Source organism: Streptomyces sp. A5-4, from assembly GCF_051131715.1.
Classification (GTDB): Bacteria; Actinomycetota; Actinomycetes; order Streptomycetales; family Streptomycetaceae; genus Streptomyces.
In genome coordinates this window covers 1944737-2056616 of record NZ_CP178591.1, presented here as the reverse complement: position 1 = coordinate 2056616, position 111880 = coordinate 1944737, and the positions used below count along the sequence as shown (strand labels likewise).

General features: G+C 71.1%; 100 protein-coding genes, 1 other RNA gene and 8 pseudogenes (1 of these 109 only partly in view). 53 read left to right on the top strand and 56 right to left on the bottom strand.

Going from position 1 to position 111880, the window contains the following annotated elements:
- The first annotated feature begins 409 nt into the window (after positions 1-409).
- The 3 genes from ACLLJJ_RS09460 (at position 410) to ACLLJJ_RS09450 (ending at position 2707) form a co-directional block, all read left to right on the top strand.
- Positions 410-907 (top strand): hypothetical protein, encoded by a 498-nt coding sequence (locus tag ACLLJJ_RS09460; RefSeq protein WP_434588907.1) that lies wholly within the window; start codon positions 410-412, stop codon positions 905-907.
- Positions 908-1013: 106 nt separating this feature from the next.
- Positions 1014-2474 carry an aldehyde dehydrogenase gene (locus tag ACLLJJ_RS09455; protein WP_434588905.1) on the top strand — a complete coding sequence of 487 codons (1461 nt, stop codon included), beginning with the start codon at positions 1014-1016 and terminating at the stop codon, positions 2472-2474.
- Positions 2474-2707 (top strand): ferredoxin, encoded by a 234-nt coding sequence (locus tag ACLLJJ_RS09450; RefSeq protein ID WP_434588903.1) that lies wholly within the window; start codon positions 2474-2476, stop codon positions 2705-2707. The genes ACLLJJ_RS09455 and ACLLJJ_RS09450 overlap by 1 nt, the downstream gene beginning before the upstream one ends.
- Before the next feature lie 366 nt (positions 2708-3073).
- On the opposite strand, the gene ACLLJJ_RS09445 is transcribed toward ACLLJJ_RS09450, so the two are convergent.
- Together ACLLJJ_RS09445 and ACLLJJ_RS09440 are read right to left on the bottom strand one after the other, a co-directional pair.
- On the bottom strand, positions 3074-3646 hold the full coding sequence (locus ACLLJJ_RS09445; RefSeq protein WP_434600357.1) for a response regulator transcription factor: 573 nt from the start codon (positions 3644-3646) through the stop codon (positions 3074-3076).
- Positions 3647-3857: 211 nt separating this feature from the next.
- Complete coding sequence (locus tag ACLLJJ_RS09440) at positions 3858-4481, bottom strand: TetR family transcriptional regulator (RefSeq protein WP_434588901.1); 624 nt, start codon at positions 4479-4481, stop codon at positions 3858-3860.
- Positions 4482-4756: 275 nt separating this feature from the next.
- Between ACLLJJ_RS09440 and ACLLJJ_RS09435 the strand changes: the two genes are divergently transcribed.
- The 3 genes from ACLLJJ_RS09435 (at position 4757) to ACLLJJ_RS09425 (ending at position 8035) form a co-directional block, all read left to right on the top strand.
- Positions 4757-6106, top strand: coding sequence for a glycosyltransferase family 4 protein (locus ACLLJJ_RS09435; RefSeq protein WP_434588899.1), 1350 nt, complete (start codon positions 4757-4759; stop codon positions 6104-6106).
- A 115-nt stretch (positions 6107-6221) separates the two neighbouring features.
- Positions 6222-6959 carry a methyltransferase domain-containing protein gene (locus ACLLJJ_RS09430; RefSeq protein WP_434588897.1) on the top strand — a complete coding sequence of 246 codons (738 nt, stop codon included), beginning with the start codon at positions 6222-6224 and terminating at the stop codon, positions 6957-6959.
- Positions 6956-8035, top strand: coding sequence for a prenyltransferase/squalene oxidase repeat-containing protein (locus ACLLJJ_RS09425; RefSeq protein ID WP_434588895.1), 1080 nt, complete (start codon positions 6956-6958; stop codon positions 8033-8035). Before ACLLJJ_RS09430 ends, ACLLJJ_RS09425 begins: the two co-directional genes overlap by 4 nt.
- Positions 8036-8070: 35 nt before the next feature.
- Here the strand turns inward: ACLLJJ_RS09425 and ACLLJJ_RS09420 are convergent, their stop codons facing one another.
- Positions 8071-8367 (bottom strand): hypothetical protein, encoded by a 297-nt coding sequence (locus ACLLJJ_RS09420; protein ID WP_434588893.1) that lies wholly within the window; start codon positions 8365-8367, stop codon positions 8071-8073.
- A 133-nt stretch (positions 8368-8500) separates the two neighbouring features.
- Here ACLLJJ_RS09420 and ACLLJJ_RS09415 point away from each other — a divergent pair, with 133 nt between their 5' ends.
- Both ACLLJJ_RS09415 and ACLLJJ_RS09410 read left to right on the top strand, forming a co-directional pair.
- Positions 8501-9100 carry a hypothetical protein gene (locus ACLLJJ_RS09415; protein WP_434588891.1) on the top strand — a complete coding sequence of 200 codons (600 nt, stop codon included), beginning with the start codon at positions 8501-8503 and terminating at the stop codon, positions 9098-9100.
- Positions 9101-9118: 18 nt separating this feature from the next.
- On the top strand, positions 9119-9901 hold the full coding sequence (locus ACLLJJ_RS09410) for a maleylpyruvate isomerase family mycothiol-dependent enzyme (RefSeq protein ID WP_434588889.1): 783 nt from the start codon (positions 9119-9121) through the stop codon (positions 9899-9901).
- Positions 9902-9929: 28 nt separating this feature from the next.
- Here ACLLJJ_RS09410 and ACLLJJ_RS09405 read toward each other — a convergent pair whose 3' ends face one another.
- From ACLLJJ_RS09405 to ACLLJJ_RS09390, 4 genes are all read right to left on the bottom strand, one after another.
- Positions 9930-10940 carry an LLM class F420-dependent oxidoreductase gene (locus ACLLJJ_RS09405; protein WP_434588887.1) on the bottom strand — a complete coding sequence of 337 codons (1011 nt, stop codon included), beginning with the start codon at positions 10938-10940 and terminating at the stop codon, positions 9930-9932.
- Positions 10941-11052: 112 nt separating this feature from the next.
- The gene (locus ACLLJJ_RS09400) at positions 11053-11925 is read right to left on the bottom strand and encodes a DUF5336 domain-containing protein (RefSeq protein WP_434588885.1); all 873 of its coding nucleotides are present in this window, start codon (positions 11923-11925) and stop codon (positions 11053-11055) included.
- A gap of 154 nt (positions 11926-12079) precedes the next feature.
- Positions 12080-13054, bottom strand: a complete 975-nt coding sequence (locus ACLLJJ_RS09395; protein ID WP_434588883.1) for an N-acetylmuramoyl-L-alanine amidase — start codon at positions 13052-13054, stop codon at positions 12080-12082.
- 22 nt (positions 13055-13076) lie between these two features.
- Complete coding sequence (locus tag ACLLJJ_RS09390; RefSeq protein ID WP_434588881.1) at positions 13077-13724, bottom strand: class I SAM-dependent methyltransferase; 648 nt, start codon at positions 13722-13724, stop codon at positions 13077-13079.
- Positions 13725-13878: 154 nt separating this feature from the next.
- Here ACLLJJ_RS09390 and ACLLJJ_RS09385 point away from each other — a divergent pair, with 154 nt between their 5' ends.
- Both ACLLJJ_RS09385 and ACLLJJ_RS09380 read left to right on the top strand, forming a co-directional pair.
- Positions 13879-16074, top strand: coding sequence for an acyl-CoA dehydrogenase (locus ACLLJJ_RS09385; RefSeq protein WP_434588879.1), 2196 nt, complete (start codon positions 13879-13881; stop codon positions 16072-16074).
- A 43-nt stretch (positions 16075-16117) separates the two neighbouring features.
- A pseudogene (locus ACLLJJ_RS09380) lies at positions 16118-16768 on the top strand (beta-ketoacyl synthase N-terminal-like domain-containing protein); the annotation flags it as partial.
- A gap of 65 nt (positions 16769-16833) precedes the next feature.
- Here the strand turns inward: ACLLJJ_RS09380 and ACLLJJ_RS09375 are convergent.
- Positions 16834-18102, bottom strand: a complete 1269-nt coding sequence (locus ACLLJJ_RS09375; protein ID WP_434600248.1) for an IS256 family transposase — start codon at positions 18100-18102, stop codon at positions 16834-16836.
- A gap of 140 nt (positions 18103-18242) precedes the next feature.
- Here ACLLJJ_RS09375 and ACLLJJ_RS09370 point away from each other — a divergent pair.
- Both ACLLJJ_RS09370 and ACLLJJ_RS09365 read left to right on the top strand, forming a co-directional pair.
- Positions 18243-18791, top strand: a pseudogene (locus ACLLJJ_RS09370) (thiolase C-terminal domain-containing protein); the annotation flags it as partial.
- Between the two features lie 332 nt (positions 18792-19123).
- Complete coding sequence (locus ACLLJJ_RS09365; protein ID WP_434588877.1) at positions 19124-20554, top strand: MFS transporter; 1431 nt, start codon at positions 19124-19126, stop codon at positions 20552-20554.
- A 151-nt stretch (positions 20555-20705) separates the two neighbouring features.
- Here ACLLJJ_RS09365 and ACLLJJ_RS09360 read toward each other — a convergent pair whose 3' ends face one another.
- Positions 20706-21311: a response regulator gene (locus ACLLJJ_RS09360; protein WP_434588875.1), complete on the bottom strand. Its 606-nt coding sequence runs from the start codon at positions 21309-21311 to the stop codon at positions 20706-20708.
- Positions 21308-22465, bottom strand: a complete 1158-nt coding sequence (locus ACLLJJ_RS09355) for a sensor histidine kinase (RefSeq protein ID WP_434600356.1) — start codon at positions 22463-22465, stop codon at positions 21308-21310. Before ACLLJJ_RS09355 ends, ACLLJJ_RS09360 begins: the two co-directional genes overlap by 4 nt.
- Positions 22466-22871: 406 nt before the next feature.
- Between ACLLJJ_RS09355 and ACLLJJ_RS09350 the strand changes: the two genes are divergently transcribed.
- From ACLLJJ_RS09350 to ACLLJJ_RS09335, 4 genes are all read left to right on the top strand, one after another.
- Complete coding sequence (locus ACLLJJ_RS09350) at positions 22872-23726, top strand: MaoC/PaaZ C-terminal domain-containing protein (RefSeq protein ID WP_434588873.1); 855 nt, start codon at positions 22872-22874, stop codon at positions 23724-23726.
- Between the two features lie 110 nt (positions 23727-23836).
- A complete protein-coding gene (locus tag ACLLJJ_RS09345) occupies positions 23837-24913 on the top strand; it encodes a Zn-dependent alcohol dehydrogenase (protein ID WP_434588872.1) in 1077 nt (358 codons plus the stop codon).
- Between the two features lie 18 nt (positions 24914-24931).
- Entirely contained in the window at positions 24932-25873 is a 942-nt protein-coding gene (locus tag ACLLJJ_RS09340) for a 3-oxoacyl-ACP reductase (protein ID WP_434588870.1), read from the top strand.
- Between the two features lie 130 nt (positions 25874-26003).
- Entirely contained in the window at positions 26004-26576 is a 573-nt protein-coding gene (locus ACLLJJ_RS09335) for a hypothetical protein (protein ID WP_434588868.1), read from the top strand.
- Positions 26577-27001: 425 nt separating this feature from the next.
- Here ACLLJJ_RS09335 and ACLLJJ_RS09330 read toward each other — a convergent pair whose 3' ends face one another.
- Complete coding sequence (locus ACLLJJ_RS09330) at positions 27002-28144, bottom strand: hypothetical protein (RefSeq protein WP_434588866.1); 1143 nt, start codon at positions 28142-28144, stop codon at positions 27002-27004.
- A gap of 341 nt (positions 28145-28485) precedes the next feature.
- Here ACLLJJ_RS09330 and ACLLJJ_RS09325 point away from each other — a divergent pair, with 341 nt between their 5' ends.
- The 3 genes from ACLLJJ_RS09325 to ACLLJJ_RS09315 are packed head-to-tail and all read left to right on the top strand — an operon-like array spanning position 28486 to position 31380.
- On the top strand, positions 28486-29370 hold the full coding sequence (locus tag ACLLJJ_RS09325) for a Nif3-like dinuclear metal center hexameric protein (protein WP_434588864.1): 885 nt from the start codon (positions 28486-28488) through the stop codon (positions 29368-29370).
- The gene (locus ACLLJJ_RS09320; RefSeq protein WP_434600355.1) at positions 29367-30110 is read left to right on the top strand and encodes a zinc ribbon domain-containing protein; all 744 of its coding nucleotides are present in this window, start codon (positions 29367-29369) and stop codon (positions 30108-30110) included. The genes ACLLJJ_RS09325 and ACLLJJ_RS09320 overlap by 4 nt, the downstream gene beginning before the upstream one ends.
- A gap of 4 nt (positions 30111-30114) precedes the next feature.
- Positions 30115-31380 carry a bifunctional RNase H/acid phosphatase gene (locus ACLLJJ_RS09315; RefSeq protein WP_434588862.1) on the top strand — a complete coding sequence of 422 codons (1266 nt, stop codon included), beginning with the start codon at positions 30115-30117 and terminating at the stop codon, positions 31378-31380.
- A 13-nt stretch (positions 31381-31393) separates the two neighbouring features.
- On the opposite strand, the gene ACLLJJ_RS09310 is transcribed toward ACLLJJ_RS09315, so the two are convergent.
- The 3 genes from ACLLJJ_RS09310 to yaaA form a co-directional block, all read right to left on the bottom strand.
- Positions 31394-31648 (bottom strand): hypothetical protein, encoded by a 255-nt coding sequence (locus ACLLJJ_RS09310; protein ID WP_434588860.1) that lies wholly within the window; start codon positions 31646-31648, stop codon positions 31394-31396.
- 205 nt (positions 31649-31853) lie between these two features.
- Positions 31854-32471 (bottom strand): bifunctional 4-hydroxy-2-oxoglutarate aldolase/2-dehydro-3-deoxy-phosphogluconate aldolase, encoded by a 618-nt coding sequence (gene eda / locus ACLLJJ_RS09305; protein ID WP_434588858.1) that lies wholly within the window; start codon positions 32469-32471, stop codon positions 31854-31856.
- 60 nt (positions 32472-32531) lie between these two features.
- Positions 32532-33335 carry a peroxide stress protein YaaA gene (gene yaaA / locus ACLLJJ_RS09300; protein ID WP_434588856.1) on the bottom strand — a complete coding sequence of 268 codons (804 nt, stop codon included), beginning with the start codon at positions 33333-33335 and terminating at the stop codon, positions 32532-32534.
- A 296-nt stretch (positions 33336-33631) separates the two neighbouring features.
- Here yaaA and ACLLJJ_RS09295 point away from each other — a divergent pair, with 296 nt between their 5' ends.
- Complete coding sequence (locus ACLLJJ_RS09295) at positions 33632-35071, top strand: RNB domain-containing ribonuclease (RefSeq protein ID WP_434588854.1); 1440 nt, start codon at positions 33632-33634, stop codon at positions 35069-35071.
- Here the strand turns inward: ACLLJJ_RS09295 and ACLLJJ_RS09290 are convergent.
- Both ACLLJJ_RS09290 and ACLLJJ_RS09285 read right to left on the bottom strand, forming a co-directional pair.
- The gene (locus ACLLJJ_RS09290; RefSeq protein WP_434588852.1) at positions 35022-35690 is read right to left on the bottom strand and encodes a hypothetical protein; all 669 of its coding nucleotides are present in this window, start codon (positions 35688-35690) and stop codon (positions 35022-35024) included. The two genes, ACLLJJ_RS09295 and ACLLJJ_RS09290, sit on opposite strands and share 50 nt — an antisense overlap.
- On the bottom strand, positions 35687-36436 hold the full coding sequence (locus ACLLJJ_RS09285) for a MerR family transcriptional regulator (RefSeq protein WP_434588850.1): 750 nt from the start codon (positions 36434-36436) through the stop codon (positions 35687-35689). The genes ACLLJJ_RS09290 and ACLLJJ_RS09285 overlap by 4 nt, the downstream gene beginning before the upstream one ends.
- A 120-nt stretch (positions 36437-36556) precedes the next feature.
- On the opposite strand from ACLLJJ_RS09285, the gene rnpB reads away from it, so the two are divergent.
- Positions 36557-36960: RNase P RNA component class A (gene rnpB / locus ACLLJJ_RS09280), an RNA gene on the top strand.
- Between the two features lie 152 nt (positions 36961-37112).
- Here the strand turns inward: rnpB and ACLLJJ_RS09275 are convergent.
- Both ACLLJJ_RS09275 and ACLLJJ_RS09270 read right to left on the bottom strand, forming a co-directional pair.
- Entirely contained in the window at positions 37113-38231 is a 1119-nt protein-coding gene (locus ACLLJJ_RS09275) for a methyltransferase domain-containing protein (RefSeq protein WP_434600354.1), read from the bottom strand.
- Between the two features lie 619 nt (positions 38232-38850).
- A complete protein-coding gene (locus tag ACLLJJ_RS09270) occupies positions 38851-39024 on the bottom strand; it encodes a hypothetical protein (RefSeq protein WP_434588848.1) in 174 nt (57 codons plus the stop codon).
- 399 nt (positions 39025-39423) lie between these two features.
- Here ACLLJJ_RS09270 and ACLLJJ_RS09265 point away from each other — a divergent pair, with 399 nt between their 5' ends.
- Both ACLLJJ_RS09265 and ACLLJJ_RS09260 read left to right on the top strand, forming a co-directional pair.
- Entirely contained in the window at positions 39424-40254 is an 831-nt protein-coding gene (locus ACLLJJ_RS09265; RefSeq protein WP_434600353.1) for a helix-turn-helix domain-containing protein, read from the top strand.
- Positions 40251-40460 (top strand): DUF397 domain-containing protein, encoded by a 210-nt coding sequence (locus tag ACLLJJ_RS09260; RefSeq protein ID WP_434588846.1) that lies wholly within the window; start codon positions 40251-40253, stop codon positions 40458-40460. Before ACLLJJ_RS09265 ends, ACLLJJ_RS09260 begins: the two co-directional genes overlap by 4 nt.
- 67 nt (positions 40461-40527) lie before the next feature.
- On the opposite strand, the gene ACLLJJ_RS09255 is transcribed toward ACLLJJ_RS09260, so the two are convergent.
- Positions 40528-41184, bottom strand: coding sequence for a hypothetical protein (locus ACLLJJ_RS09255; RefSeq protein ID WP_434588844.1), 657 nt, complete (start codon positions 41182-41184; stop codon positions 40528-40530).
- 98 nt (positions 41185-41282) lie between these two features.
- Between ACLLJJ_RS09255 and ACLLJJ_RS09250 the strand changes: the two are divergent.
- From ACLLJJ_RS09250 to ACLLJJ_RS09235, 4 genes and pseudogenes are all read left to right on the top strand, one after another.
- Positions 41283-45707 (top strand): annotated as a pseudogene (locus ACLLJJ_RS09250) (putative T7SS-secreted protein); the annotation flags it as partial.
- Positions 45708-45797: 90 nt separating this feature from the next.
- The gene (locus tag ACLLJJ_RS09245) at positions 45798-46331 is read left to right on the top strand and encodes an SMI1/KNR4 family protein (protein WP_434588842.1); all 534 of its coding nucleotides are present in this window, start codon (positions 45798-45800) and stop codon (positions 46329-46331) included.
- A gap of 481 nt (positions 46332-46812) precedes the next feature.
- Complete coding sequence (locus ACLLJJ_RS09240; protein WP_434588840.1) at positions 46813-47586, top strand: DUF5753 domain-containing protein; 774 nt, start codon at positions 46813-46815, stop codon at positions 47584-47586.
- 89 nt (positions 47587-47675) lie between these two features.
- A complete protein-coding gene (locus ACLLJJ_RS09235; RefSeq protein WP_434588838.1) occupies positions 47676-47999 on the top strand; it encodes a nuclear transport factor 2 family protein in 324 nt (107 codons plus the stop codon).
- 122 nt (positions 48000-48121) lie between these two features.
- On the opposite strand, the gene ACLLJJ_RS09230 is transcribed toward ACLLJJ_RS09235, so the two are convergent.
- On the bottom strand, positions 48122-48997 hold the full coding sequence (locus ACLLJJ_RS09230; RefSeq protein WP_434588836.1) for a PhzF family phenazine biosynthesis protein: 876 nt from the start codon (positions 48995-48997) through the stop codon (positions 48122-48124).
- A gap of 43 nt (positions 48998-49040) precedes the next feature.
- The gene (locus ACLLJJ_RS09225) at positions 49041-49820 is read right to left on the bottom strand and encodes an SDR family oxidoreductase (protein WP_434588834.1); all 780 of its coding nucleotides are present in this window, start codon (positions 49818-49820) and stop codon (positions 49041-49043) included.
- Between the two features lie 98 nt (positions 49821-49918).
- On the opposite strand from ACLLJJ_RS09225, the gene ACLLJJ_RS09220 reads away from it, so the two are divergent.
- Positions 49919-51538 (top strand): alkaline phosphatase D family protein, encoded by a 1620-nt coding sequence (locus ACLLJJ_RS09220; protein WP_434588832.1) that lies wholly within the window; start codon positions 49919-49921, stop codon positions 51536-51538.
- Here ACLLJJ_RS09220 and ACLLJJ_RS09215 read toward each other — a convergent pair.
- Complete coding sequence (locus ACLLJJ_RS09215; protein ID WP_434588830.1) at positions 51535-52530, bottom strand: Gfo/Idh/MocA family protein; 996 nt, start codon at positions 52528-52530, stop codon at positions 51535-51537. The genes ACLLJJ_RS09220 and ACLLJJ_RS09215 overlap by 4 nt on opposite strands.
- Before the next feature lie 78 nt (positions 52531-52608).
- On the opposite strand from ACLLJJ_RS09215, the gene ACLLJJ_RS09210 reads away from it, so the two are divergent.
- Positions 52609-53895, top strand: a complete 1287-nt coding sequence (locus ACLLJJ_RS09210) for a Bcr/CflA family multidrug efflux MFS transporter (RefSeq protein ID WP_434588828.1) — start codon at positions 52609-52611, stop codon at positions 53893-53895.
- Between the two features lie 73 nt (positions 53896-53968).
- Here ACLLJJ_RS09210 and ACLLJJ_RS09205 read toward each other — a convergent pair whose 3' ends face one another.
- Positions 53969-55258 (bottom strand): hypothetical protein, encoded by a 1290-nt coding sequence (locus tag ACLLJJ_RS09205; RefSeq protein ID WP_434588826.1) that lies wholly within the window; start codon positions 55256-55258, stop codon positions 53969-53971.
- 206 nt (positions 55259-55464) lie between these two features.
- Between ACLLJJ_RS09205 and ACLLJJ_RS09200 the strand changes: the two genes are divergently transcribed.
- Positions 55465-56481: a small ribosomal subunit Rsm22 family protein gene (locus ACLLJJ_RS09200; RefSeq protein ID WP_434588824.1), complete on the top strand. Its 1017-nt coding sequence runs from the start codon at positions 55465-55467 to the stop codon at positions 56479-56481.
- A gap of 68 nt (positions 56482-56549) precedes the next feature.
- On the opposite strand, the pseudogene ddaH reads toward ACLLJJ_RS09200, so the two are convergent.
- Positions 56550-57392: pseudogene (ddaH, locus tag ACLLJJ_RS09195) on the bottom strand (dimethylargininase); the annotation flags it as partial.
- Between the two features lie 184 nt (positions 57393-57576).
- On the opposite strand from ddaH, the gene ACLLJJ_RS09190 reads away from it, so the two are divergent.
- Positions 57577-58191 (top strand): TetR/AcrR family transcriptional regulator, encoded by a 615-nt coding sequence (locus ACLLJJ_RS09190; protein WP_434600352.1) that lies wholly within the window; start codon positions 57577-57579, stop codon positions 58189-58191.
- Positions 58192-58302: 111 nt separating this feature from the next.
- Here ACLLJJ_RS09190 and ACLLJJ_RS09185 read toward each other — a convergent pair.
- Positions 58303-59079: pseudogene (locus ACLLJJ_RS09185) on the bottom strand (glycerophosphodiester phosphodiesterase); the annotation flags it as partial.
- A gap of 150 nt (positions 59080-59229) precedes the next feature.
- Between ACLLJJ_RS09185 and ACLLJJ_RS09180 the strand changes: the two are divergent.
- Entirely contained in the window at positions 59230-59994 is a 765-nt protein-coding gene (locus tag ACLLJJ_RS09180; RefSeq protein WP_434588822.1) for a bifunctional DNA primase/polymerase, read from the top strand.
- A 162-nt stretch (positions 59995-60156) separates the two neighbouring features.
- On the opposite strand, the gene ACLLJJ_RS09175 is transcribed toward ACLLJJ_RS09180, so the two are convergent.
- The 5 genes and pseudogenes from ACLLJJ_RS09175 to ACLLJJ_RS09155 all read right to left on the bottom strand — a co-directional run.
- The gene (locus ACLLJJ_RS09175; protein WP_434588820.1) at positions 60157-61092 is read right to left on the bottom strand and encodes a hypothetical protein; all 936 of its coding nucleotides are present in this window, start codon (positions 61090-61092) and stop codon (positions 60157-60159) included.
- Complete coding sequence (gene efeU / locus ACLLJJ_RS09170) at positions 61025-62020, bottom strand: iron uptake transporter permease EfeU (RefSeq protein ID WP_434588818.1); 996 nt, start codon at positions 62018-62020, stop codon at positions 61025-61027. Before efeU ends, ACLLJJ_RS09175 begins: the two co-directional genes overlap by 68 nt.
- 16 nt (positions 62021-62036) lie before the next feature.
- Positions 62037-63284, bottom strand: a complete 1248-nt coding sequence (gene efeB, locus ACLLJJ_RS09165) for an iron uptake transporter deferrochelatase/peroxidase subunit (protein ID WP_434588816.1) — start codon at positions 63282-63284, stop codon at positions 62037-62039.
- Between the two features lie 10 nt (positions 63285-63294).
- The gene (gene efeO, locus ACLLJJ_RS09160) at positions 63295-64437 is read right to left on the bottom strand and encodes an iron uptake system protein EfeO (RefSeq protein ID WP_434588814.1); all 1143 of its coding nucleotides are present in this window, start codon (positions 64435-64437) and stop codon (positions 63295-63297) included.
- A 188-nt stretch (positions 64438-64625) separates the two neighbouring features.
- Positions 64626-64824: pseudogene (locus ACLLJJ_RS09155) on the bottom strand (hemin ABC transporter ATP-binding protein); the annotation flags it as partial.
- A gap of 35 nt (positions 64825-64859) precedes the next feature.
- Here ACLLJJ_RS09155 and ACLLJJ_RS09150 point away from each other — a divergent pair.
- Positions 64860-64940 (top strand): annotated as a pseudogene (locus ACLLJJ_RS09150) (hypothetical protein); the annotation flags it as partial.
- A 453-nt stretch (positions 64941-65393) separates the two neighbouring features.
- Positions 65394-66047: a PhzF family phenazine biosynthesis protein gene (locus tag ACLLJJ_RS09145; protein ID WP_434588812.1), complete on the top strand. Its 654-nt coding sequence runs from the start codon at positions 65394-65396 to the stop codon at positions 66045-66047.
- Positions 66048-66184: 137 nt separating this feature from the next.
- Here the strand turns inward: ACLLJJ_RS09145 and ACLLJJ_RS09140 are convergent, their stop codons facing one another.
- Positions 66185-66847: a heme oxygenase (biliverdin-producing) gene (locus ACLLJJ_RS09140; protein ID WP_434588810.1), complete on the bottom strand. Its 663-nt coding sequence runs from the start codon at positions 66845-66847 to the stop codon at positions 66185-66187.
- 207 nt (positions 66848-67054) lie between these two features.
- Positions 67055-67912: a type I methionyl aminopeptidase gene (gene map / locus ACLLJJ_RS09135; protein WP_434588808.1), complete on the bottom strand. Its 858-nt coding sequence runs from the start codon at positions 67910-67912 to the stop codon at positions 67055-67057.
- A gap of 58 nt (positions 67913-67970) precedes the next feature.
- On the opposite strand from map, the gene ACLLJJ_RS09130 reads away from it, so the two are divergent.
- Positions 67971-68204 carry a hypothetical protein gene (locus ACLLJJ_RS09130; protein ID WP_434588806.1) on the top strand — a complete coding sequence of 78 codons (234 nt, stop codon included), beginning with the start codon at positions 67971-67973 and terminating at the stop codon, positions 68202-68204.
- An 83-nt stretch (positions 68205-68287) separates the two neighbouring features.
- On the opposite strand, the gene ACLLJJ_RS09125 is transcribed toward ACLLJJ_RS09130, so the two are convergent.
- Complete coding sequence (locus tag ACLLJJ_RS09125; RefSeq protein ID WP_434588804.1) at positions 68288-68890, bottom strand: hypothetical protein; 603 nt, start codon at positions 68888-68890, stop codon at positions 68288-68290.
- Positions 68891-68983: 93 nt separating this feature from the next.
- Here ACLLJJ_RS09125 and npdG point away from each other — a divergent pair, with 93 nt between their 5' ends.
- A complete protein-coding gene (gene npdG / locus ACLLJJ_RS09120; protein WP_434588802.1) occupies positions 68984-69688 on the top strand; it encodes an NADPH-dependent F420 reductase in 705 nt (234 codons plus the stop codon).
- Between the two features lie 63 nt (positions 69689-69751).
- Positions 69752-69949, top strand: a complete 198-nt coding sequence (locus ACLLJJ_RS09115) for a hypothetical protein (RefSeq protein WP_434588800.1) — start codon at positions 69752-69754, stop codon at positions 69947-69949.
- On the opposite strand, the gene ACLLJJ_RS09110 is transcribed toward ACLLJJ_RS09115, so the two are convergent.
- Positions 69939-70736: a site-2 protease family protein gene (locus ACLLJJ_RS09110; RefSeq protein WP_434588798.1), complete on the bottom strand. Its 798-nt coding sequence runs from the start codon at positions 70734-70736 to the stop codon at positions 69939-69941. The genes ACLLJJ_RS09115 and ACLLJJ_RS09110 overlap by 11 nt on opposite strands.
- A gap of 278 nt (positions 70737-71014) precedes the next feature.
- On the opposite strand from ACLLJJ_RS09110, the gene ACLLJJ_RS09105 reads away from it, so the two are divergent.
- On the top strand, positions 71015-74719 hold the full coding sequence (locus tag ACLLJJ_RS09105) for an AfsR/SARP family transcriptional regulator (RefSeq protein ID WP_434588796.1): 3705 nt from the start codon (positions 71015-71017) through the stop codon (positions 74717-74719).
- A gap of 89 nt (positions 74720-74808) precedes the next feature.
- On the opposite strand, the gene ACLLJJ_RS09100 is transcribed toward ACLLJJ_RS09105, so the two are convergent.
- From ACLLJJ_RS09100 to panB, 3 genes are all read right to left on the bottom strand, one after another.
- Positions 74809-75642, bottom strand: coding sequence for an ABC transporter permease (locus ACLLJJ_RS09100; RefSeq protein ID WP_434588794.1), 834 nt, complete (start codon positions 75640-75642; stop codon positions 74809-74811).
- A complete protein-coding gene (locus tag ACLLJJ_RS09095; RefSeq protein WP_434588792.1) occupies positions 75639-76697 on the bottom strand; it encodes an ATP-binding cassette domain-containing protein in 1059 nt (352 codons plus the stop codon). Before ACLLJJ_RS09095 ends, ACLLJJ_RS09100 begins: the two co-directional genes overlap by 4 nt.
- A 142-nt stretch (positions 76698-76839) precedes the next feature.
- On the bottom strand, positions 76840-77703 hold the full coding sequence (gene panB / locus ACLLJJ_RS09090; RefSeq protein WP_434588790.1) for a 3-methyl-2-oxobutanoate hydroxymethyltransferase: 864 nt from the start codon (positions 77701-77703) through the stop codon (positions 76840-76842).
- Positions 77704-77875: 172 nt separating this feature from the next.
- Here panB and ACLLJJ_RS09085 point away from each other — a divergent pair, with 172 nt between their 5' ends.
- The 3 genes from ACLLJJ_RS09085 to ACLLJJ_RS09075 all read left to right on the top strand — a co-directional run bounded on the left by ACLLJJ_RS09085 (position 77876) and on the right by ACLLJJ_RS09075 (position 81411).
- On the top strand, positions 77876-79480 hold the full coding sequence (locus tag ACLLJJ_RS09085; RefSeq protein WP_434588788.1) for an MFS transporter: 1605 nt from the start codon (positions 77876-77878) through the stop codon (positions 79478-79480).
- 87 nt (positions 79481-79567) lie between these two features.
- Positions 79568-80206, top strand: coding sequence for a TetR/AcrR family transcriptional regulator (locus ACLLJJ_RS09080; protein ID WP_434588786.1), 639 nt, complete (start codon positions 79568-79570; stop codon positions 80204-80206).
- A gap of 182 nt (positions 80207-80388) precedes the next feature.
- Positions 80389-81411: an endonuclease/exonuclease/phosphatase family protein gene (locus ACLLJJ_RS09075; RefSeq protein ID WP_434600351.1), complete on the top strand. Its 1023-nt coding sequence runs from the start codon at positions 80389-80391 to the stop codon at positions 81409-81411.
- A gap of 188 nt (positions 81412-81599) precedes the next feature.
- Here ACLLJJ_RS09075 and ACLLJJ_RS09070 read toward each other — a convergent pair whose 3' ends face one another.
- A complete protein-coding gene (locus ACLLJJ_RS09070) occupies positions 81600-83219 on the bottom strand; it encodes an IS1634 family transposase (protein ID WP_434588209.1) in 1620 nt (539 codons plus the stop codon).
- Positions 83220-83330: 111 nt separating this feature from the next.
- Between ACLLJJ_RS09070 and ACLLJJ_RS09065 the strand changes: the two genes are divergently transcribed.
- Positions 83331-84530, top strand: coding sequence for an MFS transporter (locus ACLLJJ_RS09065; protein ID WP_434588784.1), 1200 nt, complete (start codon positions 83331-83333; stop codon positions 84528-84530).
- A gap of 87 nt (positions 84531-84617) precedes the next feature.
- Here ACLLJJ_RS09065 and ACLLJJ_RS09060 read toward each other — a convergent pair whose 3' ends face one another.
- The 3 genes and pseudogenes from ACLLJJ_RS09060 to ACLLJJ_RS09050 form a co-directional block, all read right to left on the bottom strand.
- Complete coding sequence (locus ACLLJJ_RS09060) at positions 84618-86372, bottom strand: NAD+ synthase (RefSeq protein ID WP_434588782.1); 1755 nt, start codon at positions 86370-86372, stop codon at positions 84618-84620.
- A gap of 149 nt (positions 86373-86521) precedes the next feature.
- Positions 86522-86872: pseudogene (locus tag ACLLJJ_RS09055) on the bottom strand (multicopper oxidase domain-containing protein); the annotation flags it as partial.
- A 40-nt stretch (positions 86873-86912) separates the two neighbouring features.
- A complete protein-coding gene (locus ACLLJJ_RS09050) occupies positions 86913-87047 on the bottom strand; it encodes a hypothetical protein (protein WP_434600687.1) in 135 nt (44 codons plus the stop codon).
- Between the two features lie 117 nt (positions 87048-87164).
- Between ACLLJJ_RS09050 and ACLLJJ_RS09045 the strand changes: the two genes are divergently transcribed.
- From ACLLJJ_RS09045 to ACLLJJ_RS09035, 3 genes are read left to right on the top strand one after another with little or no spacing between them, the layout of a single operon-like run.
- Entirely contained in the window at positions 87165-87842 is a 678-nt protein-coding gene (locus ACLLJJ_RS09045) for a DUF998 domain-containing protein (protein ID WP_434588780.1), read from the top strand.
- Positions 87839-88693 (top strand): alpha/beta fold hydrolase, encoded by an 855-nt coding sequence (locus tag ACLLJJ_RS09040; RefSeq protein WP_434588778.1) that lies wholly within the window; start codon positions 87839-87841, stop codon positions 88691-88693. The genes ACLLJJ_RS09045 and ACLLJJ_RS09040 overlap by 4 nt, the downstream gene beginning before the upstream one ends.
- Positions 88690-89166 (top strand): DUF5990 family protein, encoded by a 477-nt coding sequence (locus tag ACLLJJ_RS09035; RefSeq protein ID WP_434588776.1) that lies wholly within the window; start codon positions 88690-88692, stop codon positions 89164-89166. Before ACLLJJ_RS09040 ends, ACLLJJ_RS09035 begins: the two co-directional genes overlap by 4 nt.
- 44 nt (positions 89167-89210) lie before the next feature.
- Here the strand turns inward: ACLLJJ_RS09035 and ACLLJJ_RS09030 are convergent, their stop codons facing one another.
- From ACLLJJ_RS09030 to ACLLJJ_RS09015, 4 genes are all read right to left on the bottom strand, one after another.
- Entirely contained in the window at positions 89211-89879 is a 669-nt protein-coding gene (locus ACLLJJ_RS09030) for a DUF305 domain-containing protein (RefSeq protein WP_434588774.1), read from the bottom strand.
- Positions 89879-90529 (bottom strand): DUF3105 domain-containing protein, encoded by a 651-nt coding sequence (locus ACLLJJ_RS09025; protein WP_434588772.1) that lies wholly within the window; start codon positions 90527-90529, stop codon positions 89879-89881. The genes ACLLJJ_RS09030 and ACLLJJ_RS09025 overlap by 1 nt, the downstream gene beginning before the upstream one ends.
- 63 nt (positions 90530-90592) lie before the next feature.
- Positions 90593-90916 carry a hypothetical protein gene (locus ACLLJJ_RS09020; protein WP_434588770.1) on the bottom strand — a complete coding sequence of 108 codons (324 nt, stop codon included), beginning with the start codon at positions 90914-90916 and terminating at the stop codon, positions 90593-90595.
- 254 nt (positions 90917-91170) lie between these two features.
- Positions 91171-91560, bottom strand: coding sequence for a VOC family protein (locus ACLLJJ_RS09015; RefSeq protein ID WP_434588768.1), 390 nt, complete (start codon positions 91558-91560; stop codon positions 91171-91173).
- Between the two features lie 218 nt (positions 91561-91778).
- Here ACLLJJ_RS09015 and ACLLJJ_RS09010 point away from each other — a divergent pair, with 218 nt between their 5' ends.
- Entirely contained in the window at positions 91779-92150 is a 372-nt protein-coding gene (locus ACLLJJ_RS09010) for a hypothetical protein (protein ID WP_434588766.1), read from the top strand.
- A 57-nt stretch (positions 92151-92207) separates the two neighbouring features.
- Positions 92208-92714, top strand: coding sequence for a DUF6328 family protein (locus ACLLJJ_RS09005; protein WP_434588764.1), 507 nt, complete (start codon positions 92208-92210; stop codon positions 92712-92714).
- Between the two features lie 45 nt (positions 92715-92759).
- Here the strand turns inward: ACLLJJ_RS09005 and ACLLJJ_RS09000 are convergent, their stop codons facing one another.
- From ACLLJJ_RS09000 to ACLLJJ_RS08990, 3 genes are all read right to left on the bottom strand, one after another.
- Complete coding sequence (locus tag ACLLJJ_RS09000; RefSeq protein WP_434588762.1) at positions 92760-94277, bottom strand: DEAD/DEAH box helicase; 1518 nt, start codon at positions 94275-94277, stop codon at positions 92760-92762.
- Between the two features lie 311 nt (positions 94278-94588).
- Positions 94589-94792, bottom strand: coding sequence for a cold-shock protein (locus ACLLJJ_RS08995; protein WP_028811307.1), 204 nt, complete (start codon positions 94790-94792; stop codon positions 94589-94591).
- 276 nt (positions 94793-95068) lie between these two features.
- Entirely contained in the window at positions 95069-95425 is a 357-nt protein-coding gene (locus ACLLJJ_RS08990) for a MerR family transcriptional regulator (RefSeq protein WP_434588759.1), read from the bottom strand.
- Between the two features lie 370 nt (positions 95426-95795).
- Between ACLLJJ_RS08990 and ACLLJJ_RS08985 the strand changes: the two genes are divergently transcribed.
- The 3 genes from ACLLJJ_RS08985 to ACLLJJ_RS08975 all read left to right on the top strand — a co-directional run bounded on the left by ACLLJJ_RS08985 (position 95796) and on the right by ACLLJJ_RS08975 (position 98399).
- Positions 95796-97157 (top strand): glutamine synthetase family protein, encoded by a 1362-nt coding sequence (locus tag ACLLJJ_RS08985; protein ID WP_434588757.1) that lies wholly within the window; start codon positions 95796-95798, stop codon positions 97155-97157.
- Positions 97158-97486: 329 nt separating this feature from the next.
- Positions 97487-98146, top strand: a complete 660-nt coding sequence (locus ACLLJJ_RS08980) for a HemK2/MTQ2 family protein methyltransferase (protein WP_434600350.1) — start codon at positions 97487-97489, stop codon at positions 98144-98146.
- Positions 98147-98219: 73 nt separating this feature from the next.
- Positions 98220-98399, top strand: coding sequence for a CDGSH iron-sulfur domain-containing protein (locus ACLLJJ_RS08975; protein WP_434588755.1), 180 nt, complete (start codon positions 98220-98222; stop codon positions 98397-98399).
- Between the two features lie 15 nt (positions 98400-98414).
- Here ACLLJJ_RS08975 and ACLLJJ_RS08970 read toward each other — a convergent pair whose 3' ends face one another.
- The 3 genes from ACLLJJ_RS08970 to ACLLJJ_RS08960 all read right to left on the bottom strand — a co-directional run bounded on the left by ACLLJJ_RS08970 (position 98415) and on the right by ACLLJJ_RS08960 (position 102248).
- Positions 98415-99410: an iron-containing redox enzyme family protein gene (locus ACLLJJ_RS08970; protein ID WP_434588753.1), complete on the bottom strand. Its 996-nt coding sequence runs from the start codon at positions 99408-99410 to the stop codon at positions 98415-98417.
- Positions 99411-99498: 88 nt separating this feature from the next.
- Positions 99499-99999, bottom strand: coding sequence for a pyridoxamine 5'-phosphate oxidase family protein (locus ACLLJJ_RS08965; RefSeq protein ID WP_434588751.1), 501 nt, complete (start codon positions 99997-99999; stop codon positions 99499-99501).
- A complete protein-coding gene (locus ACLLJJ_RS08960; protein WP_434588749.1) occupies positions 99888-102248 on the bottom strand; it encodes a PIG-L family deacetylase in 2361 nt (786 codons plus the stop codon). Before ACLLJJ_RS08960 ends, ACLLJJ_RS08965 begins: the two co-directional genes overlap by 112 nt.
- Before the next feature lie 278 nt (positions 102249-102526).
- Here ACLLJJ_RS08960 and ACLLJJ_RS08955 point away from each other — a divergent pair, with 278 nt between their 5' ends.
- Positions 102527-105517 (top strand): bifunctional [glutamine synthetase] adenylyltransferase/[glutamine synthetase]-adenylyl-L-tyrosine phosphorylase, encoded by a 2991-nt coding sequence (locus ACLLJJ_RS08955; RefSeq protein WP_434600349.1) that lies wholly within the window; start codon positions 102527-102529, stop codon positions 105515-105517.
- A 165-nt stretch (positions 105518-105682) separates the two neighbouring features.
- Here the strand turns inward: ACLLJJ_RS08955 and ACLLJJ_RS08950 are convergent, their stop codons facing one another.
- Positions 105683-106294 carry a TetR/AcrR family transcriptional regulator C-terminal domain-containing protein gene (locus tag ACLLJJ_RS08950; RefSeq protein WP_434588747.1) on the bottom strand — a complete coding sequence of 204 codons (612 nt, stop codon included), beginning with the start codon at positions 106292-106294 and terminating at the stop codon, positions 105683-105685.
- Positions 106295-106425: 131 nt separating this feature from the next.
- On the opposite strand from ACLLJJ_RS08950, the gene ACLLJJ_RS08945 reads away from it, so the two are divergent.
- On the top strand, positions 106426-107889 hold the full coding sequence (locus tag ACLLJJ_RS08945; protein ID WP_434588745.1) for an APC family permease: 1464 nt from the start codon (positions 106426-106428) through the stop codon (positions 107887-107889).
- Positions 107890-107938: 49 nt separating this feature from the next.
- Positions 107939-109513: an amidohydrolase gene (locus ACLLJJ_RS08940; RefSeq protein ID WP_434588743.1), complete on the top strand. Its 1575-nt coding sequence runs from the start codon at positions 107939-107941 to the stop codon at positions 109511-109513.
- 32 nt (positions 109514-109545) lie between these two features.
- On the opposite strand, the gene ACLLJJ_RS08935 is transcribed toward ACLLJJ_RS08940, so the two are convergent.
- The 4 genes from ACLLJJ_RS08935 to ACLLJJ_RS08920 all read right to left on the bottom strand — a co-directional run.
- The gene (locus ACLLJJ_RS08935; protein WP_434588741.1) at positions 109546-109707 is read right to left on the bottom strand and encodes a carbohydrate-binding protein; all 162 of its coding nucleotides are present in this window, start codon (positions 109705-109707) and stop codon (positions 109546-109548) included.
- A 71-nt stretch (positions 109708-109778) separates the two neighbouring features.
- The gene (locus ACLLJJ_RS08930) at positions 109779-110675 is read right to left on the bottom strand and encodes a phosphatase PAP2 family protein (RefSeq protein WP_434588739.1); all 897 of its coding nucleotides are present in this window, start codon (positions 110673-110675) and stop codon (positions 109779-109781) included.
- 103 nt (positions 110676-110778) lie between these two features.
- A complete protein-coding gene (locus ACLLJJ_RS08925) occupies positions 110779-111798 on the bottom strand; it encodes a LacI family DNA-binding transcriptional regulator (protein ID WP_434588737.1) in 1020 nt (339 codons plus the stop codon).
- Positions 111799-111823: 25 nt separating this feature from the next.
- On the bottom strand, positions 111824-111880 hold the final stretch of the coding sequence (locus tag ACLLJJ_RS08920) for a glycoside hydrolase family 13 protein (RefSeq protein ID WP_434588736.1). 1545 nt of this gene lie beyond the right edge of the window; 57 of the gene's 1602 nt are visible here — the last part of the coding sequence; its start codon lies beyond the right edge, outside the window; the stop codon is at positions 111824-111826.

The following is a 111880-nucleotide window of genomic DNA, read 5'->3' as shown; positions in this document are numbered from 1 at the left end:
GAACCGAACCAGTAACGCGTGTCATGAAAGAGGTATGCAGAACGCACAAGTAACATATTTTCGAACCGCATATGTCCCGCGTGCGGAATGGGCCCACCGGTGATGACCTGCGCACCAGCGCGCGGCAAGGCCGGCGGACGCCGGCCCGCGGAGCGCGTGAGCGGCGGGAGGAATCCGCGCCCGGTCCGCGCGTCATCCATGACGGCGGATCTTCCGGCGAACGACGGCAGGACCCACTTTCTGTCCAAACAGGGCGGAGGTACGCTCAGCCCCTTGCTTCGGGAAAGCCTTCTGCGGTCATCGACAACCTCGCCGGCATTCCCCGGAATGCCCCTGGAAGCAGGGCGCTTCGCGGGGTCTCTCGAACAGGTGAATGTGGGCAGGGCCACCCGCTCGTCAAGGAGTGATGATGGAAGCTCCCGCGTTCGTCGGTCTGTTCACCATCGAAGGCACCCCGCTCGGCCCCTATCCCGGAGCCGTGCCCGGCGATGTCGGTGCGTACGACACCATCGCGTTCCACCGGGACACCGCCGATCAGCTGCTGCGGGATATCAACCAGGACGACTGCATCTTCACCGCGTCCTGGGAAGGCACCTCGATGCGGCTGTGCTGGACGACCTCGTGGAACGCGCGGGCGACGACACTCGTCGCGGTCGACACGCACGGCCGGTATCTGATCGGCGGCCTGTGGCCCTGGGCCGACTGGGACGGCTGGGACGGCGCCCTCCCCGACACCGACAAGCAGGCCTTCGCCCTGGGCGTGGTGGAGTTCAGCTCCTCCCACCCGACCGTTCTGCCCGACCACCTCCGTCCGCCCTACCGCAGGGGCCGGGAAACCGCGCACCGCGTCACCCTCAACACCTACCGGGCGGCGGCCGGGCCGCGCTCGCCGAGCCTGCCCGAGTAGCGCCCGGCCACAACAGTGCCGCATCGACGTGGACTCCTGCGGCCTTAACTGGTATCGGTTCTGATGCAGCGTCAGAGAAAAACCCGCGCAGCGAGAGGCGTCAGTCATGACCGAGCTTGTGGAGCACGGAAAGCTGTATATCGGCGGGGAGTTGGTCGATCCGCTCGGTACGGACGTCATCGAGGTGATCTCGCCGCACACCGAGCAGGTCATCGGCCGCGTCCCGCACGCGTCCCGGGCCGACGTCGACCGGGCGGTGGCCGCCGCCCGTACGGCCTTCGACGAGGGGCCCTGGCCGCGGATGACGCTCGATGAGCGGATCGCCGTCGTGTCGCGGATCAAGGACGCGGTCGCCGTACGGCACGAGGAGATCGCCCGCGTCATCAGCTCCGAGAACGGTACGCCGTACACCTCCGGCGTCATGATGCAGGCGCTGGCCGCGATGATGGTCTGGGACGCCATGATCACTGTGGCGCGCGACTTCCCGCACGAGGAGCGGCGGGCCGGTGCGCTCGGGCCGATCCTGGTGCGGCGTGAGCCCATCGGTGTGGTCGCGGCCGTCGTGCCGTGGAACGTGCCGCAGTTCACCGCGGCGGCCAAGCTGGCCCCCGCGCTGCTCGCCGGTTGCTCGGCCGTCCTCAAGGTGTCGCCCGAGACGCCGCTGGACGCGTACATCCTCGCCGACATCGCCACCGAGGCCGGGCTGCCTCCGGGGGTACTGTCGATCGTCGCGGCGGACCGGGAGGTCAGCGAGTATCTGGTCGGCCACCCGGACGTGGACAAGGTGTCGTTCACCGGCTCGGTGGCGGCGGGCAAGCGCGTGATGGAGGTCGCCTCCCGCAACCTCACCCGCGTCACGCTGGAGCTGGGCGGCAAGTCCGCCGCGGTGATCCTGCCCGACGCGGACGCGGCGAGCACCGTCGCGGGCATCGTCCCGTTCGCCTGGATGCTCAACGGCCAGGCCTGCGTGGCCCAGACCCGCATCCTCGCCCCGCGCTCGCGCTACGAGGAGTTCGCCGACGCCTTCGCCGCCGCCGCGCACGCGCTCAAGGTCGGCGACCCGCTCGACCCGGCCACCGAACTCGGCCCGCTCGTCGCCAAGCGCCAGCAGCAGCGCTCCCTGGACTACATCAGGATCGGGCAGGAGGAGGGCGCCAAGATCCTCACCGGCGGCGGGCGACCGGCAGGCATGGACCGGGGGTGGTACGTCGAGCCGACGCTCTTCGGCGGCGTCGACAACTCGATGCGCATCGCCCGCGAGGAGATCTTCGGCCCGGTCATCTGTCTGCTGCCGTACGACGACGAGCAGGAGGCGGTGCGCATCGCCAACGACTCCGACTACGGCCTCAGCGGCAGCGTCTGGACCGCCGATGTCGAGCACGGTATCGACGTCGCACGCCGGGTGCGGACCGGCACGTACTCCGTGAACACCTTCAGTGTCGACATGCTCGGACCCTTCGGCGGCTACAAGAACTCCGGCCTGGGGCGGGAGTTCGGGCCCGAGGGGTACGGCGAGTATCTGGAGCACAAGATGATCCACCTGCCGGCGGGGTACGGGGAGGCGTGATGGGGGACCGCTGGCACGTCGAGGTCGACCGGAGCGTCTGCATCGGCTCCGGGATGTGCGTGAACAACGCTCCGGGTGCCTTCACCCTGGACACCGCCCGCCAGTCGCATCCGGTGGCACCGGACTCCGACGCCAACGAGGGGGTGCTGACGGCCGCCGAGGGCTGTCCGGTCGAGGCCATCACCATCACCCTGCTCGGCAGCGGGGAGACGGTCTTCCCGCCCGACGAGTAGCCAACCGGGCGAGTGGCCGGGGGACGGCCGGAGAAGCGGGTCGGGGGCCGGTCGGCGGCGATTGGCCCCCGACCGGGCGGGGCGCGTCTCCGTACGGTCGGCCCACGGCCCTCCACCACCGGTACGTCCACGTCTTCGCGGCCCGCGCGTTCACCGGCGACAGCTTTGCCGTCCTCCCCGACAGCGCAGCCTGTGGGGTGTTCCGCGCGCGGGTCTTCGGCCTCCACCTCGCGAGGCCCGAAATCGCGTCCACCGGCGGGGAGTTCACCCTCCGGCGGGGTCGCCTTCTCGGCCGTCCCCGTGCGGTCCGGGTGGAGCCGCAGGGGGCCCGACGACCCGCTCCACCGGGACCTGGCGGGCGGCCGGTCAGAGCCAGCCCGCTCCCTGCGAGATGCGAATGGCGTCCACGCGATTGCGGGCCCCGGTCTTGCGGGTGATCGCCGCCATGTAGTTGCGCACCGTCCCGTTGGACAGGTGCAGGTTGTCGGCGATCTCGGTGATGTCGGCCCCCTCGGCGGCGAGTGACAGGACGGTCAACTCCCGCCGCGTCAACGGGCTTTGGGCCGCGTCCAGGAATTCGTAGGCGAGGGAATCATCGACAAAACGTTTCCCCGTGGCGACCCGCCGAATTCCGTCGAGCAGCCGCTCGGTCGGCGCGTCCTTGCTCACGTACCCCAGGGCGTCGGCTTCATACGCCCGGCGCAGCAGTCCCGGCTTTCCGGCCGGGAGCAGGACAAGCAGGGTGCAGTCCGGATAGGGGCCGCGGGCGGCCGTGACTTCCGTGCCGGCGACCAGGCCGGGTGCTCCCGGCCCTTCGGTGTCCACGACACACACGCGCGGCTCTAACGACCGCGCGGCCTGTATCGCTCCGAGTGAGGTGCTGGTCGATATTTCGATATCGGGCTCCTTTTCGAGCAGAGCGGCCAGACCCGACCGCATCAAACAAATGTCGTTCACGAGAAGAACCCGGATAACGCGGCTCACGACTTCCCCCCTGAGGTCCTGCCTGTGGTGCTCCACATGTCACGTCGCTCAGTAGTACCCGCGAAGGCCGGAAACAGTGGGCACGGATTCAGGCCAACGGGGCGCACAGCAGGGGCGCGTCCGGCGCACTTCCGGCGCACGGACGCGGATGGAGTGACGAATTCCGCTACCGGCGGTGATCCGGGTCGGTGAGGTCGATCAGTCGGCAGACCATCTCGATATCGATCTTCACCTGGGCGATCGAGGCGCGCCCGGAGAGCCAAGTGATGAGGGCCGAGTGCCAGGTGTGCTCAATGACCCGGACCGCCGACAGCTGCTCGGGCGTGGGCGCTGCCTCCAAGGCCATGGCCTCAAGGATGATCGCCGTGGTCTGCCGCGAGACCGTGTCCACCTCGGGGCTGACACCGCGGTCCGCGAAGGTCAGGGCCCGCACCATCGCGTCCGCCAGATGGGGCTCGCGCTGGAGTGCGCGGAAGGCCCGCATCAGGGTCTCGGAAACCCGCTCCGACGCGCCCTGCCCGGCCGGCGGGTGCTTGCGCAGCGTGGTGTGCAGATGCTGGAGCTGGTCCTGCATGGTGGCTACGAGTAGGTGGACCTTTGACGGAAAGTAGCGGTAGAGAGTGCCCAGGGCGACGCCGGCGGACTCGGCGACCTCGCGCATCTGCACCGCGTCGAAGCCGCCCCGGCTCGCGAGCTGCGCGCTGGTGTGCAGAATGCGCCGGCGGCGTGCCTCCTGGCGCTCGGTGAGGGGCCCAGACGCCGGGCCGGCCGTCTTGGCTTCCGAAGTCATATGTCCTGCTCCATGGCATTCATCCGTACTGTGCGCTCCAGAGGTGGCCACAGCATGGCAGGGCGTGTGCCGTGGCGCGAATCACCTGATCCGGACCTTACGGCGCCGCTTACGGCCGGTAGATTCAAAGTTCCTTGAACGATCAAGCCCGGCCGACTCTCCTCGGGGGCCACCCCTGGAGGAACCCCCCCGGACCCCCGGCCGACAAGAACTTGTTCTAGATTAGCGTGAGCGGTTACGCTCCGCCGAAAGAGCAGTGAAGAAGGGGGCCGAGAGTGACCGCTGAGGCCATACAGGCGGGCCCCCATGCGGGTTCGTCGGACGCGCCCGCGCCCGGCCGGGCCGCCCTGTCCGACGACGGCGACCGCCCGCTGCGCATCGCGCTCCTGTCGTACAAGGGCAACCCCTTCTGCGGCGGCCAGGGTGTCTACGTACGCCATCTCTCGCGCGAACTCGCCCGCCTGGGCCACAGCGTCGAAGTCCTCGGCTCCCAGCCCTACCCGGTGCTCGACGAGGGCGTGCCGCTCACCGAGCTGGCCAGCCTCGACCTGTACCGCCAGCCCGACCCCTTCCGCACGCCGGGGCGCGGCGAGTACCGCGACTGGATCGACGCACTCGAAGTCGCGACGATGTGGACCGGCGGCTTCCCCGAACCGCTCACCTTCTCGCTGCGTGCCAAGCGCCATCTGGCCGCGCGCCGGGGCGAGTTCGACGTGATCCACGACAACCAGACACTGGGGTACGGGCTGCTGGGCGACCTCGGTGCCCCGCTGGTCACCACCATCCACCACCCCATCACCGTCGACCGGCAGCTCGACCTGGACGCCGCCGACGGCTGGCGCGGACGCGCCTCGGTGCGCCGCTGGTACGGCTTCACCCGCATGCAGAAGCGCGTCGCGCGCCGCATGCCGTCCGTCCTCACCGTCTCCGGCTCCTCCCGGCTGGAGATCGCCGAGCAGCTCGGTGTGGAGGACAGCCGCATCCACGTCGTGCATATCGGCGCCGACACCGACCTGTTCTCGCCCGACCCCTCGGTCGCCGAGGTCCCCGGCCGCATCGTGACCACGTCCAGCGCCGACGTACCGCTCAAGGGCCTCATCCACCTCGTGGAGGCGCTCGCCAAGCTCCGCGCCGAGCACCCCGAGGCCCACCTCGTGGTCGTCGGCAGGCGCGCCGAGGACGGCCCCGTCGCGCAGGCCATCGAGCGGTACGGGCTCCAGGGCGCCATCGAGTTCGTCAAGGGCATCACCGACGAGGAACTCGTCACCCTGGTGCGCGGTGCCCAGATCGCCTGCGTCCCTTCGCTGTACGAGGGCTTCTCGCTGCCCGCCGCCGAGGCCATGGCCACCGGCACCCCGCTCGTCGCCACCACCGGCGGTGCGATCCCCGAGGTCGCCGGGGCGGACGGCGAGACCTGTCTGGCCGTCCCGCCGGGCGACGCGGGCGAGTTGGCCGCCGCCCTGAGCCGCCTCCTCGGCGACCCCGGGCTGCGCCTGCGGCTGGGTGCGGCGGGCCGGGAGCGGGTGCTGGCCAACTTCACCTGGGCCAGGGCCGCCCAGGGCACGGCAGAGCTGTACCGCGCGCGGATCGCGGCCCGTGCCGCGCTGCGCGGGGGAGTCCGGTGACGCGGACCCCGGCGGCCGGTGGCCGCTCGGCAGTCAGGTATTCCGGCCGCTCGGCGGCCACCGCAACGCGCGCCCGGTGGAACGGCGCCGTCAATCACTCGGAAGGGCAGACCCCGTGCTGACCGTGGATTTCTCCCGCTTCCCGCTCGCCGCGGGCGATCGTGTGCTCGATCTGGGCTGTGGCGCGGGCCGGCACGCCTTCGAGTGCTACCGGCGCGGCGCCCAGGTGGTGGCCCTCGACCAGAACGGTGAGGAGATCCGCGAGGTCGCCAAGTGGTTCGCGGCTATGAAGGAGGCCGGCGAGGCGCCCGCGGGTGCGACCGCCACCGCGATGGAGGGCGACGCGCTCAACCTGCCCTTCCCCGACGCCTCCTTCGACGTCGTGATCATCTCCGAGGTCATGGAGCACATCCCGGACGACAAGGGCGTGCTGGCGGAGATGGTCCGGGTGCTGAAGCCGGGCGGCCGGATCGCGGTCACCGTGCCGCGGTACGGGCCCGAGAAGGTCTGCTGGGCGCTGAGCGACGCGTACCACGAGGTCGAGGGCGGCCACATCCGCATCTACAAGGCCGACGAACTGCTCGGCAGGATGCGGGAGGCGGGCCTCAAGCCGTACGGCACGCACCACGCGCACGCGCTGCACTCGCCCTACTGGTGGCTCAAGTGCGCCTTCGGTGTGGACAACGACAAGGTGCTGCCGGTGCGGGCGTACCACAAGCTGCTGGTCTGGGACATCATGAAGAAGCCGCTCGCGACCCGGCTGGCCGAGCAGGCCCTGAACCCCATCGTGGGCAAGAGCTTCGTGGCGTACGCGACCAAGCCGCACCTGCCCGCCGCGGCGGGCGCCAAGTGACCTCACCGGGCCGCACCGAGCACCTTGTCCTGCCCGGCGTGCTGACCGCCGAGGAGGCCGCCGAGACCGTCGCCGGCATCCTCGCCGTACAGCGTGAGAACGGCGCCATACCGTGGTTCCGGGGCCATCACCTCGACCCGTGGGACCACACCGAGGCCGCCATGGCGCTCGACGCGGCCGGTGAGCACGAGGCCGCCGCCCGCGCCTACCAGTGGCTCGTCGAGCACCAGAACGAGGACGGCTCCTGGTACGCGGCGTACGACGACAACGACGGGCTGAGGCCCTCCGACCGGGGCCGCGAGTCCAACTTCTCCGCGTACGTCGCGGTGGGTGTCTGGCACCACTACCTGGCGACCGGCGACGACGCGTTCATCGACCGGATGTGGCCGACCGTGTACGCGGCGACCGAGTTCGTGCTGACGCTGCAGCAGCCCGGCGGGCAGATCGGCTGGAAGCGCGAGTCCGTCGAGGACGGCGGCGCGATCGTCAACGACGCGCTGCTGACCGGCAGTTCCTCGATCCATCAGGCGCTGCGCTGCGCACTGGCCATTGCCGAACAGCGCGAAGAGCCGCAGCCCGACTGGGAGTTGGCGGTGGGCGCGCTGCGGCACGCCATCCAGCGGCACCCCGAGCGGTTCCTGGACAAGAGCCGCTACTCCATGGACTGGTATTACCCGATCCTGGTGAGCGCGGTCACGGGCCCCGAGGCCAAGGCCCGGGTCGAGGCGGAGTGGGTCCGCTTCGTGGTACCCGGTCTCGGCGTGCGCTGCATCGACCCCAACCCCTGGGTCACCGGCGGTGAGAGCTGCGAACTGGCCCTCGCCCTGTGGGTGATGGGAGAGTCGGACCGCGCGCTGGAGATCCTCCAGTCCATCCAGCACCTGCGGGCGGACAACGGGATGTACTGGACGGGATACGTCTTCGAGGACGACGCGGTGTGGCCGCGCGAGCAGACGACCTGGACCGCGGGGTCACTGCTGCTCGCGGTGGCCGCGCTGGGCGGGGACGAGCCGACCACCGCCGTCTTCAGTGGTGAGCGGCTGCCCCTCGGGCTCGCCCCCGATTGCTGCGGCTAGCGGGTGTGTCCGCCCCGCGGGGCGGACACCCGGCATCAACCGCGGCGCAGGCGGCCGGCGATGGCGTGTCCGATGAACAGGTACACCAGCGCGGCGAGACCGTAGCCGCACACCACGCGCGCCCAGGCCTCGTCGAACGTGAACAGATCGTGCGACCAGCCGGCCAGCCAGCGGGCCGCGTCGTGGATGAACTCGACGAGGTCGTTCCCGCGGTTCGCGTCCAACAGGTACATCACGATCCACAGGCCGAGGATGAAGGCCATGACGTCGGCGACCACGTGAATGATCGTGGCCACCGGATTGCCGCTTCTCGTTCTGGTTCTGGAAGACATGCTCTACGGGTTGCCCCACGGAGAGTGGTTAAACGCTGCATAAAGCCGCCGTTCATCGCGCCCGTGGGCCACGCCCCCAGGGCCCGTGCCCCGGGCGGCGCCCGCCGGGATGCGCGCGGGCGGTGGCCGGGTGATGCTGCGGACAGTGCTGTCGATCACCGCCCACCCTGGAGGCAACGCCGTGCCCGCATCCACCCCGGTACGCCGCGCCCTGGTCGCGCTGCTGCTGACCTGCGTCCTTCTGGTGACCACCACCGCGTGCGGCGACGACGACCAGGACGGCGCGGCGGCCACCCCGTCCGGTTCGGCGACGGGATCGGCCGAGGCGCAGAAGCTCGCCAAGACGCGCTTCGTCGCCAACGCGGGGCTCGCGGCGGGAGCGACGTACCAGTGGATCGTCAAGCCGTTCCGTGCGGGCAAGTTCAAGAAGGGCGCCGACGGGCGCAGGGTCGCGCTGGTCAAGGCGGGGCTCGCGGGAGCCTTCACGTACAACAGGCTCAACGCGGCGGTGAAGAACGCCAAGGGCGACGAGCTGCTGTCCAAGGCGGTGGCACCGCTGACCGCAGGCATCGAGTCGATCAAGGGACTCGGCACGAAGCTGCGCAAGGGCGAGGCGGGCGAGTCGGACGTCGGCGCCTTCGAGAGCATCATCAACAGCGTGAAGAACGCGGGTAAGGACGTGGGCGCCGAAGTGACGAACAAGGTTCCCTCGACCTCCCAGCTCACCGGCTGACGCGTTTAAAGTGCGGCCATGACTGATTTGGGGCATGACCGTTTCTGTGACGAAATCGTCCGGCAGACCGACCTGTTGAGGGCGGTTCTGGTCGGCGCGGACGTATCGGTGAAGGTGCCGACCTGTCCCGAGTGGACCCTCGGCCACCTCGCCCGGCACGTCGGCGGCGCGCACCGCTGGGTCGAGGCGATCGTACGGACGAAGGCGACCGAGGACGTGCCCGAGGATCAGGTCCCCGACTTCCTCGGCCCCGGCGACGGCGAACCGGCAGCCCTGGACGCCTGGTTGGCGGAGGGCGCGGAGAAGGCGGCCCGGACGTTGCGGGAGGCCGGTCCCGATGCCCGGCGGTGGTCCTGGTCGGGGGACGGCACGGTGGCCTTCTGGGCCCGCCGCATGGTCCACGAGACGGTGATCCACCGCGCGGACGCGGCCGTCGCCGCCGGGATCACCTTCGAGGTGGAGCCGGACGTCGCGGCGGACACGATCGACGAGTGGCTTGAGATCGTCGCCTGGACCCAGTCCACCGGCAAGGACCGGCAGGCGAACGAGCTGCGCGGCGCGGGCCGCTCCCTCCACCTGCACGCGACGGACGTGCCGGACGCGGAGTGGCTGATCGAGTTCGGCGAGTACGGCTTCACCTGGCGCCGGGCCCACACGAAGGCAACGGTCGCGCTGCGCGGCCCACTCACGGACGTACTCCAGGTCTTCTACCGGCGCCTGCCCCCGCAGAGCGACCGGGTGGAGGTGCTGGGCGACGCGGAACTGCTGGACTTCTGGCTGGCGCGGACATCGTTCGGCTGACGCGGGGTGGGCGCCCGGGCGGCGGCTCTCAGCTGTTCAACTCCGCCAGCACGCGCAGGGTGTGCGGGTCCGGGGCCGTCACCAGGAGGTCGGTGACCGGGCCCCCGCGCCACAGCTCCAGGCGCTCCGCGATGCGTTCGCGCGGTCCGACCAGGGAGATCTCGTCGGCGAACGCGTCCGGCACCGCCAGTACCGCCTCTTCCCTGCGGCCCGCCAGAAATAGCTCCTGGACCCGGTGGGCCTCCGCCTCGAAGCCCATCCTGGCCATCAGATCGGCATGGAAGTTGCGGGTCGCGTGGCCCATCCCGCCGATGTAGAAGCCCAGCATCGCCTTGACCGGCAGCAGTCCCTCGGCGACGTCGTCGCAGACCTGCGCCCGCGCCATCGGCGCGATCATGAAGCCCTCGGGGACGCCGGTCAGCGACGCCTCGTACACGTCGGCGCGGGTAGGTGACCAGTACAGGGGGAGCCAGCCGTCGGCGATCCGTGTCGTCTGGGCGATGTTCTTGGGCCCCTCCGCGCCGAGCAGGACGGGCAGGCCGGCGCGCAGCGGGTGGGTGATCGGCTTCAGCGCCTTGCCGGTGCCGGTGCCGTCCTCGCCCCGGTACGGGTGCGAGTGGAAGCGGCCGTCGATCTCCACGGGCGCCTCGCGCCGCAGCACCTGGCGGATCACCTCGACGTACTCGCGCGTCGCGGTGAGGGGGCTGGCGGGGAAGGGGCGTCCGTACCAGCCCTCGACCACTTGCGGTCCCGACAGGCCCAGGCCGAGCATCATCCGGCCGCCGGAGAGGTGGTCCAGGGTCAGGGCGTGCATCGCGGTGGCGGTGGGGGCGCGGGCGGCCATCTGGGCGATCGCGGTGCCGAGCCTGATGCGGGAGGTGTGCGCCGCGATCCAGGTGAGCGGCGTGAACACGTCCGAGCCCCACGCCTCCGCCGTCCACACGGAGTCGTAGCCGAGGTTCTCGGCCTCGCGGGCGAGATCGAGATGACGGGGGTCGGGGCCCCGGCCCCAGTAGCCCAGCGCGAGTCCGAGACGCATCCCTGGATCCCTCCAGACGCAGCTTTCTGACGATCCGTCAGTTCGCTGACTGTACGACAAAGGCCCCCCGCCCGGAAGGGGCGAGGGGCCTTTGTCGAAGCTGCTGCGGGCGTCAGCCGCGCTGGATACCGGTGGTGTCCTGCAGGACACCACGACGGCCGTCCTGCGTCTGCGCGACCAGCGCGGCGCCGCGCTGCTCCACGGCCAGGTACCAGGTGCCGGGCGCGAGCTCGGCGATCGGCGTCGGCGAACCGTCCTCGGCGTACAGCGGACGGGCGACCGGGACCGCGAACCAGAACGGCGCGAAGTCTGCGGCGGGCGCGGTGGCGGCTGCCTGCTGGGCCTGCGGCGCCGGGGCGGCCTGGGCCTGCTGCGGCTGACCGGGCTGACCCGGCTGGCCGGGCTGCTGGCCACCGGGGAAGCCGTAGCCACCGGACTGACCGGGACCGGGCTGACCCGGCTGGCCGCCGTAGGGCTGCTGCTGGGCGCCGGGGTAGCCGTAGCCGCCGGGGCCGGGCTGGCCACCGTACGGCTGCGCGACCTGCGGCTTCGGGGCACTCAGCAGCGGGGCCTTGAGGGCCGGGACGAGCGGGGACGCGACGGCGCCGGCCGCGAGCACGATGGTGGCGAGCAGGCCGAGGATGATGCCCGCGCCCGCGTCACCGATGTCGATGATGGTCCAGAAGGCCGTCCACAGCGAGAAGACCGCGAGGGCGACACCGAACTGTCCGAGGTCCAGACCGGCGACCTTGCGGCCCGGCAGGGCGCGGCTGACCACGATCAGCGCCGCGGCGATGACGCCGGCGAGGTAGATGCTCATCAGCCAGCCGAGCGAGTCCCATGCGTTGCTCGACGAGGAGGAGGAGCCGCAGAACTCTCCACGGCATTCGGGAAGGTCGAAGACATCAAGGAACGAGGCGATGAACAGCACCACCGCTGCTCCGATCACCACGCCGTCGCCTCGAGTGAGGGAGCGGATGTTCACGTAAGATCCTTTGTGGGTTGATTCGTCGGGGCGGTCATCGCCGGCGCCGGTGTGCGCGGACATGCGAAGACGCGGTGCGAAGCTCGGGGGTGGCTCCCCATCGTACGGATGAATGTATCGTCCGCCCGACCGGGTCGTCCGCCGGGTATCAGACCTACCCCTTGAGGTAGCCCGTGATGCCGTCCGCGATTCCCTGCGCCGCCTTCTGGCGCCAGCTCTCGCTTGTCAGCAGAGCGACGTCCTTCGGATCACGCATATTGCCGCATTCGATGAACACTTTGGGCACAGTCGTCAAATTGAGACCACCGAGGTCCTTGCGGACGTCCAATCCGGTGCCCCCGCCGACGTAGTTGGAGGGCATGCTGCCCGTCGCCCGCACGAAGTTCCCCGCGATGCGCTCGCCGAGTTCGCGGGACGGGCCGACGATCTTCGCGGTGTCCGACGCGCCACCCTTGACCAGGGCGGGCAGGATCACATGGAAGCCGCGGTTGCCGACCGCGGAGCCGTCCGCGTGCACGGAGACGACCGCGTCCGCCTTCGCCTCGTTGGCGATGCGGGCCCGCTCGTCCACGCACGGGCCGAACGGGCGATCGGCGTTGTGTACCAACTTGACCGTCGCGCCCTGCCGCTGGAGCAGAGCGCGCAGTTTGCGCGAGACGTCCAGGGTGAACGTGGCTTCGGTATAACCCGCGTTGGTGGACGTGCCGGTGGTGTCGCACTCCTTGCGGTTCGTGCCGATGTCCACGAGTTTGTTGATCTCGCGTGTGTGCTGGAAATTGCCCGGATTGTGCCCGGGGTCCACGACCACGACCCGGCCCGCCAGCGGACCGGTCCCGGCCGGCTTGTCGTCGCTGTGGCCGGTTTTCGTGCCGGAGGGGGAGGCGGGGGCCGACGGGGTGGCCGGCCTGGACCGTCTCGGAGTTACGCTCACCGGCGGAGCGGCGCTGGAGCGGGCGACGGACTGGCTGGGCACCGGCATGACCTTGGGCGGCTCGCCGCCATCGGGGCCGCCCATGGTCTGCCAGACGAGCCAGCCCGCCAGCGCGGTCGGCGCCAGGGCGGCGATGGCCACGGTGAGGTTGCTGCGGCCGAAGCGGCGCGGGGCGGGGGGAGGGCTGTCGTACGACACCCGGTGATGCTATCGGGGCCGCTCAGATCCCCGAGGACGTACGGCGCAGGACGCGCAGCGAGTCCGTCGCCGATACGTCGGTGAAGGCGCCGGAGGCCAGGGCGCGGAGGTGGACGCGATGCGGGGCCTGACCGCCGTCCGCCGGGTCCGGGAAGACGTCGTGGATGACCAGCAGGCCCCCCTCGACGACGTGCGGCGCCCAGCCCTCGTAGTCGCCGTTCGCGTGCTCGTCGGTGTGCCCGCCGTCGATGAAGACCAGCCCGACCTTGCCGCCCCAGACGGCGGCGACCTGCGGTGAACGCCCAACGATCGCGACCACGTGGTCCTCCAGGCCCGCCTTGTGGAGGGTGCGGCGGAAGGTCGGCAGGGTGTCCATCCGGCCGACCTCGGGGTCCACGACGCTCGGGTCGTGGTAGTCCCAGCCCGGCTGCTGCTCCTCGCTGCCGCGGTGGTGGTCCACGGTGACGGCGACGCTCCCGGCCTCACGGGCGGCGTCGGCGAGCAGGATCGTGGAGCGCCCGCAGTACGTGCCGACCTCCAGCAGCGGCAGCCCGAGCGCGCCCGCCTCGACCGCGGCCGTGTACAGGGCGAGGCCCTCGCGCAGCGGCATGAAGCCCTTGGCGGCCTCGAAAGCGGCGAGCGTCTGCGGCTTGGGAACGGCGGCGGCCATGGGTTCCTCCGGTTGGGGTTCTGCTGATTCCGGTACGCGTGGGCGCGGCCCATGCTGCCGTACGGGGAAGTCGGCCCGGCAATCCGCCCCCGGTTACCAGGAGCTTTACCATCTGACCTTCCGTCAGAATGGAACGTGTTCTAGTGTGCGCGCCATGGGCATCGGAATCACGCGTGAGCAACGCGAGTTGGCCGAGGCGGTGCGTGGCTGGGCCGCGCGGACCGTACCTCCGCAGGACGTGCGCAAACTTCTCGACGCGGAGCCGGGGCAGCCCGGCAGACCCGCCCACTGGGACGGTCTCGCCGGCCTGGGACTGCTCGGGCTGCATCTGCCCGAGGAGTACGGCGGCGGGGGCGGCGGGTTGCTCGACCTCGCCGTCGTCCTTGAGGAGACCGGGCGGGCCGCACTGCCGGGGCCCTTCCTGCCGAGCGTGCTCGCCTCCGCCGTACTGCACCGGGCCGGGCGCCGGGAACTGGCGACCGCGCTCGCGGCGGGCGAGCGGATCGGAGCGGTGGCGCTCGGGCCCGGCACCCTCACCGCCGTGGCGGTGGAGGGCGGCGGACATGTGCTCGACGGCACCGCGTCCCCGGTGCTCGCGGCGGCGCAGGCCGACCTGATCGTGCTGGTCGCCGACGCGTCGCACGGACCGGTCTGGCTCGCGGTGGACGCATCCGCCCTCGCGGTGCGCGCCCAGGAGAGCGCCGACCCGACCCGGCCGACGGCGGAGGTGGTGGCGCGGGGCGTGGAGGTCCCGGCGGGCCGGGAGCTCGGCGTGGACACCGCGCTCGTCCGCGACCTGGCGGCGCTGCTGTACGCGGCGGAGGCGTGCGGGACGGCGGGCTGGGCGCTGCACACGGCCGTCGAGTACGCGAAGGTGCGCGAGCAGTTCGGGCGCCCCATCGGACAGTTCCAGGGCATCAAGCACCTCTGTGCCGACATGCTCGTACGCGTCGAGCAGGCGCGCGCACTGGTGTGGGACGCGGCGCGGGCGGCCGACGAGGACGCGGGCACGGACGGTCCCGACGCCCAGGCCGCCGAGGTCCGTACGCTCACCGCCGCGCTCGCCGTGTCCACCGCCGTCGACGCCGCCTTCAGCTGCGCCAAGGACTGCGTGCAGATCCTCGGCGGAATCGGCTTCACCTGGGAACACGACGCCCACCTGTACTTACGCAGGGCGCTCGTCGCACGGCAGCTCCTCGGCGCGGGCGACACGCACCGGCTGCACGCCGTACGGCTCGCGGCGGGCGGTGTGCGCCGGGAGCTCCGGCTGGAGCTGCCGCGGTCGGCGGACGCGTACCGGGAGCAGGCGCGTGCGGCGATCGCGGGGGCGCGCGGGCTCGACCCGGGCGCCGCCCGCCGCGCGCTCGCGCCCACCGGGTACGCCGCCCCGCACCTGCCCGAGCCGTACGGTCTCGGCGCCGGGCCCGTACAACAGCTCGCCGTACAGCGGGAAATGCGCGAGACGGGCGTGAAGGTGAGCGATCTGGGGATCGGCACCTGGGTGGTGCCCTCGCTCCTCGCGTACGGGACACCGGAGCAGCAGGAGCGCTACCTCGCGCCGACGCTGCGCGGCGAGGTGCTGTGGTGCCAGCTGTTCTCGGAGCCCGAGGCGGGATCGGACCTCGCGTCGCTGCGGACCAGGGCCGAGCGGACGGAAGACGGCTGGCGGATCAACGGCCAGAAGGTGTGGACGAGCGCCGCCCAGTGGGCCGACTACGGCATCCTGCTGGCCCGTACGGACCCGGACGCGCCCAAGCACAAGGGACTCACCTACTTCGTCCTCGACATGAAGGCCTCCACCGGCATCGACATCCGGCCGCTCAAGGAGATCACCGGCGACTCGCTCTTCAACGAGGTCTACTTCGACGACGTGCTGCTGCCCGCGGACGCGGTGGTGGGACAGGTGGACGACGGCTGGAAAGTCGCCCGCAACACCCTCGGCAACGAGCGCGTCCACATGGCCGACCAGATGACCTTCGACACCGGGCTCGAAGCGCTGATCGAACGGTCCGCGGACCTGGACGGCGCGTACCGGGCGCGCATCGGGGCGCTCGCGGCCGAGGCGCACGCCCTCGCCTGCATCGGGCTGCGCACCACCATCCAGCAGGTCTCCGGGCTCGAACCGGGCGCGGGCGCCAGCGTCCGCAAGCTCGTCCAGACCCCGCACCAGCAGAAGGTCGCCGAGCTGGCCCTCGAACTGCTCGGCCCCGAGGGCGCGGTGCGTGAAGGGGCGGGGGAGCGGGCCGTGCACGGCTTCCTGATGTCCCGTTGTCTGACCATCGCGGGAGGCACCACCCAGGTTCAGCTCAATGTCGTCGCCGAACGCATCCTCGGCCTGCCGCGCGACTGACGAGCGTGACCGGACGTGAGCCGGAGAAGAGATTGGGGAGAGCATGAAGGCGTACATCATCGGTGTCGGGATGACGAAGTTCGAGAAGCCCGAGAGCCGTGACTGGCAGTACTGGGACATGGCCAAGGAGGCCGGGACCAAGGCGCTGGCCGATGCGGGGATCTCGTACGAGCAGGTGGAGCAGGTGCCCGTCGGGTACTGCTTCCAGGCCTCCACCGCCGGCCAGCGCGCGGCGTACGAACTCGGCCTGACCGGTGTCCCCGTCTACAACGTCAACAACAACTGCGCGACGGGCTCCACGGCGCTGATGATGGCCAGGCAGTTCGTCGAGGGGGGCATCAGCGACTGCGTCCTCGCGCTCGGCTTCGAGAAGATGAAGCGGGGGGCGCTCGGCGGGGGAGGGGACGCCGGAGACTTCGCGACCTCCCCGGTGGCGCGCCACTACGGTGTCATGGCCGCGAAGCACGGCTTCGAGATGACCCCGCCCACCGCGCAGATCTTCGGCAACGCCGCCCGTGAGCACATGGAGCGTTACGGCACGACCGAGGCGCAGCTCGCCGCGGTCGGCGCCAAGAACCACCGGCACTCCGTCAACAACCCGTACGCCCAGTTCCAGGACCCGTACACCGTCGACGAGGTCCTCGCCGCGAAGACGATCCACCGGCCGCTCACCAAGCTCCAGTGCTCCCCGACGGGTCTATCAGGATTCAGGTGTGGTTCGTCTGTTTGGCCTACAGGTTTTTCGGTGGGCTGTTCGGTCTACACCCGTCCGGCGGTGAGGCGGCCGTCGAAGAGGACGTCGAACTCGTTCAACGCCGACTTCCAGCGGTTGTTCCAGCGCTGGCGGCCGCGGCCGGTGGGGTCCAGGGCGAGGGTGGCGAGGTAGAGGCGCTTGAGGGCGGCGGTCTCGTTGGGGAAGTGTCCGCAGGCCTGGGCCGCGCGCCGGTAGCGGGCGTTGAGGGACTCGATCGCGTTGGTGGTGTAGACGACCTGCCGGATGGCGTCGGGAAGGCCGAGGAAGGGCACGAACTCGCTCCAGGCCCGCTCCCAGGTCCCGGCGATCGAGGGGTAGCGCTTGCCCCACTTGTCGTCGAAGTCCGTCAGCCGTGTCCGGGCCTCGTCCTCGTTGACGGCGGTGTAGACGGGCTTGAGGTCGCGGGCGACTTCGGCCCAGTCGCGGCGCGAGGCATAACGCAGGCTGGCACGCAGGAGGTGCACCACGCAGGTCTGGACCACGGTCTGGGGCCAGACTGCGTTCACTGCGTCAGGCAGGGCGCTGAGCCCGTCGCAGACCAGCATCAGCACGTCACGGACGCCTCTGTTCTTGATCTCGGTCAGCACCGTCTGCCAGTATTTGGCGCCCTCGCCGCCGTCCCCGGCCCACAGCCCGAGGATCTCGCGATAGCCGTCGGCGGTGACCGCGACGGCCACGTAGATGGGCCGGTTGGCGACAGAGCCGTCCCGGATCTTCACGTGCACGGCGTCGATGAAGATGACCGGGTAGACCGAGTCCAGCGGCCTCGTGCGCCACTCTGCCATCGATTCCAGGGCCTTGTCGGTGATCGTGGAGATGGTCTCCTTTGTCGTCGTCATCCCGTACGTCTGGGCGAGATGGGAGACGATTTCACCGGAGGTCAGTCCCTTCGCGGTCAGCGAGAGCACCAGGTCGTCCAACGCGCCGGTGCGGCGGGCGTACTTGGGCAGCATCCGGGGCTGGAAGGTACCCAGCCGGTCTCTGGGGACCTGCACCGTGACAGCACCGACCTCCGTCATCACCTTCTTGGCCCGGTACCCGTTACGGGTGTTGCCACCCGAGCGCGACCCGCGTCCACCGACCCGGCCGGCCTCCACGGCCAGATGCTCGTCCATCTCGGCTTCCAGAGCGGACTGCATCAGGTGCTGGGCCAGCTCCGGCAACAGGCCGCCCTCGCCCATCAGCCGCAGTCCCCCGCCGCGGACCTTCTCGGCCGCGAGCGCGGCCAGCTCCTCCAGCAGCTCGCTGGACAGACCGTTGTGCGATACCGGCATCGACTTCACGTCGGCACCCTGAGCGCCATCGCCGACCTCGGCAAGTGACACGCCGTCGACGCCCTCGATCAGGTGATCAGTCGTCGTACTCATCAGGCTCACTCCTTCGGGGAGACCCACACCTGATTCATGACACTCCCTCCCCGACCTCCGACGGGTCGGCGGCGGCGGTCGTCGTCTCCGAGCGCTTCGTCGTCCAGCACGGTCTGCACGACAAGGCCGTCGAGATCGCCGCGCAGTCGATGACGACGGACACCGAGGAGAGCTTCGCGTCGGGCTCGTGCATCGATGTCGTCGGCAAGCCGATGTCACGGGCTGCCGCGCGCCAGGTCTACGAGCACTCGGGCCTCGGCATCGAGAACGTCGACGTCGTCGAGCTGCACGACTGCTTCTCCGTCAACGAGCTGCTGACGTACGAGGCGCTGGGCATGTGCGCGGACGGCGAGTCGGGAAAGCTCGTGGAGAGCGGCGCGACGACGTACGGGGGGCGCTGGGTCGTCAACCCGTCGGGCGGCCTGATCTCCAAGGGCCACCCCCTGGGCGCGACGGGCCTCGCGCAGGTGGCGGAGCTGACCTGGCAGTTGCGCGGGGAGGCGGGAGCGCGGCAGGTGGCGGGGGCGCGGGTCGGGCTCGCGCACAACATCGGACTGGGGGGCGCGGCGGTGGTGACGGTGTTGCGGCGGGGGTGAGGGGTGCGTGCGGCGCGGTGCGGGTGTGGGGTGCGGGCCGGTGGTGCGGGTGCGGGTGCCTGCGGCGCTGTCCCCTCCCCGCCCCTTCCCGGCTGTGACATGGTGCGGCTGCCGCCGCGTGGGGGCTCCGCCCCCGGACCCCGGTCCTCAAGCGCCGGACGGGCTGAAAGAAGATCTTTCAGCCTGTCCGGCGCTTGAGGACTCCGGGAAGGGGCGGGGTGGGGAACAAGCCGCCGCAGGCGCACCCCGCACCCCGCCCCGCGGCCTAGGCCCTGCGACCCCCGCCCTCTGCTGCGAAATGCGGATGTACGGGGCACTCGAATGCTGCGACCATGACGCCCATGGTCCAAGCCCCTTCCGAAACCGTCATACCTCCCGCCCGCACCAGCACCCGCACCTGGCTCGTCGTTCTCGCGGCCTGCGCCGGACAGTTCCTCGTCGTCCTCGACGTCTCCGTCGTGAATGTCGCGCTGCCGTCGATGCGGGCCGACCTCGGGCTCAGCGCCGCCGGACTGCAATGGGTGGTCAACGCGTACGCGATCGCCTTCGCCGGCTTCATGCTGCTCGGCGGGCGGGCCGCGGATCTCTTCGGCCGCAAGCGGACCTTCCTGGTCGGGCTCGGCCTGTTCACCGCCGCCTCGCTCGCGGGCGGACTCGCGCAGGAGGAGTGGCATCTACTGGCCGCCCGCGCGGTGCAGGGGCTGGGTGCGGCCGTTCTCGCGCCCGCCACGCTCACCATCCTCACCTCGGCCGTCCCCGCGGGCGCGGCCCGTGCGCGGGCCATAGGGACCTGGTCGGCGGTGGGCGCGGGCGGCGGCGCCGCGGGCGGGCTCGTCGGCGGCGTACTGACGGACGCCCTGTCCTGGCGCTGGGTGCTGCTGATCAACGTACCGATCGGCGCGCTGGTGCTGGCCGGGGCCGCCGTGTGGATCGTCGAGAGCCACGCCAGGGACGGCCGGCGGCTCGACCTGCCCGGCGCGCTGCTGGTCACGGCCGGTCTCGCGATCCTCGCGTACGGGATCGTGCAGACCGAGGCGGAGGGCTGGGGCGCGGCGGCGACGCTGGTGCCGCTCGTCGCCGGTCTGCTGCTGCTCGGCCTGTTCATCGTGGTGGAGGCGCGGACGAAGGCGCCGCTGATGCCGCTCAAGTTCTTCCGCATCCGGGCGGTGTCGGCGGCGAACGCGGCGATGTTCGTGAACGGCTCCGCGATGTTCGGCATGTGGTTCTTCATGACGCTGTACGCCCAGAACGTCCTGGGCTACACCCCGCTCGGCGCCGGGCTCGCCCTTATCCCCAGCTCCCTGAGCGTGGTCCTGGGCGCGAAGCTCGCGCCGCGCTTGATGGCCAGGATCGGTGCGCGCCAGGTCGCGATCACCGGCAGCATGGTGGCCGTCGTGGGTATGGCCTGGCAGTCCATGATGGGCGCCGACGGCACGTACCTGACGGCCGTACTCGGCCCCGGCATCCTGATGATGGTGGGCGCGGGGCTCGCCGCGACACCGCTGGCCTCGCTCGCGACCTCGGCGGGAGCGCCGGGCGACGCCGGGCTCCTGTCGGGCCTGATCAACACCTCGCGCACGATGGGCGGCGCCCTGGGTCTGGCCGTGCTCTCGACGGTCGCGGCGTCCAGGACCGGCGGCGCGGTGAGCGCGGAGGCGCTGACGGCCGGTTACGCGCTGGCGTTCCGGGCGGGAGCGGCGGCGCTGTTCGCCGGGGTGGTACTGATGCTGATCTGGCTGCCGCGGCACAAGAGCGCGGCGTAGGAGCGCGGGCAAGGGCCTTCCGGCGCGGGCCCGGCCGTGCGGCCGGACGCGGTCCGACGGCCGGTCCGGCGGCCGAACCAGCACCAGCCAGGCCGCACCCGCACCCGGACCCGCACCCGCGGCCAGGCCGCGTTCGGGCCCGCACCCGGTCCTACAGCCAGCCCTGCTGCCGCGCCGACCGCACCGCCTCCATGCGGTTGCGGGTGCCGGTCTTGCCGATCGCCGCCGAGAGGTAGTTGCGTACCGTCGACTCCGACAGATGCAGCTTCGTCGCGATGTCGGCGACGGTCGCCCCGTTCACGGACGCGTTCAGTACGTCGCACTCGCGCGCGGTGAGCGGGCTCGGCCCGGCGCTGAGCGCGGCGGCGGCCAGCGCGGGGTCGATGACGGTCTCGCCGGTCAGCACCCGGCGGATCGCCACCGCCAGCTCCTCCACCGGGCCGTCCTTGACCAGGAAGCCCGCCGCCCCGGCCTCCATCGCGCGCCGCAGATAGCCGGGCCTGCCGAAGGTGGTGAGGATCAGTACCCGGCAGTCCGGCGTCTCGTCGCGCAGCAGCGCCGCGGCGTCGAGCCCGCTGAGGCCGGGGAGTTCGATGTCGAGCAGCGCCACATCGGGACGCGACAGCAGCGCGGTGTTCACGATCTCGTCGCCGGCCCCCACCTGCGCCACCACCTCGATGTCCTCCTCCAGACCGAGCAGCAGCGCCAGCGCGCCGCGCATCATGCCCTGGTCCTCGGCGAGGAGAACTCTGATCATGGGGTGGGCTCCAGTTCCTGGTCGGCGCCGACGGGCAGTTCGGCGCTCACCAGGAAGCCGCCGCGGGTGGAAGGCCCGGCGTCGAGTGTCCCGCCGGCCGCCGCGAGGCGCTCGGTGAGGCCCTTCAGTCCCGTGCCGCCGATCCGGCCGACCGGCTGTTCGGAGCCTACGCCCCGGCCGTTGTCCGTGATCTTCATATGGACGCGTTCGGGTGAGCTGTCCACCGTGATGTCGCAGCGCGTCGCACCGCTGTGCCGTACGACGTTGGTCACGGCCTCCCGCACCACCCAGCCGAGCAGCGCCTCCGTCTGCGGGGCGAGCGGGGAGGAGCCCGTGCGGCGTACGACCGATTCGATGCGGGCGGCGTCAAGCACGGAGCGGGCCCCGTCCAGCTCGGTGGTGAGGCTGCCCTCGCGGTAGCCGGTGACCGCCTCGCGGATCTCGGTGAGGGCCTGGCGGCCCACGGACTCGATGTCGGAGACCTGCGTCAGCGCGGCGTCCAGGTCGCGCGGGGCCAGACGGCGGGCGGCCTCGGACTTCACCACGATCACCGAGAGGGTGTGCCCGAGCAGGTCGTGCAGGTCGCGGGAGAAGCGCAGGCGTTCCTTCTCGACCGCGGTGTGGGCGAGCTCCTCGCGGGTGGCACGCAGCTCACGCACCGTTTCGGAGAGGGAAAGGATGGCGGAGGTCACCACGCCGGACAGGGCCGTGCCGTAGCCGACGGCCGCCGCGGTCCACGGGTCGCCGCTGTCCCAGGTCGCGATGACCCCCGCGGAGCCTCCGAGGAGCAGCATCACGGGCCCGAGCGGCTTTCTGCGCAGGATGGTGCCGCAGGCCAGCGCGAGGAGGGGGAAGAGGAGGCGCCAGGCGCCGCCGTAGCCGATGGCGAGGCCGTAGGTGACGGCCGCCATTCCCGCCAGGGCCAGCAGGACCGAAAGGCCCTCCCGGGTCCGCTTGTCGAAGGCCCTGAACACGACATAGATGTAGAGGGAGTTGAAGGTGAGGAGTCCGACCGCGCCCAGCCACGGGTTCGGGGTGTCGGTCCGCAGGAGATTGGCGAGGCCGCCCAGGCCGAGCAGCATCCACGGCAGCATCTTGTAGCCGTCCGGCGCTCCCGGGAGCTGATACCGCTGCCATTTCTTCGGTTCGTCCATGGGGGAGATCATGCCGTCGTCCCGGCAGGGTCCGGTCTCCCGGCAGTCGCCGTCCTTGCGGGATCCGTGCTTCCCGCGCGGCGGTCCGAGCGCGTTCCTGGTTGCTTCCCCGAGGCTCGCCGCGGGCGTTTCGTCCTGTGCCGTCGTCATGTCATGGACGCTACGGAGTCCACCGGCGCCCCGGCAGATGCGCATGTACGGACTCGCGCGGGACAAAAGTACCGGGCCTATCTGACGTGGCGTCAGCAGTCTTCACAAGTATCCGGGCGTGCGTTATATATAGGGGCCATCGGCCTAGAACGCGTTCTAGAACGGGCGGTTCGCGGCCGATCCCGTACGACCTCGGTGCGGCCGACGGTGCGGACGGCCGCACCGAGGTCTTCTCTCCCTCAAGGAGCACGCATCCATGCCCATCGATGCCGCCAAGGCCGTCGCCGCAGAGCCCCGATCCGGCGAGATCGCCTGGGATCACAAAGACATTCAGCTCTACCATCTCGGCCTCGGCGCCGGCCTTCCCGCCACCGACCCCGACGAGCTGCGCTACACCCTTGAGTCCACGCTGCACGTCCTACCGAGCTTCGCCACCGTCGCGGGCGCGGGCATGGCCTCGCTCGGCGGACTCGCGGCGCCCGGCATCGACGTGGACCTCACCCAGGTGCTGCACGGCGGCCAGTCCATCGAGCTGCACCGGCCGATCCCCGTCAAGGGCAGGGCCCTGCAGACCTCCAGGGTCGAGGCGGTGTACGACAAGGGCAAGGCGGCGGTCATCGTGCTGCGCACCGAGGCGGCCGACGACGCGGGCCCGCTGTGGACCTGCGACGCGCAGATCTTCGTACGCGGCGCAGGCGGCTTCGGCGGCGAACGCGGACCCTCGCAACGGCTCGAACTCCCCGACCGCGCACCGGACGTGACCGTCGAGAAGCCCATCCGTGAGGACCAGGCGCTCCTCTACCGGCTGTCCGGCGACTGGAACCCGCTGCACGCGGACCCCGAGTTCGCCAAGCTCGGCGGCTTCGACCGGCCCATCCTGCACGGGCTGTGCTCGTACGGGATGACGCTCAAGGCCGTCGTCGACACCGTGCTCGGCGGTGAGGTCGCGCGGGTGACGTCGTACAGCACCCGCTTCGCCGGGGTCGTGTACCCGGGCGAGACCCTGCGCGTCCGGATGTGGCGGTCGCCGGGGCGCGTCCAGGTGTCCGTCACAGCCGTGGAGCGGGACGACGCGCCGGTCCTGGCCGACACCACCGTCGTGCACACCTGAGGTCCGGACACACCTGGGGTCGCACACCCCTGAGGTCGCACACCCTGAGCACACCTGAGGTCGTACAGAGGTCGTACAGAGTCGTACACACCTGAGAAGGGAGTCGTACCGTGCGCGCAGCCGTACTGCACGAGATAGGGCAGGACAAGCTCGAAGTGCTCGACGACGTCGAGACCGTGGGCCTCGGTCCCGGCAAGGTCAAGCTCCGCATCCGGGCCACCGGACTGTGCCACTCCGACATCTCCGCGATGAACGGCGTGCTGCCGCAGCCCGCTCCCTTCGTCCCCGGCCACGAGGGCGCCGGCGAGGTCATCGACATCGGGGACGGCGTCACCGGGCTCAGCCAGGGGGACCGGGTGCTCGTCTGCTGGCTGCCCGCGTGCGGCGCCTGCGCGTCGTGCAGGCGCGGCCAGAGCCACCTGTGTCTGGCCAGCCTCATGAACTCCGGCGTCCCCAACTTCAAGCGCCCCGGCGGTGAGGTCTTCGGCTTCGCCGGGACCGGCACCTTCACCGAGGAGGTCGTGGTCGGGGCCGGCTGCGCCGTCCCGATCCCCGACGACGTGCCCTTCGAGATCGCCGCCCTCATCGGCTGCGGCGTGACCACCGGACTCGGCGCGGCCATCAACACCGCCCAGGTGGAGGCCGGTTCATCCGTCGCCGTCATCGGCTGCGGCGGCGTCGGCATCTCGGCGATCCAGGGCGCGCGGGTGCGGGGCGCCGCGCAGATCGTCGCCGTCGACCCGGTCGCCTCACGGCGCGAGGCGGCGCTCAAGTTCGGCGCGACCGAGGCGGTTTCGCCCGACGAGCTCGCCGACGCCAAGCAGCGGATCACCGCGGGGGAGGGCTTCGACTACGTCTTCGAGGTCGTCGGCAAGGCCGCCACCGCGCGCACCGCGTACGAGACGACCCGACGCGGCGGCACCCTGTGCGTCGTCGGCGCCGGCGCCATGGACGACCACTTCCAGGTCAACATGTTCGAGCTGTTCTTCGACGAGAAGCGGATCCTGCCGTCCATGTACGGCGGCGGTGACGTGCTGCGTTCGTACGAGCGGGCCATCGCCCTGTGGCGCGCGGGCCGGATCGACCTGGCTGGTCTGATCACCCACCGGGTGCGGCTCGACTCGATCAACGACGCCCTGGACCAGATGCGCACCGGCGAGGCCCTGCGCACCTGCATCGAAATCTGAGGACACGAAGGGACTCGCATGTCACTGCCACTCGAAGGCCTGTCCGCGATCGTCACGGGCGCCGGGCGCGGCCTGGGCCGGGCGGAGGCCCTGGAACTGGCCAGGCTCGGCGCGAGCGTCGTCGTCAACGACTACGGGCAGCCGGGGCGCGACGGTTCGGGCGAGGCCTCGGCCGCGCCCGCCGATGAGGTCGCCGCCGAGATCCTCGCCTCCGGCGGCCGGGCCGTCGCGCACCTCGGTGACGTCTCGGACCACGAACAGGCCGGTGCGCTGGTCCAGTTGGCCGTCGACACGTACGGAAAGCTGGACATCCTGGTCAACAACGCGGGCATCCTCCGTGACCGGATGGTGTTCTCGATGACCGAGGACGAGTGGGACTCGGTGATACGCGTCCACCTCAAGGGGCACTTCAACACCACCCACTTCGCCTCGGTGCACTGGCGGGCTCGGTCCAAGGCGGCGGGCGGCCCGGTCTACGGCCGCATCGTCAATACGTCGTCGGAGGCCTTCCTGGCCGGCTCCGCGGGTCAGCCCAACTACGCGGCGGCGAAGGGCGGCATCGTCGGTCTCACCACTTCGACGGCGCTGGCCCTGGGCAAGTACGGCGTCACGGCCAACGCGATCTGCCCGCGCGCCCGCACCCGCATGACCGAGGACGTCTTCGCGGGATTCGCCGAGCCGACGGGCGGGCAGTTCGACGCGCTCGCCCCCGAGCACGTCTCCCCGCTGGTCGGCTACCTCGCGTCCCCGGCGGCGGCCAAGGTCAACGGCCAGCTCCTTGTTGTGCACGGCGGCATGGTCGCGATCGTCGAACGCCCCAAGGTGGCGGCCAAGTTCGACTCGGCGAAGGAGACCTTCACCTTCGCCGAGCTGGACGAGCTGATCTCCCCGTACTACGAGGAGCGGCCCGCGCACGAGACGTTCGCCGCGGCCGAGGTGCTGGGTCTCAAGCGGTCCTGAGGCCGGTCCTGGGGCGACAACGCGGTGGTTCGGGGGCCCGGGACCGGGCCCCCGGGCCCCTGCCGTATCCCGTTGATAGCTTGGCTCCCTCTGACTGTCTTCAGTCGTTCTTCAGCTTCACGGGGGATCAATGAGCGGGCCACCGCCACCACAGCACAACCCGTACAACCCCTACAACCAGCCACCGCCGATGCAACCGGGCGGGCCGTATCCGCCGCAGCCCGTGCCCTTCGGACCGCAGCCGCCACAGGCCCGCCGGGGCAGCCCGGTCGGTGCGGTCTTCCTCGCGTTCTTCGCCTCGGTCGTCATTTCGGCGATCTACGCCGGCATCCTCGTAGCCACCTACGAGGACCAGACGCCGGACTCGGCGCACACCCTCTATGTGGCGCACAGCCTCGTCAACGGAGTGGCCGTCGGCGCGCTCATCGGGCTGGTGGGACGCCGCAGCGGCGGCGCCGGGGTCGCCGGGGCGATCATCGCCGCGCTCGGCGCGTTCTTCGGCTACACCAATGCCCTGCCGATCGTCCTGGCCGTGCGCGAGACGCCCTCGGTCGTCCTGGAGCTGCTGGAGCACGAGCCGTTCTTCCCGGCCAGGGCCTGGTGGGGAGACCAGTCGGGAATCGACTGGGTCTCACCCCTCGGCCTGTTGATCGCCGCGGGATCCGCCTGGGGGCTCGCGTACGCCGTCGGCAGACGCCGCTGACCCCCTGGCCAACTGGTCACAGGCCGACTGGTCTCAAGGCCAAGCGGTCTCAACGTCAACTGGTCTCAACGTCAACTGGTCACAGGGCCAACTGGTCACAGGGCCAACGATGAAGGGCCCGTACCGAAGCCAATTCGGTACGGGCCCTTCGCCGTCACATCTCTATCGGTTACCGCTGTCTGCCGGCGTCCGGCGGTGACGGCCATGGACCTCGGCCGCCGTTTCCTCCGTCGTCGCCGCCCCGCCTCGGTGCTTTCCTGAGCCGTCGGCCTTGCTCTGTGAGCGCCCCTGGGCCGAGTCGGTTCCGGTTTCGTACATGGTGGGAAGTCACCCCATAGTGATCGCTGTTTGCACGTACATGAACCCTGACCGGCATCGTCACCGTGGGCGTCCGACCGGTACGGCTCGTAGTCCAGGGCGAAAGTCTAACCAGCCGTGACGCGCCCGGTGAGCGGCGCCTGCTGCAGTGGTACCGGCTTGCACACCACAAGAGGCGCGGAGTCGCCAAACGGTTCCCCACCTGCGACTTCCGTCACCGCTTCCGCTTGCGCGGGTTCTGTGATCATGGGCGGCGGCGCCTGCGCGCGGGCCACCCCGCACGGCACGGCCGCGGTCGCGTACGGCAGCTGGAGCACCCCCTCCCGCGTCCAGATCCCGGCCCCCGCCAACCACCCCTCGGGCGCAGCCACTTGGGTCAGCCGCCGCTCCGCCGGCCGCCACATCCCCAGCCAGCTCCCCGCCGCCCCGTCGACCCGCAGCGCCACCGCGCAGCTCTCCGGCATCAGCACCTGCCCCGGCTGCACGGCGAACGGCGAGAGCGCCGCGTCCGGGAGCCGCAGGCACTCCGGGAAGCGCACCGGGCGGTGGCTGCCGATCACCCCCCACCCCAGCCGGTCGTGCCCCGGCGCGTCCGAGCGGATCAGCAGCAGCCCGCTGTCCGCGTCGGCGAGCAGCAGCCGGTCGTTGCTTTGCTCCGCGATCTGCAGCAGTGGCGTCGTCTCGCCGCCCCGCTCCAGGTCGACCGCCACCGTCTTGGTGACCCCCTCGCTCTCCCGGTCCAGGGCCAGCATCCGCCCCGTGCGGTCGAGCCACACGCCGCCCGAGCAGCGTCCCGCCACCTCCGCGACGTGCTCGGGCCCGAAGGCGCCGCCCGCGACCTGCCACACCGCCGTGGACCGCTCGCCCACGGCCAGCGCGTAGGCGCTGACGCCGTCGGGGGCGGGCGGCAGCAGGGTCAGCAGGCCGCACTCGACCGCGCCGACCGGCAGCTCCCCCGTCAATGGCCCCGTCGGGTAGAGCAGCGAGAAAGCGTGCCGCCCGTCCACCCTGCGGTGAATGAGCACCCGCCCGTCCGTCAGGGGCAGCAGTCCGGTGTCCGGCTCCTCGGGCTGGTCGGCGGGCAGGGGTACGGCGTAGGGCTCGGGTCCGTCGAGCGTCCAGCGCTCCGGGAACCGGGCCTCGCCCTCACCCGCCAGCCGCGCGGCGTAGGAGCCGTCCGCGGTGATCGTGAACATCGCCGCTCCCACCGCGTCGTCGGATGCGGCGGTCTCGATGGCACAGGCCGTCATCGGTAAGTCACCTCCGGCGACCGAAGCTAGTTTTCGCACTTCCTGCCGAACAACACGAGACCCCCCTCTTCACACATATGGGTGGCTATTACGTGCTTCGGCTGAGAGTGCGGGGGCGCGTGTGCTGGACGATGCGCCGGTGGGCGCGAAGTCGGCTCGTACGGCCGCGCCAAGGACGTCCCGGACGAGACCTGGTACCCGGGTCCGGGCATCACCGCCGCCGGCAAGGCCCTCGACGATCTTGACGGATTCCCCGTGAAGCAGAGGCCCACCACCCCGCCCGCGGGCCGGGCCTCCAAGCCATGGCCAATGGGGCACGGTGGGCAGGTAGCCTTTCCTCCGTGCCCCGTCTGTCTGAAGTCATCGCCGCGCTCGACGCCCTCTGGCCACCGGAGCGGGCCGAGAGCTGGGACGCGGTCGGTACGGTCTGCGGGGACCCCGACGCCGAAGTGGCCCGTGTCCTGTTCGCCGTGGACCCCGTCCAGGAGATCGTCGACGAGGCCGTGCGACTCGGCGCGAACCTGCTCGTCACCCACCACCCGCTCTATCTGCGCGGTACGACGACGGTCTCGGCCGGCACCTTCAAGGGCCGCGCCGTGCACACCCTGATCAAGAACGACATCGCACTGCACGTCGCCCACACCAACGCCGACACCGCCGACCCCGGGGTGTCCGACGCCCTCGCGGGCGCGCTCGGCCTGAAGGTCACCGGGCCCCTGGTGCCCGACCCCACCGACCCCGAGGGCCGCCGCGGCCTCGGCCGGATCTGCGAGCTCGACCCCCCGGCCACCCTGCGCCACTTCGCCGCCCGCGCCGCGGCCCGGCTGCCCGCCACCGCGCAGGGCATCCGGGTGGCCGGCGACCCGGACGCGATCGTGCGTACGGTCGCGGTCAGCGGCGGCTCGGGCGACGGCCTCTTCGCGGACGTGCGGGCCGCGGGCGCCGACGTGTACCTCACGGCGGACCTGCGCCACCACCCGGTCTCCGAGGCCCGCGCAGAGAGTCCCCTCGCGCTGCTCGACGCCGCGCACTGGGCCACCGAGTGGCCCTGGTGCGAGCTGGCCGCCGCGCAGCTCGACGAGATTTCCGACCGCAACGGGTGGGACCTGCGGGTCCACGTCTCGACGCGGGTCACCGACCCCTGGACTTCCCACCAAGCCCCCTCCTCCGCCCTCCCGACGAGCGCCCCGCGCGCCCCCCTTGATCCTTCTGGAGCCCCCAACTGAACGCCGCGCCCGCCGACCAGATCCGTCTCCTCGACGTCCAGGCCCTCGACGTACGCCTGTCGCAGCTCGCGCACCGGCGTGGGTCGCTGCCCGAGCACGCCGAGCTCGACTCGCTCACCAAGGACCTCACCCAGCTGCGCGACCTGCTCGTCGCCGCGCAGACCGAGGAGAGCGACACCGCCCGCGAGCAGATCAAGGCGGAGCAGGACGTCGACCAGGTGCGCCAGCGCGCCGCGCGCGACCAGCAGCGCCTCGACTCCGGTGCCGCCATGTCCCCCAAGGACCTGGAGAACCTCCAGCGCGAGATCGTCTCGCTCGCCAAGCGCCAGGGTGACCTGGAGGACGTCGTCCTCGAAGTCATGGAGCGCCGCGAGTCCGCCCAGGAGCGGGTCACCGAGCTGACCGCCCGGGTCTCCTCCGTCCAGGCCAAGTCCGACGACTCGGTCGCGCGCCGCGAGGCCGCGTACAAGGACATCGACGCCGAGCAGGCCACGCTCTCCAAGGAGCGCGAGGTCGTCTCCGGGGTCGTCCCCGCCGACCTGCTGAAGCTGTACGAGAAGCTGCGCGTCCAGCAGGGCGGGGTCGGCGCCGCCCGGCTCTTCCAGCGTCGCTGCGAGGGCTGCCGTCTCGAGCTCAACATCCACGAGATCGGCGTGGTGCGCGCCGCCGCCCGCGACGAGGTGCTGCGTTGCGAGAACTGCCACCGCATCCTGGTCCGTACGTCCGAGTCCGGTCTGTAAGCGGATGGGACGCAGCCTCGTCATCGAGGCCGACGGCGGCTCCCGGGGCAACCCGGGGCCCGCCGGCTACGGCGCGGTCGTGCTGGACCCCACCACGGGGGAGACGCTCGCCGAGGCCGCCGAGTACATCGGCGTGGCCACGAACAATGTCGCCGAATACAAGGGCCTGATCGCCGGACTGCGCGCCGCGAAGGCGCTGGACCCCGAGGCCAGGGTGCACGCCCGGATGGACTCCAAGCTCGTCGTCGAGCAGATGTCGGGCCGCTGGAAGATCAAGCACCCGGACATGAAGCCGCTCGCGGCCGAGGCCGCGACGATCCTGCCGCGCGCCCAGGTCACCTACGAGTGGATCCCCCGGGAGAAGAACAAGCACGCCGACCGGCTCGCCAACGAGGCGATGGACGCGGGCAAGAAGGGCAAGCAGTGGGAGCCGTCGGCCTCCATGGCAGCCCTGAAGTCCGGCCCCGCCCATGAGCGCGTGCTGCCGCCGTCGGGTCCGCCCGGCGACGCGGCGGCGGGTGCGGCCAGGGCGCGAGCGGCCATGGTGGGCGCCGCGGTGCCCGCCCAGACCCTGCTGACCCTGCCGGACGAGGACGAGAGCGCCGAGGCGCCGCCCGCCGTGGGCTGGGGCGCGGCGGCCGACCTCGGCTCGCCCACGACGTTCGTCCTGCTGCGGCACGGCGAGACCGCTCTCACCCCCGAGAAGCGGTTCTCCGGCAGTGGCGGCACCGACCCGCGGCTGTCGGCGGCCGGCCGCCGACAGGCCGAGGCGGCAGCCACCTCGCTCGCCTCGCGGGGCACGGTCCAGGAGATCGTCAGCTCCCCGCTGCGCCGCTGCCGTGAGACGGCGGATGCGGTGGCGGCCCGGCTCGGCCTGGACGTGCGGGTCGAGGACGGCCTGCGCGAGACCGACTTCGGCACGTGGGAGGGCCTGACGTTCGCGGAGGTCCGCGAGCGGCACCCGGCCGACCTGGACGCGTGGCTCGCCTCCCCGAAGGCGGCTCCGACGGGCGGCGGCGAGAGCTTCGCGACGGTGGCCCGCCGGGTCTCGGCGACGCGGGACCTGATGCTGGAGCGTTTCGCGGGCCGGACTGTGCTGGTCGTCACCCACGTCACCCCGGTCAAGACGCTGGTCCGGCTGGCGCTCAACGCCCCGCCCGAGTCCCTGTTCCGCATGGAGCTCTCACCGGCGTCGTTCTCGGCGGTGGCGTACTACGCGGACGGCAACGCCTCGCTGCGCCTGCTGAACGACACCTCGCACCTGCGCTGACCACACCCCTGCGTCAAGAGGCCCGGTCCGCCGCTTCCCGTACGACGTCGTCGTACATCAGGAAGAGGCGCGGCCGGGCTTCGGCGTTCCCGTCGGCGCTCTCCTGGCCCTCCAGCAATGACCAGCAGCGGGCGGTGAGTTCACGGGCCACCGCGCCCGCCCACGGCCGGGGCAGCAGCTCCGGGGGAAACCACACCGCCGACGCGAGGGCCGACCTGCGTCCGCCGCGCGGTGTGCCGGTGCCGCCGGCCCTCGCGGGCCACGACATCGATGTGAACACCGCCGCGACCAGGAAGGTCTACCGGGAGGTGCTCGACGGCCCCGCCGCGCTGGAGGTGCGCGACTGTCCGGACGCGGCGCACTCGATGGCCAAGCAGGCGGTGGAGGCGTCGGAAAACGAGGCTGACGCGGGGTCCGTGGGACCCGGCGCCGGTACGACCGTTGACCGTGCTGAGGGCCGTGGCGGTGGCGGGTCAGCCGCGCAGGGCCGCCGCTTCCCGGGCCAGCGTCTCGACGCGCGCCCAGTCCTTCGACGCGATCGCGTCGCCCGGCAGCATCCAGGTGCCGCCCACGCAGCCCACATTGCCCAGCGCCAGATAGGACGGCGCCGAGGCGAGCGAGATGCCGCCCGTCGGGCAGAAGCGGGCCTGGGGGAGCGGGCCCCCGAGAGACTTGAGGTAGGCGGTGCCGCCCGCGGCCTCCGCCGGGAAGAACTTCATCTCGCTCACGCCGCGCTCCAGCAGCGCCACGACCTCCGAGGTCGTCGACACCCCGGGCAGGAACGGCAGGCCGGACGCCTTCATCGCGTCCAGCAGCCCGTCCGTCCAGCCGGGGCTCACCAGGAACCGGGATCCGGCCGCGACCGCGTCGGCCACCCCGGCCGGGGAGATCACCGTGCCCGCGCCCACCACCGCGCCGGGCACCTCCGCCGCGATCGCACGGATGGAGTCGAGGGCCGCCGGCGTCCGGAGGGTCACTTCGATCGCCGGGAGCCCGCCCGCCACCAGCGCACGGGCCAGCGGCACCGCGTCGGCGACGTCATCGAGGACCACGACAGGGACGACGGGAGCAAGGTCGAGCACGGAAGTCATGCGCCCATCTTGCCGCGCACCAGGCGTTCTATGCAACGAGCGTTGCGCACCATGCAACGCTCAGTGGATCTGGCTGACCACCACGTCGAGCCCCCACGGCTTCCCGCCCTTGGCCGGAGCCGCCACCTCCACCACGTACCCCAGGTCCCGCAGCGTCCCGACCAGCTCGGCGGGTCCTTTCGGCGTCGCCCCGGCCATCAGCAGGTCCCGTACGATCCGGCCCTTGGTCGCCTTGTTGAAGTGGCTGACCACGGATCTCTTCTCGACCCCGGCCGCGTCGATCTGCGAGTGCAGCACCCGCACCGTCGCGGTCCGCCCCGCGACCTCACCCATCGGCCGCCAAGCCGTCGCGTACGCCGCCGACCGCAGGTCGAGAACCAGCCCGCCCCCGGCGACCACGGGCAGCTCGGCCTCCATCGGCCCGCGCCAGTACGCCCCGAGCGCGCCGAGTCCCGGCAGCTTCACGCCCATCGAGCAGCGGTACGTCGGAATCCGGTCGCCCACCCGCACCGCGCCCCACAGCCCCGAGAACACCAGCAGGGAACGCCCGGCCCGCCGCCGCGCGGCGGTGTCCAGCGAGGCCAGGTCGAGGGCGTCGTACAGCACCCCGGTATAAATCTCTCCGGCCGGCCGCGCGCCGGCGGTCCGCAGCTCCAGGTTCTTGGCGACCTCGCCGCGCAGTCCTTCGCTCAGCCCGAGGACGATCCGCGCCTTCTCCTCGTCGGCGGCGCACAGCTCCACCAGCTCGTCGAGCACCGCGGCCCGCGCCCCGGCCAGTCCCGGCAGGGACAGCGACTCCGGCTTCAGGGGCGCGCCGCGACCCCCGGCGGCCTTTCCTTCGGACGGCGGCAAGAGGACGAGCACAGGGATTCTCCTTCGTACGACGCGAACCAGACAACGGTAGTCCGCCGACCGGCCCTCCCCGCACACCGGCAGTGGTGCGGTCCCCCCACCCCGCCATTTCAGCCGTCCGGCGTTTGAGGACCGGGGTCCGGGGCGGAGCCCCGGTTTCGGGAAGGGGCGGGTAGGGGAGAGCGCCGCAGGCAACCCGCACCCACGCACCGCACCCGCACCCGCCCACGCACCGCACCCGCACTCACCCACGCACCCGCAACCCCACCCACCGCGCCCCAAGCCCGTGTCCCCTCTACGCTCGGACCATGCCCCGCCGCCATATCCACGTGACCGGTGCCGCCGAAGCCCCACTGCGGACCGCCCTGCGCGCGCTGCGCACCAGGCTCGACGTACCGGGCGACTTCCCACCCGAGGTCCTCGCGGAAGCGCAGGCCGCCGCGAAGGCGCCGCGGCTGCCCGACCAGGACGCGACCGACCTCGCCCTGTTCACGATCGACCCGCCCACCTCCGTCGACCTCGACCAGGCGATGCACCTGGCCCGGCGCACGGGCGGCGGCTTCCGGGTGCACTACGCGATCGCGGACGTCGCCGCCTTCGTCACCCCGGGCGGCGCCCTCGACGCCGAGGCGCACCGCCGGGTGACCACCCTCTACCTCCCCGACGGGAGGGTTCCGCTGCACCCGCCGCTGCTCTCCGAGGGCGCCGCGAGCCTGCTGCCGGAGCAGGTCACCCCCGCCCTGCTCTGGCGCATCGACCTCGACGCGGACGGCCGTACCGAGGCGACCGACGTCCGCCGCGCGCTCGTACGCAGCCGGGCCAAGCTCGACTACGCCGGCGTCCAGCGGCAGATCGACGCGGGGACGGCCGAGGAACCGCTGGCGCTGCTCAAGGACATCGGGCTGCTGCGTGAGGCGCTGGAGCGCGAGCGCGGCGGGATCTCCCTCAACGTGCCCGAGCAGGAGGTCGTCGAGCGCGAGGGCGCGTACTTCCTCGAATACCGTGCCCCGCTCCCCGCCGACGGCTGGAACGCCCAGATCTCCCTGCTCACTGGCATGGCCGCCGCCGACCTGATGACGGCCGCGGGCACCGGCATCCTCCGCACCCTGCCGACCGCCCCGGACGGCGCCGTGGCCCGGCTCCGCCGTACCGCGAAGGCGCTGGGCATCGACTGGCCGCACCATGTCCCGTACGCCGAGGTCATCCGCTCCCTCGACCCGAGCAGGCCCGCGCACGCCGCGTTCCTCCAGGAGTGCACGACGCTGCTGCGCGGCGCCGGGTACACCGTCTTCGAGGACGGCCGGGTCCCCGACCCGGCCGTGCACGCCGCGGTCGCCGCCGCCTACACCCACTGCACGGCCCCGCTGCGCCGACTCGTCGACCGCTACGCCGGGGAGCTGTGCCTCGCCGCCGTCGCGGGCGAGGAGCCGCCCGCGTGGACCCGCGAGGCACTCGCCGTGCTCCCGCAGGAGATGGCCGACGGCACCCGCCGCGCGAACAGCGCCGAGCGCGAGTGCGTGGACCTCGTGGAGGCGGCGCTGCTCAAGGACCGGGTGGGCGAACTGTTCGACGCCCGTGTGGTGGACGTCAATGACAACGAACCAACCGCCGGTACCGTCCAGTTGGAGGACCCGGCGATCGTCGCCCGCATCGAGAGCGACACCGGCCTCCCGCTGGGCGAGCGCATCAGGGTCCGGCTCACCCGGGCGGACCCGGGGTCGGCGAAGGTGCTGTTCGCCCCCGCGTGACGGCGGCGACGAGGGCCCGCGGGTCGTCGGCGTGAAACCGTACGGCCCGCGCCTCCCCGGTCTTCCCGAGCGGCCGTACGTATCCGACGGGCTCCGTCAGCTCCACGGTCACGGAGGTCTGCCCGGCCACGGCGAGCGTCAGCACGCCATCCTCGTCCACCTTGGTGAAACGCCGGTCGACCCGTACGGACTCGATCGCCGAGGCAGGCACCCGCACGTCCCACAGCACGCCGTACCGGATGCGCAGCGACCCGTCCGCCTCCACCACATGCGGCCGCGTCACGCAGGCGGCCTGGAACGCGAGCACCTGCACCATCCCGTACACATCGACGAACAGCACGATCCGGTGCACCAGCGGCCACGGAATGAGCAGCGCCAGCATCACGGTCTCGACGAGGGAGACGAAGAGCAGGGCGTAGAGCATCGCGGTCTGCGGTCCGGTGTACGGCGCCGGGTGCGCGCCCTCGCCCACGCCGTGCCCCCGCCGGGCCACCCACAGCCCGAGGCTGTACAGCGCCCGCGTCTCGTGCTCAAGGAGCCGGAACAGTGGGACCGACAGGCAGCGCCGCAGCGCCCGCTCGACGGACAGTCGTACCTCAGCCGTCACAAGCCGGCTCATCGCGCGGCCCTGACCGCGAGCAGCTCCATCATTCGACGTACCACCGCGGCCTGCGCCGGTGCGAAGTCCGCGAGCAGCGCGTCGCCGAAGTCACCGGCGGCGGCGATCGGCCCCTCGGCCGGGATCGTGTCCAGCAACGCGTCCGGCACGGCAGCCGAGAGCGCGGCGGCGAGCGGCTCGATCCGCGGGTCGTCGGCCGCCGCGTCCTCCAGCGCGTCGAGCCGCTCGTACAACGCCAGGACAGCCGGGTCGTCCGCCATCGGCCGCATCGCCTCGAAGAGCACGTCTCCGTGTTCCGAGCCGTCGAGCAGGGCCAGATGCGCGCGATCCTTGGCCGCCGCGGGCGACCGCGTGGCCGGCAGCGCGCCCAGCAGCTCCGCCAGCGCGGGCGACACGGGCCCCTCGGCGGGCAGCGTCCCGGCCTCCGCCTGGGCCAACAGTTCGGCGAGCCGCGTGCGCCGCCGCCGGATCTCCACCTCCTGCCGGGCCAGGTCCGCGTCCAGCTCACGTACGACTTCGACCAGTTCGCGCCCGGCGTCGTCGGCGACGACGTCCCGCACCTCGTCGAGGCCGAGTCCCAGCTCGGTCAGCCGCCTGATCCGCGCCAGCTCGACGGCGTCCCGTACGCCGTACTCGCGATAGCCGTTGGCCAGCCGCGGGGGCTCGGGCAACAGGCCCTGATGGTGGTAGTGCCGCACGGCTCGGGTGGTGACCCCGGCGAGGGCGGCGATCTCTCCGATTCGCATGCCGCCAGTAGAAACCCTGACGCTGCGGCAAGGTCAAGCCTGACGCGCGGCCCGCGTCCGCACCGCCCCGACGCGTCGGGGCGGGCCGACCCGGGCGGGTAGCATGGTCGGCACGGCAGACGAGCCGGCTGGACGGTCGCGTCAGTACCCCTCGGGGTGCTGCCGAGGAACGTCCGGGCTCCACAGGGCAGGGTGGTGGGTAACGCCCACCCGGGGTGACCCGCGGGACAGTGCCACAGAAAGTAGACCGCCCGGGACCTCGGTCCCGGGTAAGGGTGAAACGGTGGTGTAAGAGACCACCAGCGCCTGAGGTGACTCAGGCGGCTAGGTAAACCCCACCCGGAGCAAGGTCAAGAGAGGTCGTCGCGAGACGGCCTTGCGCGGACGTTCGAGGGCTGCTCGCCCGAGTCCGCGGGTAGACCGCACGAGGCCGGTGGCAACGCCGGCCCTAGATGGATGACCGTCTCCCGACGGGCCGCGAGGCCCGTCGGCGACAGAACCCGGCGTACAGGCCGACTCGTCTGCCGGTTAGTTTGTGAAGGCCCCCTGAGCTGCGAATAAGCAGGAGGGGGCCTTCTCGTGCGAGGCGCACGGATGCGGCAACCCTGGGTGGTCGGTTCCATTTCCGTCCGTTCCCGGGTGCCCTGTGGCGATTGTGTGGCGCTGCGGGCGGGTCTCAGACCTGCCAGGATTCAGTCGGGTCATCTACCCATGCGCTCTGCCCTTCCGCCGTAACGGTGAGCCCGAAGCGCTCGTATCCGGGCTTGCCCTTCCCCGCCCACCAGCGGTACGCGGACTCGGCTTCCTCCCACAGCTTGCGGGGGCCCGATTGCCACACCTGCGCGTCGTCCCCGTCGCGGAACATCACGCACGCCCATGAGCGGTCTGTGAGTCCGTAGAACCACACCGGGCGCTTGCTGTCGCGCTTGTCGGCCACGACGTGTACGCAGTCTCGGACCTTGATCCCCACGGCGAACCGTTGAGGGCTGAATCGATCCCCCATAAAGTCGTCTTCCGTGATCGTGGTGGACGACTTGTCACGGTCGGCCACGTTGCCGCTGACGTACTGGGAGTGCACCACGGGTGAGAGGCGTTGGGTGCGCGCCTTCATGAACTCCACCGGTCCTGTGAACGGACCTGTGGCGCTCTCTCCGTCGTCTGCGACCACCAGCCGGGCCACCGCGTCACCGTTGCCGTAGGGCGTCCCCCAGGGGGCCACAATGACCGTGCCTGGCCTGCTCTGTTCGACCCAGGCGAAGGGGAGTTGCCGGAAGCCGCACGTTGCGATGATCCGGTCGTACGGCCCACCTTCCGGGTAGCCCTTGAGTCCGTCGCGGTTGATGACCCGTACAGCGAGCCCGAAGAGATTCAGCGCTGTTCGCGCCTCTGCCGCTACGACGGAATCGACCTCCACCGTGACGACGTTCTCACCGCGCAGCCGATGGGCCAGCAGCGCGGCGTTCCACCCGGTACCTGTCCCGATCTCCAGGACGCGATTACCGGGCTTTGCGTCAAGGTCGTTGAGCATCCGGAAGACGACGGACGGCATGGAAGCGGAAGACGTCGACACCTTCCCCGGTTCCGCACCGGAGTGCTTACCGTCGTCCCATTGCGTGACAACGGGGACGTCTGCGTCTGCGTATCCGTACCAGGCTTCCGGATCTGCCGACCGTGAAACAGGGATGCTCTGCCCCGTCTGCATGGCGAACGGCCACATGAGATCCGGCAGGAACGAGGAGCGGGGAACCGCAGCGAACGTGGGGGCCCAATCCGCAGAGAGAACCCCCCCAGCCATGAGGACACGCCCCAGCTCGGTGAGGCTGGAGCGCTCTTGATGTGCGTTGGCGCTCACTGCTCAGGCGACCTTCGGCATGGGAACGCCGGGGCCACCGTCCGGAGTGGGCGGGGGCGGTGCGGGGGCAGGCTCGCCCGGCAAACCGTCGCCGCCGTTGGCCTCAAAGATGGTGATCACTGTTTCCCTTTCGTCGTGCTTCTTTGGAACCCTTCGACCGCCGACCGTCACGCGGGCTGCCGAACGGGTTGAGCCCCGTCCCTGCCGGGATTCCGAATGGATTGCGTGGGGAGCCTCAATCCGGATACGTCCGGCAGGGACGGGAGTCATTGGCGGTACTCGCGACGGGCTGCCTCGCGCTCCTGGATCTGAAGGTCGGCCATGGTGGTCAGTTCCTTGATGCACGGCCCACACGCGAACATCCGCGCAGCTCCGAGCGGTGTGAGAGCCGGACCAATCCACATGACTTGGATGTGCGGCAAACGGCAGTAGAGCAAGCACTTGCCCCGAACCCAATGGTTGCCGTCGCCGGGGGTCGGCGGCTGGGGCCGGATGTCGAGACGCCGAACCGGCACAGGCACGGTCACGGGGCGGAGAGGCAGGCAGGGCAGTTCACGGCGCGTTACCATACGGTCTTTGCGTCGCTTGCCTTGCCCGCGCCACAGTCCGCCTTGAGTTCGTTAGTTCGCTGGTCGTCAGTGAGCGGACCAGTGAGCTTGTGCACGGTCATGACGTCTTCCCCGACCGTGCCCGCTGCCCACTCCGTGGCCTCTTCGGCTTGAGTCTTTGTGGTCATGCTTGGTCCGCCCTTCTGTGGGGGTGGCTGGAGATCTCCGCGTTGCAACTTCGGACGGTGACGGGGCTCCCAGTCGCGTGCGCTGTCGCCCGTTGCCGGTTGAGCGCCTCGCACACGCCGCAGCCGTCCAGGGGCACAGGCTCAAGGGTGGGCAGTCGCAGCGCCGGTACACCCGTGGTGTCGATCACTTGCTCAACCTCCGGAGTGGGCCAGCCTCAATGAACACAGCCCGTACGCCCACGTCGCTGCGGGGATGAGGGATAGGGAGCTTGCGGGGAGTGCATTTTCGGGACAACGTCCGCTCCTCTCCGTAGCGGTACCACTACCAGGGCGTTCCACGGTGGCCTAGAGTTTGCGAGTCTTCAACTTGCAACATGTGAACGAGGAGTTGGGTGATCGCTGTTGAACCGCAAAGAGTTGGACCCTGATGGTTCGCCGGTTGCAGCGTTCGGCGAGCGTTTGCGCACGTTGCGGGATGAGCGCGGATGGACGCAGGATGAGCTAGGCGAGCGCATGGGCTACTCGGGGACGCATATTTCAGCCGTCGAAACTGGTCGACGGTCTCCAACTCCCCGTTTCACGAACAGAGCTGACAAGACGTTTGGGACGGGGGATCAGCTCGAACGTCAGGGCCGAGCTGTACGCACCAACGCGCTGCTTGAAGGGTTCCCGGAGTACGTCGCACATGAGGCGCAAGCAGCAGAGATCAGACTGTACGAGGTTGGCGTTATCCCTGGTCTACTCCAGACACCGGAGTACGCAGCAGCGCTCACCGTGGGCACCGTCAAGCGAGAAGCGATCACCGCCGAGCAAGGAGACGAACGGATCGCGCTCGTTGCGAAGCGCCAAGCATCCTTGATCCGGACGCCGTTCCCTCTGGTCTTCGTGGTGCTTGACGAAAGTTGCCTTCGGAGACCGATCGGGGGCAGTGCGATCATGGATGCCCAGCTTGCACGGCTGATCGAGTTTGCCGAGCTGCCGAACACGGTGCTCCAGCTTGCCCCGTTCGACATGGGGATTCGCCGTCCGCTCAGTCTGCCGGTAACTGTCCTCACGATGCCGGATCGATCGCTCATGTCGTATGCCGAATCCGCCCAACGGGGGCACCTGGAGCGGGAAAGCACGTTCGTACTCCCCATGCTGACCGCCTACCATCAGTTACAGGCCGAAGCCACTTCACAGGCGGCGACAGTGGCCGTGATCAGCAAGTTACGAAAGGGCACCCCGTGACGACCGCATCCCCCCGCTGGTTCAAGTCTTCGTACAGTGAGAACGGCGGCCAGTGTGTCGAGTGGGCACCTGAGCGCGCAGCGGCCACGGGTGAGTTCATGGTCCGGGACAGCAAGGACCCAGAGGGCCCCGTTCTCTCCTTCCCCGCCGACTCGTTCACGGGCTTCATCGCAGGCATCAAGGCTGACGAGTTCCCGACCCTCTAGGACTAAGCCACGAACGCGCAGTGCCCCGGCCGGAGAGATCCGGAACCGGGGCACTTGGCTGTGTTGGTTAGAGGAGCGCGCGGAACGGGTTGTCGGCAGGGGCAAGAACGGGACCAGGAACGGGCGACCGCTTCACCGGAGCGGGGACGTTCTTCGGCTCCGGTCGGTAAGCGTGCAGCTGGACGACCTTTGCCCCGCTGCTTTCCATTTCTGTCCGCTCGGCCGGCCTCGGCTCCACGGTCGGCGGAGTGTGACGGGAATGGTCATCGCGGACCGTGAACACGGTGGCCGGGCGGCCGGTCGTCCCCGAGCGTTCGACGGTCGCGACGATGTCGGGAAGCGCCTTGACCTCACTCGCGCTTGCTCCCACGTACGGGAGGACCTGAGACGAGGTGGCCCGACCGCCGTGCATCTCGATAGGGGCGCGGACCTTGTCCGTGAGGCTGAGCGGCTGACGCTTCACCTTCGGTGCGTCGGCTCCCTTGGTGATCCGGACGGTGTCCTGGACGGATCGGCGTACGAGCGTGCAGGCGGCCGACAGCATGTTCTCCGTGATGGTCTCGGAGCACTCGGAGGCGGCCAGGCAGGCCGCGCCCCTGAGGGTCTGTTCTGCGGTCCGCTCGATGAACACGGCCTGCTGTTCGGGCAGGGTCTCGCCCAGGATGCGGGCGTAGCGGCGCACGATCCGCCACAGTGGCCGGGCGTCTTCCCCGAGGGTGATCACGCGGGGCCGGGCGGTGGCCCATCCGTAGGCGTTTTGCGGAAGCGTATGAACGAGAGGTCAAGCAGAACAACGGGAAGGGCATTGTCACCCGGCCGCAGGACTCCGGTCACTGGAAGGGGCAGGCCGCCAACACCTTTCGGGAGAAGTTCCAGACCCTGCCCACGGACTGGCTGCGCGCGGCCGACGCCTTCGAGGAGGCGGCCAAGGCGCTGGAGCTGTACTCCACGACGATCGTCAGTGCGCAGGGCAAGGCCCGTGAGGCCATCGCCCTGTACAAGGAGGCCCAGCAGGACCACAAGACGGCCGCTGACGCGTAGGCCGATGCGTATAACGCCGCCCGCAACGGCGACAACCCGATGCCGCACCCGGGCACGTTCTCCGACCCGAGCAAGGCCAAGGTCCAGCGGGCACGGGAGATCCTTCAAGACGTCCGGCGGTTTCGTAACGAGGCCGCCGAGCGGGCCAAGAGCGCGGTCACCGCGGCGATGGCGCACGCCCCCCAGGAGCCCACCGGGCGCGAGCGGGCCAAGGCCGAGTTCATGGACTGGAGTGTGGCCCAGGGCACCGAGGGGACGCATCTGCTCGGCGGTGTCATCAAGGGCACTGGTGGCCTGGTCAACATGGTCCGTTCGGTCAACCCTCTGGACATGTACAACCTGACCCACCCGGCCGATTACTACAAGGGCGTCAATATGACGCTGTCCGGCCTGGTTTCCTCCGCGGCCAACCCCGACCGCGCCCTGAAGAACGCATGGGAGGCGATCAAGGGCGACCCGTCAGAGTTCTTCGGCCGTATGATCCCGGAAGCCGCTGGCAGCAAGGGCGCCGGCCTGGTCCGCGGCGGACTGCGCGCCGGGGTGCGGGACCTCATCGACGGCGGGAAGGGCAAGAGCCGGGACGGTCAGGGCAAGGATCCCCACTCCGGCGGTAAGAAGTGCGGCGAGACGAAGTGCGAGGGCGACCCGGTCGACATCGCGACCGGACGCATGCTGCTGCCGCAGCGGGATCTGACGCTGCCGGGCTCACTGCCACTTGTCTTCGGTCGGACCTTTGACTCCTCCTACCGGGCCGGTCGTTGGTTCGGTCCGACCTGGTCGAGCACCGTCGACCAGCGCCTGGAGATCGATGTGGAAGGGGTGGTGTTCAGCTGCGATCAGGGCAGCCTGCTGGCCTACCCGCATCCCGCTCCCGGCGTCCCGGTGCTGCCCACCCATGGCCGGCGCTGGCCCCTTGACCGGGTGGACGACGGTTACACCATCACTGACCCTGGCACCGGGCGAGTGTGGCACTTCACCGACCAAAGCGCCGAGTTGGCCCTCCTCGCCCAGATCGACGACCGCAACGGCCGCTGGATCACCTTCGAGTACGACACCGAGGGCGCCCCCACCTCGATCGTGCACCACGGCGGCTACCACCTGAAGCTGACCACCGCAGACGGCCGGGTTACCGCCCTGCACCTGGCTGGTGCGGCACCGGACGGCACCGACCAAGAAATTCTGCGCTACGGCTACACCGCGGGCCACCTCACCGAGGTCACCAACTCCTCGGGCCGTCCACTGAGTTTCGGCTGCGATGAACTGGGCCGCATCACCTCGTGGACCGACACCAACAACAGCCGATACGACTACGTCTACGACGACCAGGACCGTTGCGTCTACCAGAGCGGCAGCCACGGGCATATGGAAGCCCGTTTCACCTGGGACGACACCGACCCGGACACCGGCCGGCGGATGACGTCCATCACTAACGGCCTGGGCCACACCAAACACTTCGTGATCAACGACCGTGCCCAGGTCGTCGCCGAGACCGACCCACTGGGCGCGGTCACCCGCTTCGAGCACGACCGCTACAACCGGCTCCTGTCCCGCACCGACCCGCTCGGACACACCGCCACCTCCACCTACGACGCGGCCGGAAACCGGATCTCGGTCACGCGCCCCGACGGCCGGGCGGAGATGGCCGAGTACAACGACCTCGGCCTCCCGGTGAAGGTGACCAACACGGACGGCACCATCCGGCGTCAGAGCTACGACGAGCGCGGCAACCGCACCACCACCACCGACCCGGCGGGCAAGACCACCCACTTCACCTACGATGCAGCAGGCCACCTCGCCTCAGTAACCTCTCCGCTCGGCGGTGTGACACAGGTCCGATGCGATCGATCCGGTCTCCCCATCGAGATCATTGATCCGGTGGGCGCCACGACCCGCTATGCACGTAACAGCTTCGGCCGCCCGATCGCCATCGCCGATCCGCTGGGCGCCGTCACCCACTTCGAGTGGACCCTTGAGGGTAATCTTGCCCGCCGTATCGCCCCGGACGGCACCGAGGAGTCCTGGGCCTACGACGGCGAGGGTAACCGCACCACCCACACCGACCCGATGGGTGCGACCTCCCATTTCGAATACACCCACTTCGACGTGCTGGCCGCCCGTATCAGCCCGGATGGCGTGCGCTACGAATTCGCCCACGACACCGCGCTGCGCCTCACCCAGGTCACCAACCCCGAGGGCCTGACCTGGGGTTATGAATACGACCGGGCTGGACGCCTGACAGCCGAGACCGACTTCGACGACCGCATCCTCAGCTACACCCACGACGTCTCCGGGCGCCTGGCCTCCCGCACCAACGGCTTGGGCCAGACCATCAGCCTGGAGCGCAATGCCCTGGGGCAGGTGGTCCGCAAGGATGTCGACGGGGCAGTCACCACGTTCACCTACGACTTCACCGACCAGCTCGCTCAGGCCATCGGCCCCGAGGCGAGCCTGATGCGGCTCCGGGACCGTTACGGCCAGCTGCGCTCCGAGACCGTCAACGACCGCGAACTGAGCTATACCTACGACGAGATGGGGCGCCGCACCGGCCGCACCACTCCCACCGGGCAGGTCAGCACCTGGAGCTATGACGCCCTGGGTAACCGCGCCCAGCTGACCACCGCCGGGCGCACCATCGCCTTCGACCACGACGCCGCCGGCCGGGAACTGGCCCGCCACATCGGCGACGGCCTCACCCTGGCCCACACCTTCGATGAGCTGGGACGCCTCACCGACCAGTCCGTGACCGACGTCGATGGCCGCTCAGTGCAGCACCGCGAGTATGCCTACCGCGCCGATGGCAATCTGATCGGCATCGACGACCAGCTCAACGGCGCCCGCCGCTTCGACCTGGATACGGCCGGCCGCGTCACCGCCGTCCATGCCGGGAACTGGAGTGAGAACTACGCGTACGACGAGGCGGGCAACCAGAGCGCCGCTTCATGGCCCGCCGCCTACCCTGCACAGGAAGCTGTTGGTGCCCGCGCCTATTCCGGTACCCGCGTTACCCACGCCGGCGGCATCCGCTACGAACACGACGCTCAGGGCCGGACCACCTTGCGCCAGAAGGCCCGGCTGTCCCGCAAGCCGGACACCTGGCGCTACACCTGGGACGCCGAAGACCGCCTCACCGCCGTAGTCACTCCGGACGGCGCCCAGTGGCGCTACCTGTATGACCCTCTGGGCCGGCGCATCGCGAAACAGCGCCTGGCCGCCGACCAGAAGACCGTCCTGGAAGAGACCCTGTTCGCCTGGGACGGCACCACTCTCGCCGAACAGACGACCTACATCCGCGAAGCACCCCACGCGGTCACCTTGACCTGGGACCACGACGGCCTGACGCCGATCGCCCAGACTGAGCACAAGACACTGCCCGAGACACCGCAGTACACGGTCGACCAGCGCTTCTTCGCCATCGTCTCCGATCTCATCGGCACCCCTACCGAACTACTCGACGAAGACGGCCACGTTGCCTGGCATGCCCGAGCCACGTTGTGGGGCACCACCACCTGGAACCGCTCCGCTACCGCGTACACCCCGCTACGATTTCCAGGCCAATATTTCGACCCGGAGACCCAACTCCACTACAACTACTTCCGTTATTACGACCCGGAAGCCGCCCGGTACCTCAGCCTCGATCCGCTCGGTCTCGCCCCCGCGCCCAATCCCACCGCCTACGTCATCAACCCTCACACGTGGGCGGACCCACTCGGCCTCTTGCCCTGCAGGAAGAACGAGCCCGAAGACCCGAGTTGGGGCGGGCGGGTCCTCTATGGAGAGCCGGACGAGCTCGATCGACCAACAGGAATGCATGCCACCCTTGGGGACGACATGATGGGCAAGAATCCCACTGACCCTCACGGGGATCCGCCCGGTTGGGAAAAGGACAAGGGATATAATCGCGCCCACCTGCTCGGCGCGCAGCTCGGCGGGTCAAATTACGATCCGGCGAACTTCGTCACGATGCACGCCTATGCGAACTCCCCTGTCATGCGACACATAGAGAACCAAGTTCGAGCCGCAGTTGAGAGGGGAGAGACCATCCAGTACAGCGTTACCCCGGTGTACCGCCAAAACGACAAGATCCCCACGGGAGTCACCATTGAGGCGTACGGTTCGGACGGCTTCGAATTCACGCAGCATAAGAGCACCGGAATCACCGAGCCCGGTAACACGGCATTCATACCGAATAAGAAGAGAGGATCCTGAGGGCCAGCCCATAACCCATAACCCACCAGCCACCCCGGCCGGCCACCCCTGAAGCAGATCAGTGAAGCCACCGACAGTTAGGACACTCGCATGAGCACCGCTCTCACGCGCCTCATCCAGCTCGTCACGCCGCCGCCCGAGCCTCGAGAGAAGGACTGGGATGCGGTGGAAAGCGAACTCGGGACGGAACTCCCGTCAGATTACAAGGAGTTCATCCGCACTTTCGGGGGCAGCAACTGGGACGACTACCTCTACGTCCTCGAACCTGGCTGCCCCAATGACAACTACGACCTCATCGAATGGGAAGACCAGCAGACTGAGGCCCTGGACGGGCTGTGGGAGTTCGAGAAGAAGCCGACCGAGCTGGCAACGGAGGGAGCCCGCGTCATCCCCTGGGCGACTACGGACAACGGAGAGTGCCTGTACTGGCTCGTCCACCCGGGGCAGATTCCGGACCAGTGGACCATCATGGTGAACGAAGCCCGCGGGGACAACTGGGAGCACTTCTCCACCACCTCCTCCCAGTTTCTCGCGGCCGTTCTCGACGGAGAGCTGCAGTCCAGCATTCTCTCGTCCCGCTTCCCTCTCGCTGCTCACGAGTTCCGTCAGCTCCGTCCGGTTTAACCAGAACTGCGCAGACCGAGGCTTGCCCTCAGGTCTCGGGGGGCTTCCGGGTTGCCGACGGGTACCGGCTGCCTCTCATCGACGGTGCACTGCACGGCTGCCGGGCCGACGAGGCGTGGATCAACGAACAGCGCGTCCGCGTCGCCGCGGGGCGCTGTTCGTCGCCGCGGTATGACGCAACTTACGCCCTGCATTTTGGGGATGCGCGCTAGGAACTCCCTGCCTGCGCCACCCAATTCGACCCGTTTATGATGCACGTCACTGGCCATGTCCACATGTTTGACACTCCTGAGTGCGGTCGCGGCGCCTGTGCGCCAGCCCCTCCACCCAGCCTCGTAGGAGTACGGTGCGACCGGTGCTGCGCCAGGTGGGCGCCACGGCGCAGACGTGGAGCGGGCGGGAAGCGTAAGTAGCCACAAAGATGGTCGCCTCGCACGTTTGCGCGACGATGATTCCGTGCGGTCGGCTCTGCTCCACCCATGTGAACGCCAGCCTTCCGCCGATCCTGGACGAGGTGTTCTCAACGGACGGGCTGTTCAAGCGGCTCTACGAGGACATAGCCGCTCAGTCCTTCCCGGCACACTCACGACGGCGGATCGAGCTGGAACCGAAGGCAGTCGGCATCGAGGAGTGGTCACCAACCGTTGTGCCCGGTCTCCTGCAGACCCCCGGGTACGCACGGGCCCTCTTCCGGGAAGGCAACCCCCGGGCGAGTGACGCGGAGCTGTCGAACAGGGTGGGTCACCGGATCGCGCGTCAGGAGATCTTCAGAGGCAGCTCGCCGCCCGACTTCTCCGTCATCATCGGCGAGTCCGTCATCCGACGCAGGGTCGGGAACGCGGCGATCATGCGGGAGCAACTGGCCGCCCTCTTGAGCCACGCCACCAGGCCGACCACCGTTCTGCAAGTGCTTCCCCTCGACGCGGGCACGCACGGGCTGATGGACGGCTCAATGTCGATCCCGACCATGGCGGAAGGGCAACGCATCATCTACACGGAGGGCATCCGTTCAGGCGCGATCATCGAGGAACCGGCGGAAGTGTGCCTCCTCGAACGGTCTTACGATGCCCTCACCGCATCAGCCCTGTCGCGAGACGCGCTCAGCTGGGCGGGGCACCGGGGCCCGGAATGGCTGGCGTGCCTGTTCATCGCGGCTTTCACCGGCGCTGCGGCGGGCCGCGTGCCGCCGCGTCACTCCACACCGCCACAACTCATCCTCGCGCCGACCACGCCGCCCACCGGCGCGGTGCGCTGACGGTTCGTCGTTCGGAGTGCGGGCACACGAGGGGCGGGGCAGGGTGGGAGCCCCTGGGACCTCGGGGACGTACTGAAGGAGAGACCGCTGTGACCGTTTCTGCCCAACAGCTTTCCGAGCCGGCCGTGCGCGCGTTCGTCACCGCGGTGAACGCCAATGACCGCGGCGCGTTCCAGGAGGCCCTGGCGCCCGGCGCGACGATGTCCGACGACGGGACCGAGCGGGACCTCACCGACTGGACCGAGCGGGAGATCTTCGCGTCGAGCGGGCACATGGAAGTCGAGTCGCAGAAGGCGGGCGGCCTGTCCCTGGTGGTGCGCTACCGCAACGAGGCCTGGGGCGAGATGCGCACCGCCTGGGCATTCATCGTGGAGAACGGGAAGATCGCCCGCTTCGAGACGGGCCAGGCCTGACGGACCGTGGACCCGCTCACCGAGCGGGTCCACGGCTGTCGGTCAAAGGTGCACTCCGTGTGTCTGAAACGTGAAGAGGGGTGGAGCGTAGCGGCACACACCTGCGGAGGGACCCGGTCCGGTCAGGCCGACCCGTCCGGGATCCGAGCGCCCGTTCCACTCACCCGGATCCGCCGCTCGCCCGCGCGGAGTTCGACCGTCAGTACCCCCGGTCGGCCCATGTCCTCACCCTGATGGAGTGTCACTACCGCCTCGTCCGGTACGGACCCATGCTCCCGTAGGTATGCCCCGAAGGCGGCCCCGGCCGCGCCCGTCGCCGGGTCCTCGACGACGCCGCCCACCGGAAAGGGGTCACGGACGTGGAAGGTCGTCGGGTCCGCGCGCCACACCAGCTGGAGTGTCGTCAGGTCGAGTCGGCGCATCAGCGCCGCCAGCCGGTCGAAGTCGTACGACAGGTCCGCGAGCCGCTCACGGGTGCCGGCCGCGACGATCAGATGGCGGGCGCCCGCGTACGCGATGCGGGGCGGGAGCGCCGGGTCGAGATCGCCGGCCGGCCAGTCCAGGGCGGCCAGCGCCTCCGTGAGGTCGGCCGCCGCGATCTCCTCGACGTGCGGCTCGACGCTGGTGAGCGTCGCCCGGTACACGCCGTCGTCGGCCACGGTCACCGTCGTGGGCACGGTGCCCGCCGGGGTCTCGAACACCAGGTCGCCGGGCTGGCCGTTGCGCTCGGCGAGCGCGACGGCCGTCGCGACGGTGGCGTGGCCGCAGAAGGGGACCTCGGCGAAGGGGCTGAAGTAGCGGATGGTGTAGGCGCGGCCGGGTTCCAGCTCCTCGGTGAGGAACGCCGTCTCGCTGTAGCCGAGTCCGGCGGCGATGGCGAGCATCCGTGCGTCGTCGAGGCCCGAGGCGTCCAGGACGACCCCGGCCGGGTTGCCGCCCGCCGGATCGCTGGAGAAGGCGGTGTAGCGCAGCACTTCGACATCGGTGAAAGAAGTCATGACGCACCCAACCGCCTACGCGTCCGGAGTGTTCCCGGCGCGCTCAGCCCCGCCCCACGTACGGCATCGTCGTCGCCAGGACCGTCGCGAACTGCACGTTCGCCTCAAGCGGCAGCTCCGCCATGTGCCGCACCGTGCGCGCCACGTCCCGCACGTCCATCACCGGCTCGGCGATCAGCTCGCCGTTCGCCTGCGGGGTCCCCGTCCGCATCCGCTGGGTCATGTCGGTCGCCGCGTTGCCGATGTCGATCTGGCCGCACGCGATCCGGTACGGGCGCCCGTCCAGCGACAGCGACTTGGTGAGGCCCGTCATCGCGTGCTTCGTCGTCGTGTACGCCACCGACCCCGGCCGGGGTGTGTGCGCCGAGATCGAGCCGTTGTTGATGATCCGGCCGCCCTGCGGCGACTGCTCCTTCATCTGCCGGAAGGCGGCCTGCGCGCACAGGAAGGCGCCGGTCACATTCACGTCGACGACCGAGCGCCACTCCTCGTACCCGATGTCCTCAAGCGGCACGCCGCGCGGCCCGAACGTGCCCGCGTTGTTGAAGAGCAGATCGAGCCGCCCGTACCGCTCGCGCACCGCGCCGAAGAGGGCGTCGACCTCGTCGGGACGTGACACATCGGTCCGTACGCTCAAGGTCTCGCCCCCGGCGGACGCGGCCGTCTCCGCCAGCGTCTCGACGCGCCGCCCCGCCAGCGCCACCGACCAGCCCGCCGAGGCCAGCTCCAGTGCGACGGCCCGGCCGATGCCCGAGCCCGCCCCGGTCACGACAGCGACGTGCGACCGGTGAAACGGAGGGGTCTGCGGGGTTTCGTGGCTCATGGCCCCGCAGCGTACGTGACCCGTACACGTAGACGAAAGCGGCGCGTCGTCCCGTGCCACTCCAATTCCCCTGACAACAGCCGTCAGTGGAGGGGCAGATGATCATCGCACCGCGCCACGAACAGGAACTCAGGGCCGCCGCACGGCACATCAACCGCCGCAGATTCCTCACCGTCACCGGGGCCGCCGCCGCGCTCGCCTTCGCGACGAACCTGCCGGGTACCGCCCAGGCCGGCGAGCTCGACGCCAGGAGGATCACCGAGGACCCGTTCACCCTGGGCGTCGCGTCCGGCGATCCCCTCCCCGGGTCCGTACTGCTGTGGACCAGGCTCGCCCCGAAGCCGTACGAGCCGGACAGCGGCCTGCCCCGAGCCAGGATCGAGGTCCGCTGGGAGCTGGCCCACGACGCGCGCTTCACCCGCGTGGTCAGGCGCGGCACGGTCACCGCGCACCCCGAGTTCCACCACAGCGTGCGCGCGGAGGCCGGGGCGCTCGCCCCGGACCGCGTCTACTTCTACCGCTTCCGCACCGGCACCTGGATCAGCCCGGTCGGCCGCACCCGCACGGCGCCCGCCCCGGGAGCGCGGATCAACGACCTGAAGCTGGCCGCAGTCTCCTGCCAGGCCTACCACGACGGCTACTTCACCCCGTACAAGCACCTCGCGGACGAGGACCTCGACGTCGTCTTCCACCTCGGCGACTACCTCTACGAGTACGCCGTGAACGCGACCGGCGGCGCCCGCGCCTACACCGACCGCACGCTGCCCGCGCTCTTCAATCGTGAGACGAAGAGCCTGGAGGACTACCGGCTGCGATACGCCCTCTACAAGTCCGACCCGGACCTCCGCGCCGCACACGCCGCGCACCCGTTCGTCGTCACCTGGGACGACCACGAGACGGAGAACAACTACGCGGGCGGCACCCCCGAGAACGGCGTACCGCCCGAGGAGTTCCTGCTGCGCAGGGCCGCGGCGTACCGCGCGTACTGGGAGAATCAGCCGCTGCGTGCCCCGCAGCGGCCCAGCGGCGCCGACATGCGGCTGTACCGCCGCCTGAGCTTCGGGCGACTCGCGCAGTTCGACATCCTCGACACCCGCCAGTACCGCTCGGACCAGGCCTACGGCGACGGCTGGCAGCTTCCCGGCCCGGAGTCCGAAGCTCCCTCCCGCACCATGATGGGCAAGGCGCAGGAGCGTTGGCTGCTCAACGGCTGGCACGCGTCCCAAGCCCGGTGGAACGTCGTACCGCAGCAGGTCACCTTCGCCAGGCGGCGCAGCGTGAACGACCCGAAGGTGAGCATGGACGCGTGGGACGGGTACCCGGCCGCGCGCACCCGGTTCCTCGACGGGGCGCGGGCCGCGGGCGTGGAGAACCTGATGGTGCTCACCGGAGACGTGCACGTCTCGTACGCCTTCGACATCAAGCGCGACTTCGAGAACCCCGCCTCACCCACCGTGGGCACCGAGCTCGTCACCACCTCCGTCTCCAGCGGCAAGGACGGCATGGACAGGCCCGCCAACTACGACCGGCTGATGCAGGGCAACGCGCACCTGAAGTTCTACAACGGCAGGCGCGGCTACACCCGCATCACGCTGGGCACCAAGGAGGCCCGCGCGGACTTCCGCACGGTATCCACGGTCACCACACCGGGAGCACCCGTCACAACGGCGGCCTCACTCACCACGCAAGCAGGCAAGCCGGGCCTGGAACTCTCCTAGAACTCCTCACCGGGAAAGCGGACGCCGATGCGGTCACGCACCGCGTCGAGCGTCCGCATCACCGCGAGACTCCCTGCCAGCGGCACCCACGGCGACTCCTTCTCACCCGCACGCAGACAACGCATCACCTCGGCGGCCTCGTGCCGCAGACTGTGGCGATCGCCGTCCCCGGCGGTGAACTCCTCGGGCTCCCGCCCCTCCCGGTGCAGCACGAACCGCTCCGGATAGAAGAAACCGCGCTCGACCTCGACACGGCCGCGCGTCCCGGTGACGGCCGCGGTGATCGGGGTGTCGGCGGTGATGGAACAGCTGAGCAGCGCCGTCGCACCGGAGTCCCACCCGAGCAGCATGCCGGTGTTCAGATCGACGCCCTCCGGCGACAGCAGTGCGTCGGCCTGTACGCGGTCGGGCTCACCCAGCAACAACTGCGCGAAGGAAACGGGATAGACACCGAGGTCAAGAAGAGCGCCGCCGCCCAACCCGCGATCCCTGAGCCGGTGTTCGGCGGCAAAGGGTCCAGCCAGCCCGAAGTCGGCTTGCACGGTGCGCACTTCACCGATGGCACCGTCCTCCACGATCTCCACCAGCCGCCGGATCACCGGGTTGCAGTACATCCACATGGCCTCCATCAGGAAGCGGTCGTGCTGCCGTGCCAGGCCCACAAGCTCCTCGGCCTCGGCCGAGTTGAGCGTGAACGCCTTCTCGCACAGCACCGCCTTGCCCGCCGCCAGGCACAGTCCGGCGGCGGCCCGGTGCGCGGAGTGCGGACCGGCGACGTACACCACGTCGACATCCGGATCCGCCGCGAGCCCCGCCCAGCTGCCGTAGGCGCGCGCTATCGCGAACCGGTCGGCGAAGGCCTTCGCCGACCCCTCCGTGCGCGACCCCACCGCGACGACCTCGGCATCGTCCATCTTCAGCAGCTCGGCCGTGAACGACGCGGCGATCCCGCCCGTCGCCAGCACACCCCACCGCACGCGTGTCTTGTCCATCTCAGCCCCCAGAAAAAGGTCCCAATCACACCGGACGAGCTGAGAGCATAGATACAGATGCGACGACATGGAGAAGTGATGCCGGAGAGCGGCCAGACCAAGCAAGGACACATACCCGGGGCGGACGCCGAAACCAAGGCCGCGACCGGCTCCGCCACCACCGCCCGCCGAACGAGCCTGCTGGTCACCCTGGTGCTCGGCGGACTCACCGCGCTGCCGCCGCTCTCCATGGACATGTACCTCCCGGCGCTTCCGCAGGTCACCCGGGCCCTGAGCTCGCCCGCCGCGACTGTGCAGCTCACCCTGACCGCGTGCCTGGCGGGCATGGCGCTCGGGCAGCTGGTCGTCGGCCCGATGAGCGACCGGTGGGGCCGCCGCCGGCCGCTGCTCCTCGGCATGATCGTGTACGTCGTCGCCACCGCGATCTGCGCCTTCGCGCCCTCCGCCGAACTCCTCATCGGCTTCCGGCTGCTCCAGGGGCTGGCCGGCGCCGCGGGCATCGTCATCGCCCGCGCGGTCGTCCGTGACCTCTACGACGGCGTCGAGATGGCCCGCTTCTTCTCCACGCTCATGCTGATCTCCGGCGTGGCCCCGGTGATCGCCCCGGTCATCGGCGGCCAGGTGCTGCGGCTCACCGACTGGCGTGGCATCTTCGTCGTGCTGACCGTCATCGGGGCCCTGCTGACCCTCGTCGTGTGGAAGTGGCTGCACGAGACGCTGCCGCCCGAGCGGCGGCACGAGGGCGGCGTCAAGGTGGCCCTGCGCACGATGCGGGGCCTGCTGGCGGACCGGGTGTTCACCGGCTACGTCCTGGCGGGCGGCCTGGCCTTCGCCGCGCTCTTCGCGTACATCTCCGCATCCCCGTTCGTGATCCAGGAGATCTACGGTGCCTCACCCCAGACCTTCAGCCTGCTCTTCGGCGTCAACTCGATCGGCCTGATCACCGTGGGCCAGATCAACGGCAGACTCCTGGTGGGCCGGGTCAGCATGGACAAGGTGCTCGCCTTCGGCCTGTCCGCGATCGTCCTCGCGTCCCTCGCGCTCCTCCTCATGACGACGGGAGTCTTCGGCGAGGTGGGCCTGATCCCGATCGCGGCGGGCCTCTTCGTCCTGATGTCGGCGATGGGCCTGGCCATGCCGAACACCAACGCCCAGGCCCTGATGCGCACCCCGCACGCGGCGGGCTCGGCGTCGGCGCTCATCGGCACGTCGTCGTTCCTGATAGGGGCGATCGCCTCGCCCCTGGTAGGCATGGCGGGCGAGTCCACGGCGGTCCCCATGGCCATAGTCCAACTGACCTGTGCCCTGGCCTCGCTGGCCTGCTTCCTCCTGCTCTGCCGCCCTTGGCAGAAGGCTTCGATCTAGCGGGGGATCAGCTGTTCGGCGGCGGCCTGGATCATGCGGTCCCGGACGCCGCTCCCGCAGGCCCCGGCGCCCGTCAGCCCCGCCGGGCATGCACGAAAAGATGGGGCCGGTCCTTCGGGTCCACCCCGACGAACACCCCCATGCCCGCCACCTCCGCGGCAGGGACAGACGTACTGACCGGAAGCACAGCCGGAACGCCAGTGGCGAGGTCGACCCGCACAGGCGCCCGCGCCCCCGTGGCCCCGTACGCGACCCCCGTGTCCGTGACCACCGTCAGGTCCAGCGGCTCGGTGCCGTCCGAGGCCTCGAAGCAGCTGCCCTTCCCGGTCTCCAGGTCGAAGCCCACCCGCCCGGCCACCAGGTAACGCCCCTCGGGCGAGAGCACCGCCCGCGCACGACGGCCCGACGCTAGGGCCGGCCTGCGGCACTCGACCTTCGCCGACACCCGGCCGTCCGCCGCGTCGTGCACCGCCCAGACCTCGAAGTCCGCCGCCCCCGCGCCGCCCTTCTTCCGCCAGGTGGCGAGAATGCGCCCGTCCGCCACCGAAACCGGCACACCGGACGCCGCGTCCGCCCCCGCCGGGGCGGTCTCGCGGCTCTGCCAGCCGCCTCGCACCCAGAACCCCCGCCGCCCACTCACGAGCAGCCCCTTGTCGGTCACCGTCCGCACCTCGGTCTGCACCCGGCAGTCCCGGCACCCCCGGGGAGCGCCGAGCGCCTTCGCGGCGACCCGTGACACCCGCCCCGTGGCGGGGTCCACGACCGCACTGTCCGCGCCGCCGTCGCTGACGAGGATGCCGGGGCCCGAGCCGTCGACGGTGGGCACACCGTCCCAGGGCAGCTCGACCCGGCGCCGGGAGCCGTCCTCCACGGCGTACACATCAAGGGCGACAACGGCCTTCGCGCCGCTCAGCGCGTCGTCCCGGCCGGCCACCTTCCCGTACGACCAGACAACGAAATACTCCCGCCCGTCCTTGCCGACGGACAGCAGCCGGGGAAAGTGGCGGGGGTCGGACAACGGCCGCCAGGCCCCGCTCCTCCAGCGGGTCGCACCGGACGCCGCGTCGACTGCCCGCAGCCGGTACCGGTCGGCGGAGACCCGCTCGACGAGACCGATCCGGTCCACGCCCCGGGCGATGGCGTACTCGGGCGAGGCCTCGCGGACCTGCCACTCCGGCGCGGCGATGTACTCGGCGGGAACGGGCAACCGAACAGGAGGCTCGGCGCCGCGCTTCGCGCTCTCACGCGGCGCCGCACCGGACCTGTCCCTGCCGCTGCCCCCACCGCAGGTGGCCAGCAGGAGCAACAGGCCGAGCACGATCACACCGGCCGCCAGAGCCACCCGTACGACCCGCTGTCCCATGGTCCCCCCGGTCGTAGTCCCGCCCGAAACGACAACTATCGCTCAAACCGCAGCAGTTCAGTGCCGGTTCCCGCCACAGTCGCCCGCGTGGAACCACTCCACCCGCGCCCCCGCGCACAGCCGCCTCACCCGCGCCCCCGCAGACCGCCCCGCCCCCGCGGACCCGCCCCGCACGGGCCCCGTCCCACGCCGCCTAGAATCGGCCGGTGAACTCCACCCTCCCCACCGCGGAAGCCCTGCGCACCGCCCTCGCCGGGCTCCTCGACGGGCTGCCGCCCAAGCAGGCCACCCAGGCCGTCGAGCGGCTGATCGCCAGCTACCGGGGGACCACCCCCACCGACGCCCCCGTGCTCCGCGACCGTTCCGACGTCGCCGCGTACGCCGCGTACCGGATGCCCGCGACCTTCGAGGCGGTACGGTCCGTCCTCGCCGCGCTGCGCGACGCCGCCCCGGACTGGACCCCGGTCACACACACGGACATCGGCGGTGGGACCGGGGCCGCGAGCTGGGCCGTCGCGGAGGCCTGGCCCGCGGGGCCCGCGAGCACGGTCCTGGACTGGGCCGAGCCCGCCCTCGCCCTCGGCCGCGAACTGGCCGCCGCCTCCGATTCCCCCGCCCTGCGCGCCACCGACTGGCAGCGTGCCCGCATCGGACCGGCGCTCCGTATCGAGAGCACCGATCTCGTCACCATCTCGTACGTCCTCAAGGAGCTCACCCCCGAGGCCCGCGCGAGCGTCGTCGCGGAGGCCGCCCGCACCGCCCAGGCGGTGGTCGTCGTCGAGCCCGGCACACCCGACGGCTACCGCCGGGTCATCGAGGCCAGGGACCGGCTGATCGCGGCCGGCCTGCGCGTCGCCGCGCCCTGCCCGCACAGCGGCGCGTGCCCCATCACCGCGCTCAACGAGGAGGGCGGCAGCGACTGGTGCCACTTCTCGGCCCGGGTGAGCCGCTCCTCGCTGCACCGGCAGGTCAAGGGGGGATCGCTCGCGTACGAGGACGAGAAGTTCAGCTATGTCGCCGCGGTCCGCTTCGACGCCGACCCGGTCGCGGCCCGCATCGTCCGCAGGCCGCAGATCCGCAAGGGCATGGTCCAGCTGGAGCTCTGCACCACGAGTGACGGTCTCGCGCGCGAGACCGTCACCAAGAAGCGGCACGGCGACCTGTACCGCGCCGCCCGGGACATCGACTGGGGCGACGCGTGGCCGCCGCCGGCGGAGGTCTAGACAGCACGAAGCGCCGTGCGGGACGGGCGATTTCGGCCCGTCCCGCACGGCGCGTTCCGAGACGGCCGCTACCCGCGCAGCTCCTGCGTGCAGCACTTCACGCTGCCGCCGCCCTTGAGCAGCTCGCCGAGGTCCATCGCGACCGGCTCGAAGCCCCGCTCGCGCAGCGGCCCGAAGAGCCCGACCGCGCCCTGCGGCAACAGCACATGGCGGCCGTCGCTCACCGCGTTCAGCCCGAGCGCCGCCGCGTCCGCCTCCTGCGCGACGATCGCGTCGGGGAAGAGCCGGGCGAGGACGGCCCGGCTGCCCGGCGAGAACGCGCCCGGGTAGTACATGACCTCGTCCGTGCGGTCGTCGAGCACGGCCAGCGCCGTGTCCAGGTGGTAGTAGCGCGGATCGACCAGGTCCAGGCCGATCACCGGGCGGCCGAAGAACTCCTGCGCCTCGTCGTGCGAGAGCGGGCTGGAGCGGAAGCCGCGCCCGGCCAGGATCCAGGACGAGGTGAAAGCGAAGTCGCCCTCGCCCTCGTTGATGTGCACGGGCTCGTGGACATCGGTGAAGCCGTGCGCCCGGAACCACTCCAGGTGCGCCTCGGCCTCCAGGGTCCGTTCGGCATAGGCGAAGCGGGCGCCGAGCACCCGTCCGTCGACGACGCTGGCCCCGTTCGCGGCGAAGACCATGTCGGGCAGCCCCGGCCGGGGGGTCAGCAGCTCGACGGTGTGGCCGAGTGAGCGGTAGCGGTCGCGCAGGACCTCCCACTGGGCGAGGGCCAGCGGCAGGTCGATCGGTTTGGCCGGATCCATCCAGGGGTTGATGGAGTACGTCACCCTGAAGTGCTCCGGGGGGCACATCAGATAGCGGCGGGGCGAGGCTTCACGAGGCAATGAGGGCTCCTCACGAACGGCATGGGGTACCGAGTGTGCGTGACAGCCATGGTCCGCCGCGAGAGGGCATCACGCTGTGCACCGATCGGGTGGTTCACCCCTGGTCACCACTCACACTCGGTCACCACCCCGCCGGTCGCCACCCGCTTCTCCCGACGCCCCGTTCAGCACGCCGAGACGCGTCGTCTCGTATCGCTGCTAGATTGGGCCCATGGCAGAGACCAAGTCACCGGACTCCTCGCGCCGCAGCGAGCGTTCACGCCGGGCGATCTACGACGCGGCCCTCTCACTGGTCGGCGAGGTCGGCTACGGCAGGGCCACCATCGAGGGCATCGCGGCCCGCGCCGGAGTCGGCAAGCAGACGATCTACCGCTGGTGGCCGTCGAAGGCCGCCGTCCTGCTCGAAGCGTTCATCGACCTCGGCGACCGGGCCGCCGCCGCGGCGGGCGAGGGAGCGTACGAGTTCCCGGACACCGGCGATCTCGCGGCCGACCTCAAGACGGTCCTGCGCGCCACCGTGGACGAGCTCCTCGACCCCGTGTACGAGGCGCCCAGCCGGGCGCTCACCGCGGCGGGGATCGTCGACCCCCAGCTGGGCGCCGAGTTCGTGGTCAAGCTTCTCGAACCGCAGCTCCAGTTGTACGTGCGGCGGCTGCGGGTGGCGCAGGAGGCGGGGGACGTGCGCGGCGGCATCGACCCGCGCATCGCCCTGGAGCTGCTGGTGGCGCCGCTCGCGCACCGCTGGCTGCTGCGGACGTTGGCGCTCAGCCACGCGTACGCCGACGCGGTCGTCGACTACGCCCTGGGCGGTCTGACCCCACGCTGACCCGGCCCCGGGGGGCCGCGCCGCTTCGACCGCGGGGGCCCACGCCGCCCCGGCCGCCGGGGCTCGCACGGAACGGGCCGCCGGGGTCCGCGCCGAACGGGCCGCCGCCCCGCGCGCCAGCAGCGCGGGCGCGTCCGTGACGATCCCGTCGCAGCCCAGCCGCAGCGCCCGGTCGCGGGCCGCCGGGGTGTTCACGGTGTGCGCCCACACCCGGGGGACGCCGGACCGCACGGCCCGCCGCAGCGCCGCGTCCGGCGCCCTGTGGTCGACGTCCAGGACATCGACGTACCCCTTCCAGGCGCTCGGGTCGTCGGTCCGCAGCTGCTTCGCCGAGCGCCACAGCTGGGCCATCAGCCCGAGCCGGTGGGCCCGCAGGACCACCGAGGGAACGTTGGAGTTGACGAACACCGAGCGGCCCAGATCCCGGTCGTGGATCGCGTCGGCCAGGGCCGGCAGGCTGCCGGGGTCCTTGGCCTCCAGGGACAGGACGATTTTCCCGCCGAGCCGGTCGAGGACGGCCGCGACCGTCGGCGGTCGCTCGTCGAACTCACCTCCGCGCAGCCGCACTTTCCGCCACTGCGAGGGAGTGAGTTCGCTCACGGGCCCCGTCGAGTGCGTCGTGCGGTCCAGCGTCGCGTCGTGCAGCACCACCGGCGTTCCGTCGTTCAGCGTCCGGGTGTCCATGTCCAGGACCTGCGCCGTGCCGCGTTCGTACGCCGAGACGAGCCCGGACATGGTGTTTTCGGCCACTTCGAGGGAACCGCCCCGGTGTGCCGTGTATACAGGGCGGGGGAGCGGGGCCGCGGTCACGGGTTCCGGGTCGGCCTGCCCGTAACAGGGCAGGACCAGTGCGATCAGTGCGACCGCCAGCGGGGTGCGTGTGATCATGGCCGCCACGGTAGGGCCACTTATCGGGACAAAAGCATCAATGACACCACCCTTGTGCGATCGGCCCGCGTACCCCGGATGAGCACTGCGGCCACCTGAGGCGCAGGATGGTGGCAGCATGGAGAGCGCAACGCTGAGGTGAGGGGTTGAATGGGCGCCGATTTCGGCCGCTACGGCGGCACAGAGAGCAGGCCTTCGTTGGAGAGCAGGCTGCCCCAGTGGCTGCGCCGCCGCCCCAAGGCGACCGACCCGGACGGCATCGATCGTCAGACGCTGCTCCTGGCCGCCGCTGCCGCCGGTCTGCCGCTCTCCCCGGCCGCGCATCCGGTGGGCTACCGATGTTCCTGCGACCGCGTCGGCTGTCCCACCCCGGCCAGGCATCCCATCTCCTTCGCCTGGCACACGCAGTCCACCACCGACCGCGCGCAGATCACCCGCTGGGCCCAGGGCCAGCCCCAGGCGAACTTCATCACCGCGACGGGCATGGTCAACGACGTGCTCGACGTCCCGCTCGAAGCGGGCCTGGGCGCGTTGGAGCGGCTGCTCGCGGCCGACATCGAGGTGGGTCCGGTCGCCGAGTTCGGCGGCAGCAACGGCGACGCGCGCCTGCTCTTCTTCACCGCCACCCGGGGCACCCCGGAGGACGAGGACGAGTGGTGGCCGTGCGAGCTGGACTGCCACCCCGAGACGATGGACGCGCATCCGGGCCTGCGCTGGCACTGCCGCGGCAGCTACGTCCTGGTGCCGCCCGCGCAGCTGCCCGGCGGCCACGAGGTGAGCTGGGTGCGCGGTCCTGAGCACCCGCTGCCCGACCCGCTCACGCTGCTGGAGACGCTGACCGAGGCCTGTGCGCGGTTCGTCGGCGAGGACGACCCGGAGGACCACCACGCGGTGGCCTGGCCACTGGGCCGCTGAGCGAAGAGCCCCTGTCCCCGTGCCGTCGAACGGCGCGGGGGTTTTCGGTTACCCGCACCCGCCCCGCACCCGCCCCGCACCCGCACTCGAACGCCCGCACTCGCACTCCGGCGCCCCGGGTCACCCCCGGCAACCCGCACCGGAGCCCGCACCAGCCCCCGGCTACGCGCCCTTCGCCGAAGTCAGCCCCTGGATCTGGGCCAGTACCGAGATCAGCGGCTTGCCCGCGCTCTTCGGCGCCACCTGCGCGAGCTGGCTGGAGACGCGCTCCTTGGTGAGGCTGGTCCGCGCGGTGCCGGTCATCAGCGCCCGCACATCCGCGTTGAGCTCCAGCCGGACCCCCTTGGCCACGGTCTGCTGCTCGAACTGGCGGGCGGCGAAGAAGACCGCGGCCCCGCCGTCCTCGGTGGCCAGCCCGAGCGGCGCGTACATCCCGGTGTCCAGCCGCTGGTCGACGTACTGCACGGCGCGCCCCGGCCGCCGGGCCGTGGCCGCGCGGGTCTTGCGGAGCTCGGAGGTGTGCGGTCCCGGCGCGAAGCTCTCCGGCCGGCCGTCCCGCAAGTACGTCGCGTACCGCTCGCTCAGGTCCTCCGGCGCCACGGCCAGGTCCGCCGCGTCCGGCACGACGGGCTCGGCGAAGCCGTCCTCGTCCTTCGCGAACCGCGGCACCTGGGCGTTGGCCAGGACCGACAGGTGGGACGCCTCCCACAGCTGGTTCGGGCCGCCGCGTACGAAGACCAGCAGCCAGCGGCTGTCCAGCCGGTCGCCGTCCTGGTCGCGATTGCTGTCGGTGTCCGCGACGAACCACCGCGGCCAGCCCGCCTTCTTGGGCATCACGAACTTCGCGTCGGTCAGCTCAAGGGGCTGATGACGCGGATTGCCGTCCGGGCTCTGTATCTGCCGCGCCTTCAGGCCGGCCTGGTTGATCGCGCCGAGCGGACCGGTGACCCGGCCCGCGTCGAGAGCCGGATCGTAGGCCTTGTCCGCCTTGTTGTAGGCGAGCGTGAAGTCCTTGAGGGCCTGCGCGGCCTCAGCCTTCGTCGCCGCCGGTACGATCTCCAGCTCGCCGTGCACGGTCACGCACCCGCTCGCCGTCATCGACAGCGCCGCCGCCGTCGCGATAGTCGCCGCCAGCCGCCCCAGCCTCAGCCTGCTCATGCGCTGCCTTCTGTGTCTTCGTGCCCACCGACGTCGTGTTCGTGCTCACCGACGTCCGGAACCCTACCGGGGACAGGAACAGCACGAGCGTCGGGACCAGGTACAGCGCCCACACCGTGACCTGGAGAACGGTCGGGTCGGGCTGGAAGTTGAAGACGCCCTTGAGCAGGGTCCCGTACCAACTGTCCGGCGGGACGGTCGTGCTGATGTCGAACGCCTTGTTGCCGAGCCCGCCGAGGAACCGCGCCTCCTGGAGGTCGTGCACGCCGTACGCGAGCACGCCCGCGGCCACCACGACCAGCATGGCGCCGGTCCAGGTGAAGAACTTGGCCAGATTGATCCGTACCGCGCCCTGGTAGAACAGCCGGCCGAGAACGATCGCGGTGGCGATGCCGAGGAGCACACCGATCAGCGGCGCCGAGGTGGATCCCGACTCCTCGGTGGCCGCCCGCACCGAGGCCCAGACGAAGAGCGCCGTCTCCAGACCCTCGCGCCCCACCGCGAGGAAGGCGGTCGCGACCAGCGCGCCGGTGCCCATCCGCAGGGCCGTGTCCAGCTTGCCGTGCAGCTCGGCCCGCAGGTGCCGCGCGGTGCGCCGCATCCAGAAGACCATCCAGGTGACCAAACAGACCGCGACGATCGACAGAGAACCGCCCAGCAGCTCCTGTGCCTCGAACGTCAGCTCCTGGGAGCCGAATTCGAGGCCGAAGCCGAACGCGAACGAGATGGCGACGGCCACCCCGATGCCGATCCAGACGGGGCGCAGCGCGTCGCGCCGCTCCGTCTTCACGAGATAGGCGATCAGGATGCAGACGACGAGGCTCGCTTCGAGTCCCTCGCGCAGACCGATCAGATAGTTGCCGAACACGGCGGGTCTCCTTCTCCTACTCGAACAGCGCCCGGCCCCACCAGTCGCCCTTGTCCCGGACGCCCGGCGGGACGGCGAAAAGCGCCGAACCCACGTGCTGGATGTACTCGTTGAGCGCGTCACCGCGCGCCAGGCCGCGCTGTACGGGAATGAACGCCTCCCGCACATCGCGCTGGTACGCGAGGAAGAACAGCCCCGCGTCGAGGCGGCCAAGACCGTCCGTGCCGTCGGTGAAGGAGTACCCGCGACGCAGCATCCGGGCCCCGTTGTTGCTGTCCGGATGCGCCAGTCGGACGTGTGAAGTCGGCAGCATGGCCTTGAGGTTGGGCTCGTCGCGCTCCCGGGCCCTGCCTACCGCCGCGCCCTCGCCCTTGTCACGGCCGAAGGTGTCCTCCTGCTCGGACAGGGAGGTGCGGTCCCAGGTCTCGATGCGCATCGCGATGCGGCGGGCGACGAGGTAGGAGCCACCCGCGATCCAGGCCGGGCCGTCCTTCTCGCGCACCCACACATGCTTGTCGAGCTCGGTGGCGTCGGCGCCCGCGATGTTGCGGGTGCCGTCCTTGAAGCCGAAGAGATTGCGCGGGGTCTGCGCGTCGGGCGTCGTCGACGAGGTCTTGCCGAAGCCGAGCTGGGACCAGCGCATGGCGACCTTGCCGAAGCCGATCCTGGCCAGGTTGCGGATGGCGTGCACGGCGACCTGCGGGTCGTCCGCGCAGGCCTGCACGCACAGGTCGCCGCCGCTGCGCGCCGCGTCCAGGTTGTCGCCGGGGAACGCCGGCAGGTCGACGAGCGCCTCGGGGCGCCGGTCTTCGAGCCCGAAGCGGTCCTTGGCGAACAGGGACGGGCCGAAGCCGATGGTCAGCGTCAGCCGGGACGGCCTCAGGCCGAGCGCCTCGCCGGTGTCGTCCGGCGGTGCCTCGGCGAGTCCGCCGTACGCGCCCTCGCCGACCGCGTGCCCCGCCGTCATCCGGGCCGCCGCCGCCGTCCACTCCCTGAGGAGCTCGACGAGTGCCGCACGGTCCTTCGTCGTCACGTCGAACGCGGCGAAGTGCAGCCTGTCCTGCACGGCGGTGGCGATACCGGCCTGGTGCGCGCCGTGGAAGGCCACCGCGGCGCCCTCGGCGGCGGCGGGCGCGGTGTCGTCGCCCGAGGTGAGCGCGATCGCCGCACCACCGGCCGCCGCGGCGCCGAGCGCGAGCCCGGCGCCACCCCAGCCGAGCAGTGAACGACGCGACGGCTCAGCCGAGTTGGTTTCGTCGGGCATGTCGGTCCTCCTACTTCACGACTGCGGCGGCGAGCTTCGACAGCGGCTCGGCGAGCGCGTTGACGCCGTCGCTGAGCTCCTTGCGCTCCGCCTTGCCGACCTTGTCGTACGAGGTGAACTCGTAAGAGGTCTTGTTCTCGCGGTACTTGTCGAGCAGGTCGTTCAGCGCCTTGAACTGGGTGTCCAGTTCGCCGGTGAGCTTGGGGTCGTTCTTCGACGCGATCGGCTTGAGCAGCGCGTACGACTTCTCCGCGCCCTCGACGTTCGCCTTGAAGTCGACGAGGTCGGTGTGGCTGTAACGCTCTTCCTCACCGGTGACCTTGCCGGTGGCGACCTCGTCGAGGAGCTCCTTGGCGCCGTTCGCCATCGAGGTCGGGGTGATCTCGGCCTTGCCGACCCGGTTCTGCCAGTCGGTGAGGTCCTTGAGCAGGGTGTCGGCGAGGGCCTTCTCCTCGGCGCCGATCTTCTTGTCCTGCCACAGGGCCTTCTCAAGACGGTGCCAGCCGGTCCACGCCTGGCCCTTCTCCAGGCCGTCCTCGCGCAGGTCGACCTTGGGGTCGATGTCCCCGAAGGACTCGGCGACGGGCTCGGTCCGCTCCCAGCCGATGCGGGAGTCCGCGTACGCCTTCTTCGCGGCCTCGACGTCGCCCTTCTTCACCGCGTCCACGAAGACCTTGGACTTGGGCAGCGTCTCGTCGGCCTGCGCCTGCACGTACGTACGGAACGCGGCGACGGCCGCGTCCATCTCCGGGCTGCGCTCGGCGGTCTTGCCGCCGCCGGTCGCCTCGACCTTCTGCCGGATGCCGTCGCCCTTCATGCCGGGCTTGCAGGCGATCTCGTATGAACCGGCCTTCACCTCGGCGGTGATGGTGGCCTTGGTGCCGGGGCCGATGTTCTCGCGCTCGGTGACGATGCGGTCGTCGGGGAAGAGGACGTAGACCTCGGTGACCTTGGACCCCTTGTTCTCCACGGCCAGTTCGACGTGGCCCGCGGGGAACTCCTTCTTCGACACCTCGCAGGAGTCGTCCTTGGCGGTGACCCGGACGGCGTCGTCGCCGCCCTTGGCGTCGCTCTTCTCGGCGCAGCCGGTGATGGCGGCCAGGGCTGCCACAGTGGCGACCGCGGTGACGGCGGAGAGACGGACGGGTCGCATTTCGGGCTCCATGCGGCTGGATCGGGGAGGCGAGGAGCCTCGGGGCCTCGGGTGAGGCCAACCTAACTTATCCGAGGCTTACCTGACCCGGCCCCGGTCGTCCAGTGATTCGGCTCTCATACGCCGTGCACGGATACGGGGCGGTCACGGCTGCCTCTCGGACGGCCCACGGGAGGGTCAAGCGCGGGTCAAGAGGCGTTGTTCCGGCCGGGACGGGCGTCCCGCCGAGGAAGCACCAGGGGCGCCCCGGTCCGCGGATGCGCCAGCACCTCCACGGGCTGCCGGTACACCTCGCTCAGCAACTCCTCGCCGATACACCCCGGCCGGCGGCCCCTCCGCCGCGACCCGCCCGTGGTGCAGCACGGCGACCCGGTCCGCGTACGCCGCCGGCCGTCACGTTCAAGGACCGCACCCTCGCCGACCTGACGCTGACGGCGGGCTCGCTCCAGGCCAAGGACGGTGTCGTCGCACTGTCCGGCGTCCCGGCGACCCTGACCGCCGACGGCGCGAAGATCTTCGGCGCGCCCTACAAGGCGGGCGACCAGCTCGACAAGGTCGCCGTGGCGGTTCTCCGTCACCGAGGGCGGGCAACTGCCCGAGGGCAGCGGTGGCACGAGCACCACGGGCGGCACCGGCACGGCCGGCTCCACGGCCGGTTCCACGGCCGGTTCCACCACCGGTTCCGTCACCGGCGGCGGCGCGGGCACCACAGGCGGCATCGCCGGCGGCCCCACCGGCAAGCTCGCCACCACCGGTTCCGAGGTCCCGGCCGGGGCCCTCCTCGGTACCTCCGGCGCCATCGCGGCAGCCGGCGCGGCAGTGGTCTACGCCGCCCGCAGGCGCCGCACCCAGGCCTGACCGGGCCCGGAGAGCCACCCCAAGTCCCCGTCCGGCAGGGCCGCACCGCGCGACACGGCGATGCGGCCCTGCCGTCGTGGCAGTGCTTCAATGCCGGGGTGAACGAACTCGACGTACTGCGCGTCTTCTGCGGCCCCGACGGACACCACGGCAACGCGCTGGGCGTCGTACGGGACGGCGGTGCGCACCCCGGCGAGGCGGCCCGGCAGACTCTCGCCGCCGAACTCGGTTACAGCGAGACCGTGTTCGTCGACGACCCGGAGCGCGGCATCGTCGACATCTACACGCCGAGCGCCCGTCTGCCCTTCGCCGGGCACCCGCTCGTCGGCGCGGCCTGGCTGCTCGACCTGGAGGTGCTCCAGGTACCGGCGGGGGAGGTGTGGGCGCGGCACGACGGCGAGTTCACCTGGATCACGGCGCGCCCCGCGTGGGTCACCGGGCGTCGCACCCAGCAGTACGAGGCAGTCGCCGAGGTCGAGGCGCTGCCTGCCCCGCCGCCCGGCGAGGGCTGGCTCTACGCGTGGGCCTGGGAGGACGAGGCGGCAGGCCGGGTACGGGCCCGCGCGTTCCCGCGCCGCGGCGACGCGATCGCGGAGGACGAGGCGACCGGGGCCGCCGCGCTGCTCCTCACCGGCGAGCTGGACCGCGCCCTCAACATCACCCAGGGCGCCGGCTCCCAGATCCTGACCGCCCCGGGCCGTGACGGCATGATCGAGGTCGGCGGCCGGGTGCGTTTCGCCCCGCCCGCGTAGAGCGCGGCACGCGCAAGGCCAGGCACGCGCAAGGCCAGGCACGCGTGGGGCCCGTACCGCGGCAGCGGCACGGGCCCCACGTCGTACGGACAGGAAGAGCCGTACGACAAGCCGCGTCCGGCGTCCGGAGAGAGCCACTACGCGCTGAGCGGGAACTCCCCGCTCAGCGCGTGGAAGATCGCGCCATTGAAGTCGAAGGCGCGCTTGCACTCGTCGATGATGCGCTGCTTCTCCAGGTCGTCCGCGTTCACCTGGTCGAGCAGCTCGCGGTAACTCCGCTTGAACGCCGCGGGGTTGGCGATCTTCTCGAAGACGTAGAAGCGCACGCCGTCGCCCTTGCGCTCGAAGCCCCAGGCCTTTTCCGCCGTGTCGCGGACAATCTGACCGCCCGACAGATCCCCGAGGTAGCGGGTGTAGTGGTGCGCCACATACCCGGCGGGCCAGGTGCGCGCGCACTCGGTGATGCGCTCCCCGTACGCCGCGGTCGCGGGCAGCGGCACCAAGCCGTCGCGCCAGTCGGCGCCGCGCAGATACGCCAGGTCGCGCTCCAGCTCGGTGGTGCGCATCAGTTCGGTCTGTATGAACGGGCCCGCGACCGGGTCGTTCCGCAGGGAGTCGGCGGCGTCCTCCAGCGCGCGGTACACGAACCACAGCTGCTCGGTGTAGCGCGTGAACGCGTCCACACCGAGCCGGCTGTCGAGCAGGTCGCTCATGAAGGTGGAGGTGTTCACCTCGGTGTGCTGCTCGTGCGTAACGGTACGGATCAGCGTGGAGAACGGAGTGGCGGCGGTTGCGTCCAAGGCGGGCCTCCGGGGACCGAGGGGACGGGAAAGGAAGGGGCGCGCGTCGGCAGCTGTGGGAGCGGCCAACACCGATCCTCCTACTTAGGTAAACCTAAGTCAATTGGTTCCCGACGATCTGTCGGTAAAAACGCTACGCCCCTATTTTCTTCGCGGCCCCTTTCGCGGCCCCCTGTCCGGCCCTGCGGGGCGCGCTTCCCGGCTTGCCTACGGCAGTGTGAGAATCTCCGCCCCGGTCTCCGTCACGACGAGTGTGTGTTCGAACTGTGCGGTCCGCTTCCGGTCCTTCGTCACCACGGTCCAGCCGTCCTCCCACATGTCGTAGTCGTGGGTACCCAGCGTGAGCATCGGCTCGATGGTGAAGGTCATGCCGGGCTGCATGACGGTGGTGGCGTGAGGGCTGTCGTAGTGCGGCACGATCAGCCCGGAGTGGAACGACGTGTTGATGCCGTGCCCGGTGAAGTCCCGCACCACGCCGTAGCCGAAGCGCTTGGCGTAGGACTCGATGACCCGCCCGATGATGTTGATCTGGCGGCCGGGCTTGACGGCCTTGATGGCGCGGGCGAGGGACTCGCGGGTGCGCTCCACCAGCAGCCGCGACTCCTCGTCGACGTCACCGCACAGGTAGGTGGCGTTGTTGTCGCCGTGCACCCCGTTGATGAACGCCGTCACGTCCAGGTTCACGATGTCGCCGTCGCGCAGCACCGTGGAGTCCGGGATGCCGTGGCAGATGACCTCGTTGACGGAACTGCACAGTGACTTCGGATACCCGCGGTATCCGAGCGTCGAGGGGTACGCGCCGTGATCGACCATGAAGTCGTGCGCGACCCGGTCGAGCTCGTCGGTGGTCACACCGGGCGAGATGTGCTTGGCGGCCTCCTCCATCGCCTGCGCGGCGATGCGGCCCGCGACGCGCATCCGTTCGACGAGTTCGGGTTCCTGCACCTCCGGGCCCTTGTACGGCGTGGGCATCGGCTTCCCGACGTACTCGGGGCGCCGGATGTTGCCGGGGACGGAACGGATGGGAGTGATCTCCCCGGGTACGAGCAGCGACTGGCCAGACATGCCAACGAGTGTATCCAGCCGCCATCGGGCAGCATGGCGGCAGAGGAAGGAGCCGACGATGGCCCTGTTCAAGAAGCGGACGGTCGGAAAGCCGGGCGAGTGGTTCTACTGCCTGGAACACAAGACCGTCGAGGAAGGCCCGGACTGTCCGGGCAAGGACCGGTTCGGTCCGTACGCGAGCCGGGAGGAGGCCAGGCGCGCGATGGAGACCGCGGCGGCGCGCAACCTCCAGTGGGAGAACGATCCCAAGTGGCACGACAAGAACGCGGCGCGGGGGGAGGGCGGGGGATAGGCCCCGGTGGTCCGCCGGACGGGCTGAGGCATTCCGATGCCGCGCGGCATTTTCGGCCTGTCCGGCCCCGGCCCACTGCCCCGCTACCAGCGCTCCGGCGGCGGCGCCGTCAGCTGGTCGGCGAGCCGGGAGAGCCGGTCCCGGAACCGCCTGCGCCCCCGGGGCGCGGGCAGGACGTTCTCCCCGGCCGCCGCGCTGACCAGATGCTGCACGGTGTCCAGATCCACATCGCCACCCGCGGGCACCGAGAGCGACTCGTGCGCGAGACCCCGGATCTCCCGGTCGCCCCCGTCCAGCGACAGCACGGTCGCCCCGGCCCGCCGCGCGTCGTGCACCCGCTCCAGCAGCCCCGGCTCCGGCCGCTCCCGCGCCACGACGAGCAGCGTCTCGCCCCGCCGCGCCGCCTCGATCCTGCCGAGCCCGACCGACAACTGCGCGGGCTCCCCCGGCCGCACCCGATGGCGTACGAGGGTGGGGTTCAGCGCCGTCAGCCCGGACCAGGCCGCCTCGTCGACGAGATGCGCGGCCAGGTGCCACGGCTCGTACTGCTCGGTCCCCACGAGCAGCAGGCCGCCGCCCCGCGGCACGACGGAGGACCGCAAGGCCCCGGCGAACCGTCGCGTGGACCCCAACCACTCGGTCCCCGCGAGGACTTCACGCAGCAGCGCGACTCGTACGGCATCCATGTCCCGCATCCTGTCCGGACCCCTCTCCGGGCCGCTGCCGAATGCCTCTGCCTCACCCGGACGAGCGCACTACCAACAAGTAGGGTCGGGCTCATGACTTCCACTGACAGTGCGCAGAAGCCCGCAGCCAAGGACCCCTGGGACCTCCCCGACGTATCCGGGCTGGTCGTCGGCGTGCTCGGCGGGACCGGGGACCAGGGGCGTGGGCTCGCCCACCGGCTGGCCAGGGCCGGCCAGAAGGTGATCATCGGCTCGCGGGCCGCCGAGCGCGCGCGGAGCGCCGCCGACGAACTGGGCCTCGGAGTCGAGGGCGCGGACAACGCGGAGTGCGCACGCCGCAGCGACATCGTGATCGTCGCCGTGCCGTGGGACGGGCACGCCAAGACGCTGGAGTCGCTGCGCGAGGAACTCGCGGGCAAGCTCGTGATCGACTGCGTGAACCCCCTCGGCTTCGACAAGAAGGGCGCGTACGCGCTGAAGCCGGAGGAGGGCAGCGCCGCCGAGCAGGCCGCCGCCCTGCTGCCCGATTCCCGGGTGACCGCCGCCTTCCACCACCTGTCGGCGGTGCTGCTCCAGGACGCGTCCGTCGAGGAGATCGACACCGATGTGATGGTGCTCGGCGAGGTCCGCGCCGACACCGACCTCGTCCAGGCGCTGGCGGCCCGTATCCCCGGCATGCGGGGCGTCTTCGCCGGGCGGCTGCGCAACGCCCACCAGGTGGAGTCCCTGGTCGCCAACCTGATCTCGGTCAACCGCCGCTACAAGGCGCACGCCGGCCTGCGCGTGACCGACGTATAAGCACGTCCGGGGCATGGGGGACACTGGTCGGAAGCAGTCAGCCGCCGGACAGGAGCCACCCCCATGCCCCGCCTCGCCGTGTACGCCCTTGTTGTATGCGTCCTCGCCGTCGCCGCCGCGGTGGTCGCCTTCGCCCAGGGACGGTGGATCGGCGTGGTGTGGATCCTGCTCGCCGCGGTCGCGTCGAACATGGCGTGGTACTACCGCCGCAGGGCGAAGGCCGACAGGACGGCCGCCTCCGCCGGGTCCGCTACGGAGTGATCGCCGGTACGTCCGGATCGCCCTGCCAGAAGCGGTAGAACTGCTGGCCCCAGTACGTGTCCCACTCGGTGACGCCCAGGCCCCGCAGGATCGCGTCGACCGCGTCGAAGAAGAGGTGGTTGACGCCGGGGATCCACAGCACGCCGAAGACCAGCAGCAGCCCGAACGGCGCGAGCGGCTCGACCTGCCTGCGGATCTTGTACGAGAGCCAGGGCTCGATCACGCCATAACCGTCGAGGCCGGGCACCGGCAGGAAGTTCAGGATCGCGGCCGTCACCTGGAGCAGCGCGAGGAATCCGAGCGCGTAACGGAACACATCCGGTACGCCGTCCAGCGCGCCCAGCCAGAACGGCGCGGTGCACACGACCGCGAAGAGCACATTGGTCAGCGGGCCCGCCGCCGAGATCAGGCTGTGCTTCCAGCGGCCCTGGATGCGCCCCCGCTCGATGAAGACCGCGCCACCCGGCAGCCCGATGCCACCCATGATCACGAAGAGCACCGGCAGCACGATGCTGAGCAGCGCGTGCGTGTACTTGAGCGGGTTGAGCGTCAGATAGCCCTTGGCGCCGATGGAGATGTCCCCGCTGTGCAGGGCGGTGCGGGCGTGCGCGTACTCGTGCAGGCAGAGCGAGACGATCCACGCGGACGTGACGAAGAGGAAGACGGCGAAGCCGACGCTCACCGAGAACTCCGTCCACACCGCCCAGCCGGAGACCGCCATGACGGCGACGATCCCGAGGAAGACGGGGCTGATCCGCCGGTCGCGACGGGTGATGGCGGTGGTCATGCGCGGGCTCCTGGGGTGCGGGCATCGGGCGGACACCGGTCGGGCGGCAGGCCGAGGCCCCCCGGACACCGGCCGTACGCCGCTCGGGCGTGGTGCCCGACCGTACCGGTGACACTGCGAAAACGTCACGCACGGTGGCCGGAGTTCCGGCAAAGCCGGCCGCGTGACGCCCCTGAGGATCCGGCACGAGGGCCGGCGGCCGAAGCCGCGCCAACCGGAGGCGATCCGTCCGCAGGTGCGCGGTGGGTGGGCGGTTGGGCGTCCCCGACAATGGACGCGTGCGCTACCGCATTCTCGGCCCCACGCAGGCACTCCGTGACGACGGCACGACCGTCGCCCTTGGCGGAGCGCGGCTGCGCGCGCTGCTGACCGTGCTGGCGCTGCGGGCCGGGCGTACGGTGCCGGTCGGCGCTCTGGCCGAGGAGGTGTGGGGCGCCGAGCGGCCCGCCGACGCCACCGGGGCGTTGCAGGCCCTGGTCGGCCGGCTGCGGCGGGCGCTCGGCCACCCGGCGATCACCTCCGTGGACGGCGGCTACCGGCTGTGCGCCGAGCCGCAGGACGTCGACCTGTACCGCTTCGAGCGGCTCACGGCGGACGGGGTACGGGCCCTGGGCGAGGGCGACCCCGGCCGGGCCACGGCACTGCTCGACGACGCGCTCGCCCTGTGGCACGGCCCGGCGCTGGCCGATCTCCCCGACCGCACGGCCGAGGCCGCGGGCTGCGAGGCCCGTCGGCTGACCGCCCGCCGCGCCCGCCTCACGGCCGCGCTCGCGCTGGGCCGCGCGGAAGAGGCCCTGCCGGAACTCGCCGCGCTCTGCGACGACCACCCGATCGACGAACTGCTCCAGGCGCTGCGCCTGCGCGCACTGCGCGACGCCGGCCGCACGGCCGAGGCACTCGCTGCGTACGAGGAGATCCGCCGGGACCTGGCCGCCCGCCTGGGCGCCGACCCGGGACCCGAACTGCGCGCCCTGCACGCCGAGTTGCTGGCCCCGACGCCGCTCGGACCGGCCGGGCCGGCCACCCCCGGCACTGACGCGGGACAGCCGTCGGCGCACCGGACGGCCGTTGACGGCGGCGGTGCGTGGGACGGCCCGGCGGGCGACGGCGGCCGTCCGGTGGTGGACGGAGCGCGAATCCCGGCGTACGGCGCCGACCCCGGCGGGGCGGGTGAGCAGGGCGGTTCGCCGGCCGGGGCGCTGGCGCCTGCCGACCGGCGTACGGCGGGCTCCGGAGGTCCGGCCCCGGATTCTGGCCGGGGCGGCGCGCAGGGGAACGGCCGCGCGCCCGGCCCCGGGCACACGTCCCCCGACCTCAGCCACCCGTCCCCTGACACCGGGCAGCCTTCCCACACCGGCACCGGCACCGGCCCACTGTCCACGCCCCGCTCCGTCGCAGGCAACCTCCGGGCCCGGCTGACCTCCTTCGTGGGGCGCGAGGCCGACATCGCGGTCATCAGGGACGACCTCGCGGGCGCCCGGCTCGTCACACTGCTCGGCCCCGGCGGCGCGGGCAAGACGCGGCTGTCCCAGGAGGCCGCCGAGGCCGCCGACGCGGACTGGCCGGACGGGGTGTGGCTGGCCGAGCTCGCCCCGGTCGACGACCCCGAAACCGTGACCGAAGCCGTGCTCGCCGCGCTCGGCGCCCGCGAGACCGTGCTGCGCGGGGCGGGCGCCGAGGGACTGCGCGCCGCCGACCGGCACGGGGACGACCCGCTGCTGCTCCTCACCGAGCACTGCTCCCGGCGCCACATGCTGATCCTGCTCGACAACTGCGAGCACGTCATCGGCGCCGCGGCTCGCCTCACCGAGGAGCTCCTCGCCCGCTGCCCGGGGGTGACCGTGCTGGCCACGAGCCGCGAGCCCCTCGGGGTGCCGGGCGAAGTCGTACGGCCCGTGGAGCCACTGCCGGACCCGATGGCCCTGCGGCTCCTCGCCGACCGCGGCGCCGCCGCGAAGCCCGGCTTCCGGATCGAGGACGACCCGGCGGCCGCCGCCGAGATCTGCCGCCGCCTGGACGGGCTGCCGCTCGCCATCGAACTGGCCGCCGCCCGGCTGCGGATGCTCACCCCGCGGCAGATCGCCGACCGTCTCGACGACCGCTTCCGGCTCCTCACCGGCGGCAGCCGCACCGTGCTGCCGCGCCAGCAGACGTTGCGCGCGGTCGTGGACTGGTCCTGGGACCTGCTGGACGAGAGGGAAAGGGCGGCCCTGCGCGCCCTGTCCGTCTTCGCCGGTGGCTGCGACCTGACCGCCGTCGAGGCGGTGTGCGGCCCCGACGCACTGGAGCTGCTCGGCTCCCTGGTCGACAAGTCCCTTGTGGTTGCCGCCCCTTGGGGCGGACCCGGGGACCTTGAGGAAAGCGAGGACCCCGAGGGCTTCGGTGCCTTCGGCGAGCACGCCCAGCAGGACGACGCGGACGACGCGGGCGGCACCGGAATGCGCTACCGCCTCCTGGAGACCGTCGCCGAGTACGCCGCCGAGCGCCTCGACGAGGCGGGCGAGCGCGCGGGCGCCGAGCGCCGCCACCTCGTCCACTTCCGCGAGCTGGCCCGCCGCGCCGACCCGCTGCTGCGCGGCAGCAGGCAGCGCGTCTGGATCAGCCGCCTGCAGGCCGAGTACGAGAACCTGCGCACCGCACTGCGCCGCGCCGTCGCCGCCCGCGACGAGCACGAGGCGCTCTGCCTCGTCCACTGCCTCGCCTGGTACTGGCAGATCCGCGACCTGCGCGCCGACGCCCGGCACTGGTCCCTGGCCGCCGCCGAGCTGGGCCCCGACCCCTTCGAGTCGCCCATCGCCCCGGCCCCCGCTCTCCACGAACGCTGCACGGACACCCCGCCGCCGATGGCACCCGAGCAGCTCCTGGAGGCCCGGCGCGGCGCCCGGCTGATCTATCTGGCCAGCATGAACCACGAGTTCGACGACTGGACCACCACCGAGGGCCTGGCCTGGCTGCGCCGCGTCGTACAGGTCTACCGGCCGGGTCTGCCGCAGACCTGCCGCGCTCCCGGCACGCTCTGGTTCTTCGCGGTCATGCTGACCGGCGAGGTCGGGCTGCTGAAAGAGGTCGTCGACGCGACCGTCGATGCCAGCCGCGAGTTCGGTTACGAATGGGAGCTCGCCGCCGCCCTCCAGACGCGGGCCAATATCCTCACCAATCGCAGCGACTGGGTGGGCGACGCGAGCCGGGACGCCGACGAGAGCCTGGAGATCTTCACCCGGCTCGGCGACTCGTGGGGCGCGGCGGAAGCGCTGTCCGCGCGTGGCGAGGCGCACGAACGCGGCGGCGAATTCGCCCTGGCCGCAAGCGACTTCCGCGCCGCCGTCGGGCACGCGCGGCGACTCGGCGCGTATGTGCAGGTGTCCCTGTTACAGGCGCGGCTGGCCGGTGTGCTGATGGAGACGGGCGACGGCGAGCAGGCCGAGGCGATGCTGCGGGACATCCTGGCCACGGTCCGCAACCGCGGTCATGAGCACGAGCCTGCCGCTCGGTTGTATCTGGCGATGTGGCTGGGCCGCACGGGCCGGACGGTCGAGGCCCGAGACCAACTGGACAAGGTCCGGAAGGACTTCAAGCGCTCCAACCTGGCGATCTTCGAGGGCTTCGTCCTCGGCCTCATCGGCTGGCTGGACAACCTGGACGGCAAGTACGGCCGGGCTCTCACCGCGGTCCGCCGGGCCCTGGCGCGCTCCTGCGAGCCGCTGTCGCGGATGGTCGCCCCGCAGATGCCCGCGGTCCATCTGATGACGGCCGCCCGCGCCCTGGCGGGCCTCGGCGGCCCCCGGCGCGCCCCGGACGCCGCCCGGCTGCTCGGCGCGTACGAGGCGCTGCTGCCGTCCGGTCACTTCGCGACCGGACAGGAGCGCGAAGCCAGGGCGGACGCCGAGGCGGCGACGCGCGCCGCCTTGGGCGACGCCGGGTACGAGACGGCTTACGCCGAGGGCGGCACCCTCACCCTGGAGCAGGCCGTCGCCCTCGTCTGACGTGGGGCGCGATGGGCGGACCCCCGTCCCGTCCATCGCGCCCCCGTCCACCACGTCCCGGCCGCGGGCCCAGGGGTCGGGCCTGCGTGTCAGGTCTTCCGGCGGAACTTGGAGATCGCCAGCGGCGCCGTGACCAGCGTGATGAGCGCCGCCCAGCCCAGCGTCATCCACACGTCCTGGGCGATCGGGCCGCCGATGAACAGCCCGCGCGCCGCGTCTGCCAGGTTCGACAGGGGGTTGTAGTCGGTGAACGTCTGCAGCCAGCCCGGCATCGTCGACGGCGGGGTGAAGATCGAGGACCCGAACTGCAGCGGCATCAGTACCAGCATCGCCATCCCCTGCACGGCCTGCGCCGTCTTCACGGTGAGCCCGATCAGGATGAAGATCCACATCAGCGAGGCGCCGAAGAGGAGCGAAAGACCGATCGCGCCCAGTACGTGCAGCGCCGACGTCTCGACCGACAGGCCGAGCAGGAAGCCCACGATCAGCAGGATCGTGAAGGCCACCATCATGCGGCCGACCTCGACGACGATCTTCGCCACCAGCACCGACGACCGGGCTATCGGCATCGTCCGGAACCGGTCCATGACCCCCTTCTGGAAGTCCTCGTTGATGCCGGTGCCGACGGCCATCGAGACGTTCATGCCCATCATCGCCATCAGGCCGGGGACCAGATAGCTGACGTACTCGGCCTGATGGCCCTTCCCCGCCACCGCGCCGCCGAAGACGAACACGAACAGCAGGGTGAAGATGATCGGCATGAACAGGACGTCGAACATCGACTCCGGGTCCTGCTTGATCTGCAGCGCGTTGCGCCGGGCCAGGGCGCCGATGTGCCGCAGATTGGCCCGCAGGCCGATCCGGCCCTCGTCGTCGCGCACCTTCGCGGGCGTCGCGGCCGGTGTCACTGTCGCCGCGCTCATGCCGCGAACTCCCTGTCCTTGATGCTCGGGCCCTGGACGTCCTCGTCCTGGGTGTCGTTCGTGCTCTCGGCCGCGTCGCTGGTCTTCTCGCCCGTGATGGCCAGGAACACCTCGTCCAGACTGGGCAGATGCGTGCCGATGTGCGCGATGCCGAAGCCACGCGCGCCCAGCAGGCCGACGACCGCGGTCAGTTGCTCGTCGCTGAGGATCGGCACGTACAGCAGATTCTCGCTGTCGACGATCTGCGAGCCGGCGATGCCGTCGAGGCCCGCCTCGCTCAGGGCCAGTGCCATCAGGGGCAGCTGGTCCGGGTCGACCGGGCGGACCTCCAGGGTACGGCCGCCGACCTTCGCCTTCAGCTCGTCGACCTTGCCGCCCGCGATGACCCGGCCGCGGTCGATGACCGTCAGCTCACTCGCGAGCTGCTCGGCCTCTTCCATGTACTGCGTGGTGAGCAGGACGGTGACGCCCTCGCCGACCATCCGGTGCACCTCGGCCCACACCTCGTTCCGCGTGCGGGGGTCGAGGCCGGTCGTCGGCTCGTCCAAATACAGCACGGCGGGCTGCCCGATCATCGAGGCCGCCAGGTCGAGGCGCCGCCGCATGCCGCCGGAGTACTGCATGACCGGCTTCTTGGCGGCGTCCGTGAGCGAGAACCGCTCAAGCAGCTCGTCCGCGCGCTTGCGGGCGGCGCCCCGGGACAGGTCGAGCAGCCGCCCGATCATGTACAGGTTCTCCCAGCCGACGAGCTTCTCGTCGACCGAGGCGTACTGCCCGGTCAGGCCTATGGTGCGGCGGAGCTGCCGGGGCTGCTTCACCACGTCGAAGCCGGCCACGACGGCCGTGCCGGCGTCGGGCTGGACCAGGGTGGAGAGGCAGCGTACGAGTGTGGTCTTGCCGGCGCCATTGGGTCCGAGGACACCGAGGACGGTGCCTTCCCGGACGTCCAGGTCCACGCCGTCCAGTGCTTTGGTCTCGCCGTAGTGCTTGACCAGTCCCCGCACCTCGACGGCGTTGGCCGCGCCGCCGGTGGGGCTCTTGTTGATTCGCGTCATGCCGACCATGGAAGCACCCACCACTGACATCCGGCCGACAGAATGCCGACAGCCCGCCGACGGGGGGAGTCGGCGGGCCGCCGTGGTGCGACAGTGGCTGAGGAGAGGCGCAGGTGGAAGCGCCGGCAACAGGTGTCGGGGACTAGTGGAAGGTGTGCTCCTCCTGCGGGAACGCCCCTCCGACGACATCGCCGGCGAACGCCTTCGCCGCGTCCCCGAGGGTCTGCCGCAGGTTCGCGTACTGCTTGGTGAAGCGCGGCACCTTGCCGCCCGTCATGCCCGCCATGTCCGTCCAGACGAGGACCTGCGCGTCGGTGTCAGGCCCGGCGCCGATGCCGACGGTCGGGATGTGCAGCGAGCGGGTGACCTCGGCGGCCACTTCGGCGGGCACCAGTTCCAGCACGACCGCGAAAGCGCCCGCGTCCTGCGCCGCCTTGGCGTCGCGCACCAGCCGGTGCGCGGCCTCGTCGCCGCGGCCCTGCACCCGGTAGCCCAGGGTGTTGACGGACTGCGGCGTCAGCCCCAGGTGCGACATGACCGGGATCCCGGCCTGTACCAGCAGTTCGGTCTGGGCCAGCGAACGCTCGCCGCCCTCCAGCTTCACCGCGCCCACGCCCGCGTCCTTGACCAGCCGGGTCGCGCTGCGCAGCGCCTGGACGGGGCCCTCCTGGTACGAGCCGAAGGGCAGGTCGCCGACGATGAGGGCGCGCTTGGTGCCCCGTACGACGGCGGCGGAGAGGAAGGTCATCTCGTCCATCGTGACGGGCACGGTGGTCTCGTAGCCGAGGTGACAGTTGCCCATGGAGTCGCCGACGAGCATGACCGGAATGCCGGCCTCGTCGAAGACGGAGGCGGTCATCGCGTCGTACGCGGTGAGCATGGGCCACTTCTCGCCGCGCTCCTTGGTGGCGGCGATGTCGTGGACGGTGATGCGGCGGGTCCCCTTGCCCCCGTACAGCGCCTTGCTGCTGTCGGGGGATGTCTGCTGGGCAGCCTGAAGCGACATGGCCAGTGCTCCTTCGTCATCTCGAGGCGCCCTGACGGCGTCCCCGGATCCCTTCCATGGTGGCATCAACCGTCGCCCGGCGGGAAGTGGATCGGCGCCCGGAAAGCACCCGGAGGGCAAAGTCTTTACAATACGAGACGGTTCCGTATTGAAATGGAGGTACGGTCCCGGCATGTCGACCTCCCGGCCTCCCCAGGCTCCTCGCATACCGGAAACCGTGCACCGCCGCCGCTGGGCCATCCTCGCCGTGCTGATGCTCAGCCTGCTGATCGTGGTGCTGGACAACTCGATCCTGAACGTCGCGGTCAAAACGATCGCCGGACCCGCGCCCGGCGGCCTCGGCGCCACCCAGAGCGAGCTGGAGTGGGCGATCAACTCCTACACGCTCGTCTTCGCGGGCCTGCTCTTCACCTCGGGACTCCTGGGCGACCGGTTCGGCCGCAAGCGGGTGCTGCTCTTCGGCATCGTCGTCTTCGGCATCGGCTCCGCGCTCGCCGCCGCGTCCGCCTCGCCCGCCGAGCTCATCGCGTACCGGGCGGTGATGGGCTTCGGCGCCGCCTTCGTGATGCCCGCCACCCTTGCCATCCTGATGAACGTCTTCGAGCGCGACGAGCAGCCCAAGGCCATCGGCATCTGGGCGGGCGGCGTCGGCCTCGCCATCGCCATCGGGCCCATCACCGGCGGCGTGCTCCTGGAGCACTTCTGGTGGGGCTCGGTCTTCCTGGTCAACGTGCCGGTCGTGATCGTCGCCCTGGTCGCGATGGTCCTGCTGGTCCCCGACTCCAAGGACCCCGCCCCCGGCCGCGTCGACCCGGTCGGCGTGGGCCTGTCCGTCGTCGGCCTGGTGCTGCTGGTGTACGGGATCATCCACGGCGGCGAGCTCGGCGACTTCGCCGATCCGGTGGTGCTGGCGGCCGTACTGGGCGGCCTGGCCGTCCTGACCGCCTTCGTGCTGTACGAGAAGCGCAGCAGCCACCCGTCGCTCGACATGGCGTACTTCAAGAAGCCCGCCTTCTCCGCCGCCGTCGCCGCCATCGCGCTGGTCTTCTTCGCGCTGATGGGCGTGACCTTCTTCTCCGCCTTCTATCTGCAGAGCGTCCGCGGCTACAGCGCGCTCCAGGCCGGCCTGCTGATCCTGCCGCTGGCCGTCTCGCAGATGATCTTCTCACCGCGCGCCCGGCTCGTCGTGGAGCGCTTCGGCGCCCGCGCCGTGTGCACCGTCGGCATGCTGCTCGTCGCGGGCTGCCTCGCCGCCTTCGCCCTGTTCGACGCGGACACCCCGCTGTGGATTCTGGCGGTCGTCTTCTTCGTCCAGGGCACCGGGATGGCGCACGTCATGCCGCCGGTCACCGTCTCGATCATGCAGGCGCTGCCGCGTGAGAAGGCCGGTTCGGGCTCCGCGGTCAACAACACCTTCCGGCAGGTCGGCGGCGCGCTCGGAGTCGCCGTCCTGGGCTCGCTCCTCTCCGCGGTCTACCGCAACGAGATCGAAGGCACCCTGGACCGCTTCGCCGCGCTGCCCGCCGCCGCGCGCAAGGCCGCGGGCGAGTCGATCGAGGGCACCCTCGGCGTCGCGGACAAGCTCGGCCCGGCGGGCAAGGCGCTGATCGGCCCGGCCAACGACGCCTTCATCAGCGCCATGCACGTCACGGCGCTGGGCTCGGCGGCGGTCGCACTGATCGGCGCCGTGGTGGTCGCCGCCTTCCTGCCGGGCGGGCCACGGAAGGCCGCCACCGAAGCGGACGCGGACACCGGGACCCCGGTCGCCCGCCGCTGACCGGCCGGTGCGGGGGCGTGGTGGCCGGCCGCTTCCCCGCACCGGGGAGAATGAACACCCGGACGTACGGCGAGAGGTGAACCTGACGTGGCTCCCCAGGAACGGCCCGGCCAGGGGCGAGGGCGGCAGCCCGCGGGGGGCGCGGCGCGCCGCGGGCGTCCGCGCAGCGAGGCCGTCGAGCTGGCCATCGTCGAGGGCGTCGTCCAGCTCCTGGAGGACGGTGTCCCGCTCGCCGAGCTCTCCATCGAGGGCATCGCGCGGGCCGCCGGCGTCGGCAAGGCCACCATCTACCGCCGCTGGAAGGGCAAGGAGGAGCTCTTCGTCGACGTACTGCGGACCATGGAGCCCGCGGACCCCGAACTGCCGGGCGTGTCCGTGCGCGACGACCTGATCGCCCTCCTGGAGGCCCTGCGGCTGCGCGGCGTGGCGAAGCGCTCCTCGGTCCTCCTGCACAACGTCTTCGCGCAGATGAAGATCTACCCCAAGCTCTGGGACGAGTACCACAGCACCGTCATCGAGGCGCGGCGCCGCCAGGCGCTGGAAGTGCTGCGCCGGGGCATCGCCGAGGGCGAGCTGCGCGGAGACCTCGACATCGAGCTGCTGAACGACCTGGTGGTCGGCCCCATGCTGGTGCGGACCGTTATCAGGCCCGCCGCGACCCTCGAAGACGACCTGGCCGCGCGCATCGTCGACGCGGCCCTGGAGGGGCTGCGCCCGCCGCGCTGACCGGAGTCCTCATATGCGCGTTTCGTCACAGCGGCCCCGTGGGCCGTAACTGCTGGAACCCGCCACGGCCCGATGTCGTCCTCGTGGCAGTACGGCCGTCGCGCGGGACGGCGGGGAAAGACGCCGGTCATCGCCTAGGGTCAGTAACGGGCGTGGCACGGCACGGCAGTGAGGGCAGCGGAATGACGCAGGCGTACATGACGGACACCGGCACCGGCGGCTCCGACGGTGAGCACTCCGGACCCCGGATCCGGCGCCTGCTCGACCGCCTGCGGCGCAGCCGCGGCATCTGGCGGCGCGGTATCGTCCTCGCCGCCTGCGCGGTCCTGCTCACCCTGCTGATGGTCTTCCACGCGCAGATCCCCAACAGCATCGGGAACCTCGGCAGTCTCAACGAGACCTTCCTGCCCTGGCTCGGCCTCGGCGTCCCGGTCCTGCTGGTCATCGGTGTGGTGCGGCGCTCCGCGACCGCGCTGGTGGCCCTGCTGCTGCCGGCTCTCGTCTGGCTCAACATCTTCGGCGGTCTGCTCACCGACAAGTCGCACAGCGGCGGCAACCTCACGGTCGCCACCCACAACGTCAACGCCGACAACCGCGACCCCGGGGGCACGGCCCGGGTGCTGGCCGAGTCGGGGGCCGATGTGGTGGCGCTCGAAGAGCTCAAGGCGAGCGCGGTGCCGTCGTACGAGGCGGCGCTGTCGGGCACGTACAAGTACCACTCGGTGCTGGGTACGGTCGGGCTGTGGAGCAAGTACCCGATGACCGACACCCGGTCCGTCGACATCAAGATGGGCTGGATCCGGGCGATGCGCTCCACGGTGACGACGCCCGCGGGCAAGGTCGGTGTGTATCTCGGACACCTTCCGTCGGTACGGGTCAAGCTCAACGCGGGCTTCACCGCCGGGCAGCGCGACGCCAGCGCCGACGCGCTCGGCGAGGCCATCGCCCGCGACCCGCTCGGCAAGATCGTCCTGCTCGGCGACCTCAACGGCACCATGAACGACCGGTCCCTGAACGCCGTCACCTCGCAGATGCGCTCCACCCAGGGCGCGGCGGGCGACGGCTTCGGCTTCAGCTGGCCCGCGTCGTTCCCGATGGCGCGGATTGACCAGATCATGGTGAAGGGCATCGACCCGGTGTCGTCCTGGACGCTGCCGGAGACGGGCAGCGACCATCTGCCGATCGCGGCCCGCGTCCAGATCTGACCCGCTGGTCCGGCTGTCGCAACCCCGCGTTTACGTCGCGGAACAATTTGCCTGAGAGACTTTGTTCAGTACGGGAACGTAGTCCTCGTACGTCCCCCTGCTCTCTCTCGTCGAAAAGGTTCCCCATGTCCCGGCCGCCCCGGCCCGTAGCCCTGCTCGCCCTAGCCGGTGACTTCGCACATGGGGCTTTAGGTCTCCAGCCAGCGGGGCCGGGTTTCGTCGATGCCGAGGAGTTCGAGTAGGTGTGCTTGGACTCCTCGGCTGATGAGGATGACGGGTGGGTCGGTGGCGGTGCCGGGGCGGAGCATGAGGCCGTCGAGGTGGTAGAGGATCATGCGGCCGGTGGGTCGGACCTTGCGGTTGTCGGGGTAGAGGCCGGCCATGGTCTGCTCGGGGCCCAGGGCCTGGCGGACCTGGCGTTCGATCAGGCAGTAGACCAGCAGGGCCAGGCAGATCACGGTGATCAAGGCCGTGATGCGGCGGTTGTGCTCCAGGAACAGCGGCGCGACGGCCAGGGGGCCTTTGAACTCGCCGTAGCGGCGTTCGACCACTCCCTGGCCTTTGTAGCGCCGGAAGACCTCGGCCGTGTCGGCCTGCTCCGGAGTCAGAGCGGTGACCAGGGAGTACCAGCCGTCGGCGGCGGCTTCGGCGGCCAGGACGTCCTCGTCGAAGTGCCAGGCCAGAGTGGGTTTCCCGTCGGGGCCGGCGGTGACGGTGGTACGCAGGCAGCTGGCGACCCGGCGGGACTTGGTGATCACCCCGATCCGGGCCTGGACCTTCTCGGCGGTGGTGTAGTACCGGCCGCCGGCCGAGTTTTGCAGTTTCTCCAGATCCTCGGTGGCTCTGGCCAGACGCTTGGCGCGTGCTTTGCGCTGGCCCTCCGCGTTGCCGGTGGAGTGGACCAGGATCCGGCGCAGGTGGTGGACCGGGTCGCGCTTGCGTGGTCCTGCCATGGCGTGGACGTCTTCCAGGACCCGGTAGGACTCGCGCTGGTCGGCGGGGGTCTCCCGCTCGCGGTCGCGGTCGTTGACGTAGTCGACCAGCTCGGCGGCCCCGAGGTCGGCAGTGGCGTAGAAGCCGGCTTTGACCTGGGCCGCGGGTATGGGGGCGACGAATCCGACCCGGGCGTCAAGCAGGGCGGTGACATTCGGGTAGGACACCAGTTTGGAGTCCGCGACGAGCAGGAAGTCCTTGCGGTCGGCGATCTTCCGCAGGGCCTTCATCGCGCCGACGACCTGGGCGACCTCGCCCGCTCCGCCGTCGTAGGCACGGTGGAAGACGGGGATGCCACCGTCGCGGGTGACGGCCAGCCCGGCCTGGACCTGCTTCAGGTCGACCCGCCGGTCCTTGGGGTGACCGTATCTGACTTGCGCGTACTCCTCTTCCTGGTCCGGGTAGGCGCCGAACATGGAGATCGACGTCATGTCCCAGTGGATCTGAGCGGTATCGATGCCGAACTCCGCGATGGCCTGCGCGCCGACCGAGCCGGTGATCTCCTCCAGGTGCGGGGCGATCGCGTCCAGAGCGCGGGCGATACGGTCGTCGTTGAGCAGGTCCGGCTCGATGCCGAAGACCTCCTCGACAGCCCACTTCCGCGCCCAGTCCTCCACCCGCACCATCGAGGTCGGCGAGGACAGCCGGTTGGCGATCAGCGCCTCGACGACCTGCCCGTGCGTCAGATGAGCCACCTCACGGACAGGACACAGCTCGTCGATGATCCCGGCCACGTCCAGCCGGCGCAGAAACTCGGCAGAGGCAGGCAGAGCACCCAGACGCCTCTCCACCACAGGCGCCAACTCCACCGACATGCGGGGGCGCTGGACCCGGGAACGACACGAACGAGATATCGGCACGTCCAGAACAACGACCCGCACTTATCGAAGTACCGGCCAACTCATCAGTTCATCCGATTCAGCTATGTGCGGAGGATCGGCCTAGCCGTCGGCGCCTTCGGTATCGGCACCACCGAGTTCGTGATGATGGGCCTGATGCCCAATGTCGCGGACGACCTGGGCACCTCGGTGCCCACCGCCGGCTACCTCGTCTCGGCGTACGCGATCGGCGTCGTGATCGGGGCCCCGCTGCTCACCGCCCTCGGTTCGCGCATCCCGCGCAAGCGCATGCTGCTGCTCCTGATGGCCCTCTTCACCGTCGGCAACCTCGCCTCCGCGCTGGCTCCCGGCTTCGGCTGGCTGGTGGCGGGCCGGGTGCTCGCCGGGCTGCCGCACGGCGCCTTCTTCGGTGTCGGCGCGGTGGTCGCGGCCCGGCTCGTCACCGACGGGCGTCAGGCGCGGGCCGTCGCGACGATGTTCCTCGGCCTCACGGTCGCCAATATCGTCGGCGTCCCCCTGGCGACGCTCCTTGGGCAGCACCTGGGGTGGCGCGCCACGTTCCTGGTGGTCTCCGTCATCGGCCTGGTCGCGATGGCCGCACTCGCGCGGCTGATCCCGCACGTCCCCGTGGACGCGCACCAGAGCCTCGGCCGCGAACTGCGCGCGCTGGGCAACCGGCAGGTCCTGCTCGGCCTGCTCACGGCCGTCTTCGGCTTCGCCGGTGTCTTCGCCGTGTACTCCTACCTCGCGTCCATGACGACCGAGGTGATGGGCTTCGGCGAGTCTTCGGTGACCGTGGTGCTCGCCCTCTTCGGCATCGGCATGACGCTCGGCGCACTGGTCGCCGGCCCGCTGACCGACCGGGCCCTGCGGCCCACGCTGTACGGCTCGCTGGGCGCGCTGGCCGTCGTGCTGCTGGCGTTCAACTACACCGCGCACGTGCAGTGGGCGGCGCTGGTCACCGTGGTGGTGCTGGGCGCGGTCGGCTTCATGACCACGACACCGCTCCAGATGCTGGTGATGAACAAGTCCAAGGACGCGCCCACGCTGGCCTCCGCCTCCAACCACTCGGCGTTCAACATCGCCAACGCGGGCGGCGCGTGGCTCGGCGGCATGGCGATCACCGCGGGCTGGGGCTGGATGTCCCCGACGCTGGTCGGGGCGGTGCTGGCCGCCGTGGGTCTGGGGATCGCGGTGACGGCCGGGCTGCTCGACCGCACACCGAACCCGTCCCGGGTGGTGGCGTCGGGCGCGGCGCGCGAACGGGCGCGGGACTCGGTGTCCTGACCTCCGCGAACGCCGGACGGGCTGAATTTCCTGAGCCCGTCCGGCGGTTGGGGGGCCTGCCCCCGCCGTAGCGTTTCTGCGGCCCGGTCAGACCGACTCGCGCCACTGGTTGGTGATCGGCAGCCGCCGGTCCTTGCCGAAGCCCTTCGCGGAGATCTTCGTGCCCGGCGGGTACTGCCGGCGCTTGTACTCGGCCGTGTCCACCATGCGCAGGATCTTCGCGACCAGCTCCCGGTCGAAGCCCTCCTCGACGATCCGCTCCAGGCCCTGGTCCCGGTCGACGTACAGCTCCAGGATCCGGTCGAGCACGTCGTAGTCCGGCAGCGAATCCGTGTCGACCTGGCCGGGCCGCAGCTCCGCGCTCGGCGGCTTGGAGATGGAGTTCTCCGGGATCGGCGGGGTCTGACCCCGCTCCTCTGCGGCCTGGTTGCGCCACCTCGCGAGGGCGAAGATCCACGTCTTGTAGACGTCCTTGATCGGCCCGTACGCGCCGACGGAGTCGCCGTACAGCGTCGAATACCCCACCGCCAGCTCGGACTTGTTGCCCGGCGCGAGCACGATCTGGCCCTCCTGGTTGGAGATGGCCATCAGCGTCGTGCCGCGCAGCCGCGACTGGAGGTTCTCCTCGGCGAGCCCGGTCAGCTCCAGCGCGCCCATGTACGCGTCGAACATCGGCTCGATCGCCACGGTCCGGTAGTTCAGTCCGGTACGCCGGGCCAGTTCGGCCGCGTCGCCCTTGGAGTGGTCCGAGGAGTACTTCGAAGGCATCGAGACGCCGTAGACGTTCTGCGCGCCCAGCGCGTCGCAGGCGATCGCGGCGACGAGCGCCGAGTCGATGCCGCCGGACAGGCCGATCAGGACGGAGCTGAAGCCGTTCTTGGCGGCGTACGCGCGCAGGCCGACGACCAGCGCCGTGTACACCTCCTCGTCGTCCTCCAGGCGCTCGGCGTAGCCGCCGGCCAGCTCGGGCTCGTACGCCGGGAGGGGGTTCTCGGACAGGACCACACGGTCGATGTGCAGCCCGTCGTCGACGATGCCCGTCGGCGCGTCGGGGTCGGCGGCCGGCAGGTCCAGGTCGAGCAGCATGCTGCCCTCGGAGAACTGCGGGGCGCGCGCGACGACTTCGCCGTTCCGGTCGCAGACGATCGAGTCGCCGTCGTAGACCAGCTCGTCCTGCCCGCCGATCATCGCGATGTACGCCGTGGTGCAGCCGGCCTCCTGGGCGCGCTTGCGCACCAGGTCGAGGCGGCTGTCGTTCTTGTGCACCTCGTAGGGGGAGGCGTTGATGGACAGCAGCAGACCGGCCCCGGCGGACCGGGTGGCCGGGACCCGGCCGCCGTCCTGCCAGAGGTCCTCGCAGATGGCGAGGGCGACATCGATGCCGTGGACCCGGATGACCGGCATCGAGTCGCCGGGCACGAAGTAGCGGAACTCGTCGAAGACGCCGTAGTTGGGCAGATGGTGCTTGGCGAAGGACAGCGCGACCTCGCCGCGGTACAGCACGGCGGCGGCGTCCTGCGGGGAGCCCGCGGGCTGCCCGTAGCGGGGCTGGGCCTTCTCGCAGCGGTCCAGATAGCCGACGACGACCGGGATCTCACCGAAGCCCTCGTCCGCGAGGCGCACCGCGAGCGCGCGCACGGCGTCGCGGGAGGCCTCGACGAAGGACGACCGCAGCGCGAGGTCCTCGACGGGGTAGCCGGTCAGCGCCATCTCGGGGAACGCCACGAGGTGGGCGCCCTGCTCGGCGGCATGCCGGGTCCAGTGCACGATCGACTCGGCGTTGCCGGTGAGGTCGCCGACGGTCGAGTCGATCTGATTCAGAGCGAGGCGTAGTTGAGGCACGGGGTCAGTGTAATCGTCAGTGCGACGCGATGTCCTGATGGAAACGTGTGGGGCGCCCCACGTACGCGCACGGCACGTATCGGCACCCGCGCGGACCGGTGAGGGCCCCCGGGGGAAGGCCCCCCCCCGGGGCCCTCGCCGGCAAGTGGTCAGGCGCGGTAGCCCAGCACCGTCATCATCCCGGCCTCCGCGTGGTAGACGTTGTGACAGTGGATCATCCAGAGCCCCGGATTGTCCGCGTCGAAGTCCACCGTCAGTGTGCCGTTCGGCAGGACGACCGCCGTGTCCTTGCGCGCCCCCGACGCCCTGTTGGCCAGGGCGAAGGTGTGGCCGTGCAGATGCAGCGGGTGCCACATCGTGGTGGCGTTGGCGAAGACCAGCCGGACCCGTTCGCCCGCGCGCACCTCATGGCGCTGGTCCGGCGCGTAGGGCTTCTTGTCGAAGGCCCAGTCGTACTTCGCCATTCCGCCGGTGAGCCCCTTCCGGCCCCGGGGGTCCGGGTGTGCTCCCCGGCCATGGCTGCCGTTTCCATGGGCGCCGTCACCTGTGACCGCTCCCGGCGCCGTGCCCGTCCTCCGAAGGATGGCCGCCCGTGTGCATCGTGACGATCCCGAAGAGCAGCGTGACGAACAGCAGCAGCTGCCCGTACCCCGCACTCCTCGTCGCCGTCACCATGTCCGCGCCCTACCCCCACCCGGTATGCGCGGGCCGAGGGGCGACCGGCATGCCGATCCCCGCCCGGCGGACCCGAATCGCCGCGCGGGCCGCCGGGCTCCGTAACATAAGCCCCCTATGTCCCCTTACGGAATGCGGTCCGCAGCCGTCCTCCTCGCGCTCGGCGCGGTCGCGTACACCGCGTGGGTCCTCGAAGTCGTCCTCGCGACCGGCCTCGACCCCGTCCGCACGTACGTGAGTGAACTGGCCGCCGCCGACCAGCCGCTCGGCGGGCTCTTCCGGGCCACGGACCTGGCCGCCGGACTGCTCGTCCTCGCCGGGGCCGTGACGGCCCTGGTCGTGCTGAGGCCGCACAGGCCCTGGTCGGCCGTCGGCTGGGCGGGCCTGGTCCTCTTCGGCGCGGGGACCGCGACCGATTCGCGGCTGCCCCTCAGCTGCGCGCCGACCGTCGACCCGGCGTGCGCGGCCCGCGAGACCGCCGGCCTGGTCCCGGCCACCCACGCCGCGCACGCGTGGAGCAGCAGCCTCGCGACGACCGGTGCGATCGTCGGCGTCGTGGCCCTCACGGTGGCGGCCCGCCGCTACGGCCGGTGGCCGGCCCTCGCCCGCGTCGGCCCGGCCCTCGTCACCGCGGAGCTGGCCGCCACCGTCTGGACGCTGACCGCGGTCGCCCTCTTCGAAGCGGGGAACGGCACCCTGCTGCTGGGCACGGGGCAGCGGCTCCAAGTGCTGCTGGTGGCCGGTTGGCTGGCGGTGCTGGCGTTGTCAGTGGCACGCGAGAAGCTGTACGAGTGACATCGACACGCAGCTTCATCCGGATCGGCGGGGTGCCCCACCATGTGGCCGTCGAGGGCAGCGGGCCCGTGTGTGTGCTCAGCGCGGGGCTCGCGATGAGCTGGTTCGACTGGGACCCCGTCGTGCCGCTGCTCGCGCCCTCGCGCACGGTGGTGCGCTTCGACCGGCCCGGCCACGGCCTCAGCGGCCCGGCCGCCACGGCGCCCACCGCGGCGGGCGAGGCGCACCGCATCGCCGCGATCCTCGACGCGCTGTCCCTGCCGGGGCCCACCACCGTCGTCGGTCACTCCATCGCCGGCTTCCACGTGGAGGCGTTCGCCCGCCTCCACCCCACCCGTACGGCCTCCCTCGTGCTCCTCGACTCCAGCGTCGAGGAGCACGCGCGCACACCCCCGGCCCCCGCGCTGCGCACCGCCGCCGCCCGCGCCCTGGGCGCGGCCCTCGCCGCGGTCGGCGCACCGGCGGCGCTCGGCCCACCGGTGCGCCACGCGGCCGTTCGCGCGTCGCGCACGGGCCTGGCGCCCGACCCGGCCGCCGACGCCCTGGTGCGCCGCTGCTACCGCACCTCGCGCGTCCTGCGCGGCGCACTCCTGGAGAACACGCACTACCGCGCGGTCGCCGCCGAGCTCCTCGCGCTGCGCGACCGCTTCCCGCTGCCCGACGGCGTCCCGGCCGCGGTCCTCGCGGCGCACGACGGCAGGGACGGGCCCTTCACCCGACGCCGGCTGGAGCGTCAGCGGGACCTGGCGGACGTGCTCGGTGCCCGCTTCGAAGCGGTCGGGCCCTCGGGGCACCTGATGATGCTGGACCGCCCGGACGCGGTGGCCCGCGCCGTGGGAGGGGATTCATGAGTGGGCGCGGGGCGCCGGCCACCCGGGTGAGCCGGTTGATCACGCTGCGGATCATCGGCAGCGACCTCCCCGGCGCGACCTGCGGCGAGTTCCGGCACGTCCGGGTCGGTACCCAGCGCGGCCGGGAGCCGGACCAGGTGGTGTCGGCCGACGAGGCGCGGGCCGTCTTCGAGATCCCCGTCGAGGTCCTCACCGATCCGCGGGGGTCCCCGGACGCCGACTTCCGCGGACCGTACGTCCAGGGGCGGCCGGGGGCCCGCTTCGTCTACCTCACCTGGGGCGAGCAGCCGCCGGGCGGAGAGTTCACGATGTTCCGCCGGATCAAGCTCCTCCTCGCGGACCTGCCCACCGCGCTGATCGCCGCGAGCGGCGTTGTTGAGGGGCGCCTCGGGCTCACCGACGACCGCGGGCTGCCGCTCTGCGCCGCCGTCCGCCCGCCCCGGATCGCTTGGAGCGCCGGGACGGACGGATGACGGCAGCGGCGGCGAGCCTCACCCGCCGGGTGCGAGCCGGCCCGTCAGGGACGCGGGGCCGCGCCCCGGGCCTTCAACAGGTCCGCCATCAGGCCGATCTCGGACCGCTGGGCATCGACCATGCCCTGGGCGAGCGACCGCTCCGCATCGACCTCGCAGCGGTCGGCGCAGCCCTGCGCCATCGTGACCCCGCCCCTGTGGTGGTCGGTCATCAGCTGGAGGTAGAGGATCTCCGCCTGCTTGCCGTCCGCCTTGCCGAGCTTCGCCAGCTCGGTCCTGGTCGCCATGCCCGGCATCAGCGACCCGTCCCGCGTCTCGTGCGTGCCGTGCCCGCCATGGCCGTGGGCGGAGCCGCCGGATCCACTCGATGCCATCCAGGACATCGGCTCGTCCGACGAGACCTTCGGTAGTTCCCAGAGGTCCAGCCAGCCGAGCATCATGCCCCGCTGGTTCGCCTGGGTGTTGGCGATGTCGTACGCCAGCCTGCGCACCTCCTCGTCCTTCGTGCGGTCGCGCACGATGAACGACATCTCCACCGCCTGCTGATGGTGCACCGACATGTCCCGGGCGAACCCGGCGTCCGCGGACTCGACGGCGGGCATACGGGACGCGGCATCGTCGTTCCCGTTCCCGACGGCGACCGTGACGGCCCCCGCCGCGAACAGCAGCGCCAGGACGACGGCCGTGACGGCCGCCCAGTAGGTGCGGGTCATCACGGCGTGCCCATCCCGCCCGTGCAGGCCGCGCCGGGCTCGGGCGTCTGCGGTCCCTGCACGTACTTGGTGAAGAACTGCTCGACCCGCTTGTCCGACGCGCTGTCCACGGTCAGCTGCTTGCCCCACGCGCTGAGCATCAGGGCGCCGGCCTGTTCCTTGACCGGGCTCATCAGCGAGTACGACGTCTTGCCGACCTTCTCGGTGAGCTTCTTGACGTCGGCGTCCGACGCCTTGTCGTTGTACGTCACCCACACCGCGCCGTGCTCCAGCGAGTGCACCGCGTTGACCTTGGGAATCTCTTCCTTGTAGACGTTCCTGTCGCAGTTCATCCACACCTGGTTGTGGTCACCGCCGACCGGCGGCGTCATCGGGTACGAGACTTCCTTGGTGACGTGGTTGCGGCCCAGCTTTTTCGCGTCCCAGGACTTCTCGCCCGTCACGGGCGCCTTGGACTGCGCCACCCGCTCTTCCTTCTTGTCGGACTCCTTCATGAAGAGGTACGACCCGAAGCCGACCAGGCCCGCGACGACCACCGCGCTGGTGACGACCGCGATCAGCCGGTTGCGGCGCTCGCGCGACTGCTCGGTGCGCCGCATCTCCTCTATTCGGGCCTTGCGTGACGCGTTGGAGCCCTTGTTGCTAGCCATCGTGTTGTGTCCTTCTGGGGAAAGGGGCGGAGGATGGGAGAAACCCGGCTGCGGGCGGGCCCGCTACGTCCGCATCACCTGAAGGACATGCCGGCCGGGCGCGCGCGCCAACGACCCGGAGTCGCGGACCGGGTTCGCGACGAGCGGCGGCGCCCGGTGCGGCGGCTCGGCGGCCACCGGGGTGGCCGGCGGCGGAGCGGTGAGCACGGCGGGGGAGAGATGCGCGAAGACGCCGCAGTGCTGGGAGTCGTACGGGCAGGTGTACGCCTGGGCGCCGGGGGCCTGAACGGCGACCGTGACGGCGGCGTGCTGCTCACGGGACTCGGCGGCGCCCAGACAGACGAAGAGCGCGCAAAGGAGCGTCGCCACGACGCTCAGTAGCGCCATGGGACCCGTGGTGCGCGTGATGCGCCCAGTGCGGAATCGCCGCAGTCCCTCCATGGCCCGAGATCGTAGTGGGCGCGTGCCTTTCCTACGTCATACGGGTTGCCTGCCGACCGCGGGACGGGAGAGATCCGGCAGGTCGCCAATCCGTTGTTCCTGGCGCGAACCGGATACGCGGCGGCCCTGCGGCCCGTCCCGCGCGAGCCCGTGGGAGCCGGCGCGGCGGGCGGGCGTCCTCACGGGAACAGCCCGTTGGATCACCGGAGCGTGGGCTTCAGGGCCAGCGTGAAGGAGTGTCCGGCCGGGTCGGAGTACACCCGCTCGTCCTGCCGGCCCGGGCTGTGCTTGGTCTCCACGGGCATCGCGCCGAGGCCCACCGCCTCGCGCTCCGCCTCGTCCATGTCGCCGCGCTCCACCAGGACGCGCAAATGGGCCTGCTGGGAGTTCTCGGGGCGGGGCCAGCTGGGCGGCGCGTAACCGTGGTCCCTGCGCATCGCCAGATGGACGCCGTCGTGCCCGACGACCTCCACGAAGTCCGAGTCGACACCGAGCCGGACCTCCGCGCCCAGCAGAGCGGCGTAGAACTCCGCCAGTTCCGCGGGCTCCGCGCAGTCCAGGACCAGGAAGGCGCTCTTCGCGACCGTCATGTGTTCTCCACTCTCCGAGGGCGGGCCCGGCAGGCCGACGGAGATCTCCCTACCCCGGGGTTGCCCCGGCACACGGACGCATCGCCCCGGTGGGCGCGGGTACCCGTGCGGAAACCGCCGGTGCCAGGGCCCGTCAGCGGTCGCGCGAGCGGGCGCACCGGGCCAGGCTGGGAGTGCCGCCGGCCGCAGCAGAGCACCGAAGAGAGGAAAGAACCACGGTGAACAGCACAGAACAGCCCGAGACCCAGGTCCTGGTGGAGCTCACCGGATGCTCCAAGGAGGACGCGCACACCGTGTTCGGAGCGCTGCGTACCTCCTTCGAGTCCGACCGTGCCTCCGACGACGTACCCGCGGAGCAGCCCGGCGCCCGCCCCACGGTGTGGAGCGCGACCTTCGACGTGGCCGACGTACGGCAGCAGGCCGCGCCGACGCGCCTCGCGGGCCCCGTCCCGGCCACCGTCCAGGGCGGCTACGAGGCGGTGGACCGGCTGCGCGAGCAGCTCGACGCCGCGTTCACCGTGCAGGAGGAGGGCACCGCGTCAGGAGATCAGGAGAAGGAGCTGCAACTGCGCCTGGAAAGCGGGCAGTAGCTCTGTAACAGGCACCGGGCGTAGGGGAAGCCGGGTGTACGGAGAGGGAGCTCTGCCATGCCGGCCGACAAGACTCAGGACCTTCAGGGTGCGAGACAAGGACGCGACGAATCGCCCGAGGAGCGCGCGGACCGCCGGTGGGGCGAACTCCTCCAGGAACTGCGGGTCGCGCAGACCGGTGTGCAGATCCTCTTCGGGTTCCTGCTCACCGTCGTCTTCCAGCCGCGTTTCACCGAGCTGTCGGACGTCGACCGGAACATCTACGTCGTCACTGTCGTCCTGGGCGCGACCACGATGGGCGCACTCGTCGGCCCGGTGTCGTTCCACCGGCTGGTCACCGGGCGGCGGATGAAGGAGGAGGCGGTGGTCTGGGCCTCCCGGCTCACCGTCTGCGCCCTGTTCCTGCTGCTCTGCACGATGGCCTCGTCGTTGCTGCTCATACTGCGCGTGGCGCTGCACAACACCTTCGCGCTGTGGCTGGTCGGCGGCCTGGTGCTGTGGTTCGTCCTGTGCTGGTTCGTGCTGCCCACCTGGGCCCGTTACGCGAGTACGGCCAAGGACTGACCGGAGTCAGTCCTTGGCCGTACAGGTCGAGCCCTGCACGCGTTGTTACGCGGCGCCGCCACGGGTGCCGGTGCCGTACGCGGTGCGGCGCGACTGCGCCGGCGCGCTGCGGCGGCCACGCTGCGAAGCGGCACTGCGCTTCGGGCGCTCCGAGACGGGCGACGAGATGACCACGGGGACACCGGAGGGGGCCTGCGCACCGGTGATCCGGGCGAGCTCGGCGTCGCCGGAGCGGACCTGGGCGGTGTGCGGGGTGATCCCGGCGGCCATCATCAGGCGGGTCATCTCGCGGCGCTGGTTGGGCTGCACCAGCGTGACGACGCTGCCGGACTCACCGGCGCGGGCGGTACGGCCGCCGCGGTGCAGGTAGTCCTTGTGGTCGGTGGGCGGGTCCACGTTGACGACCAGGTCGAGGTTGTCGACGTGGATGCCGCGGGCCGCCACATTGGTCGCCACCAGCACGGTGACGTGACCGCTCTTGAACTGGTCGAGGGTCCGGGTGCGCTGCGGCTGCGACTTGCCGCCGTGCAGCGCCGCCGCCCGGACACCGCTGTGCAGCAGGTCGCGGGTCAGCCGGTCCACCGCGTGCTTGGTGTCCAGGAACATGATCACCTTGCCGTCGCGGGCCGCGATCTCGGTGGTCGTGGCCTGCTTGTCGGCGGGGTGGACGTGCAGGAGGTGGTGCTCCATCGTCGTGACGGCGCCCTTGGAGGGGTCGACCGAGTGGACGACCGGGTCCTCCAGGTAGTTCCGGACGAGCCGGTCGACGTTACGGTCCAGGGTGGCCGAGAACAGCATCGTCTGGCCGCCGGGCGCGACCTGCTGAAGCAGCTCGGTGACCTGCGGCATGAAGCCCATGTCCGTCATCTGGTCGGCCTCGTCGAGGACCGTGATCTTCACCTGGTCCAGGCTGCAGTCACGGCGCTCGATCAGGTCCTTGAGGCGGCCCGGCGTCGCGACGACGACCTCGGCCCCGCCGCGCAGCGCACCGGCCTGGCGGCCGATGGACATACCGCCGACAACCGTGGCCAGGCGAAGCCGGACGGCGCGGGCGTAGGGGGTGAGCGCGTCGGTGACCTGCTGGGCCAGCTCGCGGGTCGGGACCAGGATCAGGGCCAGCGGCTGACGCGGCTCGGCGCGCTGACCGGCGGTCCTGGCCAGCAGGGCCAGGCCGAAGGCGAGGGTCTTGCCGGAGCCGGTGCGGCCGCGGCCCAGGACGTCGCGTCCGGTGAGCGCGTTCGGCAGCGTGGCGGCCTGGATCGGGAACGGAACGGTGACGCCCTGGGTGGTCAACGCGGCGAGCAGCGCCGCGGGCATGTCCAGGTCGGCGAAGGCCTCGACGGCCGGAAGCGCCGGAGTCGTGCTGACCGGCAGGGCGAACTCGCCCTGCGGAGCGACGGACTGGCGGCGGGCCGGCGGGCGTCCGCCGGAAGAGCGGGTGGGAGCCTGCGAGCGGAAACGCTCGGTGCTGCTGCCACCACTGCGACCGCCACCGGCGGCACCGGCGTGACCGCCGGAACGGGGGCGAGCGAAACGGTCGTTGGAGCGTGCTGTGCGGTTCATGCTGAACCTTCCTCGATGGGCACGTATCGAGGAATTCCGGGCAGCAGATTGTGCCGCAAGGAACCGCAAGAACGAGCCGAGATAAAAAAGCCGAAATGAAGTCCGTGCTGAAAGGTGAATACCTTGGATCAGACGCTTCGAAGTGGCTGGGATCCGCTCATGGAAAGCGGAGGGAATGGGGTCGGCGTGAATCGTGGCCGACCGCTCATGCTCGATCGCGGAATACGGCGATCGATTGGGGGCAACGATCCGGAGCAACGAGTCGGGGCCCGCACCCTCAGGTGCGGGCCCCACTCGTGTACGCGTCAGCGTCAGGCGGGAACGATGTTCTCGGCCTGCGGGCCCTTCTGGCCCTGCGTGACGTCGAAGGTCACCTTCTGGCCTTCCTGAAGCTCACGGAAGCCCTGCGTGGCGATGTTGGAGTAGTGGGCGAAGACGTCAGCGCCGCCACCCTCCTGCTCGATGAAGCCGAAGCCCTTTTCTGCGTTGAACCACTTCACGGTGCCAGAAGCCATTTTTTTTCTCCTTTTGGAGCTGTGCTGGAGGACCACCCTGTGTGGACCTCGCGTCGCGTTGCCGCGATGATTGCCCCGTCCGGAAAAAGCACCGGAAATACGAAAGTGCACCCAGCAGCAGGAGGCTGCGGGAGCACTTGAAGTTTTTGGGAACCACAACTGCAACTGAGATCAACAGTAGCACGGTGTGGGCGGACGGGTGGGGAGGGCTATGTCACTCTGTCGTGGCGCCCTAAACCCTCCACGCCCGCCTCTTTAAATTCTGTAGCTGCGGCACTAGATATGGCGATTCGCCGGCTCCTCGCCATGCCCGCGCAGCCCGTCGTTGATCTTCAGGGCCTCTTCCAGCTGGTCTTCGAGAATGACGATCCGGCAGGCGGCGTCGATCGGAGTGCCCTGGTCGACCAGTTCGCGGGCGCGGGCGGCGATGCGCAGCTGATAGCGGGAGTATCGGCGGTGGCCGCCCTCGGAGCGCAGCGGGGCGATCAGGCGTGCCTCGCCGATGGCCCGCAGGAAGGCGGGGGTCGTGCCGATCATCTCGGCCGCCCGGCCCATGGTGTAGGCGGGGTAGTCGTCGTCGTCGAACCGGTCTGCCCCGGGGTTCCGGGTGTCGCGGTGGATCTCTGCGGTCACTTGCACCATCTTCTGAAACACGCTTTCCGGTACGCGTGGAGCGGGTCCCTCCAAGTGTGGCATGTCTGCTCCCGCCGTGACAGATTTCCTGTCCCGGCGCCCCGGCCCGGCCCGGGACACGCCGCCCCCGGCGGCCGGGAGGCGGCGCCTCCGCGGAATCGGGTCGGCGTACCGGAGGAAGGGCCCTCGACCGGGCGTTACGCACGGCACCCGCCAGCAGGCACTATGGGCGGGAAGCGGGACACCCGGTGGACACGGGTTGTTCGGCCGGGGACCCGCAACGTGTTGGAAACCGTGTGGTGGGATGCTCAGAGACCCCGACGTGCCCGCGGCGTGGGAGCAGGCGCTTGACCAGCAAGGATGGGTGGAAATGGATAAGCAGCAGGAATTCGTGCTCCGTACGCTTGAGGAGCGCGACATCCGGTTCGTGCGCCTGTGGTTCACCGACGTGCTCGGCTTTCTGAAGTCGGTCGCGGTGGCCCCGGCGGAGCTGGAGCAGGCCTTCGACGAGGGCATCGGCTTCGACGGCTCGGCGATCGAGGGCTTCGCCCGCGTCTACGAGTCCGACATGATCGCCAAGCCTGATCCGGCCACCTTCCAGATCCTGCCCTGGCGGGCCGAGGCCCCCGGCACGGCGCGAATGTTCTGCGACATCCTGATGCCCGACGGCTCGCCGTCCTTCGCCGATCCCCGCTATGTGCTCAAGCGGATCCTCGCCAAGACCTCGGACCTGGGTTTCACCTTCTACACCCACCCCGAGATCGAGTTCTTCCTGCTGAAGAACAAGCCCCTGGACGGCACCCGGCCCACGCCCGCCGACAACTCCGGCTATTTCGACCACACCCCGCAGAACGTCGGCATGGACTTCCGCCGCCAGGCGATCACCATGCTCGAATCCATGGGGATCTCCGTCGAGTTCAGCCACCACGAGGGCGCCCCCGGGCAGCAGGAGATCGACCTGCGGTACGCCGACGCGCTCTCCACCGCCGACAACATCATGACGTTCCGCCTCGTCATGAAGCAGGTCGCGCTGGAGCAGGGTGTGCAGGCCACCTTCATGCCGAAGCCGTTCAGCGAATTCCCCGGCTCCGGCATGCACACCCACCTCTCCCTCTTCGAGGGCGACCGCAACGCCTTCTACGAGTCGGGCTCGGAGTATCAGCTCTCCAAGGTCGGCCGGTCCTTCATCGCGGGTCTGCTCAAGCACGCCGCGGAGATCTCGGCCGTCACCAACCAGTGGGTCAACTCCTACAAGCGCATCTGGGGCGGCGGGGGACGCACCGCCGGCGCAGGCGGCGAGGCCCCCTCGTACATCTGCTGGGGCCACAACAACCGCTCCGCGCTGATCCGCGTCCCGATGTACAAGCCGGGCAAGACCGGCTCGGCCCGCGTCGAGGTCCGCTCCATCGACTCCGGCGCGAACCCCTACCTGACGTACGCGGTGCTCCTGGCCGCCGGCCTCAAGGGCATCGAGGAGGGCTACGAGCTGCCGCCTGGCGCCGACGACGACGTATGGGCGCTGTCCGACGCCGAGCGCCGCGCGATGGGCATCGAGCCGCTGCCGCAGAACCTCGGCGAGGCCATCACGCTCATGGAGCGCAGCGAGCTGGTCGCCGAGACGCTGGGCGAGCACGTCTTCGACTTCTTCCTGCGCAACAAGAAGCAGGAGTGGGAGGAGTACCGCTCCGAGGTCACCGCCTTCGAGCTGCGGAAGAATCTGCCCGTGCTGTAGGCGGTCCCGGGGCGGCGTCTCGTTCCACGTCCGGGCGAACCGGGCGCCGCCCCTCGTGGCCGGCCACCTGTCCGCCCCGGGGGCCGCAGCCCCACGACCATTTCTCGGCGGTTCCGCCCCCGCCCCCGCCTCGCATTCGACGTCGTCGGCCCCGCGGGCCGCCCCTTTCGCCTCTGCCGTCAGCCGAGCATCGCGCGAAGATCGTGTGTGAGCAGGCTTTCATCGAGTCGATCGGGGCACCGGAACGGCATGCCGAAACCAGAGCGTCTTCCCCCCACGCAGGCGACCGGCCGCGCGGCACGCACCGAGGGGTCGGGCAACCGGTGACCGTGCGGATCTTCGCGCTTCCGGGTGTCTACGCGCCGCAGGACGACACCTCCGTGCTGGTGTCGGCCCTCCGCAGGGAACCGGCGCTCGGTGGCTCCGACGTCCTGGACGTCGGTACCGGCTCGGGGGCGCTGGCCGTGGCCGCCGCCCGGCACGGCGCCGCCCGGGTCACCGCGGTCGACGTGTCGCTGCGCGCGGTCCTCACGGCCCGGCTGAACGCCCGGCTGGCCGGGTACGGCCGGACCGTGCGCGTGCACCGTGGCGACCTCCTGGAGCCGGTCCGAGGACGCCGCTTCGATCTCGTACTGGCCAATCCGCCCTACGTACCCTCGCCCGACCTCCGCCTGCCGCTCCGGGGGCCCGCGCGGGCGTGGGACGCCAGCGGGGACGGGAGGGCGGTGGTGGACCGGCTGTGCGCGCGGGTCCCGGGCCTGCTGGGCCCGGGGGGCGTTTTCCTGTTGGTGCACTCGGCGCTGTGCGGCACCGCACCGACCGTGCGGCAGCTCACGGCGCGGGGGCTTGAGGTGCAGGTGACCGACCGGTGCTTCGTGCCGTTCGGGCCCGTCATGCGCGGGCGGGCCGGCTGGCTGGAGTCCCGGGGGCTGATCGTGCCGGGACAGGACAAGGAGGAGCTGGTGGTGTTCCGTGCACAGCGGCCATGATGTACCCGCGGGGCAGGAGGCCCCCACGGGCGGCCATGACGTCCCCCCGGGTGGCGGCGGGGACGCCCGGCGGGTGACCCAGGAACCGGGCGGGCCCATGCTGATCGAGGGGCCCGTCGAGGTCGTCACCGAGGACGGTGCCACCGTCCGGTCGGACCGGCCCGTGGTCGCGTTGTGCACCTGCCGTCGCAGCCGCATCTTCCCGTGGTGCGACACCAGCCACCGCGGGCGCCGCAAGCCGCCGACCGGGTAGCGGGGCCGCAGGGGGTCAGAGGGGGACGCGCAGCGAGCTCTCCCCGGCCCGCCAGGCGCCGAGCAGCTGTTCGCCCAGCCGGTCCTCCAGCCAGTCGGTGGCCGCGATCCCGAAGGCCACGTCCGGCGCCAGCTCTGGCTCGTCCGCCAGCAGCCCCGCCACCACATCACGCCGTACGACCTGCTCATGGACGGCGTCGGCCGCCACGTGCTCCGCGTAGAAGTGCACCGCGGCCGGGCCCGCCCCCAGGCCTTCCATCGCCGCCGCCAGGCGGCGCGAGCCGGGCGAGGAAGTGACCTCGACATGCGCGAAGTGGCCGACGAGCGCGCCCCGGTGCGCCCGGTGCAGGCCGAAGAGCGACATCAGGTTGACGACGGCCAGCATCTGCCGCGACCCGGCCACCAGATAGCGGCCGTAGGCGGCGTCGAGGCCCAGGTCCTCCAGCAGGGCGGCGAACAGCCCCGAGTGCACCCTCTCCGCCCGCCCCGCGCCGAACTCGTCGTACTCCACCGCGGCCATCCCCGCCTTGGCGCGCCCGGTCAGCCGGGGGATCACCCAGACGTGCGGGTCGGCCTCCTTGAGGTGGTAGAGCGAACGGTGGGCGGCGTATTCGCGCAGGTGGCGCAGCTCGCCCTCGTCGCGCAGGAAGTACGAGACGCCCTCGCCGTCCACCGGTTCGAGCAGCAACTCATCAAGTGCCGCCGCCACGCTGTCGGCGGGAGTGACGTCGGAGCGCAGCGCGTCGAGGAACCGCCGCTCCAGCGCGGCGCGCAGCCCCAGCAGCCGCGGATTCCACTCCCAGGCGTCGTCGACCCCGGTGAAGCCCCGGTAGTGCAGCTCGTAGCAGAGGTACAGGGCGAGCTGGAGGTCGTCGCCGTAGGGCTCGGCGTATGCCACCGCCTCGTCGTCCGGCAGCTCGTGCGCCGCGTCCGGGGTGCGGCCGAGTGCCTCGACGACCTTGGCGGACAGCGGCCCGCGGTCCGGTGGCAGTTTGCTCACCTGGGCGCTCATGACACGTACGTCTGATCAGAGGACATGGCACACGGGTTCCCGCTGGTCACGGGAATCAACCCCGTCGCCATGTCCTCGCGGTCGCCGGTCAGAAGGTCCAGCGGTTCTGGCTGTAGACGCCCCTGCCGAAGCCGAGGACCTTGCTGGGCTCCACCCGGAACACCAGGGCTCGGCCGCCGTCGCCGTGGAAGGCCCCGTCGCGTACGTCGAAGTGCCAGACCCGGCCGTACTTCTGCTCGTACGCCTCGGCCAGGCGGCGCAGCCGGGGCTCGTCGGTCTCCTGGACCGCCTCGCCCTCGACCACCAGGTCGAAGCCCTCGTTCAGGGCGTTGGACCCGGTGGTCAGGACGACCTGGGGGTTCGCCGTGAGGTTCTTCGCCTTGCGTTCCGCCGGGCCGGTGCAGAAGTGCAGCGCGTCGTCCAGCCACACGCCCAGCAGCGGTGTGACGTGCGGGCGGCCCTGCGGACGTACGGTCGTCAGCCAGAAGATCTCCGCCTGCTCAAGCTGTTCGACCGCCGCCGGCCAGGAGGCCGCGGTGGCGTTCTTGTCGCTGTAGCGGGTGTCCAGTGTGGCTTCGTTCGCGGGCATGACAGGTCCTCTCGTTCACGGTCCGTATTCCCTTTCGGGAGGGCAGACCGCCGTCGGGAGCGAAAGTCATCGGAAGTCAGCGGGGGGCCCGTGCCCGCCTGGGCCGCGACCGGCGCCGGGCCCACCGGCTGCCAGGCGGTGGCCTTGCGGTCGCCCGCGCCCCGGCTGCTCCAGTAGAGACGCCCGTCCAGGCCCACCGCCGCGACGCAGCTCGCCCCCGACACATCGGTGGTGGCGGCGGGCGCGCCCGCGAACAGGAAGTCGCCCCGCTGCCACCGGGGCCGGCCCGCCGCGGCCCCGGACAGTACGGCCGTGCCGAGGTGGCCCGAGCCGTCGCGCGCCGCCAGCAGCGTGCCGGTGGCCGTCGCGCCCGTGCCGCGCATGCCCTTGCTGCCCGCGCCGGGGCCGTCCGTGCCGGTCGCGCTCACCGGGCCGAATCCGGCTCGGCCGCCCAGGTCCGTGACGGTGGCCGTGTACGGGGTGGCCCCGCCGGTGAAGTGGGCCGCGAGGACGGCCCCCGAACCGGGCTTGCGGAAGTACAGCCGTACTCCGTCACCGTCCGCCTTCGCCGTCATCGGCAGCGTGCTGGCGGGCAGCCCGGTCGCGACCGGGCCGCGCAGCGGGGCGCCGGGCGCGCCCTGGGTCCAGGCGAGGGACGACGTGAGGGTGTGCGCGAAGACGTACTGGCGGCCCGCACGGTCGGTGGCGACGACGGGGTCGCCGTACACCGTCCGGCCGCCGAGGGCCCGCCACGGTGCCCAGCTGCCGTCCGCGCGCTGCGCACGGGCGCTCAGCGCGTGGCCGCCGTCGCGGAGGTAGACCGTCGCGCGGCCCGCGCGGTCCACGGCCACCGCCGGCTCGCTGATGTCCATGGATCGGGCCGCGCCGGGCGGCCTCGGCATCCCGAGCGAGCGCCAGGGCCCGAACGCCGCGCCGGGCGTGCTCTGCGCGGCGGTCACGACGTCCCTGCGGTAGCCCGCCGGGCCGCCGAAGGACGTACGGGTGGTGAAGAGGGCGACGCGGCCGTCGGGGAGCTTCTCGGAGACGACCCCGCCGTCCATCCCGGCGCCGGGCAGCAGCTTCGGCCCGCTCCACCTGCCCTTGGCGCCGGGCGGCCGGTGCCACACGGCGACCCGGGTGTCGAGCACCGAGAACGCCCACAGTTCGCCGCCCGCCCCGCTCTGCAGCCAGGAGGTGCTTGAGTTGCGGGAGTAGCGGATGCCGGGAGCCCAGCCGTGGCCCGCGGGCCGCGCCGCGACCTTGCGGTCGCCGCAGCCCGCCTCCGCGTCGCAGTAGTTGCTGGGGTACTCGCTCCACGCGTACGTCTTGAGGGTGCGCAGCTTGTCGCGCAGCGCCGCCGGGTCAAGGACGTGCGGCAGCCTGCCGTTGAGGTAACCCAGGTAGTTCTGGACGGTGAAGTGCGGGTGTCCCGCGACCTCGCCGTACCGGGCGAGCGCCCGCTGCGCGAACCGGGCGCCGTACATGTGGTCCTGGTGGTCGGGGAACAGGTGCGGATTGGGTACCCGGCCGTTCGTCGGGTCCAGCATCCGTACGAAGGTCGGTTCGAAGCGCTTCAGCACCCCGGTGATGGTCCGCTCGACCTGGTCCTTGGAGTACGTGTAGTTCTCGGCGACCGGGGTCCCGGACGACAGCTCCGAGGCCAGCCGCCGCACCCGCCCGCCCCAGAGCCCGTGCAGGCTGTGCGGCCGGTTCGCGGTGCTGCTGCCCGCCTCGTGCAGCTGCAGCCAGACCAGGTTGACCTCGGGGCGTGCCTTGAGGGTGTCGAGTTCGGCCCAGCCGCCGCCTTCGGTGCGGATCGCGGAGCGCTGCCAGTCGCTGGTGCGGTCGCCGGTGGCCATCTCCGCGTACGCGGCCCGGATGCCGTTCTGCCGGGCCTCCGCGTACCGCGCCTTGTCGGCGGCGGGCAGCGGGATGCCCTTGTACTTGCGTCCCCGGGGCGCGTTGACGCCGTCCGCCTCGCCCGCGGTCAGATACACCGAGGCCAGGCTGTGGCCGGAGCGCAGCGACTGGCTGAGGTCGGGGTTCATGAAGAACAGGTCGTCGTCAGGGTGGGAGACGATCTGCACCACGGACTCGCCGTCGGTACGGACCGGCTCGACGGTGGCGGCGGTGGAACCGGACGGAACGGCCAACTGGATGCCCGCCACCGCCACCAGCAGGGCGGCCAGCAGCACGCTGAGCAGACCACGGCGGGACAACGGGGCGGAGTGACGGGCCTTGGGCGACATAGGAACGGTGCTTTCGGTGTGCGGCGGCGATATGTGGGGGGGCGCCCAGGACGGCGCGGATCCTCGCGCAGCCGGTTGAGCAGCAGTGAAGACGACGGAACGGTGTATCACGTTCATCGCCGGAGAAAACAGATGATGTCGCACATGTCACTGCGCCCGCGGGCGTCCGACCTGCGGACGGGCCCGGGGCGGGCCGTCCCCGGGGTCATGCGGCTAGGCTCATGAACCGGACCTTGATCGGACGGGCGGACAGTCCGGCGGTCGTACGGGAGGCAGGCATGGCGGTTCCCGGGCGCAGGAGCAGCACCTTCACGCGGCTGCTGCGGCACGGATTCACCCACCCCTCCACCGCCGAGCGGCATCTCGATGCCCCGGAGCTGTCCGGGGTACGCACCGATCCGGTGCTCCTGGACGCGCTCGGCGCGACCGCCGACCCCGATCTGGCGCTGCTCGGTCTGCTGCGCCTGGTGGAGGCGCAGGACCCGGAGGAACGGCACGTCCTCCTCGACACGCTGGTCACCGCCAAACCGCTGCGGGACCGGCTGCTCGGCGTGCTCGGCGCCTCCGAGGCCCTCGGCGACCATCTGGCGCGCCATCCGCGCGACTGGCACGCGCTCGTCACCTACGAGGCGGCGGACCTGCACCCTGGGGTGGCCGACTTCGAGCGTGGCCTCGCGGAGGCCGACGACCCGGTGAAGCTGCGGGTCGCGTACCGCCGCTGCCTGCTGGCCATCGCCGCCCGCGACGTGTGCGGCACGACCGACGTCGCCCAGGCCGCCGCCGAACTGGCCGACCTGGCGACCGCCACGCTGCGGGCGGCGCTCACCATCGCGCGCACGGCCGCGCCCGACGACGCCGCCAGTTGCCGGCTCGCGATCATCGCGATGGGCAAGTGCGGGGGCCACGAGCTGAATTACGTCTCCGACGTCGACGTGATCTTCGTGGGCGAGGCGGCGGACGGCGCCGACGAGGACAAGGCCGTACGCGCGGCGGCCCGGCTCGCCTCCCACCTGATGCGGATCTGCTCGGAGACGAACGAGGAGGGCACGATCTGGCCGGTCGACGCCAACCTGCGACCCGAGGGGCGCAACGGACCGTTGGTCCGGACCCTCTCCAGCCACCTCGCCTACTACCAGCGCTGGGCCAAGACCTGGGAGTTCCAGGCGCTGCTCAAGGCCCGCCCGGTGGCCGGCGACCCGCGGCTCGGCGAGGAGTACATGGCGGCCGTGTCACCGCTGGTGTGGCAGGCCGCCGAGCGGGAGCACTTCGTGCCCGACGTGCAGAAGATGCGCCGCCGGGTCGTCGACAACATCCCCGTCGCCCAGGTCGAGCGCGAGCTCAAGCTGGGGCCCGGCGGCCTGCGCGACGTCGAGTTCGCCGTGCAGCTGCTGCAACTGGTGCACGGGCGCAGCGACGCCAGCCTGCACAGCGGATCGACGCTGGAGGCGCTCGGCGCCCTCGCGGCGGGCGGCTATGTGGGGCGGGCGGACGCCGCGCAGCTCGACGAGGCGTACCGCTTCCTTCGCTCGATGGAGCACCGCATCCAGCTCTACCGGCTGCGGCGCACCCACCTCGTCCCCGAGGAAGAGTCCGATCTGCGGCGCCTCGGACGGTCGTTGGGGCTGCGCGTGGAGCCCGTCGCACAGCTGAACCGGGCGTGGAAGCAGCACGCGTCGGTGGTGCGGCGGCTGCACGAGAAGATCTTCTACCGGCCGCTGCTCGACGCCGTCGCGCAGCTCGCCCCGGGCGAGATCCGGCTCAGCCCCAAGGCGGCCGGGCAGCGGCTCGGAGCGCTGGGGTACGCCGACCCGGTGGGCGCCCTGCGCCACCTGGAGGCCCTGTCGTCGGGCGTGACCCGCAAGGCCGCCATCCAGCGGACCCTGCTGCCGGTGCTGCTCGGCTGGTTCGCGGACTCCGCCGACCCGGACGCCGGGCTGCTGGGCTTTCGCAAGGTCTCCGACGCGCTGGGCAAGACCCCTTGGTATCTGCGGCTGTTGCGGGACGAGGGCGCCGCCGCGGAGAACCTGGCGCGGGTGCTGTCCGCCGGGCGGCTCGCCCCCGACCTGCTGCTGCGCGCCCCGGAGGCGGTGGCCCTGCTCGGCGACCCGGAGGGGCTCAAGCCGCGCGGCCGGGCCCACTTGGAGCAGGAGGTGCTGGCCGCGGTCGGCCGGGCGGACGGCGCGCAGGCCGCGGTCGCAGCGGCGCGCGGGGTGCGGCGCCGCGAGCTGTTCCGTACGGCCGCGGGGGACCTCATCGGCTCGTACGGCACGGAGGAGAGCCCCGCGGAGTCCGACCCCGGCGCGCTCGTCGACCGGGTCGGCAACGCGCTGACCGACCTGAACGCCGCGACGCTGGCCGGCGCGCTGCGGGCCGCGGTGCGCGAGCAGTGGGGGGACACCCTGCCGACGAGGTTCGCGGTCATCGGGATGGGACGGTTCGGCGGTCACGAGCTGGGTTACGGCTCCGACGCGGACGTCCTGTTCGTCCACGAGCCGCGCGAGGGCGCCGACGAGCAGGAGGCGGCACGGGCCGCCAACACGGTCGTCGCCGAGATGCGCCGGCTGCTCCAACTGCCGACCTCGGACCCGCCGTTGATGATCGACGCGGATCTGCGCCCGGAGGGCAAGAGCGGGCCCATGGTGCGGACCCTGAAGTCGTACGAGGCGTACTACCGGCGCTGGTCGCTGGTCTGGGAGAGCCAGGCGCTGCTGCGCGCCGAGCCGATGGCGGGCGACGCGGACCTCGCTGCCCGCTTCATCGACCTCGTCGACCCGTTGCGGTACCCGGCGGAGGGCCTCGGCGAGGACGCGGTGCGCGAGATCCGGCGGCTCAAGGCCCGGATGGAGTCGGAGCGCATGCCGCGCGGCGCCGACCCGACGCTGCACGCGAAGCTGGGCCGGGGAGGCCTGTCCGACGTGGAGTGGACCGTGCAGCTGATCCAGATGCGGCACGGGTGGGCCGAGCCCGGCCTGCGCACGACCCGCACCCGTGACGCGCTGGCCGCCGCGCACGCGGCGGAGCTCATCTCGACGGAGGACGCCTCGGTGCTCGACGAGGCGTGGGTGCTGGCGACGCGGGTGCGCAACGCGGTGATGCTGGTGCGCGGCCGGGCCGGCGACACCTTCCCCTCGGACGGCAAGGAACTGGGCGCGATGGGGCGGTACTTGGGGTACGAGTCCGGTCACGTCGGGGACATGCTGGACGATTACCGGCGTACGACGCGCAGGGCCCGGGGTGTGATGGAGGAGCTGTTCTACGGGGCGGCGTAGGGGTGCGGCGAAGGTGGGCCCGCGGGCCCGGACGGGCCACCGCGCCGGATCCCGCTTCCCGAACGCCACGCAGGCCCCACGCGCCGGCCGGCCGGGAGAGATCCGGCCGCCCGGGGGTCTGCCCGGAGGTCACGGACGGGCGGGGCGGGGAAGCGCCGCCCCGCGTCACCGGCCCGTGGCCAGCAGGGCGCGGCAGTGTGCGATGAAGCCTTCCAGTGCCAGGTCGAACGCGGCGTGGGTGCGGTTCGGGCCGGCTGACGCGAGGGCGCGCGTCAGCTCCGGCGTCGACGCCTCGTCCGGGATTTCCCACATCGGTTCCGGCGCCGCCATGTCCAGCGCCGAGCCCAGGACCAGGTTCTCCAGTGCGCTGATCACGACCATCACGTCCGCCGCCGCGAACCCCGCGTCGAGCAGCAGCCGTACGGCGCACTCGTACTGGTCGAGCACTTTCCGCGCACGCACCGGCGAGGTCATGAGCAGCGGGATCGCACGTGGGTGGGCGGCGAAGGCGGCGCGGTAGGAGCGGGCCCAGGCGGTCATCGCCGCGTCCCAGGGCCGCACCTCCAGCGTCGAGGTGTCGATGGCCGAGGCGACCCGGACGCGCAGCAGCTCGACGATTCCGTCCCGGCCCTCCACATGGTGGTAGACCGACCCGGTCTGCACCCCGAGCCGCCGTGCGATCTGCGGGACGCTGAACTCGCCCTGCCGGTCGACGAGCTCCAGCGCCGTCGTCGTGATGCGCTCCCTGTCCAGGAGCGGTGTGCGCGGACGGCCCATGTCGGTCCTCTCGTTCTCAGGTCTTCCCGGATCTCCGTCCGGAGGCTACATTGCCCGAAACCGAAAGCCTTTAGGTTTGGCTTCCGGGTCGCCCCTGCCTCCCCGCCTGCCGCAGAAGGGCCTGCTCCCGCATGTCTGTGCCTCCCAGGACCGATCCCGAGAGAACCGCGCCGCCCGTCGAGGCCCCCACCCTCCGCCGTGCCACTCTCGGCACGTCGGACATCGTCTTCTTCGTCGTATCGGCCGCCGCTCCGCTCACCGTCATGGCCGGCGTCGCCCCGCTCGCCATCATGCTCGGCGGTATCGGCGCCCCGGCCGGCTATCTCATGGCCGGCGTCACGCTCGCCCTTTTCGCCGTCGGGTTCACCGCCATGACCCGGTACGTCCGTCACGGCGGCGGCTTCTACGCGTACATCACCCGAGGCCTCGGCCGCCCCGTCGGCATGGGCGCCGCACTGCTCGCCATGATCGGCTACAACGGCATGGAGATCGGTGTCTTCGGCCTGCTCGGCAGCGCCACCCAGGACACCGCCGCGTCCCTGTGGGGCATCGACATACCGTGGCTCCCGGTGTCCATCGCCGGGCTCCTGCTCACCTGGTACCTCGGCTACCGGTCCATCGACTTCGGCGCCAAGATCCTCGGCGTGCTGCTCCTCGCCGAAACCGGCATCCTCGTGCTGCTGGCCGGCGGCGTCCTGCTGGACGGCGGCGCCCACGGGCTCTCCGCCGACTCCTTCGCCCCCGGCAACATCGTCGCGCCCGGCATGGTCGCCGTCCTCGCCATGGCGTTCGCCGCGTTCACCGGCTTCGAGTCGACGGCCATCTACCGACGGGAGGCCCGCGATCCCGGCCGCACGATCCCGCGCGCCACGTACACGGCGGTGGCCTTCCTCGGTCTCTTCTACGCCTTCGTCGTCTGGATGGTCATCCAGGCATACGGCTCCGACCAGGTCGTCAAGGCCGCCACCGACGACACGGGCGGGCTCTTCTTCACCGCCATTACCACGTATGTCGGCGGCTGGGCCTCGGACCTGATGCACATCCTCATCGTCACCAGCGTCATCGCGTCCCTCCTCGCCTTCCACAACGCCATCAACCGGTACGGGCTCTCCCTCGCCCAGGAGGGTGTGCTGCCCGCCGCGCTCGGCAAGGTCCACCACCGACACCGCTCGCCCCACCTCGCGGGCGCCGCACAGACCGTCCTCGGCCTGGTCGTCGTCCTGGCCTTCGCCCTGGCCGGGGCGGACCCGTACAGCCAGCTGCTGCTGTGGGTGAACACCCCGGGAATGATCGGCCTGATGGCGCTGCAACTGCTCGCCGCGATCGCCGTGCCGTTCTTCTTCCGGCGCATCAGCCACACCGAGAGCCTCTGGCGCACCACCGTCGCCCCGGCGGTGTCCGCCGTGCTGCTCGCCGCGGCCCTCTGCCTGGTGGCGACGAACGTCGATGTCTTCACGGGGGCGAGCACACGCGTCAATGTCGCTCTCGTCTCCCTCGTGCCCGCCGTCTTCCTCATCGGCATCGCCATCGCCGCGCGCCTGCGCCACAGCAGACCCCAGGTGTACGCGGGCTTCGCCGCAGAACCGAACGAGTAACGAGTAACGAGCAACGAGCAACGAGCCATGAAAAAGGAAGCAGAAGCACGTGCCTGAAGCCGATCTCATCCTCACCGGGGCCCGCGTCCGCACCCTTGACCCCGAGCGCCCCGAAGCGACCGCCGTGGCCGTGCGCGACGGGCTCATCGCCGCCGTGGGCGACGCGTCGGACGTACGGGACTGGCGCGGACCCGGCACCGAGACCGTCGACCTGACCGGGGCGACCCTCACCCCCGGCCTCGTCGACAGCCACAGCCACCCCGTGTGGGGCCTGGAGATGTCCGACGGCCTCGACCTCTCCGCCGTACGCGATCTGGACCAGCTCCGCGCCGCCCTCGCCGGCGCCGAACGCACCGGTGGCTGGATCGTCGCCTGGGGCCTCGACCACAACGCCTTCGGCGGACGCCCCCTCGACCGCGCCCTCATCGACGAAGCGGTGGCCGGCGCCCCGGCCTTCATCCGCCTCTACGACGGCCACTCGGCCCTGGCCGGCAGCGCCGCGCTCCAGGCCGCCGGGATCACCGGGCCGCGCACCTTCACACAGCGCTCGGAGATCGTCTGTGACGCCGAGGGCCGCCCCACCGGGCACCTCGTCGAGCACGCCGCGATGGACCTCGTCGGCGCCGCGGCGCCCAGGGCGTCGTACGCCGATCGCCGGGCCCGCCTCGGCGAACTGCTCTCCGCGATGGCCGCCACCGGCCTGACCGGCGCCCATGTGATGGACCTCGGCGGCGACTGCCTGGAACTGCTCGCCGCGGCCGAGGAGACGGGCGATCTTCCCGTACGGCTCCTCCTCGCCCCGTGGTGCATGCCGGGCACGGACGCCGAGGCCCTCGCCGGACTCGTCGCACTGCAGCAGGAATCAGGCCGCCTCTGGCGCGTGGGCGGCGTCAAGTTCTTCATGGACGGCACGGTCGAGGGCGGCACCGCCTGGCTGGAGCACGCGGACTGCCACGGCCAGGGCACCGAGGCGTTCTGGCCGGACCCGGTGGCGTACACCGAGGCTGTACGCCACCTCCATGCGGCGGGCGTACGCACCGCCACCCACGCCATCGGTGACGCCGCCGTGCGGCATGTCCTGGACAGCGTGGAGTCGCTCGGCGCGAGCGGCCGTCTCCGCCACCGCGTCGAGCACATCGAGACCGTCCCCGAGGACCAGATCACCCGCTTCGCCGAGCTCGGTGTGATCGCCTCGATGCAGCCGCCCCACACGGCGTACACCCGCGCCGATCACACCGACGAGTGGTCGAAGCGTCTCGGTGACGAGCGGGCGGCCCGCGCATGGCGCTGCCGCGATCTGCGGGACGCGGGCGCCGTGCTGGCCCTCGGCTCGGACTGGCCCATCGCCCACTACGACGCCCGCCAGGTACTGGCCACCGCCCGCGCCCCCCGCGGCGCCGCCGAGAGCGGGCGTGCGCTGACCGGCCTCATGTCCCTGGAGGGCTGCACGACGCACGCGGCGGTCGCCGCCGGCGAGCAGGGCGTCTCGGGGCGCATCGTCCCCGGCCTCCGCGCCGATCTGACGGCCTTCGGTCTGGACCCCGTCGCAGCACCGGCCGACGAGGTGGCGGAGGCCCCCGTACGCCTGACCGTAACCGGCGGAAAGATCACGCACCGGGGCTGAATCCTTGATCGCCGCACGCGGCGGGACAGCCCTTAAGGGGTGTCCTTCCTCCACAGGGTGACGGCCGTCTTCGGGTTGTTCGCGGAGTTCGACTTGTGCGGCGCCACACAGCGGTACTGCTTGCCCCGGTAGGCGACCCGGTCGCTCTCCGAGTACTGCTTGTTGACTTTCCAGTCCGAGAATCCCGCTGCCATGTGATGACGCCTCTCCGCTGGGGCGGCCCGCTGCCGCCCCAGCGGAATCTTCCCACGGCGGTGAGCGGGGCTCAGACCGGGAGGCGGCTGCGTAGGCTGCGGCGCGGGCGGGGCCGCTCGTCGACGGCCACCTTGGGCAGCCGGTGCGGCAGCGCGCCGTACCAGGCGCGGCTCACGGCGAGGCCGAAGGCCAGGCAGAGCATGCCGCCCACCGCGTCCAGCCAGAAGTGGTTGGCGGTCGCGACGATCACCACCAGGGTGGCCGTCGGGTAGAGCAGGCCGAGGATCTTGGCCCAGGGCGCGGAGGCCAGCGCGAAGATCGTCAGGCCGCACCAGAGCGACCAGCCGATGTGCATCGACGGCATCGCGGCGTACTGGTTCGACATGTGCTTGAGGTCGCCCGACGCCATCGAGCCCCAGGTGTGGTGCACCAGGACCGTGTCGATGAAGTTCTGCCCGTTCATCAGCCGGGGAGGCGCCAGCGGATACAGGAAGTAACCGAGCAGGGCGACACCCGTAGTGGCGAAAAGCACCGTGCGGGTCGCGGCGTAACGGCCGGGGTGGCTGCGGAAGAGCCAGATCAGGACGCCGATGGTCACCACGAAGTGCAGTGTCGCGTAGTAGTAGTTCATCGACACGATCAGCCATGTCACCGAGTCCACGGCGTGGTTGACCGACTGTTCGACGGCGATGCCGAGCGTCTTCTCGGTCCGCCAGATCCAGTCCGCGTTGCGCAGCGCCGCGGCCTTCTGCTCCGGGACGGCGTTGCGGATCAGAGAGTACGTCCAGTAACTCACCGCGATCAGCAGGATCTCGAACCAGATCCGGGGGCGACCGGGCGAACGCAGTCTCCGCAGCCCCGTCAGCACGGTGCGCCGCGCCGACGGCTGCCTCCGCTCCCCGTCCCGTTCGGGTGCGGGAGTGGTGGCCGTCCGGCCTTCCAGAGTCTTCACGGTCACGTCACCCATGGGGAGAGAGTTTGCCAGATGAGCGTCCCCAGACCGATCATCCCCCGGTCGGATCTCGCACGCATGCGCTACAGCTCAAGGACTAGACAGGCCGGAGGAGTCCCTAGGGGCGGGGCCCCGAAGCTGTTGAACCGCGTACGACCAACTCCGGCATGAAGACGAATTCGCTGTGCGGCGCAGGCGTTCCGCCGACCTCTTCGAGGAGCGCCCGCACCGAGGCCTGTCCCATCGCCGTCACCGGCTGGCGGATGGTCGTCAGTGGCGGGTCGGTGAACGCTATCAGCGGGGAATCGTCGAAGCCCACGACGGAGACATCACGCGGTACGTCGAGACCCAGCCGCCGGGCGGCCCGGATCGCGCCGAGCGCCATCATGTCGCTCGCGCACACCACCGCGGTGCAGCCCCGCTCGATGAGGGCGGAGGCAGCCGCCTGGCCGCCCTCCAGGGTGTACAGGGAATGCTGGATCAGCTCCTCCGTCTCCTCGGGGGCCAAACCGAGCTGCTCCTGCATGCCGGCCCGGAAGCCCTCGATCTTGCGCAGCACCGGGACGAAACGCTTGGGGCCGACGGCCAGCCCGATCCTGGTGTGCCCCAGGGCCGTCAGATGCGTCACGGCCAGCCGCATCGCGGCCCGGTCGTCGGGGGAGATGAAGGGCGCCTGGACCTTGGGCGAGAAGCCGTTGACGAGGACGAAGGGGACACCCTGGGCGCGCAGCTGTTCGTAGCGCTGCATGTCGGCCGTGGTGTCCGCGTGCAGCCCGGAGACGAAGATGATGCCGGAGACGCCGCGGTCGACGAGCATCTCGGTGAGCTCGTCCTCGGTGGAGCCGCCGGGTGTCTGGGTGGCGAGGACCGGGGTGTAGCCCTGGCGGGTCAGGGCCTGGCCGATGACCTGGGCCAGCGCGGGGAAGATCGGGTTTTCGAGCTCGGGGGTTATGAGGCCGACCAGTCCGGCGCTGCGCCTGCGCAGCCGGACGGGGCGCTCATATCCGAGGACGTCGAGTGCGGCGAGTACGGATTCACGGGTGGCCGAGGCAACCCCCGGCTTGCCGTTGAGCACGCGGCTGACCGTCGCTTCACTGACCCCCGCCTGGGCTGCGATGTCGGCAAGCCGTGCGGTCATGGGAGTGGACTGTACCGGTCGCATGTCAGATTGCCCACCATGCGCAGGAATCGGCGGATAGGGCAGTCGTGGCACCGGCAAC

Bases quoted from the DNA above. Each gene is read 5' to 3' on its own strand.
- ACLLJJ_RS09440 (WP_434588901.1), bottom strand. From the start codon at position 4,481: ATGACTTCGGAAGCCAAGACGGCCGGCCCGGCGTCTGGGCCCCTCACC.
- ACLLJJ_RS08950 (WP_434588747.1), bottom strand. From the start codon at position 106,294: ATGGGCCGTCCGCGCACACCGCTCCTGGACAGGGAGCGCATCACGACG.
- ACLLJJ_RS08960 (WP_434588749.1), bottom strand. From the start codon at position 102,248: ATGTCGCCCAAGGCCCGTCACTCCGCCCCGTTGTCCCGCCGTGGTCTG.
- ACLLJJ_RS09115 (WP_434588800.1), top strand. From the start codon at position 69,752: ATGCCCCGCCTCGCCGTGTACGCCCTTGTTGTATGCGTCCTCGCCGTC.
- ACLLJJ_RS09190 (WP_434600352.1), top strand. From the start codon at position 57,577: ATGGCAGAGACCAAGTCACCGGACTCCTCGCGCCGCAGCGAGCGTTCA.
- ACLLJJ_RS09350 (WP_434588873.1), top strand. From the start codon at position 22,872: ATGCCCATCGATGCCGCCAAGGCCGTCGCCGCAGAGCCCCGATCCGGC.
- ACLLJJ_RS09085 (WP_434588788.1), top strand. From the start codon at position 77,876: ATGTCGACCTCCCGGCCTCCCCAGGCTCCTCGCATACCGGAAACCGTG.
- ACLLJJ_RS09075 (WP_434600351.1), top strand. From the start codon at position 80,389: ATGACGCAGGCGTACATGACGGACACCGGCACCGGCGGCTCCGACGGT.
- ACLLJJ_RS09415 (WP_434588891.1), top strand. From the start codon at position 8,501: ATGCTGCGGACAGTGCTGTCGATCACCGCCCACCCTGGAGGCAACGCC.
- ACLLJJ_RS09360 (WP_434588875.1), bottom strand. From the start codon at position 21,311: ATGATCAGAGTTCTCCTCGCCGAGGACCAGGGCATGATGCGCGGCGCG.
- ACLLJJ_RS09295 (WP_434588854.1), top strand. From the start codon at position 33,632: ATGCCCCGCCGCCATATCCACGTGACCGGTGCCGCCGAAGCCCCACTG.
- ACLLJJ_RS09410 (WP_434588889.1), top strand. From the start codon at position 9,119: ATGACTGATTTGGGGCATGACCGTTTCTGTGACGAAATCGTCCGGCAG.
- ACLLJJ_RS09285 (WP_434588850.1), bottom strand. From the start codon at position 36,436: ATGCGAATCGGAGAGATCGCCGCCCTCGCCGGGGTCACCACCCGAGCC.
- ACLLJJ_RS08945 (WP_434588745.1), top strand. From the start codon at position 106,426: ATGTCTGTGCCTCCCAGGACCGATCCCGAGAGAACCGCGCCGCCCGTC.
- ACLLJJ_RS09020 (WP_434588770.1), bottom strand. From the start codon at position 90,916: ATGGCGCTACTGAGCGTCGTGGCGACGCTCCTTTGCGCGCTCTTCGTC.
- ACLLJJ_RS08935 (WP_434588741.1), bottom strand. From the start codon at position 109,707: ATGGCAGCGGGATTCTCGGACTGGAAAGTCAACAAGCAGTACTCGGAG.
- ACLLJJ_RS09015 (WP_434588768.1), bottom strand. From the start codon at position 91,560: ATGACGGTCGCGAAGAGCGCCTTCCTGGTCCTGGACTGCGCGGAGCCC.
- ACLLJJ_RS09030 (WP_434588774.1), bottom strand. From the start codon at position 89,879: ATGACCCGCACCTACTGGGCGGCCGTCACGGCCGTCGTCCTGGCGCTG.
- ACLLJJ_RS09405 (WP_434588887.1), bottom strand. From the start codon at position 10,940: ATGCGTCTCGGACTCGCGCTGGGCTACTGGGGCCGGGGCCCCGACCCC.
- ACLLJJ_RS08955 (WP_434600349.1), top strand. From the start codon at position 102,527: ATGGCGGTTCCCGGGCGCAGGAGCAGCACCTTCACGCGGCTGCTGCGG.
- ACLLJJ_RS09270 (WP_434588848.1), bottom strand. From the start codon at position 39,024: ATGACCACAAAGACTCAAGCCGAAGAGGCCACGGAGTGGGCAGCGGGC.
- panB (WP_434588790.1), bottom strand. From the start codon at position 77,703: ATGTCGCTTCAGGCTGCCCAGCAGACATCCCCCGACAGCAGCAAGGCG.
- ACLLJJ_RS09180 (WP_434588822.1), top strand. From the start codon at position 59,230: ATGGGCGCCGATTTCGGCCGCTACGGCGGCACAGAGAGCAGGCCTTCG.
- ACLLJJ_RS09215 (WP_434588830.1), bottom strand. From the start codon at position 52,530: ATGGACAAGACACGCGTGCGGTGGGGTGTGCTGGCGACGGGCGGGATC.
- ACLLJJ_RS09230 (WP_434588836.1), bottom strand. From the start codon at position 48,997: ATGACTTCTTTCACCGATGTCGAAGTGCTGCGCTACACCGCCTTCTCC.
- ACLLJJ_RS09225 (WP_434588834.1), bottom strand. From the start codon at position 49,820: ATGAGCCACGAAACCCCGCAGACCCCTCCGTTTCACCGGTCGCACGTC.
- ACLLJJ_RS09420 (WP_434588893.1), bottom strand. From the start codon at position 8,367: ATGTCTTCCAGAACCAGAACGAGAAGCGGCAATCCGGTGGCCACGATC.
- ACLLJJ_RS08970 (WP_434588753.1), bottom strand. From the start codon at position 99,410: ATGAGCGCCCAGGTGAGCAAACTGCCACCGGACCGCGGGCCGCTGTCC.
- ACLLJJ_RS09100 (WP_434588794.1), bottom strand. From the start codon at position 75,642: ATGAGCGCGGCGACAGTGACACCGGCCGCGACGCCCGCGAAGGTGCGC.
- efeO (WP_434588814.1), bottom strand. From the start codon at position 64,437: ATGCGACCCGTCCGTCTCTCCGCCGTCACCGCGGTCGCCACTGTGGCA.
- ACLLJJ_RS09005 (WP_434588764.1), top strand. From the start codon at position 92,208: ATGCCGGCCGACAAGACTCAGGACCTTCAGGGTGCGAGACAAGGACGC.
- ACLLJJ_RS09275 (WP_434600354.1), bottom strand. From the start codon at position 38,231: ATGGCTGGGGGGGTTCTCTCTGCGGATTGGGCCCCCACGTTCGCTGCG.
- ACLLJJ_RS09045 (WP_434588780.1), top strand. From the start codon at position 87,165: ATGTCCCCTTACGGAATGCGGTCCGCAGCCGTCCTCCTCGCGCTCGGC.
- ACLLJJ_RS09245 (WP_434588842.1), top strand. From the start codon at position 45,798: ATGAGCACCGCTCTCACGCGCCTCATCCAGCTCGTCACGCCGCCGCCC.
- ACLLJJ_RS09050 (WP_434600687.1), bottom strand. From the start codon at position 87,047: ATGGTGACGGCGACGAGGAGTGCGGGGTACGGGCAGCTGCTGCTGTTC.
- ACLLJJ_RS09355 (WP_434600356.1), bottom strand. From the start codon at position 22,465: ATGGACGAACCGAAGAAATGGCAGCGGTATCAGCTCCCGGGAGCGCCG.
- eda (WP_434588858.1), bottom strand. From the start codon at position 32,471: ATGACTTCCGTGCTCGACCTTGCTCCCGTCGTCCCTGTCGTGGTCCTC.
- ACLLJJ_RS09385 (WP_434588879.1), top strand. From the start codon at position 13,879: ATGGGCATCGGAATCACGCGTGAGCAACGCGAGTTGGCCGAGGCGGTG.
- ACLLJJ_RS09390 (WP_434588881.1), bottom strand. From the start codon at position 13,724: ATGGCCGCCGCCGTTCCCAAGCCGCAGACGCTCGCCGCTTTCGAGGCC.
- ACLLJJ_RS09375 (WP_434600248.1), bottom strand. From the start codon at position 18,102: ATGCCGGTATCGCACAACGGTCTGTCCAGCGAGCTGCTGGAGGAGCTG.
- ACLLJJ_RS08930 (WP_434588739.1), bottom strand. From the start codon at position 110,675: ATGGGTGACGTGACCGTGAAGACTCTGGAAGGCCGGACGGCCACCACT.
- ACLLJJ_RS09110 (WP_434588798.1), bottom strand. From the start codon at position 70,736: ATGACCACCGCCATCACCCGTCGCGACCGGCGGATCAGCCCCGTCTTC.
- ACLLJJ_RS09310 (WP_434588860.1), bottom strand. From the start codon at position 31,648: ATGTCGTGGCCCGCGAGGGCCGGCGGCACCGGCACACCGCGCGGCGGA.
- ACLLJJ_RS09330 (WP_434588866.1), bottom strand. From the start codon at position 28,144: ATGACGGCCTGTGCCATCGAGACCGCCGCATCCGACGACGCGGTGGGA.
- ACLLJJ_RS09460 (WP_434588907.1), top strand. From the start codon at position 410: ATGGAAGCTCCCGCGTTCGTCGGTCTGTTCACCATCGAAGGCACCCCG.
- efeB (WP_434588816.1), bottom strand. From the start codon at position 63,284: ATGCCCGACGAAACCAACTCGGCTGAGCCGTCGCGTCGTTCACTGCTC.
- ACLLJJ_RS09450 (WP_434588903.1), top strand. From the start codon at position 2,474: ATGGGGGACCGCTGGCACGTCGAGGTCGACCGGAGCGTCTGCATCGGC.
- ACLLJJ_RS08985 (WP_434588757.1), top strand. From the start codon at position 95,796: ATGGATAAGCAGCAGGAATTCGTGCTCCGTACGCTTGAGGAGCGCGAC.
- ACLLJJ_RS09175 (WP_434588820.1), bottom strand. From the start codon at position 61,092: ATGACGGCGAGCGGGTGCGTGACCGTGCACGGCGAGCTGGAGATCGTA.
- ACLLJJ_RS09035 (WP_434588776.1), top strand. From the start codon at position 88,690: ATGAGTGGGCGCGGGGCGCCGGCCACCCGGGTGAGCCGGTTGATCACG.
- npdG (WP_434588802.1), top strand. From the start codon at position 68,984: ATGACTTCCACTGACAGTGCGCAGAAGCCCGCAGCCAAGGACCCCTGG.
- ACLLJJ_RS08925 (WP_434588737.1), bottom strand. From the start codon at position 111,798: ATGACCGCACGGCTTGCCGACATCGCAGCCCAGGCGGGGGTCAGTGAA.
- ACLLJJ_RS08965 (WP_434588751.1), bottom strand. From the start codon at position 99,999: ATGCCCGCGAACGAAGCCACACTGGACACCCGCTACAGCGACAAGAAC.
- ACLLJJ_RS09365 (WP_434588877.1), top strand. From the start codon at position 19,124: ATGACGCCCATGGTCCAAGCCCCTTCCGAAACCGTCATACCTCCCGCC.
- ACLLJJ_RS09025 (WP_434588772.1), bottom strand. From the start codon at position 90,529: ATGGCTAGCAACAAGGGCTCCAACGCGTCACGCAAGGCCCGAATAGAG.
- ACLLJJ_RS09130 (WP_434588806.1), top strand. From the start codon at position 67,971: ATGGCCCTGTTCAAGAAGCGGACGGTCGGAAAGCCGGGCGAGTGGTTC.
- ACLLJJ_RS09095 (WP_434588792.1), bottom strand. From the start codon at position 76,697: ATGACGCGAATCAACAAGAGCCCCACCGGCGGCGCGGCCAACGCCGTC.
- ACLLJJ_RS09335 (WP_434588868.1), top strand. From the start codon at position 26,004: ATGAGCGGGCCACCGCCACCACAGCACAACCCGTACAACCCCTACAAC.
- ACLLJJ_RS08995 (WP_028811307.1), bottom strand. From the start codon at position 94,792: ATGGCTTCTGGCACCGTGAAGTGGTTCAACGCAGAAAAGGGCTTCGGC.
- ACLLJJ_RS09445 (WP_434600357.1), bottom strand. From the start codon at position 3,646: ATGCGGTCGGGTCTGGCCGCTCTGCTCGAAAAGGAGCCCGATATCGAA.
- ACLLJJ_RS09455 (WP_434588905.1), top strand. From the start codon at position 1,014: ATGACCGAGCTTGTGGAGCACGGAAAGCTGTATATCGGCGGGGAGTTG.
- ACLLJJ_RS09070 (WP_434588209.1), bottom strand. From the start codon at position 83,219: ATGTCGGTGGAGTTGGCGCCTGTGGTGGAGAGGCGTCTGGGTGCTCTG.
- ACLLJJ_RS09290 (WP_434588852.1), bottom strand. From the start codon at position 35,690: ATGAGCCGGCTTGTGACGGCTGAGGTACGACTGTCCGTCGAGCGGGCG.
- map (WP_434588808.1), bottom strand. From the start codon at position 67,912: ATGTCTGGCCAGTCGCTGCTCGTACCCGGGGAGATCACTCCCATCCGT.
- ACLLJJ_RS09205 (WP_434588826.1), bottom strand. From the start codon at position 55,258: ATGGGACAGCGGGTCGTACGGGTGGCTCTGGCGGCCGGTGTGATCGTG.
- ACLLJJ_RS09210 (WP_434588828.1), top strand. From the start codon at position 52,609: ATGCCGGAGAGCGGCCAGACCAAGCAAGGACACATACCCGGGGCGGAC.
- ACLLJJ_RS09125 (WP_434588804.1), bottom strand. From the start codon at position 68,890: ATGGATGCCGTACGAGTCGCGCTGCTGCGTGAAGTCCTCGCGGGGACC.
- ACLLJJ_RS09220 (WP_434588832.1), top strand. From the start codon at position 49,919: ATGATCATCGCACCGCGCCACGAACAGGAACTCAGGGCCGCCGCACGG.
- ACLLJJ_RS09000 (WP_434588762.1), bottom strand. From the start codon at position 94,277: ATGAACCGCACAGCACGCTCCAACGACCGTTTCGCTCGCCCCCGTTCC.
- ACLLJJ_RS09315 (WP_434588862.1), top strand. From the start codon at position 30,115: ATGGGACGCAGCCTCGTCATCGAGGCCGACGGCGGCTCCCGGGGCAAC.
- ACLLJJ_RS09340 (WP_434588870.1), top strand. From the start codon at position 24,932: ATGTCACTGCCACTCGAAGGCCTGTCCGCGATCGTCACGGGCGCCGGG.